We start from the raw sequence: 92512 nt of genomic DNA, 5'->3' as shown, positions 1-92512 counted from the left end.
GAGGGGGGGGGGGGGGGGGGGGGGGGGGGGGGGAAAGGGAGGGGGGGGGGTTGGGGGTTGGCGTCCCTCCCCTCCCAAAAAACCCCCCCGCCCCACCGGGCGTCATGCCGCTCAGAAGTTGAACTTGTCGATGTTCCCGCGGTCGAAGACGGTCGGCTTGCCGAGGACGACCTCGCCGTCCTTGCCGACCGTGTACTCACCGAGCCTGCCCGCCTTGAGCTTCTCCCCCTCCGTGCCGTTGATCTGCCCCGACGCCAGCGCGGCGGCTGCGTACGAACCGAGGAGGCCCAGCTCCTCCGGGTTCCACAGCGAGAACTGCTCGACGGTGCCGTCCTTGACGTACTTGCGCATCTGGTTCGGCGTGCCCAGTCCGTTCAGCACGACCTTGCCCTTGTACGAGGAGTCGCTCAGGTAGCGGGCGGCGGCGGCGATGCCGACGGTGGTGGGCGAGATGATGCCCTTGAGGTCCGGGTACGCCTGCATCAGGCCCTGCGTCTGCTGGAACGACTTCTGGTCCGCGTCGTCCCCGTACGCCACCTTCACCAGCTTCATGTTCTTGTACCTGGGCAGCTTCAACTCGTCCTGCATGAAGCCGATCCAGGTGTTCTGGTTCGTGGCGTTCTGGGTGGCCGAGAGGATCGCGATCCTGCCCCGGTAGCCGATCTGCTCACCGAGGTGCTGGACCAGGCTGCGGCCGATCTCCTCGGAGCTCGCCTGGTTGATGAAGAGCTGACGGCAGTCCTTCGCGGTGTCGGAGTCGTACGCGACGACCTTGATGTTCTTCTTCATGGCCTGCTTCAGCGGGCCGCACACCGCGTTGGGGTCGTTGGCCGCCACCAGGATCGCGTCCTGGCGCTGCTGGATCAGCGTGTTGATGTAGCTGACCTGCGAGGAGGCCCCGGCGTCGGACGGGCCGACCTCCTTGCCCGTACCGCCGAACTCCCGGGCGGCCGCGATGCCCGCGTCGTCCACGATCTTCTCGTACGGGTTGTTGATCTGCTTGGGCAGGAAGGCGAGCTTCAGGCCCTTCTTCAGCGGCGCGTCCGGATCGGCCTTCGCCGTCGTCCCGGCCTTCGCGGAGCCCTGGTCCGTGCTGTCCTTCGTGGTGCCGGAACAGGCGCTCAGGGCGAGAGCGAGCGACACGGCGGTGGCGGCGGTCACGACGGCGCGGCGTCCGGCGGCGGTGCGGAGCATCATGGCGACGGTGTGCCTTTCGACGGGATACGGGAGGGGAGTTCAGGACCGGGCGTTCGCGGCGCGCCGGTGCCGTCGTTCGACGACAGCGGCGATCACCCGGGGGGTGAGGACGGACGCCACGAGCAGCAGGCCGGTCACGATCACCTGCACCTCGTTGGCGATGTCGTTGAGCGTCAGGAGGTTCTTCAGCACCCCGATCAGCAGCACCCCGGCGACCGCGCCGAAGAGGGTGCCCTTTCCGCCGTCGAAGTCGATGCCGCCGAGCAGTACGGAGGCGATGACGAGCATTTCGAAGGCGAGCCCGTTGTCGGCGCGGGCGCTGCCGTACCGCAGGGTGAACAGGACACCGGTGAACGAGGCGAACAGCCCCGTCACGACGAACAGCAGCAGCTTGATCCGCTTGACCCGGATGCCCGCGAAGTACGCCGCCTCCTCCTGGGCACCGATCGCGAACAGCGAACGGCCCAGGCCCGTGGCGTGCAGCACGATCGCGGTGAGCACCGCGAGGACGGCGAACAGCAGGACCGGGTACGTGACGAAGGTGCCGGGCACCGTGGTGGTGTCGACCGCCCAGTCCGCGTACGTCCGCGGGAAGTCGGTCACCGCGTCGCTGCCCAGCACCACCGAGGCCAGCCCGCGGTAGAGGGCCAGGGTGCCGATGGTGACGGCCAGCGACGGCAGCCCCACCCGGGTGACCAGCCAGCCGTTGAGCAGCCCGCCCGCCACGCCCACCAGCAGCACCACCGGCACGATCGTCTCGAAGGCCCAGCCGGCGTTCCACAGCGCACCGGTCAGCGCGCTGCCCAGGCCCAGCATCGAGGCGACCGAGAGATCGACCTGGCCGGCGACGACGAGCAGCGTCATCGGCAGGGCGATGATGGCGACCTCGGCGATGTCGTTGAAGGCGAACGCGAGGTTCTCGCCGGAGCCGAAGCCGTCCGTGGAGCCGAGGCCGATGACGAGGACCGCCACCAGGAGCACGCCTACCGCGGTGTCCCAGCGCAGCGCCAGGCTCCGTACGCGGCCACCGGCGTCCTTGCCCCTCGTCCGGGCGGCGTCCGCCGCCTCCCGCGTCTCAGGCGCCGTTCCCATGCCGGGCGCTCCTCTTCCTCAGTGCGGCGGTCATCCGCAGGTTCACGATCCGGTCGACACTGATGGCCAGCAGCAGCAACGCACCGGTGATGGCGCCCTGCCAGAAGGAGTCGACCTTCAGGACGACCAGGACGCTGCCGATGGTGGTGAGCAGCAGGGCGCCCAGCGCCGCGCCCCAGACCGTTCCCGTACCACCGGTGATGGCGACACCGCCGACGACGACGGCGCTGACGACGGTCAGTTCCCAGCCGTGCGCGTTGTCCGCGACGACCGTGCCGAACCGGGCCAGCCACAGGGCCCCGGCGAGACCGGCGACGGCCCCGGAGAAGGCGTACGCGGCAAGGATCCGGCGGCGGATCGGGACCCCGGCGAGCACGGCGGCCTCGGGGCTCGAACCGATCGCGTACAGCTCCCGGCCCGAGCGGTGGTTGCGCAGGAAGTACGCGGTCGCGGCGAGCAGGACCAGGGCGATCAGCGGCAGATACGGCACGCCGAGGACGCTGCCGCTGCCGAGCCCCAGAATCGGGTCGGGCACCTCGGCGGCGCCGATCTGGTCGCCCTGCGCCCACCAGTAGTCGACGCCCTGGATGATGTAGAGCATGCCCAGCGTCACGACGAGCGCCGGGACCCCGCCGAAGCTGACCAGGGCGCCGGAGACGAGCCCGCAGACCACGCCGACGGCGACGCCGAGCAGCAGCACGGCGAGCACACCGTGGTCCGTCCCGGCGACGAACCTGCCGCAGGCGAAGGCGGAGAGACCGACGACGGAACCGACCGACAGATCGATGTTGCGGGTGATCACGACGGCCGACTGGCCGACCGCGAGCAGCACCAGGATCGAGGCGTTGAGCAGCAGGTCCTTGATGCCCTGGTCGGACAGGAACCGCGGGTTGGCGACGTACGTGCCGAGGACCAGCAGGACGAGCGCCCCGGCGATGGAGATCTCACGGGCCCGGAACACCGCGTCCACGAGCGAGGAGGCACCGCGCGCCGGAGCCCCGGAGCCGATGTCCGGCGGGCCTTCGACGGTGGTGGTCATGCCACCGCCCTTCCGCCCAGTCCGGTCGCCGCGGCCATGACCGTCTCCTCGGTGGCGCTCCGGCGCGGGAGTTCGGCGACGAGCCGGCCCTCGCGCATGACGAGCACCCGGTCGGCCATCCCGATCACCTCGGGCAGATCGGAGGAGATCATCAGCACCGCGAGCCCGTCCGCCGCCAACGAGGAGAGCAGCCGGTGGACTTCGGCCTTGGTGCCGACATCGATGCCACGGGTCGGCTCGTCGACGATGAGTACGGACGGTTCGGTCGCGAGCCACTTGGCGAGCACGACCTTCTGCTGGTTGCCGCCGGACAGCACGCCGACGGCGTCGGCGAGGCGGTTGTACTTGAGCTGGAGGCGCACGGCCCAGTCGGCGGCCCGGTCGTGCTCCAGGGCGCGGCGGACGAGCCCGCGCCTGCGGACGTCGCCGAGGCCGGTGAGGCCGATGTTGCGCTCGATGGACAGCTCCATGACGAGCCCGCGCTGACGGCGGTCCTCCGGTACGAGCGCGAGTCCGGCGGCCATCGCGGCAGTGGGCGATCCGGGGCGCAGCACGGTGCCGCCCACCCGTACCTCCCCGGCGTCCGCGCGGTCGACGCCGAAGACCGCCTGGGCGACCTCGGTCCGTCCGGCGCCGACGAGCCCGGCGAGCGCGACGATCTCCCCGCGCCGGACCTCGAACGACACATCGCGGAAGACGCCCTCGCGGGTCAGCCGGCCGACCGACAGGGCGACTTCGCCGACCGCCGCGTCCTGCTTCGGATAGAGGGCGTCCAGATCGCGGCCGACCATCCGGCGCACCAGATCGTCCCCGGTCAGTCCGGCCAGCGGCTCGCAGGAGATCCGGCGGCCGTCGCGCAGCGTCGTGACCCGCCCGCACAGCTCGAAGATCTCGTCGAGCCGGTGCGAGATGAACAGCACGGCCGCGCCTTCGTCGCGCAGCGTCCGCACCACGGAGAAGAGCCGGGCCGTCTCGCCGCCGGTGAGCGCGGCCGTCGGCTCGTCCATGATCAGGACCCGGGCGTCGAAGGAGAGCGCCTTCGCGATCTCGACGATCTGCTGGTCCGCGATGGAGAGCCCGCGGGCCGGCCGGTCGGGCGCCAGGTCGACACCGAGCCGGCGCATCAGCCCCGCGGTGGTCCCGTGCACGGCGCGGCGGTCGATCCGGCCGAGGCCGCGCCGGGGCTGACGGCCCATGAAGATGTTCTCGGCGATCGACAGGTCGGGGAAGAGGGTCGGTTCCTGGTAGATGACGGCGATCCCGGCGTCGCGGGCGGCGGCGGGCCCGTGGAAGGCGACGGGCTCGCCGTCGAGCAGTATCTGTCCGCTGTCCGGGCGGTGCACGCCGGCGAGCGTCTTGATGAGGGTGGACTTGCCCGCGCCGTTCTCCCCGGCGAGCGCGTGGACCTCGCCGGGGAGGAGGGACAGGGACACGTCGTGCAGGGCGCGTACGTCGCCGAAGGACTTGCTCACGTCCTTCAGCGCCAGGACCGGGGCGACGGGGACCGGGGCCGGGGGCGGGCCCTTGGCGGGCTGGTTCATGGAGGCTCCTCAGCGGTGGCACGCGCGGGTGGAGCGCGGTGTCCACGCACCGTGAAAGGATTCAATGAGGTAGCTCGGAAGCTAGACGGGGATCGCGGGCGCAGTCAATGGTCCGGCGGCGTGCCTGTTGCCTGTCGCCGTTCCGCGCCCGCTCGTCAGAGGCCGGGGTGGGACGCCAGTGTGTGCTCGATGCCGGTCCGGACGAAGGCCCGCGCGAGACGGCCGCGCCTGATGCGCCACGCATCGGACGTGCGGTACGGGCCGGTGCCGTACCGGCGGTGGTGGATGTCGCGGACCACCTCGTCCCCCCAGAGGGCTTCCAGGGAGACGACGCGACCGGCATCGGCGGTGAACCGTTCCAGCAGGTGCCGGGTGGACTGCGCCTCGGAAGCATCCATGAAACCGGCCATGGCACGGACCGGGTCCGGCCGGACAGTGCCCCGGAGGGCCGTGGCGCGCGCATCCTGCTGCTCAACTCCGGCCCCGGTGGCCGGATTTCGTCGCCCGGTGTTCGCCGGTCGTTCGCGTGGCAGAGCTGTAACGGTCGCTTCGGGGAGGCAACCGTCGCGCGCCGCCGCCTGTCTGAGACTGCGCGGTGCCGGTGCTCCACCGACGCACCGCACTGTTCACCCGAACCTTCCGAAACCCGAACGAAGGAGTCCACGTGGCATCCCGTGCCCTAGGAACCACCGTGGTCCTCGCCATCACCGTGGCGACCGCCGTGACCACCTTCCCCACTGCCCAGGCGGCGACGCCCGCCCGCGCCACGACCTCGGTGTCGGCGTCCGCGAACGGGGCGGTGCCCGCACCGACCCCGCGCCGCGACGACTTCAACGGGGACGGCTACCCGGACCTCGCGTTCACTGCGCCGGGTGCCACGGTCGACGGCAAGACCAAGGCCGGATACGTGGGTGTGGTGTACGGCTCCAAGAACGGACTGCAGACCTCCACCAAGCAGGTCTTCACCCAGAACTCGCCCGGAATACCGGACGCCGCCGGGAGCGGCGACGCGTTCGGCAGCTCCATGGTCTCCGCCGACCTCGACAAGGACGGCTACAGCGATCTCGTGGTCGGCGCGGGCAACGAGAAGATCGGCACGTTCAAGCAGGCCGGTTCGCTCACCGTCATCTGGGGCGGTGAGAAGGGGCTCTCCGGCGGCGCGACCCTCCTGACCGGCGATCAGGAGTACGACGGGGTCGGCTCCCAGACCGCCGTGGGCGACTTCGACGGCGACGGCGCCATGGACATCGTCACGCTCGGGCTGGGCAACATCCGCGTCCTGTCCGGCCCGTTCAAGCGCGACGGCAGCGCGGCGGCCCCCGCCCGGAAGATCCCCGACATGGACGATCTGCGCTACATGGACATCGCCGCGGGCGACTTCAACGGCGACGGCCGCGACGACCTGGCCGCCGTCGTCCACGACGGCGACGAGTACGACGCCCGGCGCATCCTCATCCGCAACGGCGGCGCCACCGGCCTCGCCGAGGACTACACCACCGTCAACCGGCCCAACGGCTACCGCCTCCAGGGCGGCGAGACCATCACGGCCGGCCACATCAACGGGGACAAGTACGCCGACCTCGTCGTGGGCCGCACGGTTGAGGGCTACGACAGCGATCTGGACTACCCGCTCGCCCTGGGCGGCATGATCACCTACGTACCGGGCAGCGCCACCGGGCCGCGCGGCGACCGGGCCAAGGTCTTCAACCAGGACAGCGCCGGTGTTCCCGGCGCCGCCGAAGTGCATGACGGATTCGGCGCGTCCCTGTCGATCGGCGACATGAACGGCGACGGCTACGGCGACATCGCCGTCGGCGTCGCCCAGGAGGACATCGGCACGAAGAAGGACGCGGGCTCGGTCCTGGTCCTCCCCGGCACCGCGTCCGGCCCGACCGGGACCGGCACCCTGGGCTTCAACCAGGACACGGCGGACGTTCCCGGCGCGGCCGAGGCCGGCGACCGGTTCGGCGGCGCCGCCAAGCTGGTCGACGCCAACCGCGACGGCCGCAGCGAACTGGCCGTCGGCGCCCCCGGCGAGAACAGCGACGCAGGCTCCCTGTGGGTCTTCCCGGCCACGGCGGCGGGCCTGACGGCCAAGGGCTCGTTCACCTTCGGCCACGGCACGCTGGGCACCGTGGGAACGGCCGCGACGCTGGGATCGTCGTTCAACCGCTGACCGCACGGGAACGGGGGTGGGGCCGGCCCCACCCCCGGAAGTCGGGCAGCGGGTATGCCCCGCCCCGGGACCGCCTCCTACGGTGAGGCCATGAGCCGAACGAGAGGCCCCCGCACCGTGTGGCAGGCCCTGCCGTCGCCCCGCTTTCCGCTGACCTCCTGGCCCTGGCGATCGGCCGGCTACCTGATCAGCGGTGCCCTGGCCGGCGCGGTCGTCCTGGTGGTGACCGTGACCGGTGCGGTCGTGGGTGGTGCGCTCTCCGTCGTACTGATCGGGCTGCCGCTGCTCGCACTCATGGCCCTGACCGGCCTTCCGGTGGCGGCCCTGGAGCGGCGCAGGCTCGGCCTGATGGGCCCCGTCCCGGCCCCGGACCCGCACCGCCGGCCGGCCGAACCGGGGCTGCGGAGCTGGGCGGCCTGCCGGTTCCGGGAACGGGCGACCTGGTGGGAGCTCGGGTACGCGCTGCTGTTCGCCGTGGTCCTGTGGCCGCTCGACGCCCTGGCGGTGGCCGTCTGTACGGCCGTACCGCTGGCGATGCTGAGCACCCCCGTACTGATGGAGGTCTACGGGGACGGCTCGGAGTTCCGCGTGGTGAAGCTGTGGACGGTCACGACCTGGCCCGAAGCCTTCGCGGCGGCGGCCTGCGGACTCGTCCTCCTGCTGCTCGGCAGCTACGCCCTGGGCGCGCTGGCCGGAGCCAGAGCGGAACTGACCCGCCTCCTGCTCACTCCCGGACCGGCCGGGCCGGACGAACGGGTCATGGAACTGGCCCGCTCGCGGGTCCGGCTGGTCGACGCCTTCGAGGCCGAGCGCCGCCGCATCGAACGCGATCTGCATGACGGCGCCCAGCAGCGCATCGTCGCCCTCACCATGATGCTCGGCCTGGCCCGGCTGGACGCCCCGCCGGGCCCCCTCGCCGACCAGCTCACCAGGGCCCACGAGGAGGCGGGCAAGGCGCTCGCGGAACTGCGCGAACTGATCCACGGCATCCACCCCCAGGTCCTGGCCGACTACGGCCTCCAGGCCGCGGTCGCCGACGCCGCCGAACGCTCCGTGATCCCCGTCGGGCTGGACGTCGAACTGCCCGGCAGACTCCCCGAAGCCGTCGAGGCGGCCGCGTACTTCGTGGTCTGCGAGGCGCTGGCCAACGTAGCCAGACACAGCGGCGCGAGCCGCGCCGAGGTCCGTGGAGGCCACCGCGGAGGCCGGCTGTTCCTGGAGATCCACGACGACGGACGGGGCGGTGCGAGCACGTCCGGAGGCGGCAGCGGACTGACCGGCCTGGCCGACCGGGTGTCCGTGCTCGATGGCAGACTTGCGCTGTCCAGCCCGGCCGGGGGCCCGACCCGATTGCGTGTGGAGATTCCTTGCGAGTGGACCGATCGCTCCGCGTAGTCCTGGCCGAGGACAGCGTGCTGCTGCGCGAGGGACTGACCGGTCTGCTCGGCCGCTTCGGCCACGAGGTGGTCGCCGCCGTCGGCGACGCGGAAGCGCTCGGGGCGGCCGTCGCCGAACACGGACCGGACATCGTCGTGACCGACGTCCGGATGCCACCCGGCTTCCAGGACGAGGGCCTGCACGCGGCGGTCCGGCTCCGCGAGAGCCGGCCCGCCCTCCCGGTACTGGTCCTGAGCCAGTACGTGCAACGCGCCTACGCCGCGGACCTCCTGGACTCCGGGGACGGTTCGGGCGTCGGCTATCTGCTCAAGGACCGGGTCGGCCAGATCGAGGAGTTCATCGACGCGCTGCGGGAGGTCGCCGACGGCGGCACGGTCGTCGACCCGGAGGTCGTACGCCAACTCCTGCGCCGCCGCCGCGATCCGCTGGAACGCCTCACCGCCAGGGAGCGCGAGGTGCTCGCCCTGGTGGCCCAGGGCCGGTCGAACGGCGCTGTCGCCCGCGAACTGGTCGTCTCCGAGGCGGCGGTGGGCAAGCACATCGGCAACATCCTCGCCAAACTGGACCTCCCACCGGCCGACGAGACCCACCGCAGGGTCCTCGCGGTCCTGACCTTCCTGCGGTCCTGACCTTCCTGCGCGCCTGACGACCGGCCCGCCGCCCGCTCCGTCGGCATCTGCCTCCAGCCTTACGCCGCCGCTACGCCCCGCTCGCTAGCGTGCCCCGGGCCGAGAAAAGGCCCCCCGGTGCGGAGGGCCTCGTGATCATGAGCGCTGTGCGCCCCCGGCAGGACTCGAACCTGCGGCCAAGCGCTTAGAAGGTGTGCGAGGTTTAGCGATGTGCTGACCTGCGTTTTCGCAGGTCGCGTCTGACCAATCTAGGGAAAGGCGCTTGGCCTGAGATTCTTCGGGAATTGACCGTATCCCGATCCCTCGAAAGTGGACCGCCCCGACCGCCCCAGGATAGGGGCCGCCGGGGCGGCTTGGACGCGGCTCCGTCATCTGGACGGATCGGACCTCGCGCGAGGAGAGCCTGCCGTGTCCGTCTTGGGTGGGGAGTTACCCCCGGATACACCTTGGGTGCGCCGGTGCGCTTCGGCAATGGCATATGCCGTCAGTACATACCGCAGTTTCCATGATCAACCGTTTTACGGTCAACCGTAAAGACAAACGATCAAGCTCCCGGCGAGCGTGGGCAGGTGCACCACCAGCCGATGCCCCCGACCGCGTCCTCGCCAGACGCAGGGCCATCGGCGACCGCATGCGGGCCGCCCGACTCCACGCGAACCTCACCCAAGAGGCGGTCGCACTCAGGGCAGGCATCCGGATCGCGACCTACAGCGAGATCGAGCAGGGCCACCGAGCCGCGCTCATTGACACCCTGATCCTTATTGCTGACGCCATCGGCGTACCGCTCGCCGATCTCGTCCGGGAGTAAACCCCGGCCAGCTGACGGGGTACGGCTGGCCGGGGTGGTCTGTGTCGTCCTGGTCAGTGCTCCCGAAGCCTGGCCGGCGCTCTGGTAGCGCGAGCGCTCTGCCACCAAAGCCCCGAGCAACGGCGGGCCTCAAGCCCGAAGTGCTGCCCGCACCGAGCGCACCATCCCAACCCGCTTTCCGGATCAGTCAGGGACGCAGCAGTACAGCGCGGGCAGCGACTCACAGGACTACCTCTCAGGTCAGCAGGTCGAACTCTCCGGCCTTCACCGCGGCCGCAAGCGACGCCCACCCGTCCGCCGTCATTGTGACGACCTGGTCCGGCCGCTCGCTGTCCCGCACCGCCACGGTACCGGGAACATTGAGGGCGACCTGCGGACAGTTGCCCACCTTCTTGTCGCGGCACATGGTCGCCGAAACGAACTCGAACACAGGCTGAGCACTCATGGTCTAATCCCTTCGTTGGGGGGCGGAGACTGTTTCCCCGCCCGTTGACCCGTCGGTGGCCGGACCGTCCAAAGAGCGGCCACCGACGGGAGTCAATTGGCGGGCCAGGATCTGCCCGGCCGGTCCCATGAGGAGCGGTCGTAGGGGGTGTCGTGGTCGCCCGTATGGTCGGGCTCCATGTCCCCGTAGACGTGCGTGATGATGTCCGTCGATTCGGTTCTCATCGGCGTGCCTCCCGCCATGCGCGGCCGAGCTGGGCCGCAGTGGGGCATGCAGCTCCGGCACGGCAGGTGGCGCAGGTCACGGTGTGACCGATCAAGGCGCGGTACGCGGCATCCGGCGCGGCGGCCGACTTCGCGCGGGCCGTCACCGCTGCCTGCCCTTGCACCGGTCGCATTCACAGGCGGGGTACTTGGATGTTTGAGGCGGATTCTTGAGCGGGACCACTTCGGTCGTTGGGCGGATGATGCGGGTCTGGCCGTGCCAGTCGACCTCGTACACCTTGATCGTCAGTCCCATTCGGACAACCCCCGATCGTTCCAGCAGCGACGGCAGCAGCGGGGGAACCAGTTGGCAGCCGTACCGTGCGCGTCGACTGGACGCGGCCCAAGGTTGCGCGCCGTTCCGCCGGCCAGTGCGACCGCGCACCAGACGCAATGCGCGCCGCGCTGCTGAGCGCCGGACAGAGACACCAGCGGCGGGAGCTCGATCACCGTGGTCATGCGAGTGGCCCCCGGTCGTCGGACAGTGATCTGACCGTACGAGCGGGCACAGCAAACGAGGGGCAGGAATCCTGCCCCTCGCTCAAGGGTTCGAACTACGCGGCTAGTAGCCCGAGTTGGTCAGCCAGTGCTGCGGCTCGCTGCCGCCGTGCTGGGCTCCGGGCCTCGGTCTCCTCCAGCACGATCCGGCGTGCGTAGCCGTTGTACTTGATCGTCTCGGGGGCGGCTTCGTGCGCCTTCTCCAGCGTGGCGAGTGCGGTCTCCGCCTGGCCGTCGAGCTGGTACGCGCGCGCCTCCTCGATCCGGTGCCGAGCCAGCCGAGGCCGGGACGGAATCGCGAGCGCATCCGCCGCAATGACCTGGCGCACTGACTCCCCTCCGGCACGGAGTTCAACGGCGATGGTGACGGCGTGCGCGCCCATGATGGCCCGCGAGAAGCTGGTGACCGGGTGGTAGTAGCCGGGGGTGAGCTTCTTGGAGGTGGCCTTGGCCTTGTCCCACCATCCCAGGGCGTCCCCGGTCGCGCCGCGGCGCGCGGCTGTGTACCCGGCCTCGAACTGAAGGGCTCCAGCGATTGCCATCGTTCGGTCGTCGGCGCAGGGCAGGAACCTCTCCAGATAGCCGAGCGCCTCCAGGGTCATGGCGTCCGCGGCGTCGAAGTGGCTAGGGCCGGTATCGCGGTGCGCCTGCGCGGCCAGCCATGCGGCGACACCGATCGCGTGCGGGTCTTCGGACTCCTGCGCAGCAACCATGCCGCGCTCGGCAACGCGCCAGAGCAGGGCGCTGTCGGGCTGGTATGCCACGAAGAACTGGCTGAGGCTGTACACCTCGGAGAGGACGGCCTGCACTGCGCGTCGGTCAGCCGCCGAATCAGACTGGCGCACGGCAAGTTGGGCGTCACGGATCAGGCCGGGCAGCAGCTCGCCGATGACCTCGCGGTGGTTCGGTGCCTGGTGCCGGGCGTCCCATGCCTTCGCGAGCCGGGCCGCCAGGTGCGCAGCCGACGGCGCCTCGCGGTCCCCGCTCAGAGTCAGCGCGTTCACAGCGTCTCGGACTGCTGGCAGGCGGGAGTGGCCCGGCCCGATGAACAGGTCGACGGGCGCACTCTGGTCGCCGGTCAGGTCAGAGAGGTCCCGGACTCGGAGAAGTTCCGCGATCCGCAGGATTACAGGGAGCTTCGGCATTGCGATCTGTCCCGTCTCGACCTGCTTCACCCACGAGGGCGACATGCCCAACAGGCCGGCCACCACGGGGCGGGACATGCCGCGCTTCGTACGGAGAATCTGCATGCGTTGACCGAATGCCATCGGGTCGGCGTACAGGTCCGGGGTAGCATCGTCTGGCATGGCCTTGCCCCTCTCTGAACAGCTCGTCACTGCCAGAGTATGGGCAAGGCCCTTTTTGTGGGGTGCGTCACCTGATTCCGGACGCACGAAACCGCCCCTCCCGCCGAAGCGGGAGGGGCGTTGTTCATGAGCGGCGGCGGTCGGCCGAACAGAGCGCCGGGCTTGATGGTCTCCGCCCCCTTCCCCGAGAAGGGGACGGAGCGCTGTCCGGTCAACTCGGCTGGGGCTACGACGTAGACCGGACGGCGGCGCCAGCCAACCAGACCACAGGGGCCCGCCCAAACCTCTCGTCGGCCAGATGGGTGTACGGCCTCGAACGAGTCCGCCTCCTCCAGCCAGAGGAAGAGGGCGGACCGCCGCCCGGCCCCAACCGCTGGCGGTTGACGGGTGGAAGGCATGGCGGGCGAGTCGAGTCACTCCATTGTTGCGGTGCGTTGGTGGGGGACCCCTCAGCCCATGCAGTACTTTGCGTAACTAGCAGACACGGAAAGTGACTGTTTGGAGCAGAGGAGTCCTTCATGCGCATTCGATCTGCCTGTGTCATGGTCGCCGTAGCGCTGAGTGCGACCGTACTCGGGGCGGGCACCGCCGACGCGACCGGGCCGCTGAGCGGCACCAAGGTCCGTAACTGGCAGACCGGCTTCGTCCTCGGCGTCGCCGGTAACTCGATGGTCGGCGGCGCCGAGGTCCAGTACCAGGCCGACACCGGCGACCTGGCCCAGAAGTGGGCCATCGACCCGGTCACCAGCAGCACCTTCATGCTGCGTAATCTCAACAGTGACATGTGCGTCACCGCTGTGGGCGGAAGCGGCGAAACCCTCCAGCAGCGTCCGTGTGACCCCCGCTGGGACGAGCAGATCTTCAGCATGGAGGTCTCCAGCAAGGCCAACCGGTACCAGCTCAAGAACCAGGCCAACAACCTGTGCTTGAACCCCAGCAACCTCGGCGCCCCTGTCAACGCCCGAGTTATCGCCTGTCAAACCAACAACAACTACAACACCCACTCGTTCGACGTCCGCTGACCTCTTCAGCAGGGTGATACGTAGCGGCGTGACGAAACCGCCCCTTGACCGGCCGTAGCCGGAACAGGGGGCGTGTTGGTTCATGAGCGGCGGCGGTCGGCTGGCAGCCCGGCGACGGTCGGGGACGGCGAGGGGTCCGGGCTGCTCGGCGTATCCCGGCGACACATCAGCCCGTCCGGATCACCTGGCGGCGGCCGGAGTGAATACCCGTCGGGGCACGTCTGACCGTCGGTGCCGTCTCGCCCATCGGCGCCATCGGCCCCGTCCTTCCCATCCGCACCTGCCGGACCGGGCGGCCCGGTGACCGTCGCTCCCGCCGCCCCCGGCGGACCGGCCGGGCCCGGGATCGGCACCGGGACCTGCGCCCGGTCCGGCAGATTTGCCACAGCACGGCCGGGATCCGGCGCTGCAGGTGTCTCGCCCTTCGCTTTGATCTGCGCGCGCAGCACCCGCACATCACCCGCCAGAGTCGACACCGCCGACCCGCGTCGGTCCGCCTCGGCCGCGAGATCATCCGCACGCCGGTCTGCAGCGCCGATCCTCAGCCACACGAGCAGCACGGCACCAGACAAGACGAGCAGCACCGCGGCGAGCGCGAAAGTGCGCCACTGCCGCACCAGGACATCGGGTCGACGATGCATCACAGCGGGTTCCCTCCCAGCTCGGCGATTCGAGAGTGCAGCCGATCCCGCTCGGCCGTGAGCTCGGTGATCTGCGTCTGCAGCGCAGCCTTGTTGGCCCGTTCACTGGCGAGTTCGGCGTACGCCGCGGCGAGCCGCGCCTCGGTCTCGGCGAGCTTCTGCTGCGCCTTGTCCCGCTCTTCCTGCAGGTTGTCGACGAGCGACCGTGCTCGGCGGCTATTCGCCGGACTGCGACGCGCGGTTCGCGCCCCGCTGTCCGACGATCGCGGCCGCAGCCGCCGCGAGCCCGACGACGATGGTTCCCGGCGCCGAGCGTCGCAGCGTCCACGTGGGATACCTCCGGTCGCACAGATGGGGCGGTCGTGCTACGCGGGGAAGGTGATGTTGGGCGGCGTCGCCGGGTCCGCCGATTCCGGCAGGGTCGAGCCGGTGCCCTTACGGCCGAGCCGCCCGGCGACCCAGCTCTTCGCCGAGCCGAGGACGAGCGCGGCCGGCGCCGCCCACCACAGCGAGATATCGGCGAGCTCGGTCATCAGGATGCCGAGCGCTGCCTGCACGCCGGTCCATCCGGCGCACTCGGCGATGTCGAGCGGCAGTCGGTTACGCATGGCCCGCCGCCAGCTCCGTCAAGCGCAATCGGCGCGTCCTCAACGTCGCCATGGAGCATGCCGTGAAGCGCAAGGTTCTGCGGACGAACCCCCTGCCGAAGGGGAGGGGGACCGCGCCGAAGACATCGTCTGTGGTGGACAAGCGGGCACTCCTGAACCCCGGCCAGGCGGCCCGGCTACTGGGGTGGGTACGCAGCCGTTCCCGCGGTGGTCCCCGCCTGCATGCATTCTTCGCGCTGCTCTACGCCGGTCCGCACCCCGAAGAGGCAGTGGCGATGCGCGTGAGGGATGTTTGGCTGCCCGACCCAGACGCTGCGGATCAGTGGTGCGAGCCGCTGTTCCACACAGCTCAGCCGGAGGTCGGCAAGAACTGGACCGACACCGGGGCCATCCACGAGGAGCGGGGATTGAAGGGGCGAGCCGCGGACGACACCCGCGGCGTCCCTGGGCATCCGTCGCTCCCGAGGATTCTGCGCGAGCACATCAAGGCCGAGGAACTGAAGCCGGGCGACCTGCTGTTCCAGGGGGAGAAGGGTGAGTTGCTCGCAGGGTTCGTCATTCGCCGGGCCTGCGATCCGCTCGTGCGAAGGTCCTCACGCCTGATGAGTTCGCCTCACCTCTGGGCAAGCGGGTGTACGACCTGCGGCACACGCGGCTGACCAAGTGGCTCAACGACGGCATTCCGCTGGCACAGGCCGCGGAGTGGGCGGGGAACAGTGTGCCGGTCCTGCTGGCCATCTACGCCCGCTGCGTGTCCGGTCAGCTCTCCGAACTCAAGAAGCGGATGGAAGCCGGGGAAGACCTCCCCGAGCTGCCCGACGAGGGCTGACGGGGACGCGCGGAGAACTTCTCCGCGCATTCTCCGTGGCCACCCGTGGAAACCCGGTGACAGCCGGACAGTGCCGGACCGCCCTCACAGCCACCCGAGGCCGGTCCGGCGCTTACGCGCCCTCTACGAGCCACCCTCTAGTGTGCGTCTGATCAGCGAAAGGCCCCCGGTGCGGAGGGCCTCGTGATCATGAGCGCTGTGCGCCCCCGGCAGGACTCGAACCTGCGGCCAAGCGCTTAGAAGGCGCCTGCTCTATCCACTGAGCTACGGGGGCCGGGTGGTGGCCTCGGCGGCCTGAAGCCCTGGGGCCGGGCCGGTCGGTGACCTGCCGGGACAAGGATAGGGCTCCGATCGCCTCGTCCTGGTTGCTTCACCTGCGTGGCACGATGTGGAGGTTCGGTGAAGCGAACCGATAATCGCAGGTAGGTGGGATTCGTGCAGCGCTTTTCGCGCCTCGCGCCCCGGGTGTTGTGCACTCGTTATGCCTGCGCCCCACTCGTCCCGTCTGTCCCGACTTGGTTTCTGGGAGAGAACCGGCGCGCAGAGGTGGCTATACGCTTCAAAAAGGCGCCAAAATTGGGCATTCTTCGCATGTGGTGACCTTGGACGTACGGCCTCAGCTCATCGACGCACTTTCCGCCCTGCGCGACCGTGTCGCTGCCGTGCGTCTTCCACTCCCGCTGCCGGGGGCCGCGCGCGCCCGGCAGACCCGGAGCGAGCTGCTCGCCCAGCTCGACGACTATCTGCTTCCCCGGCTCAGGGATCCTGAAGCGCCCCTGCTCGCGGTCATCGGCGGGTCGACCGGGGCGGGGAAGTCGACGCTGGTCAACTCGCTGGTGGGACGACCGGTCAGCGAGGCCGGGGTGCTGCGGCCGACCACCCGGACACCCGTGCTCGTCTGCCATCCGGATGATCACCACTGGTTCGCGGGAGTGCGCGTACTGCCGCAGCTGACCCGGGTCTGGCTGCCGCCGGAGGAGTCCGGGGAGCCGGGCCGGTGCGACGACCTCGACGGGCCCGACGGACTGGACGGGAGCGAGGAGAAGGACGGAACCGCGTTGCGGGTCGAGACCTCGCCCGGACTGCCGCGCGGGCTCGCGCTGCTCGACGCGCCCGACATCGACTCGCTCGTGGTGCGGAACCGGATGCTGGCCGCCGAGCTGATCTGCGCCGCGGATGTGTGGGTGATGGTGACCACGGCCTCCCGGTACGCGGACGCGGTGCCCTGGCATCTGCTGCGTACCGCCAAGCAGTACGACGCCTCGCTCGTCACCGTCCTCGACCGGGTGCCGCACCAGGTGATCGCCGAGGTGTCGCGGCAGTACGGGGCGCTGCTCACCCGGGCGGGCCTCGGCGAGGTGCCGCGCTTCACCATTCCCGAGCTGCCCGAATCGGCCGGTGGCGGCAGCGGGCTGCTGCCCACGACCGCCGTCGCCCCGCTGCGGGCCTGGCTCAGCCACCGCGCCCAGGACCCGGCGGCCCGTCAGCAGGCGGTCGGGCGTACGGCGGCCGGGGTCATCGACTCGCTGGACGTGCGGATGCCCGAGCTGGCCGGGGCGGTCGCGGCGCAGTACGCGGCGGCCGTGCGGCTGACCGGCGTGGTCGAGGACGCGTACCGCGCGGAAGGCGCCCGGGTCCGGCGCAGGCTGCGCAGCGGCGGCGTGCTAGCCGGGGACGCCCGGACCAGATGGCGCGGATACCCGCTGTACAGCACCTCCGGGGAACTCCTCGAAGCGCTGGTCGAAAGCCTTTCCGCACTCCTGCAGTGCGCCGTGGCCGCCGCCGACGAACAGATCCGTACGACCTGGCAACGCGAGCCCGCGGCCGGGGAGTTCGGCTTCGAGGACGTCGGCCGGGAGGCCGGGGGATGGGGACCCGCCGAGGACATCCGGGGCCGGATCACCATGGCCGTACGGCGTTGGTGGCGGGTCCTGGAGGAGCTGGCCGAGGAAGAGGTGCGCCGTCCGGAACGCAATGCCGCGCCCGACGCCGAGACCGTGGCGGCGCTGCTGGCCGCCGCACTGCTCGGCGGCCGCCGCACCCGGGGCGCCGGGGAGCAGCTCGCCGAACGGATCGGCGCCCAGGGCGCGCTGCGGCTGCGCGACAAGGGCGGGGTGCTGCTCACCGACTGTCTCGACCGGGTGCTGAACGGCGAGCGCGACCGGCGGCTCGCACCGCTCGACGCGCTCGACGTGGCTCCGGAGCCGCAGGCCGAACTGATCGCCGCGCTGTCCGTACTGCAGAAGGAGAGGTGGCAGCGATGACTGCCGTCACTGACGAGGGAACCGGCCGGATCGGGAGTCCCGCATCCCACGAGGACCGGGACACGGACGGGCGGGGCCGGACCCCGGAGGCGGGCCGGGTCCCCGTGGCGGGCCGGATCCCGGAGGCGGGACGGGACTGGAACGACGGGCTCATCGCCCGGCGGGCGGCGGCCAAGGCGGCGGACCCGGAGCCCGGGACCGCCCTGGACGACGACGCACGGCCGCCCCAGGTCGAGGCCTACGTGCCTTCCGGTGGCCCGCTCCGGCCGCGGCTCGACGCGCTGCGTGAACTCGTCGGGCTGTCCAGGGCCCGGCTCGACGGCGACACCCTCGCCGAAGCGGGACGTGTGCTCGACGAAGCGGCGGCCCGGCAGCGGCTCTCCTCCCGGCACACCGTCGTCGCCATCGCCGGGGCCACCGGCAGCGGCAAGTCGACGCTCTTCAACACCCTCGCGGGCGCCCAGATCTCCGACGCCGGGCTGCGCAGGCCGACCACCGCCGCCCCCATCGCCTGCTCCTGGACCGACGGGGCCGCCGGACTGCTCGACCGGCTCGCCATTCCCGGACGGCTCAGGCGCAGGCCGCAGCAGGGCGGGGCGGACACCGACGAGGCGCTCCAGGGCCTCGTCCTCGTCGACCTGCCCGACCACGACTCGGCGGCGACCGAACACCGGGAGCAGGTCGACCGGGTGCTCGCGCTGGTCGACGCGGTGATCTGGGTGGTCGACCCGGAGAAGTACGCGGACGCGGCCCTGCACGAGCGCTATCTGCGGCCGCTCGCCGGGCACGCCGAGATCACCTTCGTCGTCCTCAACCAGATCGACCGGCTGCCGGGCGACGCAGCCGACCAGGTCCTCGACGATCTGCGCCGGCTGCTCGACGAGGACGGCATGGCGCTCGGCGAACACGGCGAACCGGGCGCCACCGTCATGTCCCTGTCCGCGCTCACCGGCGACGGCGTCGGCGAACTGCGCGAGGTGCTCGGCCGGTTCGTCCAGGAGCGCACCGCGGCGGCGCGCCGGCTCTCCGCGGACGTGGACGCCGCCGCGGCCAGGCTCCGCCCGGTGTACGTGGCCGAGGGGCGCCCCGGTCTCGGGGAAGGGGCCCGCGAGGAGTTCGCCGACCGGCTGGCGGAAGCCGTCGGGGCGGCCGCGGCGGGCCAGGCGGCCGAGCGCGAGTGGCGCAGGAACGCCGGACGGGCGTGCGGTACGCCGTGGCTGCGGCTGTGGCGCTGGTACGAGTCCACCCGGCGGCCCGGAAGCCTGGAGCGCCCGGCGCAGCCCGAGCCCCCCGAGGAGCAGCTCACCGCCCGGCAGTGCGTCGAGCAGGCGGTAAGGACGGTGGCGGACGAGGCAGCCGACGGGCTGCCGGGCCCCTGGGCGCAGGCGGTCCGCGAGGCCGCGGTGCACGGTGCGGACGGGCTGCCGGAGGCGCTCGACGCGCTGGCGGAAAGGGCCGGCGCCGAGCACGCCCCGGCCGGTTCGGCGGTGGTGGCGACGGGCGTGGCCGGGGCCTCCGGCGTGGCGCACAGCGGCCGTGTGGGCGGGAGGCCGCCGCGGCCGAAGTGGTGGCCCGCCGCGGTGCTGGCGCAGGCGTCGATGACCTTGCTGCAGATCTTCGGCGGTCTCTGGCTGGTCGGCCAGATCGTCGGCGTACTCGAACCGGGATTCCTCACGCCCGCCCTGGTGATGCTGGCCGGGGTCGTCGGCGGTCCCCTGGTGGAGTGGTCGTGCGCGGCCGCGGCACGTGGGCCGGCGCGGCGGTACGGGCAGGAGGCCGAGCGGCAGTTGCGCGAGGCGGCGGCGGCCTGCGGCCGGGCCCGGGTGCTCGATCCGGTGGCCGCCGAACTCGTGCGGTACCGCGAGGTGCGGGAGAGGTACGCGGCGGTGACGGAGATTTCCACAACCGGCGGGTAGTCCACAGGCCCCAGCAGGATTTCCGCCTCCCCTTCAACCTGGGATCAGCGACCGCGTGGACGCGATCGCTGATCCGAAGGCCGAAGGGGAGGCGGAGTCATGAACGACACCTTGGTGACACTGGTGGGCAACGCGGCGACGGGCGTGGAGTTCCGGGAGACCGCGACCGGCGGAATGGCGCGATTCCGGTTCGCGGTGACGCCGCGCCGCTGGGACCGCGAGAAACAGCTCTGGACGGACGGGCACACCAGCTTCTACACCGTATGGGCCTGGCGGACTCTGGCCTTGAACCTGTCCGGTTCCGTTTCCGTCGGGGAACCACTGGTGGTCCACGGCAGGCTGAAGGTGCGCGAGGAGGAACGGGAGGGGCAGCGCCGGACGTTCGTGGACATCGAGGCGGTCGCGGTGGGCCACGATCTGACGCGGGGGACTGCCGCGTTCCGGCGGGTGATGAGGGGGGAACCCGCGCTGACGGCACGGGTGGGGAGCGTGGACAGGGCGGGCGGACCCGGGGCGGGCGGACCGGAAGGGGGTACCGGGACGGAGGGGTTCGCCGGGCCGGACGGCCCCGGTGAGTCCCGGGAGCCGGACCGTTCCAGGAGCAGGCGGTCGACGGGGCGTCAGAAGGCCGCGCAGGAGCTCGCGTCGGTGCCGTGACGGGTCGAGAACGAGCCGGGGAGACGAACGCGAGTGATACCGGCGATAACGATTCCGATTCGGAATGGTTGTACGACGGTATGACGGGGGACTGTTCATCGCTTCGTCCTTAGGATTCCCCAGTACTCACGGGGCACTTGAGTCGACTGGCGGGGCAGTCCCCACACGCGCATCAGGCGCGAAGGGTCCCGCCCGGAGGGGAATTCTGTGTTTTCTGCTTCTTCAGCGACCGCTTCGTCGTCCTTGGGGGCGACGGCCAATTCTCCACGGCGGCGCGGCATAGCCCGGCTGGCCGCATCAGTGGTGGCATCCGGTCTGGTCATGGCAGGCGCCCTCGTCGGCGCGGGCAGCGCGGTCGCCGACGAGACGCCGCAGCACCAGGGCGGCGCGGCCGCGGTGCTGGACGGGTTGAAGACCTTCGACCGCGCCGTACTCCACGCGGACGGCAGGAACCAGGAGCTGCCCGCCGGCCTCTTCGAGATGACCGTCGACGGCGGCGGCCAGCTCAAGACGTACTGCATCGACATCCACAACCCCACCCAGGACCAGGCGAAGTACCTGGAGACCCCCTGGAACCAGACCTCGCTCGGCAGCAACAAGAACGCCGGCAAGATCCGCTGGATCCTGGAGCACTCCTACCCGCAGGTCGACGACCTCGCGGCGCTCGCCAAGGAGGCCGGCACCGGGCCGCTCACCGAGAAGACCGCGGCGGCGGGCACCCAGGTCGCCATCTGGCGCTACTCGGACAATGTCGACGTCGAGGCCTCCGACGCCCAGGCCGAGAAGCTCGCCGACTGGCTGGAGCACAGCGCCGTCGACCAGGCCGAGCCCAAGGCGTCCCTCGCCCTGGACCCGGCCGCGGTCTCCGGCAAGTCCGGTGAGCGGCTCGGCCCGGTCACCGTCCGTACCAACGCCGGCCAGGTCTCCGTGACCCCGCCCGCCGACGCCGCCAGCGGTGTCAAGGTCACCGACAAGGCCGGCAAGCCCGTCACCGCCGCGGCCAACGGAGCCGAGCTCTACTTCGACGTGCCGGACGGCGCCGCCGACGGCACCGCCTCGCTGACGGTCCAGGCCACCACCTCGGTGCCGGTCGGCCGGGCCTTCGCCGGTGTGACCAAGAGCCAGACCATGATCCTGGCCGGCTCCAGCGAGACCACGGTCTCCGCGACCGCCACCGGGACCTGGGCCAAGAAGGGCGCGATCCCGGCCGTCTCGGCGAAGAAGAACTGCGCCAAGGGCGGCGTGGACGTCACCGCCGCCAACGAGGGCGACGAGGCCTTCACCTTCGAGCTGGCCGGTGTGAAGCACACCATCGAGGCGGGCAAGTCCGAGACGATCACCGTCCCGGTCGCCGAGGACCAGGCGTACGACTTCACGGTCACCGGCCCCGGTGGCTTCACGAAGACGTTCAAGGGTGTCCTGGACTGCAAGACCAGTGGCAGCGCCACGGGCGGCACCGAGACCCAGACCGGCGGGGACAAGACCCCGGCCACGTCCGGCGGCAGCTCCTCGACCGGTGGCTCGGGCGACCTCGCCGAGACCGGTGGCTCCAGCGCCACCCCGGTCATCGCGGGCGTTGCCATCGCTCTCGTCGTCGTCGGCGGCGGCGCGGTCTTCCTCCTCCGCAAGCGCAAGGCCCAGCCCTCCGCGCAGTGACCCCGTACCACCCCTCCGCAGATTGACGGCGGAGTGACGAACGACGGGCGGACGGTCACGTCCACCCGATGACGGCCCCGGCACGCAGACGCGTGCCGGGGCCGTCGCATGCCGGGAGGTGGGGTTCAACTGCCGGAAAATGACAGGCGGTTGAGGCATCCGCAGGGGACCATTGGGCCCGAAGCGGGCCACCGGATCCGGGGGGCCGGTCCGCCCTGTGCGCATCGCCACGGCGATGCCGGATGATGGGGGATGTCCGAGTGAATCTTCGAAGAACCATCGCCGTCGTGTTCAGCGCGGCACTGTCGGTCGTCGTGCTCGTGGCACCGGTCGGTGCGCAACCGGTGCAGACCGGCGCCACGACCACCTACCAGATCAACGCACGGCACGACGGCAGCCTCGTCGATACCGCCGTGGGAGCGCCGCCGCTCAGCCAGAAGTGGTCCCGCGACCTGGGCGGGAACGTCTCCTACCCCATCGTGGCCGGCGGGCGCGTATTCGCCACCGCCGCCTCGCCGGACGGGCACGGCACCGTCCTCCACGCCATCGACGCGGCCACGGGCGAGAACGCCTGGGCGCCCGTCGACCTCGGTGGCACCTACTCGTGGTCCGCGCTCGCCTACGGGGGCGGTCGGCTCTACGCCCAGAACTACGACGGCGTACTGACCGCGTTCAACCCGGCCACCGGAGCGAAGATCTGGACCGCCACGCTGGTCCCGCAGTACTCCTTCACCTCGCCGCCCACCTTCGCCGGCGGTGTGGTGTACACGGGCGGCGCCGGCTCGGGCGGCACCCTGTACGCGGTGGACGCGGCCGACGGCGCCGTGCTCTGGACCCAGCCCGTCGCGAACGGGGACAACAGCTCGCCCGCCGTCACGGCCAACGGGGTCTACGTCTCCTACGCCTGCGAGCAGACGTACGCCTTCGACCCCAAGTCGGGCAACCCGATCTGGCACCACCGGACGGACTGCTCCGGCGGCGGGGGCCGCACCCCTGTTCTCGCCGACGGCGGAGTCTGGGTCCGCGACGCCGCCGGGATGACCCCCTCGGTCCTCAACGCCACCGACGGGCAGGTCCGCGGCACCTACGAGGCCTCCGGCCGGTCGCCCGCCCCGGCCTTCGACGGCCGCCAGGGCTACTTCGTCGATGACGGTGTCCTCCAGGAACGACACAGCCGCACCCTGGCCACCCGCTGGAAGTTCGAGGGCGACAGCCAGATCAGCACGGCTCCGATCGTCGTCAACGGCTACGTCTACGTCGGCTCCCGGACGGGCCGGCTGTGGGCGCTCAACGGAGCCACCGGTCAGTCCGTCTGGTCCACCGACGTCGGCGCGCCGATCAACGAGCCCGACGAGCAGAACGTGTCCGAGCCCCTGACCGGCCTCGGCGCGGGCGGCGGACTCGTGGTGGTTCCGGCCACCCACCTGCTGGTCGCCTACGCGCAGTGAGGAACGGGTGTGGTCGCCGGCCCCGGCGACCACACCCCGGCCCGGCCGCCGGTGGCCCGTCAGTGATCAGTGACGACGACCGGTGACTGATCGGCTACGGGCGGGGACGGCGAAGGGGCAGGTCACGGGTTCCGGGTGATACGGGTTTCCATCCCGGGATGGACGTCAGGCAAGATGGGGTGTATCTGCCCACACATCGATTGCCGGACGGTTTCTCTTGGCTGAGTACATCTACACGATGCGCAAGACGCGCAAGGCGCACGGCGACAAGGTGATCCTTGACGACGTCACGCTGAGCTTCCTGCCCGGGGCGAAGATCGGTGTGGTGGGTCCCAACGGTGCCGGTAAGTCCACGGTGCTGAAGATCATGGCGGGCCTGGAGCAGCCCTCCAACGGTGACGCGTTCCTGTCGCCCGGTTTCAGCGTCGGCATCCTCATGCAGGAGCCGCACCTCGACGAGACCAAGACGGTCCTGGAGAACGTCCAGGACGGCGCCGCCGAGGTCATGGGCAAGCTCAAGCGCTTCAACGAGGTCGCCGAGCTCATGGCGACCGACTACTCCGACGCGCTCATGGACGAGATGGGCAAGCTCCAGGAGGACCTGGACCACGCCAACGCGTGGGACCTGGACGCCCAGCTGGAGCAGGCCATGGACGCGCTGGGCTGCCCGCCCGGCGACTGGCCCGTCGTCAACCTCTCCGGTGGCGAGAAGCGCCGCGTCGCGCTCTGCAAGCTGCTGATCGAGGCCCCCGACCTGCTGCTCCTCGACGAGCCCACCAACCACCTCGACGCCGAGTCGGTCAACTGGCTGGAGCAGCACCTCTCGAAGTACGCGGGCTGCGTCATCGCCGTCACGCACGACCGGTACTTCCTGAACAACGTCGCCGAGTGGATCCTCGAACTCGACCGCGGCCGCGCCATCGCCTACGAGGGCAACTACTCCACGTACCTGGAGAAGAAGCAGGCCCGCCTCAAGGTCGAGGGCCGCAAGGACGAGAAGCGCGCCAAGCGGCTCAAGGACGAGCTGGAGTGGGTCCGCTCCAACGCCAAGGGCCGGCAGACCAAGTCCAAGGCTCGTCTCGCCCGTTACGAGGAGATGGCGGCCGAGGCGGACAAGATGCGGAAGCTGGACTTCGAGGAGATCCAGATCCCGCCGGGCCCGCGGCTCGGTTCCATCGTCGTCGAGGTCGAGAACCTCTCGAAGGCCTTCGGCGACAAGGTCCTCATCGACGACCTCTCGTTCACGCTGCCGCGCAACGGCATCGTCGGCATCATCGGTCCGAACGGCGCCGGCAAGACCACGCTGTTCAAGATGATCCAGGGCCTGGAGACCCCGGACACCGGCTCGATCAAGGTCGGCGACACGGTCAAGATCTCCTACGTCGACCAGTCCCGCGCCAACATCGACCCGAAGAAGACCCTCTGGGCCGTCGTCTCGGACGAGCTGGACTACATCAACGTCGGCCAGGTCGAGATGCCCTCGCGGGCCTACGTCTCCGCGTTCGGCTTCAAGGGCCCGGACCAGCAGAAGCCGGCCGGCGTCCTCTCCGGTGGTGAGCGCAACCGCCTCAACCTGGCGCTGACGCTCAAGGAGGGCGGCAACCTGCTGCTCCTCGACGAGCCCACCAACGACCTCGACGTCGAGACCCTGTCCTCGCTGGAGAACGCCCTCCTGGAGTTCCCGGGCGCCGCAGTGGTCATCTCCCACGACCGCTGGTTCCTGGACCGCGTCGCCACGCACATCCTGGCGTACGAGGGCGACTCCAAGTGGTACTGGTTCGAGGGCAACTTCGAGTCGTACGAGAAGAACAAGGTCGAGCGCCTCGGCGCGGACGCGGCCCGCCCGCACCGTGCCACGTACAAGAAGCTCACGCGAGGCTGATCGTCTTGGCTCGTCACATCTACAACTGCCCGCTGCGCTGGTCGGACATGGACGCCTTCGGCCATGTGAACAACGTGGTCTTCCTCCGCTACCTGGAGGAGGCGCGCATCGACTTCATGTTCCGGCTGGCGCCGGGGGACGGTTCGCCGTCCTTCTCGGGCGGCTCCGTCGTGGCCCGGCACGAGATCGACTACGTACGGCCGCTGGTCCACCGGCACGAGCCGGTGACCGTCGAGTCGTGGGTCACGAAGATCGGCGCGGCGTCGCTGACGATCGCGTACGAGGTCAAGGACCCGGACCAGGTCTACGTACGGGCCTCGACCGTCGTCGTGCCGTACAACCTGGCCGAGGAGCGGCCCCGGCGGATCTCCGCCGAGGAGAAGCTCTACCTCCAGCAGTACCTGGCCGAGGAGCCGGCCGCAGCATGACGGTTCCCGTACGGTCGCTGGAGTTCGCCGACCCGAGGGAGGCCGCGGATCTCGCGGCCTTCCTCGGCCGGCTGCTCCATTACGACCGGGCCGCCGCGGTGCGGATGCAGGCGGGCGGCGGTGCGCTGGCCGTGTTCGGCAGGCCGCCGTCGTTCGAGGTCCTGGCGATCCGGGCGGCGCGGCTGGCCGTGCCGGACGACTTCGACATCACCGTGTCCGCCGGTGAACTCCTCGAATCCCTCGACGTCGAGGGCACGGCAGCCGGTTCGGGCACCCTGCCCGCACCCGTCACCGGGCCGCCGTGGACGGGTGTCCTCCCGCCCCGCGGGGGCTGGCACGAACTGCCGGGCCTGCCCGACCCGGTCTCCCTGCGCACAGCGGTCACCGCCGCGGTGGCGGAGTTCCGCTCCCGCGACGAGGCCCTGCCCGAGGGCCGCCGCACCCGGGCCGAGCGGGACCTGATCGGCCGTGAGATCTGGTCGCGCACGGTCGCCGGCACCGAACTTCCGCTGCGGGCCGTGCACGCCGCCCAGTCCCTCGGCTTCCTCCGCCCGGCGCCGGACTTCCCGGTCGCCCTGCTCGCGGCAGGAGCCTGGCTGCGGCTGCGCACCCCGTTCGGCTCCATCGCCCTGCGCGGCCCGGACAGCGGGCTCGGCACGCTCGCGGTGACGGTGGGCGCGGGCTGAGCGACCGGCCCGACGACAGGACTTGTCCGGACGGACTGACTGACTGGCAGGACCTAACCGGTCAGGGCCCTGTTCACCAGCCGGAGCGCGGCCAGGTCCTGGGCGTCCTGTGCCGGGTCGCCCATCCGCAGGGTGAACGTGGCGCTGGTCGCGGCCCGCGCACCGTCCGGCGTCACCCCGCTCTCGGAGACGATCCCCAGATGGGTTCCGCCGTGGAACCAGATCCCGCCGCGGCTCCCGGCCACCGGGCGCCAGGCGATGCCCAGTCCGTAACGGACGCCCGGCGCCGCACTCCAGTCCTGGGCCACGACCGTCTCCTTCATCGCGGCCAGCTGGGCCGGGCGCAGCAGCCGGCCGCTCATCAGGGCGCGCAGGAAGACACCGTGGTCGTGGGTGGTGCTGATGACGGAGCCGTCCGCCCCGCCGCCGGACGCCAGCGTCGTGTCGGTCGGCCGGGCGCAGCCGGGGAACCAGGTGTACGAGGTGGCCGTGGGGCGGGGGACGTACGGCGAGGTTCCCGGTGTGAACGTGTGGCGCAGGCCCAGGGGTTCGATGATCCGGTCGTGGATCTCCTGCGCCCAGGAGTTGCCGGTCACCTGCTCGATGATCAGGCCCGCCACCACGTAGTTGGTGTTGGAGTAGCCCCAGCGCCGTTCCCGGTCGGGGTGTTCGGCGTCCGGTACCCACAGGGGCGGCCGGCTCAGAGCCGCCTTCAGCTGGTCCTCGGGGGCCGTGGTGCGGAACCGCGACCGGCGGTAGCCGTCCGGGGTGAACGCATCGGCCGAGTCCGGTGAGACGGCGAGATAGTCGTTCAGCCCGCTGGTCTGGCGCAGCAGATCGGCGACCGTGATCCTGCGGCCGTCGTTGCCGTTGCCCCGCACGGCGCCGGGCAGCCACCGCTCGACGGTGTCCGTGAGCGCGAGCCGCCCCTCGCCGGCCAGTTGGAGGGCGAGCGTGGCCGTGAAGGTCTTGGTGTCGCTGCCGAGCCGGTAGTAGGCGTCCCAGGGCACCGGGTGGTGCGGGGCCCGCAGGTCGGCGGATCCGGCGCGGGCCGTCGTCCGGCCGTGGGCGTTCTGCACCTCGGCCAGTACGCCGGTGGCGCCGGTGGCCCAGATCGCGTCCACATCGGTCTGGAGACGGCCGCGGAGGCCGGGGGAGCGGTGGGGTGCGGCGGCCGTCGCCGCGGGTCCGGACGCTCCGGTGAGCAGGGCGGCCGCCGTGGCCGCCAGGCCCGTACGTCTGCTGATCACCGGTCCTCCCCGGTGCGGGGGCAGGTCAGGTCGGCGCCGGGCAGCGTGCCGTCGCGCAGATAGCCGTTGACGGCTTCGTCGGCGCAGGGGACGGGGGTGAGGCCGTCGAGTCCGCGCCCGTACACCCCGTGCGAGCGGATGTCCGCCGTCACCAGCCGCGAACCGGTCAGCCGGTGGTGCAGAGCCAGTGCCCCTTCGTAGGGGACGTTGTTGTCGCGCCGGGCCTGGAGCATCAGCACGGGTACGTCGTTGCCGATCACCGTGGCGGGTTCACGGGATGTGCTCGTCCAGAACGCGCACGGGGCCATCATGCTGTTGACGATCGGGCCGAAGACGGGCTGGGCGGCGCGGCTGCGCTCCATGTTCTTCCAGTACGTCTCCGGGTTCTTGGGCCAGCCACCGGCCGGCCAGCCGTTGTCGCCGCACATGAAGAGGGCCCCGCCCAGCATGCTGTCCGCCAGCTCGGGCGACGCGAGCAGTTCGAGCATGGCGGCGAGCTCCGGACCGGGCTCGACCGGCCTGCCCGCGGCGGCATCGGTCAGGTCGCGCACCGTACCGGCGAGCGCCGGGTCGTGCTCCTCGTGCTGGATGAGCTGCCTCAGCACCAGCCGCAGCAACGGCGCGTCGAGCCGGATGCCGGAGACGGTGACCGGGCGCTGCTCGGCCCCGTCGAGCAACTGCTGGACATTCGACCGCACTTGGGCGGGTGTCCTGCCGAGCCGGTAGGTGCCGTCGTGCCGTGCGGTCCATCCGGCCCAGGCGTCCAGTGCCTCTTCGAGCGGCCTGCCCGCCCGCTGGAAGAGTTCGTACTGGGTGGCCGTCGGGTCGGTCGAGGAGTCGATGACGATGCGGTCGGCGCGGTGGGGGAACATCTGGGTGTAGACCGCGCCCAGATCGGCACCGTACGAGACGCCGTAGTACGACAGTCTGCGCTCGCCCAGCGCCGCGCGGATCGCATCCATGTCGCGGGCGACGTTCCTGGACGTGGCGTGCGGGAGGAGCCGTGCGTTGTCCCCGTGCTCCTCGCAGCGGCGTGCGGTGTCGTGGGCGGACCGTACCGACCGCTCGAAGTCCTCGCGGCGGGTCGTGGTCGGGCCGGGCGCGGGCGTCGGGGCGGCGGGGGCGCAGGCGATGGGGCTGGACTCGCCGAGGAAGCGGGGATCGAAGCCGATCAGGTCGTAGCGGTCCGCCACATCCTTCAACGCGGGTCGCAGGTAAAGAGTGTTGGCGAGTCCGGTGCCGCCCGGACCGCCCGGGTCGGACAGCAGGACGCCCCGCCGCTTCCCGTGCTTCGCGCCGGCCTCGATGCGGGAGATCGCGATCTCGATCGTCGGGCCGCCGGGGTCGGAGTAGTCGAGGGGAACGGTCACCTTCGCGCACTGTGCGCCCGCCTCGTTCAGCTCCTGCTGCTGCGGCGAGCAGGGGCCCCAGACAAGCCGCTGGTGGGCGGGTGCGGCGGGGGTGGCGGGGGTGGCCGACGCGGGCACGCCGCCCGCGAGTAAGCCGGTCAGGCCGAGACCGGCGGTGAGCAGTGGGGCGACGCGCATCGTGCTCCTCGGATCAGGCGGATGACTCCCGCACGACGCTAGGGGCGTACGCGGTGCGAGAACATCGGGCCACCCGGCCGAAGCGACCTGGGGCCAGCACCACCAACACCCTTCACGGGCGCGGCTGGTCGTCCGGCCAGACCCCGATGTGGTCGTGTTCCAGCTCCAGCATCACGCGGTGCTCCATCCCGAGCGCCTCCGTGTAGTCGGCGGGCAGTTGCAGCCGGCCCGCCCGGTCGAGCATCGCGTACTCCCGGGCCACCTGGGACTCCAGGCCCGTCGCGGCGTCGACCTCGGTGCGGCGCAGCACCTCGGAGGAGGTACGGCCGTCGCGGATGGCGACCGTGCGGCGGACCTCGTCGGCCACCGCCTGGTCGTGCGTGACGATCACGATCGTGGTGCCGAGCTCCCCGTTGGCGCGGCGGAACGCCGCGAAGACCTGCTCGCCGGTGGCCGAGTCGAGCTCGCCGGTCGGTTCGTCGGCGAGCAGCACCGACGGGTTGTTGGCCAGCGCGACCGCGATCGCCACCCGCTGCTGCTGGCCGCCGGAGAGCTGCTGCGGGCGCCGGTCGCGGCAGTCCGCGACCTCCAGGATCCGGAGCAGTTCTTCGGCGCGGGCGGCCCGTTCGGCACCCCGGGCCCGGCCCCGGCCGCGCAGCTGCATCGGCAGGGTGACGTTCTGGATGGCGGTGAGGTACGGGAGCAGATTGCGGGCGGTCTGCTGCCAGACGAACCCGACGACGTCCCGCCGGTAGCGGAGCCGTTCCTTCGGCCCCATCGACAGCAGATCGCAGCCCGCCACCTTCGCCGAACCGGCCGTCGGCACATCGAGGCCCGCCAGGATGTTCATCAGGGTCGACTTGCCGCTGCCCGACGCGCCGACCAGCGCCATCAACTCGCCCTCGGTGACCAGGAGATCGAGGCCCTGGAGGGCCTGCACCTCCACCCCGTCCGCCGAGAAGATGCGGACCAGCCGGTCGCACGCGATCAGCGCGTCGTGCCCGTACGAGGGCCGGTCGCGGCGCGTCGCGGCGCGCTGTTCGAGCTCGGCGAGCGTGGTGTCGGGCGACGTCATCGGGGGTCTCCTGACCTGAGTTCGGTGATCGGTCCGCGGCGGCCGGCCCACCAGGCCTGGACGGCGGCCACCACGGCGGTGAGGACGACCACGCCGAGCGCCGGGAGCGTCAGCGACCACGGGTCGGCCCGCAGCGGAGCGGTGTCGAGTGCGGTGGAGCCGGGCCCGGCGGAGAGCGCCAGGCCCAGCAGATCGACGCCCGGCGCCAGCAGGGCGATCGTCGCCCAGCCGACGAGCACCCCGCCGAAGGCCGCCAGCAGGGCCTGCGGCAGCGATTCGAGGCCGAGCAGCCGCCTGCCCTGCCGGGAGGTGAGGCCCATGGTCCGCAGCCGGGACAGCAGGGCCGTGCGTTCCGGGGCGGTCCGCAGCAGCGACAGCAGCACGGCGATCAGGGCGTAGCCCGCGCCGGCCGCGATCGCCGCCGCGTAGATCGCCCAGGCACCCCGCTGCATGGGGGTGTCGACGAACGCCGCGCGCTCCTCCGAGCGCAGCCGTACGGAGAAGCCCTCGCCCGCGTGCCGTGCCGCCGCCCGCAGCGCCTTCGCGTCCGGGGAACCGCCGGTGACCAGCAGGGTGGTGGTCTGCTTGCGGGTCAGCGACGCGGCGTCGACGATCAGGAAGTCGCTGTCGGGGACGGCGGCGGTGCGCGGGACGACGCCGGCCACCCGCACCGTGAGGTCCCCGGCCGGCGTGGACAGCTCGCGCGGCCGGTCGCCGAGCTCCGCGGCGACGGACGGCGACGCGATCACGGGCAGCACCGCGTCCTTCGACGGGGCGGCCCCCTTCGCCGCCGCGCCGCCCGCGGCCCTCAACCGGTCGGCGGGGAACGGGCCGAGGCCCGTCGACCGGGCCAGCCGGGCGTACGCCGCCGGGTCGACCCCCAGCACGGTGGCGCTCTTCATGCGGCCGTTCCCGTCCTGGTCGGCGGGCAGCGGCACGCCGGACACGACCTGGACCGCCGCCACCTCCCGTACGCCGTCCGCCGCCCGGACCTCACGGATCAGCCGCTCCGGCAGCGGCACGGCGTCGAGCACGCCGCTGATCCGGGCGTCCGCGCCGACCGTGTGCAGGGCCGCCCGGTCCCGCGCGTCCGCGACGCCCGCGAGCACCGAGCCGCCGAACGCCGCCGTGGTCAGCGCGAGCAGCAGCGCCAGCAGCGGCAGCGCGCCGCCCGCCGATCCCCGCCCGGCGCGGGCCAGCGACAGGAAGCCGACCGCACCGCGCCGCCGGGCGACGGCGCGCGAGGCGAGACGCAGCGGCAGCGGAAGGAGCCGTACCAGGACCAGGGCGGCGATCAGCCCGACGAGTACGGGGGCGGCGCTGACCAGCAGGTCGCTGCCGCCGTCGCCGCCCGTGCCGCGTCGGCGCAGGCCGACGACCGCGCCGACGGCCAGCACCAGCAGGGTGAGTTCGGCGACCGTGCGCTGCCGGGACGGGCGGGCGTCCATCAGGTCGTCGCGGGCTCCGGGCAGTCGCGGCCTGCGGTGCGGCAGCACCGAACCCAGCGGCAGGGCCAGGCAGACCAGCGCGGCGACGGCGGCCGGCCCGACGACGGAGGGCCACAGCCGGGCCCGGTCGAAGACCGCCACGGCGGTCAGCAGACCCAGTGCCGCCGCGGGCACCGCGATCACCACCGTCTCGGCGAACAGCCGGCCGCCGATGCCGCGCAGCGATCCGCCGCGCGCACGCAGCAGCGCCAGTTCGGCGCGGCGCCGCCCGCCGATCAGCCCGGCGATCATCAGCAGCACGACGCCCGCGACGGCCCCGATGCCCACGGCGGCGACCGTGACGACCGGGCCGATCGCCGTACGCAGGGTGTCGTACCCGGTGAGGATCTTGTCCAGATCGGTGGTGAAGGTGGCGTTGTCGCCGGCCACCGCGCGCATCCTGACCAGCCCGGGACCGCCCTCCAGCGAGGCGATCGACGAGCGCAGTCCCGTTACGTCGGAGGCGGTGAGGCCGGAGGCGTCCGGCGCGAACCGCCAGAACATCTCCGGCTCGCCCGTCGTGGCGAGCAGCGCGGGCGCGGCGTCCGGCGGCAGCAGGACGGCTGCGGTCCAGTAGTTGCGCGGGGGGTACAGATTCGGTTCGGGGACCAGTGCCGGGGTCCGGAGCAGCGGCTGGGCCGACCAGTAGGCCGTCCCGGGGTGCTTCGGGGCGACGATGCCGGTGATCCGGACGGTCAGCCGCTTCCCGTCCTGGGTCGCTACGGTGATGGCCGCGCCGGGCTTCGCGCGCAGCACCTTCGCCGTCTCCTCGGTGACCGCGCCCTCCACCTCGGCCGTGTTCTCGGTGACCTCGCCGCGGACGGCGGGCCATTTCCCGGCACGCAGGGTGGCGTGGCCCGGGAGGTCCGACAGGGTGGAGTAGCTCAGTTGGGGGTCGACGAGGTCCGGCCGCGGCAGCCAGCGGTCCTGCGCGGCGATCGGCTTGCCGGTGCGGAAGCCGTACGCGGAATCGGCGGTGCCGGGCAGCACCGCGGCGGGCAGCACGGACCGCACCTTGTGATGGACGGACGCCAGCGCCGTCTCGCGCACGGCCGCCTCACGCTCGTCCGGGGGGATCTGGAGTTCGGGCTGCGGATTGTTCAGCTCCAGCACACTGTGCCGGGGGTCCGCGGCGGCGATGTCGTGGCGCAGCCCCTCGTTCGCGTGCTGCTCGACGGCGCGCGGGAAGGCGGCCGCGAGGCACGAGGTCAGCAGTACGAGCAGGCCCAGCGCCCAGGCCGTGCCGGGAGCGGTGCGCAGCCGGGTACGGACCCAGGGCGCACCGGCGGGGGCGCCGCCGTCTCGAACGGAACGCGGAGTCATGTCAGTTGTCCCCCTGGACACGCAGCGAGGCCGCGGGGTCGGTGCCGCGCAGAGCGAGGGACACGACGATCACCAGCGGCAGCGCGGCGACGCCTGCGAGCAGCGCCGCGATCTGCCCGGCCGGCAATTGCACCAGCACCCCGGGCACCGGCGCGGTGGCCTGTCCGGTCAGCACGACGAGCGGTACGACGGCGCGGTTCAGCACCGCCCCGAGCACGGTCCCGACCAGCAGCGCGATGGCGATCAGCACGCCCTGCTCGACGGCGATCATCCTGGTCAGCCGTCGGCGCGGGGTGCCCAGTGCCCGCAGCACGGCGAACTCGGCGGCCCTTTCCCGCTGCGCGCCGACCGCGCTCACCGCGAAGCCGACCGCCGCCAGGGCCGCGGCGACCACCGCCACCGCGGGCAGCGCGGACTGCGGCCCGGCGCCCAGCGGATCGCCGACCAGCTCCCGCGCGATCTCGTCCCGCACCAGGACCTGGGCCGGATCGGTGTCCGGCTGCGCGCGCAGCGCGGCGGCGGCCTTCGCAGCCTGTCCGGGGGCGGTGCTCAGCCACCATTCGTTGGCGGTGAGCACGGCGCCGGGGCGCTGCGCGAAGACCTGGCCGAGGGCCCTGAAGTCGAGCAGCAGGGCCCCGCCGTCGCGGTCCTTGGCGCGCCCGGGAGCGGAGTCGTCCGCGCCGGTGCCGGTGGTCGGCAGCCGGCGCACCACGTCCACGATCCTCACCCGGACCGTCTCGCCGGCCAGCGTGACATCGACACTCTGTCCCTTCTTCGCTCCGGCGGCCTTCAGATACGCGTCGGTGACGACGGCCTTCGGCATCGGCGCCTCCGGGCGGGGCGCGGTGACCCGTACGGAGAAGGAGGGCGTGTAATCCCACATGTTCGGGGCGGAGCCGGTGTCGTACCCGAAGGCCAGCGGGCTCTTCGCGGAGGCCGTCGCGTCCACCGCCTCGCCGGGCTGCGCCTCGGCACCGGATCCGGTGGCGGTCAGCTCGGCGTGCCAGCCGAACCCCTCGGGGACCGGGACCGGCCGCTCGCTGCCGTCGGCCGTCACGGTCCGCAGGCCGCTGACGTCGAGCCGGTGCGATTCTCCCCGGCCGGTCGGCCGGTTGCCGTTCAGCTCGAAGCCGGTCACGGCGAGGTCACCCACGGCCGCCACCGCGAAGGCGACCGGATGCGCCCTGCCGTCCACGGGCACGGTTCCGGCCGACACCCGGTAGGGCAGGCCGTAGCGGTCCTCCAGCAGCACGGCGAGGACCGGATCGTCACCCTTCCCCGCGTGCGCCCCGGCCGTCGTGATCCGTACGTCGAACCGGAGCCGCTCGCTGTTCTCCGGCAGCGCCAGCCCGGCCCGCGCGGTCCTCGGCGGGTCGAGCGGGTCGAACAGCCGCTCGCGCGGCCGGTCGCCGAGGTCGTCGCGGATCAGCATCCGCTCGGTGGCGTGCGCGGTGTCCAGGGCGAGGACCGAGGCGGTGCGGTCGCCCGAGAGTTCCGTGGTCGCGCGGAACGCGGGCGCGGCGTCCCGTACCCCCGGCAGCGGCGCGTACCGGCCCGACTTCGCCGGATCGTCGTCGGCACCGGTCAGCACGCGCACCGACGCACCGGCCCTGAAGTCCGCCTGGTCGCCCTGCGAACGGTCCCAGGACGCGCGCTGCCCGATGGCCAGCATGCCCATCGCCACCGCGAGGACCAGCAGCAGCACGGGCCCCGCATTGCGCAGCGGGCGTCGGCTGAACTGCCAGCCGGACAGCGCCGCGATCAGCCCCCGGCCGCCCGCCGCACCGCGCTCCGCGAGCCGGGCCGCGGGCGGCAGCAGCCGCAGCGTCAGTACGGTGCCCGCCAGCAGCAGCAACGCGGGAGCCGCGACCAGCAGCGGATCGACGCCGAGCCGGCCCTGCCGGTCCCCGCTCAGCGCACCGCCGCCGACATCCGTGGCCCGGCGGTCGAGTTGCCAGTACGCCACCGCCGCGATCACCAGCAGGCCGAGGTCGGCACCGGCCCGCAGCGGCGCGGGCAGCGATGCGGCACGGCCGCCCCGACGCTCCCCGGCACCCGCCGCCAGCGCGGGCGCCACGACGGCCAGCGCGCAGGCGAACGCGGTGACCACGGCGACCAGCCAGACGGTGGCGGTGGCGCCGCCGTCGAGCCGCAGTCCGATCCGGGACAGCGCGCCGCGTCCCGCGAGCAGCCGGGTCAGCGGCCCGGCGAGCAGTGGGGCGACGAGCGCGGCGGGCAGCGCGAGCAGCAGCGCCTCGATCGCGGCGAGCGCCGTGATACGGCCGCGCGATCCGCCCCGGGCCCGCAGCACACGGGTCTCCCCGTCGCGCTCGCTGCTCAGCAGCCGGGCCACCAGCAGCAGCGCGTAACCCGCGAGCAGCACCAGCTGGACGGCCACGATCATCAGCGTCGAGCGGGAGACCAGCAGCGCCCGGTCGATCTGCTCCAGCACCCGGGGGAGCGAGGTCCGCGCGGTGGCCCCGCTCTTGAACTCGGGGGCCGAGGTCACCGTCTTCGGGGCGGCCGTGGCGGCGCTGTGCAGCGAGTCGATGCGGCCCGTGGTGACCGTGCGGAAATCGGCGGCGGCCAGCCAGGACATCGTCCCGGAACTGACTCGTCCGGAACCGGTCGTGCCGGGGGCGGTGAGCAGCGGACCGTAGGTCGTGAAGGCGAGTTTGCGGATGCCGCGCCCGCCCAGCTCGTCCAGCTGCCAGTACGGATCGGCCGGGTCGGACACCTCGTACACGCCCGTGACCAGGATGTGCAGCGGCTTGTCGGTCAGCCGGTCGGTGACGGTGATCCGCGCACCGGGCTTCAGCTTCAGCGCCTCGGCGGCCGTCCGCGGCAGGGCGACCTGGACGGGATCGCCGGACTTCCCGCCGCCCGACGCCGGCATACGGCCCGCGGCGATCCGGACCCGGCTGCGATCGAGCGAGGCGAAGTGGGTGAGATCGGGCTCGCCGCCCCGGGCCCGGGGGGCCCGCAGATCGCGCGGCAGCGCGTACGCCCCCGAGGTCTCCAGCGTCCGGACGGTCACCGGAAGGCCGGCGAAGGCCTCGCGGGCCGCTCTGCGGGCGATCACGTCGGCCGCGTCCCGCTGCGCGGGCGCCACCTGCGCGGACATCACGAGGGAGGCGGCGGCCGCCGAACGGTGGGTGAGGGCGTGGCGGAGCGCCGCGTCGCCGACGGAGCCGGAGAAGGCGGTGAGTGCGGCCAGCACCGATGTGGTCAGCAGCACGGCGAGGACAGCCGCGGAGAGCAGGAGCCGATGGGCCCGCACCCGGAGAAAGACGAACCCCGTCACTCACGCCCCCCTGGGCCCTCAGCACACACACGCCCCCCGGCGCTGCATGGATGCTTTCAAGCCGCAGGGGTTCTTGGAAACCGCTTGCGTACGTACTTGATGCGATTGTGATCGTTTATCGGTGATGGAAGACCGAATTCCGCGCCGGTGGCGGCGGCGGACGGGGGGTCAGCCCTGGGTGTTCACCATCGAGGCCGCGGCGTAGGTCAGGTAGTCCCACAACTGCCGCTCGTGCTCCGGCGCGAGTCCGAGCTCGTCGAGGGCCACCCGCATATGGCTCAGCCAGGCGTCGTGCGCCGCCCGGTCCACCCGGAACGGGACGTGCCGCATCCGCAGCCGGGGGTGTCCGCGCTGCTCGCCGTAGGTACGGGGCCCGCCCCAGTACTGGATCAGGAACAGCCTGAACCGCTCCTCGGCCGGGCCCAGATCCTCCTCCGGGTACATCGGCCGGAGCAGCGGGTCATCGGCGACCCCTTGATAGAAGCGGTGCACCAGGCGCCGGAAGGTCTCCTCGCCGCCGACCTGCTCGTAGAAGGTCTGCTCCTGCAGCGTGTCGCGCGGAATCTCTGTCACCCGTCCATCGTCGCAGACGCACCGGCCGAGGACCCGGGTCCTAGGACTACCCGACAGTCCCTCGCCCGCCCGGCTTCCTGGCCCCCGGGCCCCCGGCGCAGGAAGGTGGAGGTATGGACACGCACACCGACCGGTTCGCCGCGGCCGCCGCCGAGGAGCGGTGGGCGATGGTGCGGGGCATCGTGGCCGGCGGGGCGCTGGGCGATCCCGGCTGGCGGGCCGCCTTCGAGGAGGTGCCGCGGCATCTGTTCGTGCCCTACTACTTCGTGGCCGGCGGCTACGACCGCCTGTGGTGCGAGGACCCCGACCCGGACCGGCGGGCCCGGTGGCTGCGCGGGGCGTACGAGGACGGGCCGCTGGCCACCCGGATCCGGGACGGCGAACTGATCTCGTCGAGCAGCCAGCCGTCGCTGATGGCCCGGATGCTCGAAGAGCTGGACGTACGGGAGGGACAGCGGGTCCTGGAGATCGGCGCGGGCAGCGGCTACAACGCGGCGCTGCTCGCCCACCGGCTCGGCGACGACGCCGTGACCACCGTCGACCTCGACCCGGAGATCACCGAGTCGGCCCGCCGGCACCTGGCCGCGGCCGGGTACCACCCCGCGGTGATCACCGGGGACGGGACACGGGGCTGGCCCCGGCGCGGCCCGTACGACCGGATCATCGCGACCTGCACCCTGCCGTGCGTACCGCGGCCCTGGCTGGAGCAGTGCGTCCCGGGCGCCCGGATACTGGCCCCGTTCGCCACCGGACTGATCGCGCTGCGGGTACGGGAAGGGGCACACGGGAAGTACGCCGAGGGCCGGTTCCTGCACACGGCCGCCTACTTCGTACCGCTGCGCGGCACACCGGCGCAGGCCGTACGGCGCCCGCACACCGGCTCGGTGCCGAGGCGCGTCAGCGAGAACGATCTCTTCCGGTTCATGCTGGCGCTGACCGAGGGCTCCCTCGATCCGCGCGAGGCCCACTCCCTCTGGCGACGCGAGAAGCGCCCCGAGCGGGAGAGATTCGGCATCACGGTCACGGACGGGCGGCAGTGGGCCTGGCTGGACGACCCCGAGGGACCGTACGCCTGGCCACTGCCCACCGTGTGACACGGATCAGCCCCGGCGGATCGTGATCGTCGTCCACGCCCCGACATGCACCCGGTCGCCGTCCTGGAGCGGGACGGGGACATAGGGCTGGATCGGGTCCTCGGCGCCGTTGAGCGTGGTGCCGTTGGTGGAGTTCTGGTCGACCACGGCCCAGCTGCCGTCGGGCTGCTGCACCAGCACCGCGTGCTGGTGCGAGACGCCCGGGTCCTCCGGCGGCACGGACAGATCGATGTCGGGGGACTCACCGGTGCTCTGTCTGCGGCGACCGATGGTGATCTGGTTGCCGGACAGCGGAAGCTGCTGTTCCGGGGAGTACGCGGGCAGGTTCAGCCCGGTCGCCTCGGGACCGCTGCGCTGCATCATCGCCAGGAAGTACTCACGGTCCGGGGCGATGACCGCGGTCCAGCTCGCGGGCGGCTGGTTCTGGCCCTGCCCCGGGAACGGCGGCTGCTCGTGCTGCGGCGGGCCCGGCTGCTGCTGCGGGGCCTGGGTACGCGACGGCGGCGACAGCATCCAGTCGTCGTCGCTCTGCGGCCCTTGCGCCCCCTGCGGCCCTTGCGGCGGGGTGGGCGGCTGCGGAGCCGGCGGACCGGGCTGCTCGAACACGGGCGGCGCCGACTGCTGCTGGAACGGCGGCGGTGCGGACTGCTGCTGGAACGGCGAGGGCGGCGCGGACTGCTGCTGGAAGGAGGGCGGAGGCGGCGGACCCTGCTGCTGGAACGGCGGCGGGGGCGACTGCGGGCCGGGGGCCGGGTGCGACTGCGGACCCGGACCGGGCGCCGGGGGACCCGGGCGGTTTTCCTGTTCGGAGGAGAGCGGCTCGGCCGGGCGGTTCATCTGCGAGGGCCGCGAGCCCTGGTACTCGAACGGATCGCGCTGCTGCGGCGGAGCCGGCGCCTGCTGCGCCTGGAAGCCGGGCGGCAGGTTGAGTCCGGGCGGCGGGCCGGGAACGCCGTGGGCCGGGGCCAGTGGCGTGTACGACGTCGCGGTGTTCGTGAGGAAGTTCCAGCGGCACTCCTCGCAGAACGGCGCCATCGCCTCGCGGGGCGTCCGGCACTGCGGGCAGAGCTCCGCCTGCTGGGTCGCGTCGGATCCCGGGCCCGGCGGGTAGCCGTAACCGGGAGCGGGTGGCGGAGGCGGCGGGGGGACCGCGCCTGCAGGCGCGCCCGCGCCGGTCATGCGATGGCCGCAGACCTCGCACCAGTCATCGGAACCCGACTGGTGTCCGTTCGGGCAGGTCGGCATGTCGGCGCTTCCCCCTCTCCTGGGCCGGCCCCGGGGCCGGCGATTTTTCTTGCTCTTCGCCTCCCGGTGGATCGCTCCCGGCCGGGCGGCTCGACTGTGTGGCTCTGTGGTTACTTGCTGTACGGCTCTGTGTTCACTTCTTGACGCGAACGGTCTTGGTCGAGCGCGTTTCGAGCGTCATCTCGTCGGCGTCCGCGACCTTGGCCTTCAGCCGCACAGTACCGGTCGCCGCGTCCACGACGTCCACCACCTTCGAAAGCAGTTTCGCAGTGTCCTCGTTCCCGGACACCGACGCCAGCTGCACCGCGCGGCCCAGTTTCGCGGTCGCGCCGTCGAAGTCTCCCGACTTGCGGGCATCGAGCCCCTGCTGGATGACTTGTGCCAGTTCCGCCTGGCCGGTGTAGTGCGCGACCTGCGGATTGATCGAGGTGGACGCCACCATGTCCTCGGTCCACACGGCCCGGACCAGGCCCTGCGAAAGCGTCTGCGGAGCTCCGCCCGCGGGGTCGGGGAGGACCAGCGAGACCCGGGACGCCAGCATCTCCTGCCCGATCCCGGCCTGCGGCACCTGCACGCACACGTGGTAGTCGCGGGACTCGTCGCCCCAGGAGCCCGTGGGGTAGTCCCCGGCGCGGGGGCCCGCCTCGGTGCGCCGGTCGGTCAGGTCGACGACCGTCGGTGCGACCTGTTTCACAAACTTGATCTCGACCCCGACGGGCGTCCAGAGCCGCAGCGCGACATCCGCGACCTCCTTGCCCATCGCGTTCTCCATCATCTGCGTGAAGTCGGTGGCCAGCCCCGAGGGGTCGGCGACGATGTCGGCCGTGCCGAGCAGCGCGGAGGCGATGGCTGTGACCTCTTTCACCTCCCAGTCGGTGCCGACACCGCGGGCGTCACAGGTGAAGCGGCCCGCGCAGGATTCGAGCGCGGCCCGCAGGTCCTCCGGCGCCTCGTGCTCGTTGCGTCCGTCGGTGAGCAGGATGCCGTGCCGGATGTTCACATCGGCCGCGCCGAGCAGCCGGTCGGCCAGCCGCAGCCAGGTGCCGATCGCCGTACCGCCACCGGCGCTGAGCGCGCGCAGGGCCTCCTTCGCCTGGGCCTTGGTCCGCGAGTCGGCGACGGCGAGCCTGCCGTTGCCGGGGTAGACCTCCTTGGCGACGTGCGTACCGCCGACGACGGCGAACGAGGTGCCGTCGCGCAGGGTGTCGATGGCCGCGGCCGTCGCGTCGCGGGCGTTGCGCATCTTCGTCGGCGGATAGTCCATCGAGCCCGAGCAGTCGACCATGATCACTACCGCGGCGCCCGGCGCCTGCCCGGGAACGCGCGGGTGCGGCACGGCCGCACCGGACAGCGGGACGCCGCCGGTGGTGCCGCCTCCGGTCGAGGTGACCGTGACGATCGCGTTGACCTCGCGACCGCCTTCCGGCAGGTACTCGTTCTGGTACACCTCGACGGAGAACTGCGGCACGTTCGACTTGGAGAAGTTGGCCATCTGGTCGGCTCCTTGGGACTCCAGGTGTCGGATGAAGACAGCTGTGAGCGAAGAAAAACGGGCGAAGGCGGCGGTGACGGGCTGGGCGGTCGGAACTGGAACCAAGCGTTACGGAACGGGACTCACGTGGTACCGCAGGCCGATCCTGCCCCCTGAGGCTCCACGGCGAACGGCAGCAGAGCCACTGTTACGTTGTCGTGGCCCCCACCGTCGAGCGCGTGACCCACCAGCACCTGGGCGCCGTGCAGCGGCCGTTGATGCGCGTCGGCCGGCACCGCCGCGGCCATCTCGGCCGCCGACTCCGCGTAGTTCCACAGACCGTCCGTGCAGACGACCACGAGACCGGACCGGTCCGGTTTGAAGGACGCGGTGTGCGGTTCCAGCTCGTACGCGTCTGCGCCGAGCCATCCCGTGATGGCGTGGGCGCGCTCGTCCGCGTACGCCTCGGCCTCGTTCATCAGGCCCGCCGCCACCATCTGCGCGGCCCAGGAGTCGTCCTCGGTCAGCCGGGCGGGCGGGTTGGCGCGGTCGTCGGGCACCCAGTAGACGCGGCTGTCGCCGACCCAGCCGACGACCAGCAGGCCGCCCGCCATGATCGAGCCGACCAGGGTGCACGCCGGGGCGTTCTGGTGGCGGTGCCGGTCGTGCTCCATGGCCCGGCCGGGCTCCTGCGCCAGCGCGTTGACCGCCTCGGCGGCCGCGAGGATCGCCTCGTGCATCGCCTGCTGCGGATGGGTGCCGCGCGGCAGCGACTCCAGAAGCGTCTCGTTGGCCGCGCTCGCGGCGGCCGCCGACGCCTCGTCGGGGCGGCTGGCCGACGAGACGCCGTCGCAGACGATCGCGACGACGGCCGGCGAACCGTCGGGCAGGGCGGTGGTCGACACCGCGAACGAGTCCTCGTTGCGGTGATGGCGCAGCCCCCGGTCGCTGACGGCGGCCACCGAACCGAGCTCCTGCTCCATGTGGTCGCGCTCGCGCGGCTGGGCGTGACCGCAGTTCTCGCAGTAGCCGTCGATGTCGACACTGCCGGCCCGGCAGGCCACACACAGTCTGGTGCCGGCCGACGGCGTGGCCGCCACCGGCTCCGCGGCGGAGGTGCGGGGGTCGGGCGCGGGCGCCGGGACATCGGCGGACGGCGTACCGGCGGACGGCGTACCGGCCGGCGCGGGCGCGGCCAGCTCGAAGTCGCCCGAGTCGCCCGGTCCGCCCGAGTCGCCCGGTCCGGCCGATTCGGTCGGCCCGTCCGATCCAGCCGGTCCGTCCGATTCGGCCCGCCGGTCGAAGCGGACCTCCGCCGCGCGGCCCGCCGCACCGTTCTCCGACGGTGCGGCCATGGCGATCGTCGGGTGGTCCTGGGGAGCGGGGGGCACGGCCGACAGGTCGTACCCGCACGCACCGCAGAACAGGTCCCCCGGCTCCAGCGGCTCCTCGCAGCCGGGGCACTTCGACAGGGCCGTCTCCTGGGGCTTCTGCGACATTTTCACACCCACGTCCGGGGGCGGAAACGGTTGGCCCGTTCCACCAGTTCGATCCTCTCATCGCCTGGCTCCGCAAGCCTGGCGAGCATCCGGTACGAACGCTCGAGCCCGAAGCGCAGGCCCCGCTCGTCCAGCTCACTGCCGAGCAGTGTTCTCGGCCCGGTCGTCCCGGCAGGAGCGGGCGACTGGGCCGAGGGCCGGGCCGTGGGGCTACCGGAGAGTACCCAGTCGAGCGCCGTACCCAGCACCTCGGTCGACAACTGCTCCCGGCGTACCGCGTCCAGCCCGAAACCGGCCAGCCCCGAGACCTGGGCCGAGGCGGCCATCAGATCGACGATCAGCGGCTCGTCCGGGGCCCGCTCACGCAGCCGGGCACGTACCGCGGCGACCCGTGCCGCGGTGTAGTGGATCGATGCCTCCGGCACCGACTCCAGCGCCCTGACGGCCCCGGCCCGGTCCCCGGCTGCCATCTGCACCCGGGCCAGCCCGAAGGCGGCGCTGACGAAGCTCGGGTCGGTCGTCCACACCAGCCGGTAGTACTCGGCGGCGTTGTCCAGCTGGCCCAGGACCTCCGCGCAGATCCCCAGCGCCAGCTTGGGTGCCGGCTCGCCGGGGAACGCGTCGTACACCGCGTCGAAGGAGAGCGCCGCGTTCTCGTTGTCACCGGTCACCAGCGAGGTGATGCCGCGGTACCAGACGACCCGCCAGTCGTCCGGGTACTGGCCCTCCAGCGCCGTCAGGGTCTGGCCCGCGGCGCCCAGTTCGTTCATCTCCAGGCGGGCCCGCAGCTCGCGCAGCCGGGTCTCCAGCGAGGCCACGGGCACGGCGCTCAGCGCGGTGATCAGCTCGGACGGGGCGGTGGTCATCAGCCCGGCGAGGAATCCCGCGTTGGGGTCGCTCGCGTCGACCCGGGGCACGGGCAGCGCGAGCGAGGTGGACCGCACGTCCGGCCTGACCAGCCGGGGGCCCTCCGGGACGGGGGACCCCGACGGCGCACCGGGGGCACCGGCCGGGACCCGGGGTGCCGGGATCGCGGCCTGCGTCTGCGCGTACGCGAGGACCTCGCCGCTCCGGCCAGGCCCGCCGCCGGCCCGGACGTGGGTGGGCGGTGCGGTCAGCGGACCGGCCCCCGGCGCGGCGTACCCGGGAGCGGGCGGGGCACCCGCGGGCAGCGCGCCCGAGGCCGGTGCGGCGGCCGTCACCGGCGTCGTGGCCGGGGCGGAGCTCCCCGCCCCGCCGCGCCGCCGCCCGAACCGGCCGGACGGAGCCGGAGCGACGACCCGGGCCCCCAGCCGCGACACATCGTCCATCAGCTCGGGGAACAACTGTGTGTCCGTGACCCGTACTTCCGTGCCGAACAGCGTCGACAGCGCCGGGCGCGGCCGTCCCGTCTGCAGCGACACCACCTCGCGCAGCACACCCGTCAGCTGCTCCGCCATCTCCGCCGCCGAGGCGAACCGCCGCGCCGGATCCGGGTCGGTGGCCCGCACCAGCAGCCGGTAGAACGACTCGTAGGTCCGGAACACCTCGATGTTGTCCGGGTCCGGCAGCGAGTCGACGAAGACGTTGGTGTAGCCCTGGAAGTCGAAGGTGAGCACCGCGAGCGTCCGCGCGACCGTGTACAGATCGGAGGCGACCGACGGGCCGACCTCCGCGACCTCCGGCGCCTGATACCCCACCGTGCCGTAGATGGCCGACTCGTCGTCGTCCATCCTGCGGACGGCGCCCATGTCGATCAGCTTCAGCTGGTCCTCGGTCTGGATCGCGTTGTCGACCTTGAAGTCGCAGTACAGCAGGTTGCGGCTGTGCAGATGACCGAGCGCCTCCAGCGCCTCGATGCCGTACGCGCAGGCCTGCTCGACCGGCAGCGGATCGCGTTTCCCGGCGGCGGTGCGGCGCTCGTTGGCGATGTCCTTGAGCGCCTTGCCGCCGACGTACTCCATCACGATGTAGCCGTCGAGCGAGCCGGTGCGCTGGTCGAGATGCTCGACGAAGTTGTAGATCCGGACGATGTTGGAGTGCTCGATCTCGGCGAGGAAGCGGCGCTCGGATATGGCGGCCGCCATGGCGTCCTGGTCACCGGTGTCGAGCAGGCCCTTGAGGACCACCCAGCGGTCGGAGACCGCGCGGTCGACCGCGAGATAGACCCAGCCGAGCCCGCCGTGCGCCAGACAGCCCGCGACCTCGTACTGGCCGTGCACGATGTCGCCCCCGTGGAGCTTGGGCACGAACGAGTAGGGGTGACCGCACTTGGTGCAGAACCCCTCCGTGCGGCCCACCCGTTCACCGCGGGACCGGCCGACCGGGGCCCCGCAGTCGGAACGCGAACAGAAACGCTTCCGCTCCGGCACCTCCGGGTTCTCCATCACCGCCGAGCGCGGGTCGGGACGCGGTACGTCCGGCACCTGCACCAGGCCCACACCCAGCCTGCCCCGGGCGGAGGCGCCCGAGGACGAACCGGAGGAACGCACCGAGACCGAGGGGGAGGTGGCGGCGCCGGACAGCGAACGCGAGAGCCGCCCCGACACCGAACGTCGCGAGGTCGACGAACGGGACGAGGCACGCGAGGACGCCCGGGACGAGGACCGCGAACTGCTGTTGCTGCCCCGGCTGCCCCTGCTGCCCCGGCTGTTCGCGCCGCCGCCCGCGATCCCGGTGGGCGGCGAGCTCACCATCCCGTTCGGTGAGACGACCGGAGCCAGACCGCAGGTGTCGCAGTACAGCTCACCGCCGCCCATGTCCTCGTAATTGCCCTCGCACGCGGGGCGCTGGCACTGCGTACTCATGGTCGGTCCCCCTGATCGCCCCGCCGCCGCAGCGGCCCTTCCACCTTGCGCACACCTGTGATCATCGCCGGTCCTCCGGCCCCGGTGCCCGGTGCTGGGACAGCAGTTCGGCCGCCGCCTCCTGGTAGCGCAGCACCGCCTGTCCGGCGACCCGCAGATCGCACGGTGCGCTCCACAGCATCCGGCGCGCCGCGTCGTACCGCTCGATCAGCAGCGGGTCCTCGGCCAGACCGTGCCGGGCGACCTTCGCCTTGTACGCGTCGAGCCTGCCGCGCAGCTCCGCCCGTACCGCCAGCGGGGCCGTGACCGCGGTCAACGACTCGCGGGCCCGCAGCAATTCCTCCTCGGCCTCCCGCTCCAGCGTCTCCAGGAGCGGGGACAGCCGGTGCCACTGGGCATGCCTGCGGTACTCCGAAGCGGCGGCCAGCCGCTCCTGGAGCACGGTCGCCGGGCCGCTGACCGCGGGCACCTCGGAGGCCGCGATCTTCGCCAGCACCTCGCCGCGCGCCGACCGGGCCTCGGTCAGGGTGCGGTCCGCGCGGGAGAGCACGTCGCGCAGCTGGACCAGGCGTTGCTCGGCGTCCTGCCGGACCGCGAGCACCGCCTCGATCTCGCGGCGCACATCGTCCAGGGCGCGGGCCGCCCGGTCGTAGCGCGCCGTGTCGGGGCGACCGCCGCCGGGCGCCGAACTGCCCGGCCCCGGCAGCCAGAACGCGAGCGGATCGGAGATCACCTGCACCCGGAGCGTGGTCAGTTCGTGGGTGATCGCCTCCAGGTCGTCCCCCGCGGGGTGCTCACCGGGCCGCACCCCCACGGAGTGCGCCAGCGAACGGGTGCGGTGCAGCTCGGCGGCGAGCAGATCTATCCGGGCGGGCAGCGCGGACCATACGGAGTCGGAGGCGACGACCATGTCCAGCGAGCGGGCGTACAGCTCGTTCATCCGGGCGACCAGCTCCTCCAGCGTGAACCGCTCGGAGAGCCTGGCCGGACTGGCGATCGACGGATCGGGGCGTGCCGCGGCGTGCGCCACGGTGACGCCCTGGCCGCGCAGCAGCTCGGTGAGGGCCACCAGATCGTCCCGGTTGGGATAGCGGCGGCGGGCCCGCACCGCACGCGCCTGGGCGAGTGCCCCCGCGTAGGCGTCGAAATACCCCCACAGCAGCGTGATCGCCTGATCGGTCGAGGCCCAGCGTTCCTTGGTGACACCGGTCAGATCGGCGCCCTCCAGGAGCCGGCGGCCCGCGTGGTCCTGGAGGGCGAGGAGCGAGGTCTCGATCGCCTCGTGCTCCGCGCCGAGCCGGGCCAGCGCACGGTCCGCCTCGTCCCGGTCCATGACCGGGACGGGGGGCCCGGCCGCATGGCCGGGAAAGGGGCCCGCGACGCCCATCGATCACCTCTCCGCTCTTCCTGCCGGGACGGGTCCCGGCAGGATCAGTGCCACTGTCTCTCCGGCCGGGTCCGCTCCGTCGCGTCCACCCGGCCGGCCCGGCGTCAGTTGCTCCGGTACTTGGGGGCCGGCGGCCCCTCTATCCCCGGCAGACCGTCCTGCAGCCAGTCCCGGTACGACTGCATCCAGCGGCTGTCCTTGCCGCCCGCGCGGTAGTCGACCAGTACCTGGTTGACCCGGGCCACCAGATCGTTCGCGCCGCGCTTCGTCGCCACGCCGTAGTACTCGGTGGTGAACGGCTTGTCGCCCTTGAGCTCGACCGCCGGGTCCTGGGCGGCCTGGCCGGCCGCCAGTGCGTTGTCCGTGACCACGGCGTCGACCTCGCCCAGTTGCAGCCGCACCAGGCAGTCCAGCTGGTTGGGGACGGTGAGCTGGTTCTCGTCCTTGTCGGTGCCGTCGTGCGGGTCCTCGAAGACCGCCCCGAACGACTGCTTCTTCAACGCGTCGTAGGCGGTCGAGCCGTTGGCGGTGCACACCCGCTTGCCGGCCAGGGACTTGTCGTACCCGGTGATCGTCGACTCCTTAGGCGCGAGGACCTGCTGCCCGGCCTGGAAGTAGGCGGTGGAGAACGAGACCTTCTGCAGCTGCTTGCAGTTGATCGTCATCGTGCGCACGACGACGTCGACCGTGCCGTTCGCCAGGAGCTCGGCCCGCTTGTTGGTGGGAATCGCCCGGAAGATCACCGCGTTCCGATCGTTCAGGATGTTCTCGGCGATCGCCCGCACCAGATCGATGTCGAAGCCTTCGATCCTGCCGCTCTCCGGGTTGCGGTACCCCCAGCTGAAGCTGTTCTGGTCGATGCCCGCGATCAGCTTTCCGCGCGCCTTGATCTTCTCGATGCTCGGACCGCTGTCGGACCGCGGTGGAAGGCTCGCCTCCGGGTCCGTGCACTCGTCGGCCCTGGTCTGGACCGCCTGTGCGGCACCCTGGCCCGCGACGGCCCCGCGGAACGCCTCGGCGCCGCCGTGGGAGAGCGGCAGCAGGGTGAGCGAGGCCGTCACCGCGCAGGCCGCGGCCATGGCCGTCACCCCGCCCCAGCCGCGCAGCCTCACCCGGGCGGACCACGCGCCCGCGCGCTTCCTGGTCATCGCTACCCCTCTCACCGGTACTCCGAGAGCCTGCGGTTGACCCCGACGATCGCGGCCACGGCCCCCAGCGCGGCCAGCGCCGCGGCCCCGGCCGGCAGACCCCACAGCGCCCCGCGCCCGTCCTCCGCAGCCCGGGTGAACTCGTCCTGCTCATGGGCGAGCGCCTGCTCCAGGGCCTTGTCCACCCGTTCGAAGGACTCGCCCGTGGAGTCCTTCGCCCCGATGATCTGCGTCCGCGCGCCCTCGTAGTCGCCGCTGTCGTCGGCCGTGCGGGCGGTCCGGTGGCGGCCCTGCCACTCGGAGACGGCATCGACGGCCTTCGCCACCGGTCGGCTCCCCCCGTCGTCGTCACCGGCAAGCTTCCCGGCTTTCCTCAGCTCTTCACCGAGGGCCTTCATGCCCGTGTTGTAGTCGGTCTCGTACTTGTCGTGCTTGCCGTCCGGGGTGAGCACCGCGCCACGGGCGACCAGCGTGAGGTTCTCATTGGCGCGCGCCTTCAGCGAGTCGATCCGCGCGTGGTTGAGCACATCGAGGGACTGCTGCCCGTTCACATCGGCGGCATGCAGCTCGGACCGCGCCACCGTCTGCCCCACGGCCAGCCACAGCAGCACCACGGTGGACGCCGCGGTCGCGACGAGCAGCCCGTGGTTGAACACCCGGTTCGTCCTGCGGTAGTTGCGCCGCTGCGCCCAGCACAGCGCGGCCAGCGTCACGAGACCGAGCCCGAACGAGAAGAACGGCCAGGTCCTGGCCGAATCGCTGTCCTCGCCGAGCCGGCCGGTCTCCGCCGCGTACAGCCGCTCGGCGGCCGGCAGCAGCACATTGCTCATCTTCTGGTTGGCGTACCGGAGGTAGGCCCCGCCCAGCGGCAGGCCCTGCCGGTTGTTGGCGCGGGCCCGCTCGATCAGGCCCGTGTAGCGGGGGAGTTCCACGTTGAGCGTGGTGATCTCCTGCCCGGACTTCGTCGACGCGTCCGTATTGGCGGCGGCCCTCACCAGCAGGCGGGACGCCTCCTTGATGTCCTTTTCGTACTGGGCGTGGACATCGGCCGGCTCCTGCGCCCCGGCCAGGAAGCCGCTCGCCGCGGCGGTGTCGGCATCCGCCAGCGAGCGGTAGACGGCCGCCGCGTCGGCGCTCAGCGGCTGGCTGCGGCCCACCACGTCGTCGGCGGCGGACGCCCGGTCGGCGATCTCGAAGGCCGTCACGGCCCCGAACGCCACGACGAGCAGGGCCAGCACGGCCCCGATGATCTGGAGCCTGCCCGGCTCGGTGGTGGCCGCGGCCCGCACCTTGTCGGCCGTCACGGACAGCGCACCGCGCTGCGGCGGAGCGGGTACGGTCGCGGGCACGGGCGGCTGTGCCCGCTCGTGTTCCGGCGCCGTGCGCACATTCGGCGGGTATGTCACTCGACCTCCCCCTCGGTCACTGACGGTGGCCCGGCCCCCGGCCGATCGGGGACTGGTGCCCGGCCATGAAGTATGGCCGCAGGGACCGACATCCACACCAGAAACGTCTGGATCGTGCATCGGCCCATGGATGCGATCACACGCATTCGATCAAGGCCTGCGCCGCCGATCAAGCCGATCGGCGGACCAGTACCCGGTGCGGGCCGATCTCCCCACTCATGAACACGTCCGGGACAACTGAACGGTTCCCGTGCGCAAGGGGCGTCCCGCGGCGCGAGAACGCCGCGGAACGCCCCCTGGCCGGGAACGACCTGTCAGCTGTACTGTGCGCGCAGCCTCTCGTGGACCGCGGCGGGCGCGCCCGTGTGATCCAGGCCGAGCAGCGCGGCTCCCAGCACCGGCGGCTCCGCCACCACCCGCAGCACCGCCTTCGGGGCGCGAATTGCGAGGAGTTCGGTGATCTTCGCGTCCAACTGCGGGTGGCGGGCCGCCAGCACGCTGCCGCCGAGCACCACCGGCGACTCCTCGCCCAGCAGGTCCAGCCTGCCCAGCGCGACCGAAGCCATCGCGACGACCTCCTCCGCCAGCCGGTCCACCAGCGCGCCCGCCAGCGGGTCCCCGGCCGCCGCGGTCGCGAAGAGCACCGGAGCCAGCTCGTGCCGGCGCTCGAACTCGATCCGGCCCAGATGCAGCGCCTCGATCAGCGCGTACATCGAGCCGAGCCCGAAGTGCGCGGGCAGGGTGCGGGCCAGCTCGGTCGGTTCACCGCGGCCGTCCTCCGCCCGCGAGGCGAACCACATAGCCTCTTCGGCCAGCCCGGCGCCGCCGCCCCAGTCACCGGACATCCGGCCTATGGCGGGGAACCGCGCGGTCCGCCCGTCCGGCACCATGCCGACACAGTTGATCCCCGCACCGCAGACCACGGCCACACCGCGCGGCTCGTCCACCCCCGCGCGCAGTATCGCGAAGGTGTCGTTGCGCACCTCGACCGTGCGGCCCCATTCCCTGCGGACCAGGGCCTCGGTCAACTGGGTCTCCTCCACCGGGAGATCGACGTTGGCCAGGCACGCCGAGACATGCTCCACGCCGTCGACGGACCGCTCGGAGCCGGCCAGGGCCTGTCCGAGCAACGGGGCCAGGACGTCCAGCGCCGCCTCCACGCCGACGACCGGCGGCTGGAAACCACCGCCCCGGGCCGTCGACAGCACCGTTCCGTCCTCACCGATCAGTGCCACGTCGGTCTTGCTGTTCCCCGCGTCGATCGCGAGGACCAAAGCGTTCACGCCCACGCCAGGTGCTCCCGGTTGTGCGCGATCAGCTTGTCGGTGAGCGCCTCGGCGTACTCGAACTGGCCGATCAACGGGTGCGCGAGCAGCGCCTTGAACACCCGGTCCCTGCCACCGCGCAGCGCGGCCTCCAGGGCGAGGTCCTCGTACGCCGTCACGTTGGCGATCAGACCGGCGTACAGCGGGTCCAGCCCGGGAACGGCGAGCGGCGTCGCGCCCGTGCCGTCGACCCGGGCCTGCACCTCGATCACCGCGTCGTCCGGCAGGAACGGCAGCGTTCCCCTGTTGTAGGTGTTGACCACCTGCACCGGGGAGCCGCCCGAGCCGAGCAGCGAGGACGCCAGGTCCACGGCCGCCTCCGAGTAGAAGGCGCCGCCGCGCTTGGCGAGCAGCGCGGGCTTCTCGTCCAGCGCCGGATCGCCGTACATGGCGAGGAGTTCCTTCTCCATCGCGGCGACCTCGGCCGCGCGGGACGGCTTGGTGCCGAGCTCCCGCACGACCGCGTCGTGCGCGTAGAAGTAGCGCAGGTAGTACGAGGGGACGACGCCCAGCCGGTCGGTGATCGCCCGGGGCATGCGGAGATCGTCCGCGATCGTGTCGCCGTGCTCGGCGAGCAGCTTCGGCAGGACGTTCTCGCCCTCGGGGCCGCCGAGGCGTACCCCGAGCTCCCAGGTCAGGTGGTTGAGCCCGACATGGTCGAGGTGGACCTCGGCCGGGGTGACGTCGAGCAGCCGGGCGAACTTCCGCTGGAAGCCGATCGCCACGTTGCACAGGCCGACGGCCTTGTGGCCGGCCTGGAGCAGTGCCCGGGTGACGATGCCGACCGGGTTGGTGAAGTCGATGATCCAGGCATCGGGGTTGGTGCGGCGGACCCGCTCGGCGATGTCCAGGACGACCGGCACGGTGCGCATCGCCTTGGCGAGGCCGCCGGCGCCGGTGGTCTCCTGGCCGACGCAGCCGCACTCCAGCGGCCAGGTCTCGTCCTGGTTGCGGGCGGCCTGGCCGCCGACGCGCAGCTGGAGCAGGACCGCGTCGGCGTCGGCGACGCCCGCGTCGAGGTCCGAGGTGGTGACGATCCGCCCCGGGTGGCCCTGCTTGGCGAAGATCCGCCGGGCGAGACCGCCGACGAGTTCCAGACGGTCGGCCGCCGGGTCGACGAGCACCAGCTCCTCGATGGGCAGCGTGTCCCGCAGCCGGGCGAAGCCGTCGATCAGTTCAGGTGTGTAGGTGGACCCGCCACCAACTACTGCCAGCTTCATAGGTCAGCCCTTTACTCCGGTCAGTGTGACGCCCTCGACGAACGCCTTCTGGGCGAAGAAGAAGACGAGGATCACGGGGGCCATGACCAGTACGGTCGCGGCCATGGTCAGGTTCCAGTCGGTGTGGTGTGCGCTCTTGAAGGACTCCAGGCCGTAGCTGAGCGTCCAGGCGGCCGGGTTCTCCGAGGCGTAGATCTGCGGGCCGAAGTAGTCGTTCCAGGCGTAGAAGAACTGGAAGAGGGCCACGGCGGCGATGCCCGGCTTGGCCATCGGCACGACGACCTTGAGCAGGGTGCGCAGCTCGCCGCAGCCGTCGACCTTCGCCGCGTCGAGGTACTCGTTCGGGATGGTCAGCAGGAACTGCCGCAGCAGGAAGATGGAGAACGCGTCGCCGAAGGCCATCGGGATGATCAGCGGCCAGAGCGTGCCGGACAGGTCCAGCTGCTTCGCCCAGAACAGGTACATCGGGATGACGACGACCTGCGGCGGCAGCATCATCATCGAGATGACCAGCATCAGCGACAGATGCCGGCCGCGGAAGCGGAACTTGGCGAGCGCGTATGCCACGGGCAGCGAGGAGACGACCGTGAGGACGGTGCCGAGCCCCGCGTACAGCAGGGTGTTCTTCCACCAGGTCAGAAAGCCGTCGGTGTCGAACACCCGCTGGTAGTTGCTCCACTCGAAGGGGTGCGGCCACAGATCGCGGGTCAGCGCCTGCTGGCCGTTCATCAGCGAGGTGAGCACCAGGAAGACGAACGGCAGCACGAAGAAGAGCGCGGCGGCGACCCCGAGCGAGTGCACGGCGATCCAGTTCAGCAGCGACTTGCGGCGCGCCCTGCGTTCGGCCGGGGTGACCGGGCCGGTCGCGGGGTCGGCTTCCTTGACGGCGTCGAGTACCTGCGCCACGTCACTCACCTGCCTGGATCAGCCCGCTGCGGCGCCGCATCAGCAGTGCGGTGAACGCCATGGCGAGTACGAAGAGAACGAGCGCGACCACGCAGGCGGAGCCGTAGTCGAAGCGCTGGAAACCGAGGTTGTAGACGACCTGCGGAAGCGTCAGTGTCGACTTGTCGGGATAGCCCGGTTCGAACTGCTGCCCGGAGCCGCCCATCACACCCGAGGCGACCTTCCCGGCCACGAATGGCTGGGTGTAGTACTGCATCGTCTGGATGATCCCGGTGACCACCGCGAACATGATGATCGGCGAGATGTTCGGCAGGGTGACGAAGCGGAACCGCTGGAACGAGGTCGCCCCGTCCAGCTCCGCCGCCTCGTACTGTTCCTTCGGTACGTCCAGCAGGGCGGCCATGAAGATCACCATCAGGTCGCCCACCCCCCACACCGCGAGCGCGGTCAGGGCCGGCTTGGACCAGGCGGCGTCGGTGAACCAGCCGGGCGTGGGGAGCCCCAGCTCGCCGAGGATCGAATTGACCGGCCCGGTCCCGGGGTTGAGCAGGAAGACGAAGCCGAGTGTCGCCGCGACCGGCGGGGCCAGGTACGGCAGGTAGAACAGGGTGCGGAAGACCCCGGCCCCCGTCTTGATCCTGGTGATCAGCAGCCCGATGCCGAGGCCGAACACCACCCGGCAGGTGACCATCACCACGACCAGCCAGAGCGTGTTGCGCAGCGCCGGCCAGAACAGCGGGTAGTCGTTGAAGACGAAGGACCAGTTCTTCAGCCCGCTGAACTCGGGGGCTGAGAACCCGTCGTAGTCGGTGAAGGAGAAATAGAGCGTGGAGATCAGCGGGTAGGCGAAGAAGACACAGAACCCGATCAGCCACGGCGACATGAAGGCCGCTGTCCGCAGCGCCGACCGGCGGCGCTTCGAACGGAGTGTGTAGGTGGTCATCGCGGTTCTACTTCGCCTGTGCGATCGCCGCGTCGATTTCCTTGGCGGTGTTCTCCAGACCCGCCTTGACGTCCTTCTGCCTGCCCTTCTCGATGTCGAATCCGAGGTTCTGCAGGGACACCAGGTACGCGCCGCCGTTCACCGAGGGCGGGGTGGTGGTGCTGTTCGGGTTCGCGGCGATGTCCAGGAAGGTCTTGAACCGAGGGTCGTACTTCAGCTTGGGCGACTTCAGCGCCGCCAGGGTGGACGGCACGTTGTGGATGGCGTTGGCGAAGTTCACCACGGCGTCGGTGTCGGTCGTCATGAACTTCACCAGCTCCCAGGCCGCGTTCTGCTTCTTCGAGGTGGCGGCGATCCCGGCGATGGTGCCGGTCAGATAGCCCTTGCCCCAGGTGTCGGCCTGGTCGTCGGCGACGGGCATCGGGGCGACGCCGATCTCGAACTTCGGCTTGGTCTCCTCGGCCATCCCGAGCCGCCACTCGCCGTCCAGCTGCATCGCCACCTGGCCGGTGTGGAACGGGTGCTTGGCCCCCCACTCGTCACCGAAGGACGTGCGGTACTTCTCCAGCTTCTCGTAGCCGCCCAGGTCGTCGACCAGCTTCTTCTGGGTCGTGAGCATGGCGGCGAACGACGGGTCCTTGGCGATGTTCGACTTGCCGTCCGCGTCGAAGTACTTCGCGTCCCAGGCGCCGAGGTAGTGCTCGGTCGTCGTCTCGTAGCCGTGGTAGTTCGGCATGAAACCGAGCCGCTCGTACGAGTCGCCCTTGGTCTTCGTCAGCTTCTTGGCGTCCTCGGCCAGCTCCGACCAGGTCCTCGGCGGCCTCGTGATCCCGGCCTTCTCGAAGGCGTCCTTGTTGTAGTAGAGGCCGTACGCGTCACCGAGCAGCGGCACGGTGCAGCGCACCCCGTCGAACTGGGTGTACTCGTTCATCGCCTTCGGGAAGGTCTTGTCCGGGTCGATCCCGTCCTTCTTCAGGAAGGGGTTGAGGTCGATGAACGCCTTCGACGAACAGAACTTGCCGACATTGTTCGTGGTGAAGGACGAGACGACGTCCGGGGCGTTCGAACCGCCCGCCCGCAGTGCCTGGTTGACCTTGTCGTCGGTCATGTTGCCGACGACCTTCACATGGATGTTGGGGTGCGCCTTCTGGAAGGCGTCCACCGTCGCCTGGATTCCCTTGACCTCGTTCGGGGAGATCCAGCCGTGCCAGAAGTTGATGGTCGTCTCCTTGGACGGGTCATCACTGGCACCGGAGTTGCTCTGGCCCATACAGGCCGAGGCGAGCAGAGATATGGCGGCGGTCGCGGCGAACGCGGCGGCCGTCTTCCGGCGGTTTCCGGACATGGCGGTCTCCCGGTGAAGGATGGGGGCGGGGGTACGGAGGGAAGAGGGCGGGCCGAGAAGGATCAGCGGGACGTGTCGAAGACCTCGTCACGGGTGGTGGCGAGGGCGCTCTCCAGCGCGCCGCGCAGTACGGGGCGGTGCTTCACTTCCCCGGCGATCAGCCGGGGCCGGGAGGCCGCCAGTTCGGTGAGCTCGGACGCCACCCGGCAGCGCAGCGGCTCCCCGCCGGCCGCGATCACCTCGCCGGACAGCACGACGACTTCCGGGTCGAGCACGGCGATCATGGAGGCGAGGCCGGTCGCGAGGCCGGTGGCGAAGAGATCGAGGAGCCGGGGGTACGGGCCGTCCTCGCCCGCCTCCGCGGCCTCTGCGGCGCGGGCGAGCAGCCGGGCGGCGACCTCGTGGTGGGTACCGGGGGCGCGGATCAGCTCGTCGTCGATGCCGAGCTTCCGGCCCAGCCGGGACAGCACCTGCGCGCCCGCCAGCTCCTGGAAGCCGCCCGCGTTCACCTTGGTGACCTGACGGACCAGCGGGGTACCCGGCACCGGCAGGAAGCCGACCTCGCCCGCGCCGCCGGTGAAGCCGCGGTGCAGCCGTCCGTTGATGACGAGGGCGGCACCGAGCCCCTCCTCGTTCCACAGCAGGACGAAGTCCTCGTGCCCGCGCGCCGCGCCCAGCCGCTGCTCGGCCACCGCGACCAGGTTCACGTCGTTCTCGTACTCCACCGGCATCGGCAGGAAGGCGGCCAGCTCCTCCAGCAGGGTGGGGGAGTGCCAGCCCGGCAGGTGCGAGGCGTACCGCAGCCGCCCGGTACCGGGGTCGAAGGCGCCCGGGGTGCCGATGACGACCCGGTGCACATCGGAACGGGTGAGCCCGGCGTCCTTTACCGCCCCGTCCAGCGCGTCCGCCACCTGCCGCACCACGCTGTCGGCGCGCCGCCCGGGGGTGCGCAGTTCGAACTGCCCGACCGTCTCCCCGGTCACATCGGCGATGGCGGCGACGATCCGGCGGGCGTTCACATCCAGTCCCGCGACATGGGCGGCCCGCGCGTTCACCCCGTACAGCTGTGCGTTGGGCCCCGGCCGCCCGGCCACGGTCCCGGTCGCGACGACCAGCCCGGCCGCCTCCAGCCGTGCCAGCAACTGCGAAGCGGTGGGCTTGGAGAGCCCGGTCAGCTTCCCGATCCTGGTCCGCGAGAGGGGACCGTGCTCCAGCAGCAGATCGAGGGCGGCCCGGTCGTTCATGGCCCGCAGAACGCGGGGGGTACCCGGTGTGGTTCCGGCCATGAGTGCTGCACCTGCCCTCTGTTAGGAAAGTTTCCTATTCGGTGAGAGGACGGTATGCGCGCGTTACCTGGCCGTCAATGGGAAGCGCCGCCGTGGCAACCAAAGCGTTACCTGGAACACTTCCGGAATGTCCGGGTCCATGGTGACGCATGCCCAACCGGTTCGTCGGCGAACCGAGTTGAGGTCCCATCGGCCCGCCGGACACCCGTACGGCGCGTACTACTTCGAGATGTTCGGCGGGGTGATCGGGGCCGTGGCCAGGGACTGGGGGGAAGTGGCGGAGGCGTAGGCCGAGGGGGCGGCCATGCCGGCCGCCGGGTCGGCCGCGGAGGGCTCGTCCGCCTGGGCAGGGATGCCCCCGACGATGCGGATGCCCGCCTCGTCGAAGGCCCGCTTGATCCGCCAGCGCAGCTCGCGCTCCACGCCCAGCGCCTTGCCCGGCATCGTCTTCGCGCTCAGCCGGACCGTCATCGAGTCCAGGAGCACGGCGTCCAGGCCCAGGACCTCCACCGGCCCCCACAGGCGCTCGTTCCAGGGGTCCTCCTTGGCCATCGCCGCGGCGGCCTCGGTGATGACCGTACGTACCTTGTCGAGGTCCTCCGTGGGACGCACCGTCACATCGACGCCGGCCGTCGACCAGCCCTGGCTGAGGTTGCCGATCCGCTTCACCTCGCCGTTACGGACGTACCAGATCTCGCCGTGGTCGCCGCGCAGCTTCGTGACCCGCAGGCCGACCTCGATGACCTCGCCGGAGGCGACGCCCGCGTCGATGGTGTCGCCCACGCCGTACTGGTCCTCCAGGATCATGAAGACACCGGAGAGGAAGTCGGTGACCAGGTTGCGCGCACCGAAACCGAGCGCCACACCGGCCACACCGGCGGAGGCCAGCAGCGGGGCCAGGTTGATCTGGAACGCGCCCAGGATCATCAGCGCGGCCGTGCCGAGGATCAGGAACGACGCGACCGAGCGGAGTACCGAACCGATCGCCTCCGAGCGCTGACGGCGGCGTTCCACGTTGACCAGCAGCCCGCCGAGAGCGGTGCCCTCCACCGCCTGGGCGCTGCGGTTCATCCGTTCTATGAGCTTGGTGAGAGCACGCCGGATCGCGATCCGCAACACGATCGCGATCGCCGCGATGAGGATGATGCGCAGACCGGTGTTCAGCCAGGTGGACCAGTTCTCCTCCACCCAGCCCGCGGCGTCGCCGGCCTGCTTGGCGGCTTCGTCCAACGAGCTGCCGGGCTCGGGTGACGGGGCTGCGGCCAACAGGGCGGACAGGGACACGGTGGGACCTCCAGATGGGCGACGGCGGCCCGACCACACTAACGGGGCATCGGGAGTACTCCGTTGTCGCGGCCGAGGGGAGAGACGCGTCTCACGGGGGGATGCCGGGGGTGAGGAGCAGGAGCGGGGAGGGGCCGGCAGCGGCCTTCTGTGGCCGATCGCACACCGGGCACGGGCCGCCGCGACAGCGGGCCCGAAGCGCCCGTTCCGCATGTGGCCGCGGCGCGAGCGGCGGGGGACCGGGGCAAAAATCCTTCCGGCCCGTTACCCGCACGTGGTGGCGCTTCCACCAGGCAGGAGTAGAGACTGAGATCGGATCGTCCCGGCGCGAGCCACGCGCCGCCGGCGTACAAGGAGGCATCCACCGTGCCGCATGTCCTGGTTCTCAACGCGTCGTACGAGCCGCTCGGCGTCGTACCGCTCCGCCGCGCGCTCGTCCTCGTCCTCGAAAACAAGGCCATCTGTCTCGAGGAGTCCGGCGCCTTCATGCACAGTGCCACCCGGGCCGTCCCGGCCCCCAGCGTCGTCCGCCTGAAGCGGTTCGTCCGCGTTCCCTACCGGGGACCCGTACCGCTGACCCGCAGGGCGCTGTTCGCCCGGGACGGGGGCCGCTGCATGTACTGCGGCGCCGCCGCGACCAGCGTCGACCACGTGATTCCGCGCAGCCGCGGCGGACAGCACGTCTGGGACAACGTGGTGGCGGCCTGCCGCCGCTGCAACCACGTCAAGGCGGACCGGCACCTGCCGGAGCTCGGCTGGCGGCTGCACCAGCAACCCGCCCCGCCGACGGGCCTCGCCTGGCGGATCATCGGCACGGGACACCGTGACCCGCGCTGGTTGCCGTACTTGCAACCGTTCGGCGCGGACGACGCCATGGCCCGGATCGACGGCATTTCTGCCTGAGGGATCCGGGCCTTCGTCGTCCCGGGGCGGCAACGGCCCGGATCGTTAATCCGTCGCGGCGACGGCGTACGCCTCCACCGACCAGAGCGAGTAGCCGAACTCGGTGCCCCGGGCATCGCCCTGGACCCGGAGGTAGCGGGCGCCCTTCGCGTCCATCCGGACCGACTCGCGCCCGCCCCTGCCGTCCCGGACGGTCGCCGCCGTGCGCCAGCTGCGGCCGTCCGAGGAGACCTGGACGCGGTAGCGGGTGGCGTACGCGTCCTGCCAGCGCAGCACCACCTGGCCGATCCGGGCGGGCCGCGGCAGTTCCGCCTGCCACCAGGCGCCGTCCTCGGCCGGTGAGGACCAGCGGGTCCCCGGATCGCCGTCGGAGGCGGCCGCCGCCGGGAAGTCCGGGGTCTCGTCGCCGGACGAGGACGCGGTGGCGGTGCTCAGCAGATCGGGGCCCGCGGTGCGCGGGAACGCCCGGACGGTGAGCGTGCTGCGTTCGTCGCCGAAGCTGAACGGCACCTCGTACTCCCCGGCCGGGGTGCCCGCCGGGACCGTGATCTCGACGGGGACGTCGGTACGGGAACCGCGCGGCACCCTGGTCTGCTTCGGGACGTCCACCTTGATGCCCTTGGGCGCCTTCGCGGTGAGTGCGCCCCGTACCTCCGCCGGGCGGCGGGCGGCGAGGCGCGCCTCGACCCGCTGCGGCCCGCCGCCGATCTCGGCGTCCGTCTCGCCGCGTGCGAGATCGAGCCGGGCCGCGGGCTCGTCGCCGAACCAGGGCACGAGCGCGTGCACCCGAGGAGCCGGTACCCGGGCGCTCCCGGAGACATCGCCGCCCGGGGCCATCGGCGCCAGGGTGCGGGAGAGGACCGGGGGCAACGACGGACCGCCCGTGGGCCAGCTGATCCGGATCGCGTCGGCCCGCAGCCCCTTCGCCGCCGTCTGGGTCCAGCCGGTCGCCGACAACGCGCCCAGGCGGCGCCAACCCTCGCCGGGCACCCGGGCCTCCAGCGCCGCGCCGGCCAATGTGCCGCCGCCGGGCAGGGTCATCGCCGTCACGGCCTCCACCGGGCGGGCCCGGTCCAGCCGGACCGTGTAGCTGCCCGGAGCCTTCGTCACCGTACCGTCGCCGCGGTCCGCGCCCGTCCAGGCATCGGCCTCCCGGCGCACCCGGTCCAGGAACGGGCCCAGGACCCCCTTGCCGACCGTGGCGCCGTCCGCCTTCGCGGCCTTGCGCACCGGTTCCAGGGCCAGCGAAGCCTGCCAGGCGGCGGCACCGTCGCCGCGCGACTGGGCCTGGAGCAGATCGACGGCCAGCTCGCCCGCCCGGCCGTACCGGGACAACTGCTCGGACCACGGCCGCACTTCGTCGTCCAGACGCCCGGCCGCCAGGCCCTTCAGCCGCTGCGGGGCCTCCCGCATCACGGTGAACGCCTCCCGCAGCCTGCGCGCCGCGTCGGCCCGCGCCGGGGCGTCGTGCGCCGCGCGGGACTTCCAGAACGCGGCCAGCAACGGCCGCAGATACGCGGACTCGTCACCGCCCAGCACGGACGTCGCGCTGTTCCCGGCCAGCGCGCGCAGTGCGTCCCTGGTGCGTGCGTCACCGCCCGCCAGATCGTCGATCGCCGCCTGCCAGGACTCCTGCGGCCGGTAACCCTTCGGGTTCCAGGCGAAGTCGGCGGCGGTGAAGAGCGGAATGCGGGACGCGGACGGCTGCTCCATCGCATTGGCGAGGAGCGCCGCGGAACCCGTGGCCACCGCGGGGTCCCGGCCGGTGTACGGGCCGAGGAAGATCCGGTCCTGGGCGTAGTCGTTGACCGGGTAGTTGTCCATCGTGACCAGCGGATGCCCGAACGCGGCGCGGGCACCGGCCAGTTCCCCGCCGGTGATGGTCCTCGGCACGACCCCGACACCGGTCCAGGCGATCTGGACCCGGTCGTCCAGTTCCTCGGCGAGCGCCTCGCGGTAGTCGGTGGAGCCGTCCTGGTAGAACTCCGTCGGCATCACCGACAGCGGCTGCGAACCCGGATACCGGTCCGCGAGATGCCGCGCCACCTCGCCGGCCACCCGCGCCTGCGCCCTGGCCGCCGCCTGCGGGCCGCTGCCGAAGGTGTCGGCGTCGCTGTCGCAGTGCCATTCGCTGTAGCTGACGTCCTGGAACTGCAGCTGGAAGGCCCGCACACCCAGCGCCCACATCGCGTCGAGCTTCTTCGTCAGCGCCTTCACGTCGCCGTCCGAGGACATGCACATGGCCTGGCCGGGGGCGACGGCCCAGCCGAGCGTCACATGCTCGGCGCGGGCCCGCTCGGCCAGCGCCCGGAAGCCGGCGCGCCGGTCGGCCGGGTACGGGTCGCGCCAACGGGCCTGTCGGTACGGATCGTCGCCCGCCGCGTACAGATACCTGTTCTGCTTCGTACGCCCCATGAAGCCGATCTGGGCCAGCCGCTCCTGGAGGGTCCACGGCTGCCCGTAGAAGCCCTCGGTCATTCCGCGTACGGCGGTGCCCGGCCAGTCCCTGACGGTGACCCCGGCGACGCCCCCGTCCCGGATCAGCTGACGCAGTGTCTGCACGCCGTGGAAGAGGCCGTCCTCGCCGACACCGTCCAGGGCGACGGTGTCCCGCCCCGCGACCCGGCCGACCGCGATCCGGTAGCCCCCGGAGGGCAGATCACCGCGCTCGGGGGCGTGCAGCGTGCGCAGCGCGTCCCGGGCGCCGTCGCCGCCGAGCCCGATGACCGGGCCGCGGCCGGGCAGGGCCTCGTGGACGGTCCGCACGCCCGCGTCCCGCAGGATCTTCCGGAGCGCGTCGACCGCGTACGGATCGGCGTGCGAGCCGGCGACGAGGGTGACCTCTGCGGAGAGCGGTACGGACGTCCCGGCGGCCTCGATGGACTGCGGCCGGGGCCACACGGCGGGCAGCGCGGCGTCGTCCGTGCGGTCGGGGGTGGCGACGGCGGTGGAGCCGGGATCCGAAGGGGCCGCGACGGCGGCCGGGGCTCCCGTGGAGAGCAGTCCGCCGAGCACGGCGACCGCGATGGCCGTTGCCTGCTTTCCGCGCCTGAGCCGCATCGCTCGTCTCCCTCGTCACCGCCGGTGGGCTCCGAGCCCACCACCCGGGCGCGAGGGTGTCAATGCGTGTGGGTGGTGTGCCGGAAATGCCCGATGTGGCGGGTGGGGCAGGGGTCGGCGGGTCGAGGTCGTGGACGCCAAAGATGACGCCGGATGGCCGAAAACGGCGGACAACTTACGGAGAACTGGCCCACGGGGAACGGAATGTGACCCAGAGCACGTTGAATTCGTTGTGATGACGCCGATGTCTGTGGTCGAGCCCGCCGGGTAGGCGTGCTGTGTCCTGATTTCCCACGGCCAGGAGGCCGCCATGCACGCTGCCGCGAAGCTTCTGCTCCCCGCCCTCCCCGAGCGGGCGCCCGGGCCCGCCGTCCCGCCGTTCGACGCGTTCCCGGCCCCCGTGCCCGGCCCGCTGACGAGCGAGCCGCCGCTCGCCGACGCGATACCCCTCACCAGCGAGCCGCCGCTCGCCGACGCCACACCTCTGACCAGCGAACCCCCGCTCGCCGTGAATGCCCCGCTGACCAGCGAGCCGGCCACGTCCGGCGGCGCGTGGGGCACGGAGTTCCCAGGAGTCTGAATGGGCTTGTCCCGGCTCGCCGCACTGCACGGCGTCGCCACCTCCTACTCCCCGTCCGCCGATGTGACGGTGTCCGTCCCCGACGAGACGGTCGTCGCCGTGCTCGCCGCGCTCGGTGTGGACGCCGGCACGCCCGGAGCGGTACGGGAATCGCTCGCCGCCGCCGAGTCCGCGGCCCGCTCCCGGCTGCTTCCGCCGACGGTGGTGGTGTGGTCCGGTGAGCCGCTGCCCGATGCCCTGACCGCCCTGCCGCCCGGCACCACCCTGGACATCGGCCCCGAGGACCCCGGTTCGCCCCCGCCCCCGCGGATGCGCATTCCGGCCGACCGACCGGATCCGGCCGTTTCGGTACGGGGCGCCGCCGACGGGCCTGCGGATCCGGCGGACGCGGCGGGGGCGGGAGCGCCCGTGGCCCCCGCCTGGTGGGCCGAGCCGCCGCTCGGGGTGCACCGGCTGGCCGTACGGGCCCCCGGCGGCCGGAGCGCGACCGGCACGCTCGTCGTCGCCCCGCCCCGGGCGCCCCGGCCGCCCGCCCGCGGTCACGGCTTCCTCGTCCAGCTCTACTCCCTGCTCTCCGCCCGCTCCTGGGGCATGGGCGACCTCGGGGATCTCGCCGACCTCGCCGCCTGGTCCGGGCGGGCACTCGGCGCCGGATTCGTCCAGGTCAACCCGCTCCACGCCGCCGTGCCCGGCCGCCCCACCGACCCCTCTCCGTACCGCCCCTCGTCGCGGCGCTTTCCCGACCCCGTGCATCTGCACCTGGAGTCCATCCCCGAGTACGGGCACGTGACCGACCGGGGCACCCTCGACGACCTGCGCCAGGACGCCGCGACGCTCAGCGACACCGTCCTCAACAAGGGCGCCCTGATCGACCGTGACGCCGTCTGGGACCTCAAGCGCCAGGCTCTCGAACTCGTGCATCGGGTGCCCCTCACCCCGGGCCGTCGCGCCGCGTACTGCGACTTCCTGGCCGAGCAGGGGCAGGCCCTGGAGGACCACGCCCTGTGGTGCGCCCTCGCCGAGGTGCACGGCTCCGACTGGCACAGCTGGCCCGCCGGGCTGCGCGACCCCCGGTCCAAGGAGACCGCCCGCGCCCGCGGCGAACTGCTGGACCGGGTCGACTTCCACTGCCGGCTCGCCTGGCTGACCGACGGTCAGCTCGCCGATGCCCAACGCGCCGCCCTCGACGCGGGCATGGCCGTCGGCATCGTCCACGACCTCGCCGTCGGTGTGCACCCCGGCGGCGCCGACGCCTGGGCCCAGCAGGACGCCTTCGCGCACGGCATGTCCGTCGGGGCGCCCCCGGACGCCTTCAACGCCCGGGGCCAGGACTGGGGCCTGCCCCCGTGGCGCCCGGACGTCCTCGCCGCCTCCGGCTACGCCCCGTACCGCGGACTGCTGCGCGGGCTCCTCGCCCACGCGGGCGCCCTGCGCATCGACCACGTCATGGGCCTGTTCCGGCTCTGGTGGGTGCCCGAGGGGCGCCCGCCCACCGAGGGCACCTATGTCGCCCACGACGCCGAGGCGATGCTCGCCGTCCTCGTCCTGGAGGCGCACCGGGCCGGCGCGGTCGTCATGGGGGAGGACCTGGGCACCGTCGAGCCGGGGGTCCGCGAGGCGCTGGCCCGGCGAGGCGTGCTCGGCACCTCCGTCCTCTGGTTCGAACGGGACTGGGCCGGCACCGGCCGCCCACTGGCCCCCGAGGAGTGGCGCGAGGGCTGCCTCGCCACCGTCACCACGCACGATCTGCCGTCCACCGCGGCCCGGCTGACCGGCGACCATGTGACGCTCCGCCACCGCCTGGGCCTGCTCACCCACCCCCTGGACCAGGAGCTGACGGCGGACGCGGCCGACACCGCCGAATGGCTGGGGTATCTCGCCAGGCTCGGGCTGCTCCCCGAGGGCGAGGGCGACGAGGAGGGCGCCGTCCGCGCCGTGCACCGCTTCCTGCTGCGCACCCCCGCCCGCCTGACCGGCGTCTGGCTGCCCGACGCGCTCGGCGACCGCCGCCCGCAGAACCTCCCCGGCACCTGGGACCAGTACCCCAACTGGCGCCTGCCCGTCGCCGACGCGGAGGGCCACCCGGTCACCCTGGAGGAGCTGGCCGCCGCACCCCGCCTGCACCGACTGATGGAGGTCTTCCGCCCGAGCGGGGACCGCCCGGAAGGCCACCCGGAAGCCCGCCCGCACCGCCACCCGTGATCCGTCCCCGACCCCGTACGGCACCCCCGGGCGCGCGCCCCTCGCGGGCGTTCGCTACGTTTGCACCGTGGACAAGAAGAACGCTATGCGCGCCGGCGCCGTCGCGGCCGGAACGACGCTGATGATGCTGCTCATGTCGTCCCCCGCGCTCGCGCTCACCCGCGACGACGGTGACGACCCGGGGCCCGGCCTGAGCGCGATGGAGACCATCGGCCTCTACGTCGTGGCACCCATCGTCCTGTTCCTGGTCATCGCGGGCCTGGTCATGGTCCTGGACAAGTCCAAGAAGCAGGCCTAGTACCCACACGCTCGTCCCGGGTGCGCCGCAGGTACTCCGTGAGTACCGCGCGGCGCACACGCATGTCCGCGGCCGGGCACCCCGCCCTCGGCGCCGGGTAGGTTGCGGCCATGATCGAGTGGGACGTCAAGAAGCTCCGCATCCTCCGCACCCTGCGCGATCGGGGCACGGTCACCGCGACCGCGCAGGCCCTGCTGATGACGCCCTCCGCGGTCTCGCAGCAACTGTCCAGCCTCTCCAGGCAGCTCGGTGTGCCGCTCCTGGAGGCCCAGGGCCGGCGCGTCCGGCTCACCGACGCCGCGCATCTCGTGCTGCGCCACGCCGAGGCCGTCTTCGCCCAACTGGAGCGCGCCGAAGCCGAACTGACCGGCTATCTGCGCGGCGAGGCCGGCGAGGTGCGGATCGCCGCGTTCTCCACGGCCGTGCCTGCCCTCGTCGTACCGGCGATCCAGCGGCTGCGCGCCGAGGAGCGCCCGGGGCCCGATGTGCGGGTGCGGGAGGCGGAGGCCGCGCAGGCGTACGAACTCCTGGTCGCCGGTGACGTCGACCTCGCCCTGTCCCTCGCCGCGCACGCCCCGACGGCCCGCGACCCCCGGTTCGCGGTGCTGCCCCTGCTCGCCGACCCGCTGGACGTGGCCCTGCCCGCGGCCCACCGCCTCGCCGCCGCGCCCGCCCTCCGCCTGGCGGACCTCTCCGGCGACCCGTGGATCTTCGGCGGTTCGGGCCCCTGGTCGCAGATCACCACGGCGGCGTGCGAGGCCGCCGGATTCGTGCCCGAGCAGGCGCACAGCGCCTCCGGCTGGACGGCGATCCTGGCCATGGTCGAGGCGGGTCTGGGGGTGGCACTGATCCCGCGCATGGCGTCGGCGGAACGGCACAGCCGGGGCGGCGTGGTGATGCGCGCGCTCGACGCCGACCAGCCGCGCCGTCATGTGGTGGCGGCGGTGCGGCAGGGCGCCGAGCGGGGCCCCGCGGTGGCCAGGGTGCTCGCGGCGCTCACCGCGACCGCCGAATCATTCACTTCAACTGAATAGACGATGCAAAAACTTTCGATGGACCTGATGGGCCATGGGTCGTGACAGTAGGTGCATGACCTTCGACCAGAATGAGAACCACCACGACGACCCCCACGCCAACGACGCGGCCCCGTACGGCGGTGGTGACCCGTACGCCGACTACCGCGGCACCGACCTGCCCTTCACCGAACTCGTCGACCTCGCCGACCGCCGCCTCGGCGCGGGCGTGATCGCCGCCAACGACGAGTTCTTCGCCCAGCGCGAGAACCTCCTGGTCCGGGAGCGCGCGGCCTTCGACCCCGAGCACTTCGGCCACAAGGGCAAGATCATGGACGGCTGGGAGACCCGCCGCCGACGCGGCGCGGACGCGGACCACCCGTTCCCGGCCCCCGACGAGCACGACTGGGCCCTGATCCGGCTCGGCGCCCCCGGCATCATCCGCGGCATCGTCGTCGACACGGCCCACTTCCGCGGCAACTACCCGCAGCGCGTCTCGATCCAGGCCACCGCGGTCGAGGGCTCGCCCAGCCCCGCCCAACTCCTCGCCGACGACGTGAAGTGGGAGGAGATCGTCCCGCCGACCCCCGTACGCGGCCACGCCGCCAACGGCTTCGAGATCACCGGCGGCCGCCGCTGCACCCACGTACGCCTGTGTCAGCATCCCGACGGCGGCATCGCCCGCCTCCGCGTCCACGGCGAGGTCCTCCCCGACCCGTCCTGGCTCGCCACGCTCGGCACGTTCGACCTGATCTCGGTGCTGAACGGCGGCAGTTACGAGGACGCCTCGGACCGTTTCTACTCCTCGCCGACCCAGATCATCCTGCCCGGCACCTCCCGCAAGATGGACGACGGCTGGGAGAACCGCCGCCGCCGGGTCCGCGACACGAACGACTGGGTCCGCTTCCGCCTCCCCGCCCAGGGTGCGGTCCGCGCGGTCGAGATCGACACCGCCTACCTCAAGGGCAACGCGGCCGGCTGGATCGCACTCCAGGGCCGCAACGGCGAGACCGGCGAGTGGTTCGAGATCATCCCCCGCACCAGGCTCCAGCCCGACACCCCGCACCGCTTCCCGCTCCGCGCCCAGGCGATCGTCACCCACGTCCGCCTCGACGCCTTCCCGGACGGCGGCGTCGCCCGCATGCGCCTGCACGGCAGCCTGACGGAGTCCGGCGCGGCCGAACTGGCCCGCCGCTACGAGGAGTCCGGCGCGTAACGCCCCTGGCTCTGTGCTCCCTGCTCCCGCCCGTCGGACGGCTGCGCGACCGCGCCCGCCCGACGGTTTCCAGCACCAGGCCGTCCGGAGCACGAACGAAGGGGCGCCCCCCGTCGCGGGAGGCGCCCCTCACTGTCTCACCGGTCAGCGCGTCACGCCGTGGCCGCCGCCGCGTCCGCGGCCTGGGCCTTCAGGGCGCGCTCGACGCCCGAGCGGGACTCCGACATCAGCCGGCGCAGTGCCGCGCTCGGGTCCGTCGAGGAGAGCCAGGCGTCCGTGGCGTCCAGCGTGGCCTGCGAGACCTGGAGGGTCGGGTAGAGGCCGATGGCGACCTGCTGTGCCATCTCGTGGCTGCGCGACTCCCAGACGTCCTTGACCGTGGCGAAGAACTTCTCCGAGTACGGAGCCAGCAGTTCGCGCTGGTCGGTCTGGACGAAGCCGGCGATGACCGCCTCCTGGAGGGAGTTCGGCAGCTTGTCGGACTCGATGACCGAGGCCCACGCCTCCGCCTTCGCCTCCTCGGTGGGGCGTGCCGCGCGGGCGGTCGCCGCGTGGCGCTCGCCCGCCGCCGTCCTGTCGCGCTCGTACTCGGCGGCGATCTCGTCCTCTTCGAGGAGACCGGTCGCGGCGAGCCGCTCGACGAACGCCCAGCGCAGCTCCGTGTCGACGGCCAGGCCCTCGACCGTCTCCTTGCCGTCGAGCAGCGACTGCAGCAGGTCCGTCTGCTGCGGGGTGCGGGCCGTCGCCGCGAAGGCGCGGGCCCAGGCCAGCTGGTGGTCGCTGCCCGGCTCCGCCGCGCGCAGGTGCGCGAGGGTGGCCTCGGTCCACTGCGTCAGCCCGGCCTCGCGCCACTCCGGCGCCGCGTACAGGTCCAGCGCCAGCTTCACCTGGCGGTGCAGCGACTGGACGACGCCGATGTCCGACTCCTTGCCGATGCCGGAGAGCACCAGGGCGAGGTAGTCGCGGGTCGCCAGCTCGCCGTCGCGGGTCATGTCCCAGGCGGAGGCCCAGCACAGGGCGCGGGGGAGGGACTCCGTGAAGTCGCCGAGGTGCTCGGTGACGACGCGCAGCGACTCCTCGTCGAGCCGGACCTTCGCGTACGAGAGGTCGTCGTCGTTGAGCAGGATCACGGCGGGGCGGGCGGTACCGGCCGGGAACGGCACGGTCGTGCGCGCACCGTCGACGTCCAGCTCGATGCGGTCCGTACGGACCAGCTTGCCGGAGCCGTCGAGGTCGTAGCAGCCGATGGCGATGCGGTGCGGGCGCAGCGTCGGCTCGCCCTTCGCACCGGCGGGGAGGGCCGGGGCCTCCTGGAGCACGGTGAACGAGGTGACGTGACCGTTCTCGTCCGTGGTGATCTCCGGGCGCAGGATGTTGATGCCCGCCGTCTCCAGCCACGCCTTCGACCAGGTCTTCAGGTCGCGGCCGGAGGTCTCCTCCAGGGCGCCCAGCAGGTCGGACAGCCGGGTGTTGCCGAACGCGTGCGCCTTGAAGTACGCCTGGACGCCCTTGAAGAACTCGTCCATGCCGACGTACGCCACCAGCTGCTTCAGGACCGAGGCGCCCTTGGCGTAGGTGATCCCGTCGAAGTTGACCAGCACGTCGTCCAGATCACGGATGTCCGCCATGATCGGGTGCGTGGACGGCAGCTGGTCCTGGCGGTAGGCCCAGGTCTTCTCGGAGTTGGCGAACGTGGTCCAGGAGTTCGGCCACTTCGAGCCCTGCGCGTACGCCTGGCAGGCGACCGAGGTGTACGTGGCGAACGACTCGTTCAGCCACAGGTCGTTCCACCACTCCATGGTGACGAGGTCGCCGAACCACATGTGCGCCAGCTCGTGCAGGATGGTCTCCGCACGCCGCTCGTACGCCGCGTCCGTCACCTTCGAACGGAACACGTACTGGTCGCGGATGGTGACCGCGCCCGCGTTCTCCATCGCGCCGGCGTTGAACTCCGGGACGAAGAGCTGGTCGTACTTGGCGAACGGGTAGTCGTAGTCGAACTTCTCCTGGAACCAGTCGAAGCCCTGCCGCGTGACGTCGAAGATCTCGTCCGCGTCGAGGAACTCGGCCAGCGACGGACGGCAGTAGATGCCGAGCGGGACGGACTGGCCGTCCTTCTCGTAGCTGCTGTGCACCGAGTGGTACGGGCCGACGATCAGGGCCGTGATGTACGACGAGATGCGCGGCGTCGGCTCGAAGGACCAGACGTTGTCCCGCGGCTCGGGCGTCGGCGAGTTCGAGATGACCGTCCAGCCCTGCGGCGCCGTCACGGTGAACCGGAACGTCGCCTTCAGGTCCGGCTGCTCGAAGCTCGCGAAGACCCGGCGCGCGTCCGGCACCTCGAACTGGGTGTAGAGGTACGCCTGCTGGTCGACCGGGTCGACGAAGCGGTGCAGGCCCTCGCCCGTGTTGGTGTACGAGCAGTCGGCGACGACCTTCAGCTCGTTGGAGCCCGCGACCAGGTGCGGGAGCGTGATGCGCGAGTCGCGGAACACGGCCGCGACGTCGAGCGCCTTGCCGTTCAGCTCGACCTCGTGCACGGCCGGGGCGACCAGGTCGATGAAGGTCTCCGCACCGGCTTCGGCGGAGTCGAAGCGCACGGTGGTCACGGACCGGTAGGTGCCGCCCTCCTGCGCTCCGGAGAGGTCGAGATCGATCTCGTACGCGTCCACGGTCAGCAGGCGCGCCCGCTCCTGTGCCTCTTCGCGGGTCAGATTGGTGCCAGGCACGCGGTCATCTCCTTGGTATGTGACGTTTCCGGTCATCCTTCCACGTCGCGTGCTCCGGCGGGGGGCCCGGTCCGCGGTGGGTGCGCGCATACGAAAGGGCGGCCACCGCACACCGGTGGCCGCCCTTTCCCGCATGCCTCAAGCGTCAGCTGCGTGCCTCGGGCGTCAGCCGTTCAGCTCCGCCGCGACCAGCTCCGCGATCTGCACCGCGTTCAGTGCCGCGCCCTTGCGCAGGTTGTCGTTGGAGACGAAGAGTGCGAGGCCGTTCTCCACGGTCTCGTCGACCCGGATCCGGCCGACGAACGAGGCGTCCTTGCCGGCCGCCTGGAGCGGGGTGGGGATCTCGGAGATCTCGACGCCCGGCGCGTCCTTCAGCAGCTCGTACGCGCGCTCCACGCTGATCGGACGGGCGAAACGGGCGTTGACCTGGAGCGAGTGACCGGCGAAGACCGGCACCCGGACACAGGTGCCGGACACCTTCAGCTCCGGGATCTCCAGGATCTTGCGGGACTCGTTGCGGAGCTTCTGCTCCTCGTCGGTCTCGAAGGAGCCGTCGTCCACGATCGAACCGGCCAGCGGCAGCACGTTGAAGGCGATCGGACGCTTGTAGACGCCCGGCTCGGGGAATTCGACGGCCTCGCCGTCGTGGGTGAGCTTGTCGGCGTCGGCGACGACCTTGGACGCCTGGCCGTGCAGCTCGGCGACGCCGGCCAGACCGGAACCGGACACCGCCTGGTAGGTGGCGACGGTCAGCGCCTGCAGACCGGCCTCGTCGTGCAGCGGGCGCAGCACGGGCATGGCGGCCATCGTGGTGCAGTTCGGGTTGGCGATGATCCCCTTGGGCCGGTTCGTGATCGCGTGCGCGTTGACCTCGGGGACGACGAGCGGGACCTCGGGGTCCTTGCGCCAGGCGGAGGAGTTGTCGATCACGACGGCACCCTGCGAGGCGACCTTCTCGGCGAGCGCCTTCGACGTCGCGCCACCGGCCGAGAACAGCACGATGTCCAGTCCGGTGTAGTCGGCCGTCGAGGCGTCCTCGACGGTGATCTCCCGGCCCTGCCATTCGATCGTCGAGCCCGCGGAGCGCGCGGAGGCGAAGAGCCGCAGTTCGTCGGCAGGGAACTTCCGCTCGGCCAGGATGCTGCGCATGACTGTGCCGACCTGACCGGTGGCGCCGACGATTCCGACCTTCACAGGGACTCCTTCGAGCGTACGAACTGAGACGGTTGCCGCTCCATGATGCGTATGTCCACGGCTTTCTTGTCCAATCCATTGTCCGCGGTACGGACGGTGCCCGCCCGGCCGGGCACACGGCAGTGGGGCGGGAGCTCCACCGAGCGCCCGCCCCACTGCTGTACATGTTGTACGGATCACACGGTGGCCGTTACGGCGTGACCTTCTCGATCACGACGCTGGCAGTGCCCGCGGCGGTGCCGCGGCCGTTCACCAGGTGGACCTCGCCGAAGAACTGCCGGCCCTCGGGGGCCGCTCCGGCGACCGCGACCTCGGCGGTGATCTGGGCGGAGGCGCCGTTGGCCAGGTTCACGGCCTTCGACTCGTCGACCTTGATCGTGCCGAGCGACGGTGCGTAGTACACGTCGCGGTAGTCGTACGTGGTGGTCCCGGCCGGGACGTCGTAGCCGTCGATCACGACGGTGTACGTGCCGGCGGCGGGCTTCGCCAGGCTGACCGCCTCCTCGGAGCCGGCCGTGGTGGACTTGCCGACCGTGGCGCTGCCCCGGTAGACGTACAGGTCCAGGTCGGCGTTGGCGTCCGCCGTGCCGCCGATGGCGACGTCCAGCTTCTCGACGCCCTCACCGATGGTGACCGTGTACTCCTGCCGGTCGCCCGTCTTGATCGACGGCTTCGCGACCTTGGCCGAGCCCAGCGAGCCGCCCTTGAGCGCGCCCTCCAGGTCACCCGCGTTGTTGGTGACCTTCCAGTTCACCGCGGCCGGCGTGCCGATCTTCGCCTCGGCGATGGTCTGCACCGCCGGGTCGAAGGTGGCACCGAGCAGCGAGACATCCAGCTTGTACGGGTTGTCCAGCAGCGGCGACGTACGCCGTGCCTCGACCTCGATCTCCCAGACGCCCGGCTGCGGGTCCTTGTACGAGCGCACGTCCGGACGGCAGGTGTTGGCCGGGTTCTCGTAGTTCGGGTAGCAGAACGGCGTACCGCTGTCCTCCATCTGCACCCCGTACGGGTGGATGGAGATGAAGCGGGTCTGGCTGCCCGAGCGCAGCGCGCCCATGGCGACCTCAAGGGTCTTGGCGCCCTCCGGCACGGTCACGAAGTACGACGTGGTGCCGTTGCGCTGCACCGAGCCGGACGCCTTGAACGCGTAGGCGGGCTTCACGAGCTTCGTGGAGACGACCACCGTGGTGAGGATCTGCTGGTCCACACCGACGGTCTTGCTGTCGTCCACCTTCAGGATCGCGCTGTGCACGCCCGCGCTGCCCGGCTTCGCCTGCACCTTGACGGTGACCGGCTTGCCCAGCGGCAGCGAGACCGTGCTCGAACCGGTCAGCTTGAAGGTGCCGTCGTTGTTCTTCCACGACAGCTTGTGCTTGACGGCCTTGTCCGGGCCCGTGGTGCGGGTGATCGTGACGTCGTACGACTTCGTCTGGCCGGCCTTCAGGCCGCCCTCGCGGTCGTACAGACCCGTCCCGAAGCCGGGGGTCTTCAGCGCGAAGTCGATCGCGGTGTCGACGGGGGCCTTCACCGAGTACTCGTGCGCCGGGGCGCCCTGCTTCTCGATCTGCTTCCAGGCGCCGACGATGTCGATCAGACCGGAGCCCTGGGCGTGCGCGGGCACACCCTTGATGTGGGTGGCGGTGCTGGTCAGCGCGGTCCGCAGATCGGCCGGGGGCAGCTCGATGTGCTTCTGCTTCGCGGCGGACAGCAGCAGCGCGGTCGCGCCCGCCGCCTGCGGCGAGGCCATCGAGGTGCCCTGCAGCATGGAGTAGCCGGCCGGGAGCGAGTAGCCCGACTCCTTGACCGGGCCGCCGGGCAGCCAGGTCTGGGTGGTGTTGATGGCCGCACCCGGGGCCGTCAGGATCGGCGCGAAGCCGCCGTCCTCACGCGGACCGCGCGAGGAGAAGGGCAGCATGTCGTACTTCTTGGTGACGTTCGAGCCGTAGTTGGCGGCCCAGGTCTCCTTGGAGATCGACGCGCCGACGGAGATGACGTGGTCGGCGAGGCCGGGGTCACCGATGGTGTTGACGCCCGGACCCTCGTTGCCGGCCGAGATGACCAGCTGGACGCCGTAGATGTCGATGAGCCGCTTGTAGAGCTCGGCACGGGCATTGTTGCCGTCGTTGAGCGGGGGCAGTCCGCCGATCGACATGTTGACGACATCGACACCGCGGTTCACGACGAGGTCGATCATGCCCTCGGTGAGCGCGATGTTGGTGCAGCCGCCGTCCCAGGTGCAGGCCCGCGAGGAGACGATCTTCGCGCCCGGCGCGGCGCCGTTCATCTTGCCGCCGAACAGGCCGTTCGCGGCGGTGATGCCCGCGACGTGGGTGCCGTGCTCGCTCTCTATGACGCCGATGCTGACGTAGTCGGAGGTGTCTCCGGCGGCGTTGTAGACGACGTCCTTGCGGGTCTCGACGACGAACGGGATCCGCTCGACGACATCGGTCCGCGGGTCGTCCTTGCCGAAGTAGGAGACCTGGTGCTTCTCCTTGTACGGCTTCAGGACGGCGTCGTCGGAGAAGTCCGCGTTGTTGTTCAGGTCGACGCGGGTGGTGCCGGTGACCGGGTCGTAGAGCACGGCCCACACATCGGTGGTGTCGCCGTCGCGGTTCAGGTCGCCCGCCATGTCGCCGCCCTTGGTGGCGGCCTCGGCGAACAGCTTGATCTTGTACGAGCCCTTGGGCGCCTTGTACGTACCGCCCTCGTACGTGAACGTCGGGCCGGACACGGCGTCCGTCATCCGCAGCCAGGTGCCGTCGTCGTCACTGACCGGGTCGGTCGCGGTCACCCAGTCGACGATCTTGCGGGCACCGGTGGTGGTCTTCTGCAGCGCCGGGTGGCCGAGGTCGACACCCGAGTCGAGGACACCGATGGTCACCCCGCGGCCGTCGGCCTTCGGGTGCTGCTGGACGAAGTCGACCGCGCCCGTCTCGAAGGACGGGTTGTACGGGTTCTTCGCCGGGGTCTTCTTGCCGGGCGCCGGGTAGGAACCGGTCGACCTGGTGGCGGCCTTGGCTCCGGTCGCCCGGTCGCCGGTGGGCGTCGGGTCGTCCAGCTTGATCTCCTGCTTGAGATCGATGCCGTGGACGGACGGCAGCTTGGCGGCCGCCTTGATGGTCGCCTCGGCGGACGCGGTGGGCACGGTGGCCCGTACGTAGCCGAGCTTGTCGTACGCACGGCCCAGCACGGAGCCCTTGACGGCGTCCAGCTGCTTGGTGACCTGCTCGGTCGCACCGGGAGCGGTGGCGACCATCATCGTGATGTTCTTCTGGCCCTTGGCCTTCGCCTTGGCCAGAAGCTGCTCGTCGTTCGTACCGAGCTTGTCGGCCGTGGCGCCCTCGGCGGCGGACTTGACCGGAGCCGGGGCAGGAGCGTCGGCGGCGAAGACGGGGGCGGCGCCGGTGGCGGCCAGCGCGGCCACCAGGCCGGCGGCAGCCGCGACCCGGGCCGCGCGTCTCGCCCCGGGTATGGAACTGGGGGACTCGGAGGTCATCAGCATCCCTGGATATGAAAGAGAGAGTCCGGAATTCGGTACCGGATGACCGCTCACCCTTTCGTAAATGACAGGGGTTTGTGGAGAGTTGAAGGGGGCGAGATGGGGACATGGCGGGCTTCCGCCACCGTGGCTGATCCGCCATCAGGGACGAAGCGGTGGATAAGCGATGCCTCTGGTTCGCCCCACCGTTCTCAGCGGGGCAGGATCATCACATACGCCGCCGGTTCGCGGTCGGCCGCCGCCAGCAGCGCCGTACGCACCACGACCGCCTGCTGCTCGCTCGCGTCGCGGAGCGTCCTCGGCGCGAGGCGGACGACGGTGACGCCGAGCCGCTCCAGATGCTCCCGCTCCGCGGCGCGCCCGGACCACTCGGTCCCGTGCTCCCGCTCCTCCCGGTACCGCCCGTCGTCGGGCCCGCCGCGCCTCGGCGCCCTGATGTCCAGCTCCACGGCGACCGCCTGCTCGGGCCAGTAGGCGTCCACGCCGCCGAGACGGGGGCCGCCGGGCAGCCGCAGGTCCACGTTCCACAGCGGCTCCGGCAGGCCGTACGTCCGCACCATGTCGTACAGCCGGCCCTCCGCCAGCGCCCGCCCCTCGGCGAGGAACGAGTCGACGGCCTGCACCACCTGCGGCCGGCCCAGCAGCTTCGCACGGCTCAACTCGCGTACGACGGCGGCCGGTTCGCAGTGCCCTCCGCGCACCGCCTCGATCAGCAGCCCGCGCACGGCCAGGGGGTCACCGAGCCCGGCGACCGCGTCCGCGAGCGCCCGCTCCACGGGGGCCACGGGCAGATCGCGCACCTGCTCGGCGCGGGGCGTTCCGGAGGAGCGCACCAGATGGACGTACCCGACCGAGCGCAGCCGCCGGGTGCGCGGCACCAGGACGTCGATCCCGGCCGCCGACGCGGGCGGCGGCGCGGCGGCGAACCCGTGCAGGGCGAGCGCGGCGAGCCCGGTGAGCATGGCCTCGCCGTAACCGGACTCCGGCTCGGCCTCCCGCCCCGGCTGCGCCGGTACGCCCCGGCGGCCGGAGGCCGGTGGCCGGCCGGCGTACAGCAGGGCGGAACGCAGCCGTTCCTCACCGGTGGGCGGCTCCGGGTGCAGGACGTACACGCCGGGCAGCGGCTGCTGCCACGGCCCACCGGCCCGGCAGTGCGCGGCGGCCTCCGCGGCGGACACCCCCTGCGCCCTCAACTGCGCTGCGGACAGCACGCGTTGGCGGAGATCGTCGGCGATGCGGGGGTGGCAGGGGGAGGGCGGGGTGTTCTGGGTCATGTTCCGGGGTATCCCGCATACCGTGGCGGCGCTAACCCCTGTTACACGCTCGTCGACAATTCAGGACAACGCCGTCCTAAAGTACGCACGTTCGACGACCGAAAAGGCCCGACCCGGCCTCTTCCGGCCGGTCACTCCGGTCACTCCGGTCGAGGACGGCGCCGGGACCGCCCGGCCCCGGCGCCGTCCGCCGGACGTCAGATCCCGGCCCCGGCCTCCGCCGCGCCCGCGTCGCACGCCTGCGCCCGCAACGCCCGCGCCAGATCGTCCCGGGCCTCCAGCACCAGCCTGCGCAGCGCCGGCGCCGCGTCCTCGTGGGCGGCCAGCCACGCGTCCGTCGCGGCCAGCGTCGACGGGTCGTCCTGAAGCGCCGGGAACAGGCCCCTGACCACGATCACCCCGATCTGGATCGACCGCTCGGCCCACACCCGCTCGATCGCGTCGAAGTACTTGCCCGCGTACGGCGCGAGCAGCTCCCGCTGCGACGACTGCGTGAAGCCCGAGATCGTCGCCTCCACCAAGGCGTTGGACAGCGCGTCCGACTCCACGACGCCCGCCCAGGCCTGCGCCTTCACCGCGGCGGAGGGCCGCGAGGCCCGGCACCGCACCTGGTGCCGCTTGCCGGACGCCGTGTCGTCGCGGGCCAGCTCGGCATCGATCACCGACTCGTCGGCCACCCCGTGCGAGGCCAGCGGGGACAGGAACGCCCACCGCAGCTCCTGGTCGACGTCGAGCCCGTCGATCCGGGCCGAGCCGTCCAGCAGCCCGGACAGCAGCTGGAAGTCCGCCTCCGAGTCGGCGACCGACGCGAAGAACCGCGCCCACGCCAGCTGGTGCTCGCTGCCCGGCTCGGCGATCCGCAGCTCCCGCAGCGCACCCTCGGACAGCGCCCGGCCGCCCTCCTCGCGCCACCCGGGCGCCGCGTACTGCACCAGCGAGGTCCGGGTCCAGGTATGCAGCATCTGCAGCACGCCGATGTCGGACTCCCGGCCCGCGAAGGCCAGCACCAGGGAGACGAAGTCGCGGGCCGGCATCAGCCCGTCCCGGGTCAGGTTCCACAGCGCCGACCAGCACAGCGCCCGCGCCAGCGGGTCCGTGATGTCGCCCAGGTGGGCCCGCAGCGTGGCCAGCGACACCTCGTCGAAGCGGACCTTGCAGTACGTGAGGTCGTCGTCGTTGACCAGGATCAGCTCGGGCCGCTCGGCCCCCGCCAGCTCCCCGACCACCGTGCGCGGCCCCGCCACGTCCACCTCGGCCCGCGCGTACCGCACCAGGTCGCCGTCGGCGGTCCGCCGGTACAGCCCGACCGCGACCCGGTGCGGCCGCAGCTCCGGGTGGGAGTCGGCCGCCTCCTGGAGGACCGCCAGTTCCGTGATCCGGTCCGCCGCGTCGTACGTCGCCACCGGCGTCAGCGAGTTGACGCCCGCGGTCTGCAGCCACGACCGCGACCAGGAGGCCATGTCACGCCCGGACGTCTCGGCCAGCACGGACAGCAGATCGCCCAGCTGCGTATTGCCGTAGGCGTGCTTCTTGAAGTAGCGCCGGGCGCCCTCCAGGAACGCCTCCCGCCCCACGTACGCCACCAGCTGCTTCAGGACCGAGGCGCCCTTGGCGTAGGTGATGCCGTCGAAGTTCAGCTTGGCGTCCTCCAGGTCACGGATGTCGGCCGTGATCGGGTGCGTGGACGGCAGCTGGTCGGCGCGGTACGCCCAGGACTTGCGGTTGTTGGCGAAGGTGATCCAGCCGTCCTCGAAACGGGTCGCCCCGACCATCGCGAAGACGCCCATGAAGTCGGCGAAGGACTCCTTCAGCCACAGGTCGTCCCACCACTGCATGGTGACGAGGTCGCCGAACCACATGTGTGCCATCTCGTGCAGGATGACGTTGGCCCGGCTCTCGTACGCGGCCTGCGTCACCTTGCCGCGGAAGATGTACTCCTCGCGGAACGTGACACAGCCCGGGTTCTCCATCGCGCCGAGGTTGTACTCGGGCACGAACGCCTGGTCGTACTTCCCGAACGGATACGGGTAGTCGAAGTTGTCGTGGAAGAAGTCCAGGCCCTGCTTGGTGATCAGGAAGACGTCGTCCGCGTCGAAGTGCCGGGCGAGCCCCTTGCGGCACATCGCGCCGAGCGGGATCTCCAGCGTCGTACCGTCCTCGAACGTACGGCTGTAGGAGTCCGTCACGTAGTGGTACGGACCGGCGACGACCGCCGTGATGTACGTGGCGATCGGCTTCGTCTCGGCGAACCGCCAGGCCCCGCCGTCCCGCGACTCCTCCGCCCCGTTGCTCCAGACCGTCCAGCCCTCCGGCGCCGTCACCTGGAAGCGGAAGGGGGCCTTCAGGTCGGGCTGCTCGAAGTTCGCGAAGACGCGCCGCGCGTCGGCGGGCTCGTACTGCGTGTAGAGGTAGACCTCGCCGTCCTCGGGGTCGACGAACCGGTGCATGCCCTCGCCGGTCCGGCTGTACGCGCACTGCGCGTCGACCACCAGGACGTTCTCGCCCTCCGGCAGCTCGTCCAGCGCCACCCGTGCGCCGTCGAAGACGACGGCGGGGTCGAGCGACCGCCCGTTCAGCGTCACCGCGTCCACGGCCGGCGCCACCAGGTCCGCGAAGGTCGACGCCCCCGCCCGCGCGTTGCGGAACCGGATCGTGGTCACCGAGCGGAAGGTCCGCGGACCGGCGGCGGCGTCCCCGTCACCGTCGGGCCCATCCACGGCGGAACGCAGATCGAGTTCGACCTCGTAACCGTCGACGGTCAGCAGCTCGGCCCGTACACGGGCCTCGTCACGGGACAGGTTCTCACCGGGCACGGGCACACTCCTTTGTGTCACGTTCGAATAATTTGATCCTCCCATGCCACCACTCGGCCCGGCATACGGGAATGGCCGGTGCGCCCCGGGGCGTTCTGGCGGGCAGATGCGATGGCCCTTATGAGGAGAGACATGTCTGACAACAGCACGGCGACCGGCAGGACCCCCGTCGATTTCTGGTTCGACCCGCTCTGCCCCTGGGCCTGGATGACCTCCCGCTGGATGCTGGAGGTGGAGAAGGTCCGCGACGTCGAGGTCCGCTGGCACGTGATGAGCCTGTCCGTCCTCAACGAGGACAAGATCGACGAGCTGCCCGAGGAGTACCGCGAGCTGCTGGAGAAGGGCTGGGGCCCGGTCCGCGTGGTGATCGCCGCCCAGCAGAAGCACGGCGACGAGATCGTCGGCCCGCTGTACACCGCGCTCGGCACCCGCTTCCACAACCAGGGCGAGGGCCCCACCCGCGAGGCGGTCGTGGGGGCGCTCCAGGATGTCGGCCTGCCGGCCGAGCTGGCGGACTTCGCGGACTCGGACGTGTACGACGCCGAGCTGCGCGCCTCCCACAAGGAGGGCATCGACAAGGTCGGCCAGGACGTCGGCACCCCGGTCATCGCCGTCCCGGGCGCGGACGGCGAGCAGATCGCCTTCTTCGGCCCGGTCGTCACCCCCGCCCCGAAGGGCGAGGAGGCGGCAAAGCTGTGGGACGGCACGCTGCTGGTGGCGTCGATCCCCGGCTTCTACGAGATCAAGCGGACCCGGACCCAGGGCCCGATCTTCGACTGACCTGCCGGGGGCGGTGCGGGGCCCGGCGGCTGTCCGCCCCCGCACCCCCCGCCTCACGCGTACAGCGCGTCCAGCTTCGGCAGCCGCAGCGCCACCCGCTCCGCGTCGTCGAAGTCGAAGTCCCACTCCGGGTCCAGGTCGGGGTAGTCGATCGTGAACGAGTCGTCGGGCATGTCCTCATCCGTCGCCGTCCGATGCGCGTCCCAGGCGATCCCGAGCGTCCGCTCGCACTCCATCTCCAGGCCCTCGGGCGCCGCGGCCCTGATCACCGGCAGCTCGGCCAGCGTGTCCGGATCGGCGACGACCCGCTCGAACACCTCACGCCCCTGCGCTATCAGCCAGCCCCGGAAGTAGTCGAAACCGTCGTCGGAACAGCCGCCGTTGATCGTGTACGCCGCAGCCCAGAGCGGAGCCCGGTAGGAGGCGGCCATCAAGTCCCAGAGCAGCTGCTGCGCGACGACGATCTCGTCCCGGGGCCGGGTGGCGAGCAGCGCGGAGGCCCGCTCGACGACGGCCTCCGCATCCTCTGGGTCGGTGACCTGTGCGCGGGCGTCGTCGATCAGATTCCAGAAGTCCGTGGTGTCCATGCGGTGCAGCATGCCGGAGGGGTCTGACAGTCTCGGGTGCGGCGAGCTGCCGAGGGGGCTGAGGGAAGGGAGTCCGACGGACATGAAGGTACGACCGGCACGGCGGTCCGAGGCCGCGACACTGGAGCCGGTCACGCTCGTCGACCAGCAGAACCCGTGACGTCCACCGCTTCCGAAGTCCCATGGGGCTCCACGTTGTCCACCGCTCGCGCAGCCCGGCGCCCGGCCGCGGTCAGAGCCAGGGTGACCGCGATCGAGGCCACCGCCATCGCGGTCATCGCCGTCGCGGGGGAGGTCCGCTGGGCGACGGTGCCGGCCAGCGCCGCCGCGACGCCCTGCATGGTGAGCATGCCGGAGGAGTGCAGGCCGAGCGCCTGACCGGTGAACTCGTCCGGGGTCAGGGCCATCAGCCGCTCCTGGAACAGCAGACTCGCGGAGAACCCGACCGAGGCCAGCACCGTCAGGGCGAACGCCAGGGGGAGCGCCGGGCGCGCGACGAAGAGCAGATACGGGGCGGCCAGGAGCAGTTGCAACGGCGTGGCCAGCCGCCCCCGCCGGTGTCGCGCGACGAACCGGCCCGCCACGGTGTCCCCGACGAGCATCCCCAGCGCGGCGAAGGCGAAGAGGAGCCCGGCGTGCTCGGGTGCGTACGGGACGAAGAGCGACTCGCAGCCGACGATCAGCCCGTTCGGCACCCAGAGCGCGAGATAGACCCGGCGGCGCGGGCCCGAGGACCACAGCACGGCGTTGATCCGCCAGGTCTCGGCGGCCGACGGCCGCCCGGCGGAACGGGGCGGCCGACGCGCCAGCCCGAACCGGGCGACGACCGCACCCGCCAGATACAGGGCGGCGGCGACCAGCAGCGTGCCGCGCGCGGACAGCGTCGCCACCAGGAGCCCGCCGAGGGCGAACCCGCCGATCTGCATCAGGCCGGAGCACATGTTCAGTACGGAACGCCCCAGCAGATAGCCGTCCTTGGGCAGCACCTCGTTGAGCAGTCCGTACCGCACACCGCCGCCCACGGCCGCGACCGCCCCTTCGGCCAGGATGATCGCGAAGACCACCGGCAGCGGCAGCCCGGGGACGGCGAGGACGGCGGTGGCCAGTCCGAAGGCGAGTGCCATGCCGGTCATCGCGGCCCGGGGCGGCAGCCGGTCCGCCGCCGACATCAGCACGGTCGCCCCGATCACCTGGGCGAGCGAGGAGCCGAACATGGACAGGGCGGCGAGCAGCGGCGAGTCGGTCGCGGCGTAGACGAGGGTGCCGAGGGCCAGCCCGCTCGTCGTCGACGCGGCGACCTGGACGGCACTTGTCGCGAAGAGCGGTCCGAACTGCGGCGTACGGAAGAGTTCCCGGTAGGTGCGCATGCGGGGAGTCTCGGCGGCCGTCCGGGGCGACCGTTACAGTTTCGCGTGTCGGCGAAACGTGGAGGCATGACGTCGTGGGCCTGTGGCAGATCAACACGGACACGCTGGCCGGGAGCCGGTTCGTCGTCTCACCGCTCGCCGAGACCCTCTCCGCCCTGAACTCCCTGGAGCGGGGCCGGCCCGAGCACCCCGGCGAACGGGCCTGGCTCGACGCCCATCTGCCCGCCTACCGAGCCCGGCAGGCCGCCGACCCGGTCGCGGCCCTCCTCGTACCGGCGGCGCTCGGCGGCAGCTGGAACGCGGACTTCATCACCCCGACGCCGACGGGCGAGGGCGCCCCGTCCTTCGAGGAGGAGCTGGCCCCCGTCCGGGCGACCACCCCCGAGCGCGCCCGAGCGGACCTGGTGGTGTCGCTCGGCGGCGGCCCCCTCCCGGCGCTCCTGGACCGCGACGACCTGGCCCGGCGGGCCGCCGACGTCCTGCACTGGGTCTGGCTGCACACCGTGCTGCCGGACTGGCCGCGCCGCCGCCGGATCATCGAGGCGGACATCGTCGCGCGGACCGGACAGCTGAGCCAGGGCGGCTGGGCGGCCGCCCTGAGCGGTCTGCGCCCGGGGATGCGGTGGCTGGGCGACAGCCGGCTCCAGATCAACGCGCACGACTACCCGCCGAAGCAACTGTCCGGCGTACGGCTGCTGTTCGTCCCGGTCACCCAGCGCTCGGGCTGGGTCTCCTGGGACGACGAAGCCCGGCGCTACGCGGTCGTCTACCCCTGCTCCGGCACCCTGGCCGACGCGGACCGGGCCCGGGTCCCGGACAGCCTGTCCCGCCTCCTCGGTCCCGCGCGAGCGGCCGTCCTCGTCCTCCTCGCCGCCCCGAAGAGCACCACCCAACTGGTCGCCCTGACCGACCAGGCCCTCGGCTCGGTCGGCCGCCACCTCAAGATCCTCCTCGACGCGGGCTTGGCGGACCGCCGCCGATCAGGCCGTTCGGTCCTGTACTTCCGCACGGAGGCGGGCGACGTGCTGGTGGGGGCGCAGCAGGGAGGTTGAGGGGGCCGGCCGCTCACCCCTTCACAGCGGCAGCGGCGCCCGTCGACGGAGCGAGCCCCCTCGCCGACCGCGAACGCGACGTGCTGCGCGGGCTTCAGACGTCGTTTCTCATGGCGTATCCGCCCGGTGAGCTGCGCACGGCGGATCTGAATCAACGGTGGGTCCCGGATGGCCGCCCAGCTGTGTCCGTTCGTACAGAAAGACGAGTCAGCCGACGTTGCCCGTCTCCACCGGGAAGTCCGGCGGCCGGGGCTTGGACCAGTCGTACAGCGACTCCCGGTCGGTCATCAGCGCGTACTCCGCCTCGCGCCAGTTCGGGATGCTCCCGATGACAAAGCTGCCTCCGTCAGGGTCCAGCATCCAGGTGTACTCGGCGGCGGATGGCTCCAGCCCGTGCCGCTCCTTCAACACGGCGAACTCGCCAGGACTGGCGCGCCGGATGTGGATCCCGTTGCGGTAGCAAGGCTGGAGGAGCATCAGCTCCACATGCCCGATGTAGATCTCGATGTGCGTTGTGGTTCGGTCAATCACGTTTGTAGCCCTTGTCCTTGTCCGCCGACTCCCCGGATGTCCCGTCTGGCAGGGTTGGCGGATGATCGAGCGCGAAGATTCCCGCCCTGACGAACGGTCGGCGCAGGCACTCCAGTCGTTCCTCGCCACACTGTGGAGCATGGTCGTCGATGAGGACAGTTACACCGATGGTCACCCGTCCTGGCTCGAACCCGAGCGCAGGAGCGACCAGCAGGGCAACGGTCCCGCCGACGCGGGGGCGAGCGCGCTCCAGCGGGTGCTGGCGTGCGGTGTGGACCCGGACGATCTGACCGACGTGGTACGGGAGGTGCAGCACGAAGTCCTCTACAACGTATGCCAGTTGCTCGACGATCCCGGCCTGCTGGGAATCGGGCTGGACCACGAGGGATCCCGGCCCGCGGAGTTCCGCTGGGAGCTCGTGGCGGTCCGCGACGGGGAGCCGGCCGGACGAGTGCCGGTCCACGGGCTGCACTCCTCGCTCGACGAACTCGACCCCAGCGGCCGCCACGGCGAGCCGCGCGGCCGCCCGATTCCCGCCCGACTGCCGGGCCACCCGCTCCACGCGAGGCTCGCCGTCGCCCACGCGCGCGCGGGCGACCGCATCCGGGCGATCAGAACCTGGCGCAAGGCGACCGGTGCGACCGTGACGGAGGCGAAGGCGGCCATCGATCTCCTGGTCGACCGGGCGGAGGAGGGGCCAGGAAGCGCGCCCTGAGCCCACTCGGGGTGAAGCGGAGATGGGCGCCGGGGTATTCGCACCGCCACCGCCACCGCCACCGCCACCACCAACGCGACCGCCGACCCGTTGATCCTTCTCGGGCAGAACACCTGGCGGTGGTTTGTTCCTCTGCTACCGGCCTACTACGGCCCTGACCCCCCGTCAACAGTCAACCGCCGGGGTGTGTTTCAGAAGTGGATCAAGGTTGTGCGCTGATCACGTTTGATGGCTCGGAGAGATCTGGCAGCCACTCAGTGGACGGTACCGGAGCGGTTGATGCCGCCGGGCATCAAGTCCGGCCGCCCCCCCGCCTCAAGCGCCACCGGGCGGTGGCCACGAGATACGACAAGTTTGCCGTCCGCCACGAAGCCACGGTGCTGGTCGCCGCCATCAACGAATGGCTGTGACCAGTACTTCCGAAACCCGCCCCAGTGCTTCAGCTGGCACCGGAGCGGTGCAGTCGGCGAAAGTGAGTCCTCACGCGACGGAACGATCAAGCTGCGGAAGACTTCGCCGGCGGCAGGGGAGGGAGCCGTGGTGGTGAGCGATGGTGCTGCAGCGGCCACCGATGCCCCATGGCCGGCGCATCCGCAAGTGAAGGTGGGGAACCGAAATGAGTTTGCGCCTCTATCTGGACAGCGCCCGGGAGCCCCGTATGCCGGACGGGTCGGCAGGTGAATGGGTCGATTTCTTCGACGGGACGATGGAACTGGAGGCCAAGAACTGGCCGCCGCTGCTGTGGTGGGCGATGTTCAGCCCCGGAGACCTCGTGGATGCGAGGATCGCCGACACCGAGGACGCCGGTACCGATGAGCACGCGGAGTTGCTGAGCGAGTGGGGCGAGGCCACCTACCCGTACCTGGTGGTCGACCAGCGGACGGCGCTGTCGCGACTGCACGCCCGGCGGCAGGGACTGACCAGTCGGCTCGGCGCGCAGTTCTCGCCCCTCTACGATGAGTTCGTCGCGCTCATCGACGCCCGGTTCGGTCCCTACGTGCTGCTGCGGACCGAGGCGTTGGCCGATGGCGGTGAAGGCGGCATCCGCCTGCTGTTCGAGGAGACCCTGGCCGACTTGGAGCGCCTCGACGCCGGTCATGCCACAGCGGCCGGCGGGCGAGTGGACAGCCTGATCTCGGATTTTCAGCGGTGGCAGCACACGGATCCGGTCTGGCTACTGTCAGGTGTTGGCGACGGATGGCCGAGCGTCGCGCTGCGGGAGCCCTACGCTGCCACTGCGGTCAGGCGGTCATCCAGCCAGAGTGCCGAGCGGTCCACCGCTGTGGGCTGGGTGTGGGGCGTTCTCGTCGTGGTCTGCAGCATCGGTGCGTACTGGCTCACCGGGAGTGTCTGGCCGGTCGTCGTCGCGTTCGGCGTGGTCCTGGCCGTGCTGGTGGCAGGTTTCGTCCGGCGGCGGGGGTGAGCGGGCAGGCCGGCACGACGGGGCAGGTGACCAGACCTGACTGCTACACCCCCGCCGACGCCGCCCGCGCCCCGACCTGGCCGGCCCAAAGCAATACGCGCCGTCCGGGCCTGGCTCGGCCCCTGGACCAGCCTCCAACGATGCCGGCGAGCCTGGACGAATGCACCCCATCACCGGAACTCCGAGCCCTGATCAACGCCGTCGGCGCAGGCCACCCGCTTGACCTCTACTCCCCGGCTTAACAAACCACCGCTAGCGCCCCCGCTGGCGTCCCACACGCCTTCTGAACTGCGAACCGGCTAGCGGACCCCGTAGATCTGGCCCGTCTGCGCGCCCTCGACCGAGCGGACGTACGCCGTCGCCACACGGGCCGCCGGGACCGCCTCCATGCCGGAGAAGAACGGCCCGTAGGAGGGCAGTGACTCCTCGGCCACCGTCGGGCTGACCGCGTTGATCCGCTGGGGCGGGAGTTCGATCGCGGCGGCCCGTACGAACGCCTCGACCGCACCGTTCGCCGCGGACGCGGCCGCTCCCGCCACGATGGGCTCCTCGGTGAGGACCCCGCTGATCAGAGTGAACGAGCCGGTCGTGGCCACGTGCCGGGCGCCCTGACGGACCAACTCCACTTGGCTCAGCGCCTTGCCGCGGAACGTCGCCGCGAAATCGTCGGCGGTCAGCTCACGCAGCGGCTTGAACACGGCGTCGCCCGCCGCGACCGCGACCGCGTCCAGCGGGCCGGCTTCCGTATACAGCCGGGCCACCGCCTTCGGGTCGGTGACGTCGGCCACCAGGTCTCCGCCCGTACGGCCCACGCCGATCACCTCGTGCCCGCGGGCCGCGAGCGCCTGGCGTACCGCACCGCCGAGTGTTCCGCCCGCGCCGACCAAAAGAATCCTCACAACACACCGTCCATCACATGTCGGGAAATCCCGGGAACCCCCCGGGCATCCACGACGCTACGGATCGCGCCCGCATGCCCGGAAATGCCGTTTGGTCAGGGACTATGCTCCGTAGGCATGAATGATGTGGAACTGCGCCACCTCAGAGCTCTGAACGCGGTGGCCGAGGCGGGCACCGTCACCGCCGCGGCGGCCCGGCTGCACATGACGCAGCCCGCGCTCTCCCGTACGCTCGTCCAGTTGGAAGCGCGCGTCGGTGTCCGGCTCGTCGATCGTTCCACCCGACACCTTGCCCTCACTGCTGCCGGGACGACCTTGCTCGGCCACGGGCGGGCGATCCTCGCCCACCTGGACGCGGCCCTCGCGGACACCCGGACGGTTTCCCGCCCTCTGCGTCTCGGCTACACCTGCGCGGTGCTCGGGCAGCAGACCGTTCCGCTGCTCCGGTCCTGGCGTCGTACGCACCCACACACCGCGCTCGAGGTGGTTCGGCAGGACAACAGCACCGCGGGCCTCGCCACCGGGGACACCGACGTGGCGGTGCTTCGCACAGTTCCCGCAGACCCGCGCATCCGCACCGAGGCCCTCTACACGGAGGACCGGGTCGCGACCCTGCCCGACGACCACCCGCTCGCGGGCAGGGACCGGGTGCTGCTGGCCGAGCTCACCGCCGACCAGGACCTCCCGCTGGCCCTGTGGCCGGACACCGGCACCGCCTCGCCGGACCTGTGGCCCTCGGGGCAGCGCCCGGCCCGGACGGTCGAGGTGGGCAACGTGGACGAGTGGCTGAACCTCATCGCCGCCGGCGGAGCGTTCGGCCTGGGCGCGGCGGGCACGGCGGAGAGCCACGGCCACCCAGGCGTCCGCTTCGTCCCGGTCTCCGACGCCCCTGCCGCCACGGTCTACCTCGCCCGCCCCGCCCACCCCACGCATCCACGGACAGCGGAGTTCCTCGCGGCGGTCCGGGACGTGGTGAGCGGCGGCTAGCCCAGCCGTCAGCGCAGATCACCCCGGCTGCCGACTCACTGGTCATGAGCTGTGCTTCCTCTCATGAGGCGAAGGCCGCGGAGAGGATCTGGTTGACCAGGGCGAGATCATTTCCTCCGCCGTTGGTGGGGTTGAAGGAGTACACCAGGCGGCGACGCAGGTCACGGGTCGTGAACATGCCGTCGGTGTAGCCGAAGGTGCTGCCGGTCTTGCCCCATACGGTCACTCCGTTGGACAGGGTCGCGCGCATCAGTCCGGCGCTGTAGTAGGCGCGGCCGTGACCCGGGTCGTGGGCGTTGCCGTCGAGGTAGGAGACATTGGGGACGGTGAAGAGTTCCGCTTGCTCGGTCGGTGGCAGGAGTCGTCCTCGGAAGAGGGCGGTCAGGAAGCGGTCGAGGTCAGCCGTGGTGGAGATCATGCCCCCGGCGCCCGGGTTCTGTTCGGTGATGTCGACCAGTTGCGTCCCGCCGTCCGGCTGGGGCACGGCAATGTAGCCGTGGGAGTGAGGGCCCGGGATCGTGGGGTCGGTCTCCGGGGCGGTGGTGTCGCGCAGGTGCAGCGGCCGCAGGATCCGGTTGGTGATCTCCTGCTGGTAGGTGTGTCCCGTGAGGTTCTCGATGAGCAGCCCGGCGACGTAGTAGCCGGTAGCTCCGTACGCCTGCATGGAGCCGGGCACGGCGAACGGTCGCTCATGCTGAACGGCCTTGGCGATCAGTTCCGCGAGCGGGTGGTCATCGAAGCGGTGCTCGACGATGCCGTCCGGGGTGGTGGGGATGTCGTCCGGTGTCAGTTCGGGAATGCTGCTGGTGAAGTTGAGCAGGGTGCGAACCGGGATCGGCGGGTAGCTGTCAGGCAGTACGTTCGGCAGGTACCGCTGGACGGGCTGATCGAGGTCGACGCGGTCTTCGGAGGCGAGCTGCAGCAGCACGGTGGCGATGAAGGTCTTGGTGACGCTGCCGAGGCGGAACCTGCCGTCGGCCGGAACCGGTGCCCCGGTCGCGACGTCGGCAGTCCCGTACGTGCCGACCCAGTGACCGTCCGGGCCGCTCACCCGCGCAAGCACTCCTGTGACCCGGTCAGGCGCACTCGAGAGCGCCCGTTGCAGGACCTGCGGGTCCAAACCCGGCAACTGGCCACTGGCGCGCTCGACCGCCACCGTGGGCCGCTCAGCAGGAGCCGCTGCCGCCGGGAGGGTCGTGCCCAGCGCCACCGCGGCAAGAACCGCGCAGGCAAGCGCCGCCACCGGTACCCGCCTGCGCCGGCCCCTCGTCGTAGTTGCCTCGGTATCGGAAAGACATGGCTTGGAAGTCATGCCCATGACGGTGTCGCACAACCGCTGTGTGACTCATCAGGGAACACCCCCGAGAGGGCCCCCATTAGCCCCTGAGACCGCTTCAGCTCGATTCGGTGGTCAGGGGGTGACGCGGGCCGGTACTGGTGGGATGCTCGCGCCGATCGGGTTGGGAGACCGCTGATCCCGAAGCCTCGGCCGGGCGCGGCGGTGAGCCGGCCAGTGGTGAGGCGTCTTCGTAGCGGACCTCGTAGACGCGCTCCGTGAACTTCCAGCCGTCGCCGGTGCGCTGATAACGGTCGTGGTAGATCGCGTAGTTCAGCCCTCCCCGGCCGTCGAGGCCACGCCCCACCTCCGATATGTAGGCGCGGCCGGACGCGGTGTCGCCGTCGAGCCGGATCACGCCCGGGTGTGTGTTCTGCACAAGAAATTCCACAACATCCGGCACCCGCCTGCCCCAGGCGCGGATCGCCTCCCGCCCTTCGAGTTCAACGGGAATGTTGGGCATCCGCAGAACACCGTCCGGTGTGAACAGCGAAGCGATGCGGTCGTAGTCGCGCATCATCGCCCCGTCGGTGAACTCACCGCGCAGTGCTTCGATCTCCACACGATCCGCGATGGCCTGAAAGTCGCTCATCGGTCTTCTCCATGTCGCATTGGACCCGGTGCACGCGACACCCGCTGGATGGCGCGTCCGTCCCAGCAGTACGACGGCATGGCCCTCCGGAATGTGACACGGGCCCGCTCGGGGACAGGGTTAGGCTGCGGCACGGCGTCGGAGAAGGGCGGCCGACGGAGGTCGAACTCGACCCGGAAGCAACGGGATACGGAGGAGGACAGGGATGGGGGCCATGGCGGATCAGGGCAACGGGAGCGACGAGCGGCGGCGAACGGCCGCTCCGGCCGAGCTGGGGGGTGTCCTCGCGCGCTACCGGGAACGCCCGACGATGGGCAAGCTCGGCCTGACCGTCGTTCCGGTCGCCGCCTTCCTGCTGTTCGGCGGCATACCCGACTCCATACCGGGCACCGGCCACCTCGTATTCGACGTCATCTGCCTCCTGCTGTGCGTCTGGGGCGTGTACGAGCTGACCCACTCCCTCGCCTCCTGGCTGATCCTGCACGAAGGCGGAATCGTCTACCGGGGCTGGCGCAAGGTGCGGTGGGCGCACCACTGGGAGGACTTCAAGGACGTCGTCCTCTCCCGTGAGGCCACGTACGTCGGCCCGTCCTCCCGGCCGATCTCGGACAAGATCGTCGCGCGCCTGTGGACGGCGACCGGCCAGGGCGCGCGTGAACTGTCCGGCAACTACTTCCTGACCGACGTCGGCGCGGGCCCCCTGCGCACGTTCCTGCGCTCCCCGGGGAACCTGACGCCGATGTTCGCGGGCATCATCGACCGCGTCGCCGAGGCGCGTGTGCGGCACGATCTGCGCGAACTGGCCACCGAGGGCGGCAAGGTCCAGTACGACCACTTCGAGCTCGGCGGTACGTACCTGCACGTCAAGGGCGCCGCAGACGAGATCCCGTGGGACGAGGTCACCCGCCTGACCGTGGACGCCGACCAGGTCGCCATCACCGTTCCCCACCTGCGACGCCGCATGGAGGGCCTCAAACTCAAGGCGGACGGCCGCCGGGAGAACTACCGGGTCGGCGCGGACAACACCCTGTACATCGAGGACAAGGGCCTGAGCAACTGCCGGAAGGCGATCATCTGGTCCGTCATGTCCCACATCGCGGAATCCATCGACGCGGAACCGCGGTGACCGTGGCTACGGGCAGGACCCGCACGGGGCGCGCGGACCAGTCGACGACGCGTCCGCCCGCGCGAGCGGTGCAGGCGTACGGCCCTCCGGCCCTGAGTCGTATGACGGCCTCCCACTGCCCGTGGTCGAGCCGGCGGAAGGTTCGGTCGCGGTGCTCCGCGTCGAACCGTGGGAGTGGCGGCGTGCTCGGCCCGTACGAGCAGTTCGTCGGCGGTGACCTCGCACCGCCAGGCGGTCCGGAGGGGCCGCCTCACGTCAACTCCGTTTGACCGATGGTCAGATGGACCCAGACGGTTTTGCCGGGGTCGCGCGGCCGTACGCCCCACTTCGCGGCGACCGCGTCCACGATGACCAGGCCGCGGCCGGAGAGGTCGTCGAGCGTGGGGGTGCGGAGCGTGGGCATCCGCCACTGGTACGAGTCGGAAACCTCCAGTACGAGCGTGCTGTTGCGACGGCGTAAGCCCAGCTCGAAGTAGTCGCCGGTCCCTTTGGCGTGGTTGACCACGTTGGTGCTCAACTCGCTTGCGACCAGGGTTGTTTCGTCGATGAGCCCGCTGAGTCTCCACTCGGCCAGGATGCTCTCGACGTGGCGTCGAGCGGCGGGGACGGAGTCCCTGCGGGCCCGGAATCTCTTGATGTGCGTGCGCCCGGACATGGGTCCCCCAAGGTCGTGGGTGGGCAGGCGGATCGGCGGTCACGGAGTGCGCCCAAGGGGGCACTTTTTGTGACGCATCCCACGCTAGAGCGAGACTCTCCATCTATGCAATCGAACTGCATCGAGAATTTGCATATTGCTCACGGTCTCAAGCGCCTGGCGCGTAGCCTCCGTTGACGTGCAGACTGGTCACACGGAGTAAGAGGAGGGGACATGCCCGCAGGTGGACGCCCTACTGTGCGCAGCAGGCGGCTCGGCGCGGCGCTCAGGAGGTATCGCGAGGCGGCGAAGCTCGACCAGCACCATGCTGCCGAACACATCGTGGGATCGAAGGCCAAGATCAGTCGTATCGAGGCCGGTCAGGTCTCGGCGCGTCCCGGCGATGTTCGGCTGCTCCTTGAGCTGTACGGAGTGGAAGACATCTCCGTGTACCAGCAGTTGGAGCAGCTGGCTCGGGCGTCCAACAAGCGCGGATGGTGGCTCAACTATGAATGGGCGGCCAAGCCGGAGTACGCGGACTTCATCACGCTCGAATCCGACGCGACGTATATCCGTACTTGGCAGTCGTTGTTCCTGCCGGGACTTCTGCAGACGGACGACTACCTGAGGGTTCTGCTCGGTGCCGGCCTGAAGGTTCATACGCCCGAGGCGATTGACGAGATGGTGGCCATTCGTCAGACGCGCAGGAAGGTGATCGAGGAGCATGGTGCCCGGTTCGCGGCAGTCATCTGGGAGCCCGCGCTCACGGCCCCGATGCCTTCCGCGAAAGCGCATCGCGACCAGCTCCTGCACATCCTGAACGTGGCTCAACGGCAGAATGTCAGCGTTCAGGTGCTCCCTGCCACGGAGTGGGAGGCCGCGCACATGGCGTCACATTTCGTCATGTTCAACTTCGGTCCTGAACCCGCCCCGGAGGCAGTCGCCTTCGACAGCACGACGAGCACCGTCATCATCGAGGACCTTGAAGAGATGGCCACGCATGCGCAGATCTTCGAAGCCCTCAGATCGGCGGCGCTGACGCCCGCGCAATCGCTCACCTTCCTGCGTGAGCACATCGCAAGCATCCCTGAGAGCGAGAAAGAGCAGTAATGAGGAACCAGCAGATCGTCACCGAGTTCAAGAAGTCCAGTGCCTCGCAGGGAGGGCAGCAGGACTGCGTCGAGGTAGCCCACACCGCCGACGGCGGCCGCGCTGTCCGGGACAGCAAGAACCGGGACGGCGGGCTCCAGTTCTACGCCCCCGAGGGGTGGGCCGCGTTCGTCGACGGGGTGAAGGGCGGGGCCTTCGGGCGCTGACGCACCCGGGGCGGGCTGCGCTAAACGTGGGTGAGCAGGCGCTCCAGCGGTCGGGGTACGTGCTTGAGGTCCAGGTGCGCGATCAGCGCCTGCGCGTACAGCGCCTTGCGGCCGCTGTGCGTGCCCATGAACCGTCGCAGCTGGTGTTCCACGGGGCGTTCCCGCTGTGCCGGCTGGCCCTGGAACGTACGGAAGGGGCGCATCTCGCCCTGGGCCTCGATCACCTGCTGTACGCCCTCGGCCCCCAGTGCGCGGATCAGTTCGTCCTCCAGGTCGGCCACGCACACCTGGAACCCGAGGGTCTCCAGTCCGGCGCGGGTGAGGTCGGAGCCGAGCCCGACCCTTTCCAGATGGCGCCGGAAGTGCCCCTCCTCGCCGATGTCGCAGAGCCCCGCCAGCGGGAGGCCGAGCCCCGGCGGGCCGCACACGTCCAGGAAGCGCCCGATGCTCATCGCGCCGCCGAGCGGTACCACCGCGACGCCCTCCGCACCAAGGTCGCGGCCGTGGCGCGTGGCCAGTGCTTCGATCGCGACCTGGTCACTGCTTCCCTCGACGAGCACGACCGTACGCACACCGCCGGCCAGCTCCCGCGCCTCCGCGGTTGCCGCGTCCGACCCCGCTCCGCCTGCCGCCCATACGACCGCCGCCTGGCTGAATCGCCTCAACTCGTCCACGAGACCTCGCTTCCCGACGCCATCCTGCACGGCGGGGATCCCGTACGCATACACGTTTTCCCGACCCAGGTCGTCCAGGGACCGCTCGGCTGGTGACCGCCGACCGCATTGCCGGGCGACGGTCCCCGGCGGGGACGAAGGTGGGCCCACGCGCACCACGCGTGGGCCCACATTCGTCGGTGTCCGGGATCAGCTCGGCTGGTCTCCGGTGTACCGGTAGATGCCGCCTGCTGAGTTGACGTGCCATACGGTGCCGTCGGCTGCCACGCCGATGTCGACGGCGTTGCCGGGGATGCCGACCCAGGGGTTGGCGTCGTGGCCCGTGTACCGGTACATCTGGCCCAGGGAGTTCACGCCCCAGACGTGGGTCCTGGACCC

Annotated in this window: 75 protein-coding genes and 1 tRNA gene; 30 read left to right on the top strand and 46 right to left on the bottom strand. The window is 71.5% G+C overall.

What is annotated here, in order from left to right; genetic code table 11:
• Window positions 1–111 precede the first annotated feature (111 nt).
• The 5 genes from rhaS to ACFVX4_RS03620 form a co-directional block, all read right to left on the bottom strand.
• The gene (gene rhaS, locus ACFVX4_RS03640; RefSeq protein WP_389971520.1) at window positions 112–1197 is read right to left on the bottom strand and encodes a rhamnose ABC transporter substrate-binding protein; all 1086 of its coding nucleotides are present in this window, start codon (window positions 1195–1197) and stop codon (window positions 112–114) included.
• Window positions 1198–1236: 39 nt separating this feature from the next.
• Window positions 1237–2289 (bottom strand): ABC transporter permease, encoded by a 1053-nt coding sequence (locus ACFVX4_RS03635; RefSeq protein ID WP_389971518.1) that lies wholly within the window; start codon window positions 2287–2289, stop codon window positions 1237–1239.
• Window positions 2273–3328, bottom strand: a complete 1056-nt coding sequence (locus tag ACFVX4_RS03630; RefSeq protein WP_389971516.1) for an ABC transporter permease — start codon at window positions 3326–3328, stop codon at window positions 2273–2275. Before ACFVX4_RS03630 ends, ACFVX4_RS03635 begins: the two co-directional genes overlap by 17 nt.
• A complete protein-coding gene (locus ACFVX4_RS03625; protein WP_389971513.1) occupies window positions 3325–4869 on the bottom strand; it encodes a sugar ABC transporter ATP-binding protein in 1545 nt (514 codons plus the stop codon). The genes ACFVX4_RS03630 and ACFVX4_RS03625 overlap by 4 nt, the downstream gene beginning before the upstream one ends.
• Before the next feature lie 155 nt (window positions 4870–5024).
• Window positions 5025–5267 (bottom strand): hypothetical protein, encoded by a 243-nt coding sequence (locus ACFVX4_RS03620; protein ID WP_389971511.1) that lies wholly within the window; start codon window positions 5265–5267, stop codon window positions 5025–5027.
• Between the two features lie 266 nt (window positions 5268–5533).
• Between ACFVX4_RS03620 and ACFVX4_RS03615 the strand changes: the two genes are divergently transcribed.
• From ACFVX4_RS03615 to ACFVX4_RS03600, 4 genes are all read left to right on the top strand, one after another.
• Window positions 5534–7045 carry an FG-GAP and VCBS repeat-containing protein gene (locus ACFVX4_RS03615; RefSeq protein WP_389971509.1) on the top strand — a complete coding sequence of 504 codons (1512 nt, stop codon included), beginning with the start codon at window positions 5534–5536 and terminating at the stop codon, window positions 7043–7045.
• A gap of 90 nt (window positions 7046–7135) precedes the next feature.
• The gene (locus ACFVX4_RS03610) at window positions 7136–8440 is read left to right on the top strand and encodes a sensor histidine kinase (protein ID WP_389971507.1); all 1305 of its coding nucleotides are present in this window, start codon (window positions 7136–7138) and stop codon (window positions 8438–8440) included.
• Window positions 8413–9072, top strand: coding sequence for a response regulator (locus ACFVX4_RS03605; protein ID WP_389971505.1), 660 nt, complete (start codon window positions 8413–8415; stop codon window positions 9070–9072). Before ACFVX4_RS03610 ends, ACFVX4_RS03605 begins: the two co-directional genes overlap by 28 nt.
• A gap of 631 nt (window positions 9073–9703) precedes the next feature.
• Window positions 9704–9880: a helix-turn-helix domain-containing protein gene (locus ACFVX4_RS03600; RefSeq protein ID WP_389971503.1), complete on the top strand. Its 177-nt coding sequence runs from the start codon at window positions 9704–9706 to the stop codon at window positions 9878–9880.
• A 235-nt stretch (window positions 9881–10115) separates the two neighbouring features.
• On the opposite strand, the gene ACFVX4_RS03595 is transcribed toward ACFVX4_RS03600, so the two are convergent.
• The 3 genes from ACFVX4_RS03595 to ACFVX4_RS03585 all read right to left on the bottom strand — a co-directional run bounded on the left by ACFVX4_RS03595 (window position 10116) and on the right by ACFVX4_RS03585 (window position 12393).
• Window positions 10116–10325, bottom strand: a complete 210-nt coding sequence (locus ACFVX4_RS03595; protein WP_389971501.1) for a DUF397 domain-containing protein — start codon at window positions 10323–10325, stop codon at window positions 10116–10118.
• Window positions 10326–10417: 92 nt separating this feature from the next.
• Window positions 10418–10549 (bottom strand): hypothetical protein, encoded by a 132-nt coding sequence (locus tag ACFVX4_RS03590; RefSeq protein WP_389971499.1) that lies wholly within the window; start codon window positions 10547–10549, stop codon window positions 10418–10420.
• 593 nt (window positions 10550–11142) lie between these two features.
• Window positions 11143–12393, bottom strand: a complete 1251-nt coding sequence (locus ACFVX4_RS03585; protein WP_389971497.1) for a helix-turn-helix domain-containing protein — start codon at window positions 12391–12393, stop codon at window positions 11143–11145.
• 518 nt (window positions 12394–12911) lie between these two features.
• Between ACFVX4_RS03585 and ACFVX4_RS03580 the strand changes: the two genes are divergently transcribed.
• Window positions 12912–13415, top strand: coding sequence for an RICIN domain-containing protein (locus ACFVX4_RS03580; protein ID WP_389971495.1), 504 nt, complete (start codon window positions 12912–12914; stop codon window positions 13413–13415).
• 80 nt (window positions 13416–13495) lie between these two features.
• Here the strand turns inward: ACFVX4_RS03580 and ACFVX4_RS03575 are convergent, their stop codons facing one another.
• Entirely contained in the window at window positions 13496–14056 is a 561-nt protein-coding gene (locus ACFVX4_RS03575) for a collagen-like protein (protein WP_389971493.1), read from the bottom strand.
• Window positions 14057–14421: 365 nt separating this feature from the next.
• Window positions 14422–14664 carry a hypothetical protein gene (locus ACFVX4_RS03570; RefSeq protein WP_389971491.1) on the bottom strand — a complete coding sequence of 81 codons (243 nt, stop codon included), beginning with the start codon at window positions 14662–14664 and terminating at the stop codon, window positions 14422–14424.
• A 62-nt stretch (window positions 14665–14726) separates the two neighbouring features.
• Here ACFVX4_RS03570 and ACFVX4_RS03565 point away from each other — a divergent pair, with 62 nt between their 5' ends.
• On the top strand, window positions 14727–15323 hold the full coding sequence (locus ACFVX4_RS03565; RefSeq protein ID WP_389971489.1) for a hypothetical protein: 597 nt from the start codon (window positions 14727–14729) through the stop codon (window positions 15321–15323).
• Window positions 15296–15493 (top strand): hypothetical protein, encoded by a 198-nt coding sequence (locus tag ACFVX4_RS03560; protein WP_389971487.1) that lies wholly within the window; start codon window positions 15296–15298, stop codon window positions 15491–15493. The genes ACFVX4_RS03565 and ACFVX4_RS03560 overlap by 28 nt, the downstream gene beginning before the upstream one ends.
• Window positions 15494–15694: 201 nt before the next feature.
• On the opposite strand, the gene ACFVX4_RS03555 is transcribed toward ACFVX4_RS03560, so the two are convergent.
• Window positions 15695–15767: transfer RNA gene (locus tag ACFVX4_RS03555), tRNA-Arg, on the bottom strand.
• 328 nt (window positions 15768–16095) lie between these two features.
• Between ACFVX4_RS03555 and ACFVX4_RS03550 the strand changes: the two genes are divergently transcribed.
• The 8 genes from ACFVX4_RS03550 (at window position 16096) to ACFVX4_RS03515 (ending at window position 26430) form a co-directional block, all read left to right on the top strand.
• Window positions 16096–17757 (top strand): dynamin family protein, encoded by a 1662-nt coding sequence (locus ACFVX4_RS03550; RefSeq protein WP_389972096.1) that lies wholly within the window; start codon window positions 16096–16098, stop codon window positions 17755–17757.
• Window positions 17754–19673: a YfjP family GTPase gene (locus ACFVX4_RS03545; protein ID WP_389971485.1), complete on the top strand. Its 1920-nt coding sequence runs from the start codon at window positions 17754–17756 to the stop codon at window positions 19671–19673. The genes ACFVX4_RS03550 and ACFVX4_RS03545 overlap by 4 nt, the downstream gene beginning before the upstream one ends.
• A gap of 99 nt (window positions 19674–19772) precedes the next feature.
• On the top strand, window positions 19773–20330 hold the full coding sequence (locus tag ACFVX4_RS03540) for a single-stranded DNA-binding protein (RefSeq protein WP_389971483.1): 558 nt from the start codon (window positions 19773–19775) through the stop codon (window positions 20328–20330).
• Between the two features lie 207 nt (window positions 20331–20537).
• A complete protein-coding gene (locus ACFVX4_RS03535) occupies window positions 20538–21986 on the top strand; it encodes a Cys-Gln thioester bond-forming surface protein (RefSeq protein WP_389971481.1) in 1449 nt (482 codons plus the stop codon).
• A gap of 260 nt (window positions 21987–22246) precedes the next feature.
• Entirely contained in the window at window positions 22247–23434 is a 1188-nt protein-coding gene (locus tag ACFVX4_RS03530; protein WP_389971479.1) for a PQQ-binding-like beta-propeller repeat protein, read from the top strand.
• Window positions 23435–23651: 217 nt separating this feature from the next.
• The gene (gene ettA / locus ACFVX4_RS03525) at window positions 23652–25316 is read left to right on the top strand and encodes an energy-dependent translational throttle protein EttA (protein WP_266690826.1); all 1665 of its coding nucleotides are present in this window, start codon (window positions 23652–23654) and stop codon (window positions 25314–25316) included.
• A gap of 5 nt (window positions 25317–25321) precedes the next feature.
• Window positions 25322–25744, top strand: a complete 423-nt coding sequence (locus ACFVX4_RS03520; protein WP_389971476.1) for an acyl-CoA thioesterase — start codon at window positions 25322–25324, stop codon at window positions 25742–25744.
• Window positions 25741–26430, top strand: a complete 690-nt coding sequence (locus ACFVX4_RS03515; RefSeq protein ID WP_389971474.1) for a hypothetical protein — start codon at window positions 25741–25743, stop codon at window positions 26428–26430. The genes ACFVX4_RS03520 and ACFVX4_RS03515 overlap by 4 nt, the downstream gene beginning before the upstream one ends.
• Window positions 26431–26483: 53 nt before the next feature.
• On the opposite strand, the gene ACFVX4_RS03510 is transcribed toward ACFVX4_RS03515, so the two are convergent.
• The 6 genes from ACFVX4_RS03510 to ACFVX4_RS03485 form a co-directional block, all read right to left on the bottom strand.
• Window positions 26484–27680 carry a serine hydrolase domain-containing protein gene (locus ACFVX4_RS03510; protein ID WP_389971472.1) on the bottom strand — a complete coding sequence of 399 codons (1197 nt, stop codon included), beginning with the start codon at window positions 27678–27680 and terminating at the stop codon, window positions 26484–26486.
• On the bottom strand, window positions 27677–29227 hold the full coding sequence (locus ACFVX4_RS03505; protein WP_389971470.1) for an alpha/beta hydrolase: 1551 nt from the start codon (window positions 29225–29227) through the stop codon (window positions 27677–27679). Before ACFVX4_RS03505 ends, ACFVX4_RS03510 begins: the two co-directional genes overlap by 4 nt.
• Before the next feature lie 112 nt (window positions 29228–29339).
• Window positions 29340–30302, bottom strand: coding sequence for an ATP-binding cassette domain-containing protein (locus tag ACFVX4_RS03500; protein ID WP_389971468.1), 963 nt, complete (start codon window positions 30300–30302; stop codon window positions 29340–29342).
• On the bottom strand, window positions 30299–33112 hold the full coding sequence (locus tag ACFVX4_RS03495) for an FtsX-like permease family protein (protein ID WP_389971466.1): 2814 nt from the start codon (window positions 33110–33112) through the stop codon (window positions 30299–30301). Before ACFVX4_RS03495 ends, ACFVX4_RS03500 begins: the two co-directional genes overlap by 4 nt.
• Window position 33113: 1 nt before the next feature.
• Complete coding sequence (locus ACFVX4_RS03490) at window positions 33114–36416, bottom strand: FtsX-like permease family protein (protein WP_389971465.1); 3303 nt, start codon at window positions 36414–36416, stop codon at window positions 33114–33116.
• 168 nt (window positions 36417–36584) lie between these two features.
• Window positions 36585–36989: a globin gene (locus ACFVX4_RS03485; RefSeq protein WP_266419070.1), complete on the bottom strand. Its 405-nt coding sequence runs from the start codon at window positions 36987–36989 to the stop codon at window positions 36585–36587.
• 113 nt (window positions 36990–37102) lie between these two features.
• Between ACFVX4_RS03485 and ACFVX4_RS03480 the strand changes: the two genes are divergently transcribed.
• Window positions 37103–38083: a methyltransferase domain-containing protein gene (locus ACFVX4_RS03480; protein ID WP_389971463.1), complete on the top strand. Its 981-nt coding sequence runs from the start codon at window positions 37103–37105 to the stop codon at window positions 38081–38083.
• A 6-nt stretch (window positions 38084–38089) separates the two neighbouring features.
• On the opposite strand, the gene ACFVX4_RS03475 is transcribed toward ACFVX4_RS03480, so the two are convergent.
• From ACFVX4_RS03475 to ACFVX4_RS03410, 14 genes are all read right to left on the bottom strand, one after another.
• Window positions 38090–39328: an FHA domain-containing protein gene (locus tag ACFVX4_RS03475; RefSeq protein WP_389971461.1), complete on the bottom strand. Its 1239-nt coding sequence runs from the start codon at window positions 39326–39328 to the stop codon at window positions 38090–38092.
• 133 nt (window positions 39329–39461) lie between these two features.
• A complete protein-coding gene (locus ACFVX4_RS03470) occupies window positions 39462–40820 on the bottom strand; it encodes a VWA domain-containing protein (RefSeq protein ID WP_389971459.1) in 1359 nt (452 codons plus the stop codon).
• A 122-nt stretch (window positions 40821–40942) separates the two neighbouring features.
• Entirely contained in the window at window positions 40943–42298 is a 1356-nt protein-coding gene (locus tag ACFVX4_RS03465) for a protein phosphatase 2C domain-containing protein (protein ID WP_389971457.1), read from the bottom strand.
• Window positions 42299–42300: 2 nt separating this feature from the next.
• Entirely contained in the window at window positions 42301–45084 is a 2784-nt protein-coding gene (locus tag ACFVX4_RS03460) for a tetratricopeptide repeat protein (RefSeq protein WP_389971455.1), read from the bottom strand.
• 61 nt (window positions 45085–45145) lie between these two features.
• On the bottom strand, window positions 45146–46471 hold the full coding sequence (locus ACFVX4_RS03455) for a hypothetical protein (protein ID WP_389971453.1): 1326 nt from the start codon (window positions 46469–46471) through the stop codon (window positions 45146–45148).
• A gap of 104 nt (window positions 46472–46575) precedes the next feature.
• On the bottom strand, window positions 46576–47619 hold the full coding sequence (locus tag ACFVX4_RS03450; protein ID WP_389971451.1) for a glutamate ABC transporter substrate-binding protein: 1044 nt from the start codon (window positions 47617–47619) through the stop codon (window positions 46576–46578).
• 11 nt (window positions 47620–47630) lie between these two features.
• Window positions 47631–49025, bottom strand: a complete 1395-nt coding sequence (locus ACFVX4_RS03445) for a hypothetical protein (protein ID WP_389971449.1) — start codon at window positions 49023–49025, stop codon at window positions 47631–47633.
• 314 nt (window positions 49026–49339) lie between these two features.
• The gene (locus tag ACFVX4_RS03440; protein ID WP_389971447.1) at window positions 49340–50314 is read right to left on the bottom strand and encodes an N-acetylglucosamine kinase; all 975 of its coding nucleotides are present in this window, start codon (window positions 50312–50314) and stop codon (window positions 49340–49342) included.
• On the bottom strand, window positions 50305–51570 hold the full coding sequence (locus ACFVX4_RS03435) for a 6-phospho-beta-glucosidase (protein WP_389971445.1): 1266 nt from the start codon (window positions 51568–51570) through the stop codon (window positions 50305–50307). Before ACFVX4_RS03435 ends, ACFVX4_RS03440 begins: the two co-directional genes overlap by 10 nt.
• Window positions 51571–51573: 3 nt before the next feature.
• Window positions 51574–52476 (bottom strand): carbohydrate ABC transporter permease, encoded by a 903-nt coding sequence (locus tag ACFVX4_RS03430; protein ID WP_329838480.1) that lies wholly within the window; start codon window positions 52474–52476, stop codon window positions 51574–51576.
• 1 nt (window position 52477) lies between these two features.
• A complete protein-coding gene (locus ACFVX4_RS03425) occupies window positions 52478–53419 on the bottom strand; it encodes a carbohydrate ABC transporter permease (protein ID WP_389971442.1) in 942 nt (313 codons plus the stop codon).
• Window positions 53420–53426: 7 nt separating this feature from the next.
• Window positions 53427–54764, bottom strand: coding sequence for an ABC transporter substrate-binding protein (locus tag ACFVX4_RS03420; protein ID WP_389971440.1), 1338 nt, complete (start codon window positions 54762–54764; stop codon window positions 53427–53429).
• 62 nt (window positions 54765–54826) lie between these two features.
• Complete coding sequence (locus ACFVX4_RS03415) at window positions 54827–56050, bottom strand: ROK family transcriptional regulator (RefSeq protein ID WP_389971438.1); 1224 nt, start codon at window positions 56048–56050, stop codon at window positions 54827–54829.
• Between the two features lie 219 nt (window positions 56051–56269).
• Window positions 56270–57334: a mechanosensitive ion channel family protein gene (locus ACFVX4_RS03410; protein ID WP_389971436.1), complete on the bottom strand. Its 1065-nt coding sequence runs from the start codon at window positions 57332–57334 to the stop codon at window positions 56270–56272.
• A gap of 366 nt (window positions 57335–57700) precedes the next feature.
• Here ACFVX4_RS03410 and ACFVX4_RS03405 point away from each other — a divergent pair, with 366 nt between their 5' ends.
• On the top strand, window positions 57701–58237 hold the full coding sequence (locus ACFVX4_RS03405; RefSeq protein WP_350995451.1) for an HNH endonuclease: 537 nt from the start codon (window positions 57701–57703) through the stop codon (window positions 58235–58237).
• 45 nt (window positions 58238–58282) lie between these two features.
• Here the strand turns inward: ACFVX4_RS03405 and ACFVX4_RS03400 are convergent, their stop codons facing one another.
• Window positions 58283–61297 (bottom strand): beta-N-acetylglucosaminidase domain-containing protein, encoded by a 3015-nt coding sequence (locus tag ACFVX4_RS03400; RefSeq protein ID WP_389971434.1) that lies wholly within the window; start codon window positions 61295–61297, stop codon window positions 58283–58285.
• A 310-nt stretch (window positions 61298–61607) separates the two neighbouring features.
• Between ACFVX4_RS03400 and ACFVX4_RS03395 the strand changes: the two genes are divergently transcribed.
• The 5 genes from ACFVX4_RS03395 to alc all read left to right on the top strand — a co-directional run bounded on the left by ACFVX4_RS03395 (window position 61608) and on the right by alc (window position 66606).
• Window positions 61608–61877 (top strand): hypothetical protein, encoded by a 270-nt coding sequence (locus tag ACFVX4_RS03395; protein WP_389971432.1) that lies wholly within the window; start codon window positions 61608–61610, stop codon window positions 61875–61877.
• Complete coding sequence (malQ, locus tag ACFVX4_RS03390; RefSeq protein WP_389971430.1) at window positions 61878–64079, top strand: 4-alpha-glucanotransferase; 2202 nt, start codon at window positions 61878–61880, stop codon at window positions 64077–64079.
• Between the two features lie 85 nt (window positions 64080–64164).
• Window positions 64165–64377 carry a hypothetical protein gene (locus ACFVX4_RS03385; protein ID WP_093542474.1) on the top strand — a complete coding sequence of 71 codons (213 nt, stop codon included), beginning with the start codon at window positions 64165–64167 and terminating at the stop codon, window positions 64375–64377.
• A gap of 110 nt (window positions 64378–64487) precedes the next feature.
• Window positions 64488–65411, top strand: a complete 924-nt coding sequence (locus ACFVX4_RS03380) for a LysR family transcriptional regulator (protein ID WP_389971428.1) — start codon at window positions 64488–64490, stop codon at window positions 65409–65411.
• Window positions 65412–65466: 55 nt separating this feature from the next.
• Window positions 65467–66606 carry an allantoicase gene (gene alc / locus ACFVX4_RS03375; RefSeq protein ID WP_389971426.1) on the top strand — a complete coding sequence of 380 codons (1140 nt, stop codon included), beginning with the start codon at window positions 65467–65469 and terminating at the stop codon, window positions 66604–66606.
• Between the two features lie 152 nt (window positions 66607–66758).
• Here the strand turns inward: alc and pepN (ACFVX4_RS03370) are convergent, their stop codons facing one another.
• The 5 genes from pepN (ACFVX4_RS03370) to pepN (ACFVX4_RS03350) all read right to left on the bottom strand — a co-directional run bounded on the left by pepN (ACFVX4_RS03370) (window position 66759) and on the right by pepN (ACFVX4_RS03350) (window position 78115).
• Window positions 66759–69335 (bottom strand): aminopeptidase N, encoded by a 2577-nt coding sequence (gene pepN, locus ACFVX4_RS03370; protein ID WP_389971424.1) that lies wholly within the window; start codon window positions 69333–69335, stop codon window positions 66759–66761.
• Window positions 69336–69500: 165 nt separating this feature from the next.
• Window positions 69501–70529 (bottom strand): aspartate-semialdehyde dehydrogenase, encoded by a 1029-nt coding sequence (locus ACFVX4_RS03365; RefSeq protein WP_389971422.1) that lies wholly within the window; start codon window positions 70527–70529, stop codon window positions 69501–69503.
• A 190-nt stretch (window positions 70530–70719) separates the two neighbouring features.
• Window positions 70720–74031 (bottom strand): S8 family serine peptidase, encoded by a 3312-nt coding sequence (locus ACFVX4_RS03360; RefSeq protein ID WP_389971420.1) that lies wholly within the window; start codon window positions 74029–74031, stop codon window positions 70720–70722.
• A gap of 188 nt (window positions 74032–74219) precedes the next feature.
• Window positions 74220–75302: a hypothetical protein gene (locus tag ACFVX4_RS03355; RefSeq protein WP_389971418.1), complete on the bottom strand. Its 1083-nt coding sequence runs from the start codon at window positions 75300–75302 to the stop codon at window positions 74220–74222.
• Between the two features lie 197 nt (window positions 75303–75499).
• On the bottom strand, window positions 75500–78115 hold the full coding sequence (gene pepN / locus ACFVX4_RS03350; RefSeq protein WP_389971416.1) for an aminopeptidase N: 2616 nt from the start codon (window positions 78113–78115) through the stop codon (window positions 75500–75502).
• A 132-nt stretch (window positions 78116–78247) separates the two neighbouring features.
• Between pepN (ACFVX4_RS03350) and ACFVX4_RS03345 the strand changes: the two genes are divergently transcribed.
• Entirely contained in the window at window positions 78248–78895 is a 648-nt protein-coding gene (locus tag ACFVX4_RS03345) for a DsbA family protein (RefSeq protein ID WP_266493758.1), read from the top strand.
• A gap of 53 nt (window positions 78896–78948) precedes the next feature.
• Here the strand turns inward: ACFVX4_RS03345 and ACFVX4_RS03340 are convergent, their stop codons facing one another.
• Together ACFVX4_RS03340 and ACFVX4_RS03335 are read right to left on the bottom strand one after the other, a co-directional pair.
• On the bottom strand, window positions 78949–79482 hold the full coding sequence (locus tag ACFVX4_RS03340) for a DUF4240 domain-containing protein (RefSeq protein WP_389971413.1): 534 nt from the start codon (window positions 79480–79482) through the stop codon (window positions 78949–78951).
• Window positions 79483–79613: 131 nt separating this feature from the next.
• Window positions 79614–80849 (bottom strand): MFS transporter, encoded by a 1236-nt coding sequence (locus ACFVX4_RS03335; protein ID WP_389971411.1) that lies wholly within the window; start codon window positions 80847–80849, stop codon window positions 79614–79616.
• 74 nt (window positions 80850–80923) lie between these two features.
• On the opposite strand from ACFVX4_RS03335, the gene ACFVX4_RS03330 reads away from it, so the two are divergent.
• Entirely contained in the window at window positions 80924–81901 is a 978-nt protein-coding gene (locus ACFVX4_RS03330) for a helix-turn-helix transcriptional regulator (RefSeq protein ID WP_266493765.1), read from the top strand.
• A gap of 207 nt (window positions 81902–82108) precedes the next feature.
• Here the strand turns inward: ACFVX4_RS03330 and ACFVX4_RS03325 are convergent, their stop codons facing one another.
• Window positions 82109–82432: a hypothetical protein gene (locus ACFVX4_RS03325; protein ID WP_389971409.1), complete on the bottom strand. Its 324-nt coding sequence runs from the start codon at window positions 82430–82432 to the stop codon at window positions 82109–82111.
• Window positions 82433–82493: 61 nt separating this feature from the next.
• Here ACFVX4_RS03325 and ACFVX4_RS03320 point away from each other — a divergent pair, with 61 nt between their 5' ends.
• Both ACFVX4_RS03320 and ACFVX4_RS03315 read left to right on the top strand, forming a co-directional pair.
• A complete protein-coding gene (locus tag ACFVX4_RS03320; protein WP_389971407.1) occupies window positions 82494–83147 on the top strand; it encodes a hypothetical protein in 654 nt (217 codons plus the stop codon).
• Window positions 83148–83805: 658 nt separating this feature from the next.
• A complete protein-coding gene (locus ACFVX4_RS03315) occupies window positions 83806–84570 on the top strand; it encodes a hypothetical protein (protein ID WP_389971405.1) in 765 nt (254 codons plus the stop codon).
• 299 nt (window positions 84571–84869) lie between these two features.
• On the opposite strand, the gene ACFVX4_RS03310 is transcribed toward ACFVX4_RS03315, so the two are convergent.
• Complete coding sequence (locus ACFVX4_RS03310; protein WP_124717688.1) at window positions 84870–85469, bottom strand: short chain dehydrogenase; 600 nt, start codon at window positions 85467–85469, stop codon at window positions 84870–84872.
• A 117-nt stretch (window positions 85470–85586) separates the two neighbouring features.
• Between ACFVX4_RS03310 and ACFVX4_RS03305 the strand changes: the two genes are divergently transcribed.
• Window positions 85587–86456 carry a LysR family transcriptional regulator gene (locus ACFVX4_RS03305; protein ID WP_389971402.1) on the top strand — a complete coding sequence of 290 codons (870 nt, stop codon included), beginning with the start codon at window positions 85587–85589 and terminating at the stop codon, window positions 86454–86456.
• 61 nt (window positions 86457–86517) lie between these two features.
• On the opposite strand, the gene ACFVX4_RS03300 is transcribed toward ACFVX4_RS03305, so the two are convergent.
• Together ACFVX4_RS03300 and ACFVX4_RS03295 are read right to left on the bottom strand one after the other, a co-directional pair.
• Window positions 86518–87612: a serine hydrolase domain-containing protein gene (locus ACFVX4_RS03300; RefSeq protein ID WP_389972094.1), complete on the bottom strand. Its 1095-nt coding sequence runs from the start codon at window positions 87610–87612 to the stop codon at window positions 86518–86520.
• Between the two features lie 238 nt (window positions 87613–87850).
• Complete coding sequence (locus ACFVX4_RS03295) at window positions 87851–88384, bottom strand: nuclear transport factor 2 family protein (RefSeq protein WP_386896550.1); 534 nt, start codon at window positions 88382–88384, stop codon at window positions 87851–87853.
• Window positions 88385–88589: 205 nt separating this feature from the next.
• On the opposite strand from ACFVX4_RS03295, the gene ACFVX4_RS03290 reads away from it, so the two are divergent.
• On the top strand, window positions 88590–89510 hold the full coding sequence (locus tag ACFVX4_RS03290; protein ID WP_389971400.1) for a hypothetical protein: 921 nt from the start codon (window positions 88590–88592) through the stop codon (window positions 89508–89510).
• A 250-nt stretch (window positions 89511–89760) separates the two neighbouring features.
• On the opposite strand, the gene ACFVX4_RS03285 is transcribed toward ACFVX4_RS03290, so the two are convergent.
• On the bottom strand, window positions 89761–90165 hold the full coding sequence (locus tag ACFVX4_RS03285; RefSeq protein ID WP_389971398.1) for an ATP-binding protein: 405 nt from the start codon (window positions 90163–90165) through the stop codon (window positions 89761–89763).
• Between the two features lie 237 nt (window positions 90166–90402).
• Between ACFVX4_RS03285 and ACFVX4_RS03280 the strand changes: the two genes are divergently transcribed.
• Window positions 90403–91254 (top strand): helix-turn-helix transcriptional regulator, encoded by an 852-nt coding sequence (locus ACFVX4_RS03280; RefSeq protein WP_241196336.1) that lies wholly within the window; start codon window positions 90403–90405, stop codon window positions 91252–91254.
• Window positions 91254–91460: a DUF397 domain-containing protein gene (locus tag ACFVX4_RS03275; protein ID WP_124717692.1), complete on the top strand. Its 207-nt coding sequence runs from the start codon at window positions 91254–91256 to the stop codon at window positions 91458–91460. Before ACFVX4_RS03280 ends, ACFVX4_RS03275 begins: the two co-directional genes overlap by 1 nt.
• A 20-nt stretch (window positions 91461–91480) precedes the next feature.
• Here ACFVX4_RS03275 and ACFVX4_RS03270 read toward each other — a convergent pair whose 3' ends face one another.
• Window positions 91481–92134, bottom strand: a complete 654-nt coding sequence (locus ACFVX4_RS03270; RefSeq protein ID WP_124717693.1) for an ATP-dependent endonuclease — start codon at window positions 92132–92134, stop codon at window positions 91481–91483.
• A gap of 189 nt (window positions 92135–92323) precedes the next feature.
• Window positions 92324–92512 (bottom strand): tectonin domain-containing protein (locus tag ACFVX4_RS03265; RefSeq protein ID WP_389971395.1); only part of this gene is annotated, 189 nt, incomplete at its 5' end.

It is taken from the genome of Streptomyces sp. NPDC058240, from assembly GCF_042882135.1.
Taxonomy (GTDB): Bacteria; Actinomycetota; Actinomycetes; order Streptomycetales; family Streptomycetaceae; genus Streptomyces.
This window is presented reverse-complemented; position numbering and strand designations above follow the sequence as displayed.

Excerpts from the sequence above, each read along its gene's own strand:
- ACFVX4_RS03475 (WP_389971461.1), bottom strand. The coding sequence starts at position 39,328 with ATGCCGACCTGCCCGAACGGACACCAGTCGGGTTCCGATGACTGGTGC.
- ACFVX4_RS03540 (WP_389971483.1), top strand. The coding sequence starts at position 19,773 with ATGAACGACACCTTGGTGACACTGGTGGGCAACGCGGCGACGGGCGTG.
- malQ (WP_389971430.1), top strand. The coding sequence starts at position 61,878 with ATGGGCTTGTCCCGGCTCGCCGCACTGCACGGCGTCGCCACCTCCTAC.
- ACFVX4_RS03380 (WP_389971428.1), top strand. The coding sequence starts at position 64,488 with ATGATCGAGTGGGACGTCAAGAAGCTCCGCATCCTCCGCACCCTGCGC.
- ACFVX4_RS03595 (WP_389971501.1), bottom strand. The coding sequence starts at position 10,325 with ATGAGTGCTCAGCCTGTGTTCGAGTTCGTTTCGGCGACCATGTGCCGC.
- ACFVX4_RS03420 (WP_389971440.1), bottom strand. The coding sequence starts at position 54,764 with ATGTCCGGAAACCGCCGGAAGACGGCCGCCGCGTTCGCCGCGACCGCC.
- ACFVX4_RS03415 (WP_389971438.1), bottom strand. The coding sequence starts at position 56,050 with ATGGCCGGAACCACACCGGGTACCCCCCGCGTTCTGCGGGCCATGAAC.
- ACFVX4_RS03500 (WP_389971468.1), bottom strand. The coding sequence starts at position 30,302 with ATGACGTCGCCCGACACCACGCTCGCCGAGCTCGAACAGCGCGCCGCG.
- ACFVX4_RS03610 (WP_389971507.1), top strand. The coding sequence starts at position 7,136 with ATGAGCCGAACGAGAGGCCCCCGCACCGTGTGGCAGGCCCTGCCGTCG.
- ACFVX4_RS03455 (WP_389971453.1), bottom strand. The coding sequence starts at position 46,471 with ATGGGCGTCGCGGGCCCCTTTCCCGGCCATGCGGCCGGGCCCCCCGTC.
- ACFVX4_RS03570 (WP_389971491.1), bottom strand. The coding sequence starts at position 14,664 with ATGCGTAACCGACTGCCGCTCGACATCGCCGAGTGCGCCGGATGGACC.
- ACFVX4_RS03625 (WP_389971513.1), bottom strand. The coding sequence starts at position 4,869 with ATGAACCAGCCCGCCAAGGGCCCGCCCCCGGCCCCGGTCCCCGTCGCC.
- ACFVX4_RS03275 (WP_124717692.1), top strand. The coding sequence starts at position 91,254 with ATGAGGAACCAGCAGATCGTCACCGAGTTCAAGAAGTCCAGTGCCTCG.
- ACFVX4_RS03460 (WP_389971455.1), bottom strand. The coding sequence starts at position 45,084 with ATGAGTACGCAGTGCCAGCGCCCCGCGTGCGAGGGCAATTACGAGGAC.
- ACFVX4_RS03470 (WP_389971459.1), bottom strand. The coding sequence starts at position 40,820 with ATGGCCAACTTCTCCAAGTCGAACGTGCCGCAGTTCTCCGTCGAGGTG.
- ACFVX4_RS03620 (WP_389971511.1), bottom strand. The coding sequence starts at position 5,267 with ATGGATGCTTCCGAGGCGCAGTCCACCCGGCACCTGCTGGAACGGTTC.
- ACFVX4_RS03480 (WP_389971463.1), top strand. The coding sequence starts at position 37,103 with ATGGACACGCACACCGACCGGTTCGCCGCGGCCGCCGCCGAGGAGCGG.
- ACFVX4_RS03435 (WP_389971445.1), bottom strand. The coding sequence starts at position 51,570 with ATGAAGCTGGCAGTAGTTGGTGGCGGGTCCACCTACACACCTGAACTG.
- ACFVX4_RS03305 (WP_389971402.1), top strand. The coding sequence starts at position 85,587 with ATGAATGATGTGGAACTGCGCCACCTCAGAGCTCTGAACGCGGTGGCC.
- ACFVX4_RS03585 (WP_389971497.1), bottom strand. The coding sequence starts at position 12,393 with ATGCCAGACGATGCTACCCCGGACCTGTACGCCGACCCGATGGCATTC.
- ACFVX4_RS03635 (WP_389971518.1), bottom strand. The coding sequence starts at position 2,289 with ATGGGAACGGCGCCTGAGACGCGGGAGGCGGCGGACGCCGCCCGGACG.
- ACFVX4_RS03345 (WP_266493758.1), top strand. The coding sequence starts at position 78,248 with ATGTCTGACAACAGCACGGCGACCGGCAGGACCCCCGTCGATTTCTGG.
- rhaS (WP_389971520.1), bottom strand. The coding sequence starts at position 1,197 with ATGATGCTCCGCACCGCCGCCGGACGCCGCGCCGTCGTGACCGCCGCC.
- ACFVX4_RS03400 (WP_389971434.1), bottom strand. The coding sequence starts at position 61,297 with ATGCGGCTCAGGCGCGGAAAGCAGGCAACGGCCATCGCGGTCGCCGTG.
- ACFVX4_RS03315 (WP_389971405.1), top strand. The coding sequence starts at position 83,806 with ATGCCGGACGGGTCGGCAGGTGAATGGGTCGATTTCTTCGACGGGACG.
- ACFVX4_RS03335 (WP_389971411.1), bottom strand. The coding sequence starts at position 80,849 with ATGCGCACCTACCGGGAACTCTTCCGTACGCCGCAGTTCGGACCGCTC.
- alc (WP_389971426.1), top strand. The coding sequence starts at position 65,467 with ATGACCTTCGACCAGAATGAGAACCACCACGACGACCCCCACGCCAAC.
- ACFVX4_RS03360 (WP_389971420.1), bottom strand. The coding sequence starts at position 74,031 with ATGCTGATGACCTCCGAGTCCCCCAGTTCCATACCCGGGGCGAGACGC.
- ACFVX4_RS03580 (WP_389971495.1), top strand. The coding sequence starts at position 12,912 with ATGCGCATTCGATCTGCCTGTGTCATGGTCGCCGTAGCGCTGAGTGCG.
- ACFVX4_RS03295 (WP_386896550.1), bottom strand. The coding sequence starts at position 88,384 with ATGAGCGACTTTCAGGCCATCGCGGATCGTGTGGAGATCGAAGCACTG.
- ACFVX4_RS03505 (WP_389971470.1), bottom strand. The coding sequence starts at position 29,227 with ATGCGCGTCGCCCCACTGCTCACCGCCGGTCTCGGCCTGACCGGCTTA.
- ACFVX4_RS03340 (WP_389971413.1), bottom strand. The coding sequence starts at position 79,482 with ATGGACACCACGGACTTCTGGAATCTGATCGACGACGCCCGCGCACAG.
- ACFVX4_RS03385 (WP_093542474.1), top strand. The coding sequence starts at position 64,165 with ATGCGCGCCGGCGCCGTCGCGGCCGGAACGACGCTGATGATGCTGCTC.
- ACFVX4_RS03395 (WP_389971432.1), top strand. The coding sequence starts at position 61,608 with ATGCACGCTGCCGCGAAGCTTCTGCTCCCCGCCCTCCCCGAGCGGGCG.
- ACFVX4_RS03450 (WP_389971451.1), bottom strand. The coding sequence starts at position 47,619 with ATGACCAGGAAGCGCGCGGGCGCGTGGTCCGCCCGGGTGAGGCTGCGC.
- ACFVX4_RS03290 (WP_389971400.1), top strand. The coding sequence starts at position 88,590 with ATGGGGGCCATGGCGGATCAGGGCAACGGGAGCGACGAGCGGCGGCGA.
- ACFVX4_RS03285 (WP_389971398.1), bottom strand. The coding sequence starts at position 90,165 with ATGTCCGGGCGCACGCACATCAAGAGATTCCGGGCCCGCAGGGACTCC.
- ACFVX4_RS03495 (WP_389971466.1), bottom strand. The coding sequence starts at position 33,112 with ATGACTCCGCGTTCCGTTCGAGACGGCGGCGCCCCCGCCGGTGCGCCC.
- ACFVX4_RS03575 (WP_389971493.1), bottom strand. The coding sequence starts at position 14,056 with ATGCATCGTCGACCCGATGTCCTGGTGCGGCAGTGGCGCACTTTCGCG.
- ACFVX4_RS03590 (WP_389971499.1), bottom strand. The coding sequence starts at position 10,549 with ATGAGAACCGAATCGACGGACATCATCACGCACGTCTACGGGGACATG.
- ACFVX4_RS03545 (WP_389971485.1), top strand. The coding sequence starts at position 17,754 with ATGACTGCCGTCACTGACGAGGGAACCGGCCGGATCGGGAGTCCCGCA.
- ACFVX4_RS03425 (WP_389971442.1), bottom strand. The coding sequence starts at position 53,419 with ATGACCACCTACACACTCCGTTCGAAGCGCCGCCGGTCGGCGCTGCGG.
- ACFVX4_RS03465 (WP_389971457.1), bottom strand. The coding sequence starts at position 42,298 with ATGTCGCAGAAGCCCCAGGAGACGGCCCTGTCGAAGTGCCCCGGCTGC.
- ACFVX4_RS03355 (WP_389971418.1), bottom strand. The coding sequence starts at position 75,302 with ATGACCCAGAACACCCCGCCCTCCCCCTGCCACCCCCGCATCGCCGAC.
- ACFVX4_RS03630 (WP_389971516.1), bottom strand. The coding sequence starts at position 3,328 with ATGACCACCACCGTCGAAGGCCCGCCGGACATCGGCTCCGGGGCTCCG.
- ACFVX4_RS03600 (WP_389971503.1), top strand. The coding sequence starts at position 9,704 with ATGCGGGCCGCCCGACTCCACGCGAACCTCACCCAAGAGGCGGTCGCA.
- ACFVX4_RS03320 (WP_389971407.1), top strand. The coding sequence starts at position 82,494 with ATGATCGAGCGCGAAGATTCCCGCCCTGACGAACGGTCGGCGCAGGCA.
- ACFVX4_RS03515 (WP_389971474.1), top strand. The coding sequence starts at position 25,741 with ATGACGGTTCCCGTACGGTCGCTGGAGTTCGCCGACCCGAGGGAGGCC.